Source organism: Biomaibacter sp. TOL (assembly GCF_059717795.1).
The window spans coordinates 2,721,779-2,837,121 of the sequence record NZ_AP046092.1 but is presented as its reverse complement, the minus strand read 5'-3'; the positions used below and the strand labels follow the sequence as shown (position 1 = coordinate 2,837,121).

Genomic DNA, 115,343 nt, shown 5'->3' with positions numbered 1-115,343 from the left:
CCATTTGGTTTTATGTAATTGTATATGACATGTCGCCTGACGTCCCCGTGTGCCAAAGTTTCGTAGCCTTAAGGTGTTAGTTCATGGCTACGAGCTCAAAGTGCTTAATGCGGACTCTGGATACATACACTTGGGCCTCGGAATTTTGGCAACATATTGTTAGCAGAAGTAAATACGGAAGATGTAATCTCTATAAAATATGAATGGATTCTCTATTTGAAATCAACTCATATATAAAACCAGACGAAAAACCTAAAGACATAACCACTAAAAAAGCAATAAATATTGTCATACCTTTGATATTACCAAATATGTTATCAAAGAATTTCATAACTTTATATGTTATGCTGTTTTGCCAATTAATAAATACATTAATACTTATAATATATAGGTATATAGCTATTACAATGAGATTAGCTAGTATTATAAATAACGCACCTATAATGTAATAAAAAATTCTACCATAATCACCTAGGCCATTACTTAAGGTCAAATCTTGTCTATACATCATCGCAATCGATATTATGTTAAACAAAGTTACGATTATTGTAACTATAAACCAGTAACGCGATAATCCATCAAGAGAGTTACGAATACTTAATACAATAGCAAAAACTATTGATCCGATAAAAATCATTGTAGATATAACAATAAATATTTGAAGAATTAGTGAATGATATTTGACATATAACCCAACTAATAAGAATGAAACTAATAGCACAATTAATAAATCGTTACTATTCAAACCACTATAATTGTTATTTGGTCTCTCTACATTTTCATTTTGATATATCACTTCAATACATTTTATTTGTTCCTTTATGTATACTATTTGAGTTTGATTCGACCTTTCAAAACTGTTAGTTCTTGAAAAAACCACTCCCAATATTGCACTAAATACTGCGAAGAAAGTGTTCATCAAAATTGTTGTTAGATTAAATACGCTTTCCATATATTACCTCCAAAATGTATTAACTAGAATTTGATGTCTGTTAACATTTTATATTGCCGAAGCCACTGAGAGCCTTAATGTGACCCGGACTTTAGATGCATCTCAGTACAGGCGAACCGGGCGCGACTGCACTTAGGCTGAGAGGTGTGCCGAACTGATCCTATACCATTACCCTCTGAGGCCTTGCGGCAATCTGGTGTTAGACGCCGTTATTTTCTTAATTTAATCGGTTTCCTTCTTAAATTAAGTTCTTTAATTGTATCATTATAATAGCTTCTTAACCACTCATACTTTTGACGTGTATTATTGTCTCTCTCTTTTAAACCATGTAAAATAACTCTCTTAATTGTACTTAAACACTTAAAGTAATACTCATTTAAATCTAGTTCTTGATACTGTTTTAGATAATCTAAGTAGTAAAAGCCGTCCTTATCTTTTCTAACAAGATCTATTAAATACTTATACTCTTCCGATTCTGTATGATGTGATATTCTATTTTTTGATCCTAAAATTATTACTTCCTCCTTGAGTATGACTCGAGGATATATAGCACATTTTGATTCAAGTTCATAGGCCTCTACCATAGCTGGACCAAATATCAAATTACTGTCATGATACAAATCACCAATTGATATCCCACCACGAAAAATAATTCCTCTAAATGCTAATTCCAGTTGTATGTGAATTATATCAAGCAAGGTATAAAAAACAGAACTAGCCCATGAAAAGGGGTATGAGATTACGATAGAATCGGAAAAAACAGTAACTTCTTTTCCAAGTTGCTTTAAGGCAAGAGTTCCACTCTCATTGTCTTTTTGGAAACTCAATATAAAACTAAGGGCATCTTTTAGATGGACAAAATAATCTTTATCCTTCGTGCTTTTCGTGATATGCTCTCTAAAACCCATTATATCAATAAATGCAACTATTCTTTTTGTATATACTGAGTCATCTGACATATCATCACTCCTTATAAATAATGGCGTCTAACATTGTATTTCCGACCCATGTCGTAAATACTCCTGAAACATAAATATACACGACTTCGTGTCGTGAACATCTCCCTAACGCTGATCTGTTTTTTGAACAAAACTATCAAGTGGATTTTGGATCAGACCTAAATTTCTACTACTGACATGAGTATAAATTTCTGTCGTTTTACTACTTTTATGCCCAAGCAGTTCCTGGATATACCTCAAATCCTTTCCTCCTTATAGGAGATGAGTGGCAAATGAATGTCTGAGAGAATGAATCGACAGTTCTTTCTTAATGCCAGCCTTTTCCCGGGCCTTTACAAATATCCTTTGAACGCAGCGTTCAGTTATATGCTTGTCCTCTGTAACTCCGGGAAACAGCCATACTTTTAAATGGTTACTGTGAATATATTTTAAAAATCTATTCATATGGTTAATATAAGCATTTCTTGTTTTTGGGCTATATCCCTTTAGTTTAAGTTCTTGTTCCGTAAGTCTTATTAAATCTTCATCAATCTTTATCGATATATAAATAACTTCTTGAAAAATATACCTGTTTTAATAATTCGATAGTAAATACAAAATTCCTTCATAATTGTGTAAAATTATCAGCATATTTTCCCTTTCCTCAAGGAATGGAAAGGGAAAGATTAAAGCGGTAAGGCACGCCCCAAACATGTACTACTCCTTGGCTGGCTTCTCACACTAATCCGCACCCGAAACGGGAATGCGATGTTATCCGAAGTAACGACCCAAGAATTGTCAAATAAATTTCTGAAAAACTTTTCTCTATTATTAAGAAATGCCCTGGTCAATTGATAATGATCGGTTTCTTCATATTCAACTTGCTTTATTCTATCATTGTCAAAGCTATATATCATAGCATTTGGATATGCCATAAGTATCGGTGAGTGTGTCGCAATAATAAATTGCGCCTTACCCTTATGTATCCATGTATTGGATCCTTCACAATATCAAAACGTTTGATACATTAATCTACTTATATCAATGAGAGTTTTTAAATCTAAAGAAGATAATTTTTTTATCTCTGCTGCTTGCTCTTTGCTGAGATTAGACTTTTGAGCAATAAAAGTAATAACATGAAGCATAGTATAAGATTTTAAAGGTTTGTATAGGAATAAAAGAATTTTACTTCAGCTGTAGTATATATGTTACTCAATTTTTTGCCGGTCACATATGAATAAGCCTTGACTATTATCACCGCCATCTCCTGTCTTGTGATTTTCTTTTCCGGCGCAAAATGGATGGCCTCATATTCAAGAGGGTTTGAATGTGTAACTATAAGTCGTTTTCAAAGTAATATAACCGGTGATAAAAAAATCTCGGGTAGAAGAAAGGTCAGAAAAGGTAGAACTGTCCCGCAATTGCACTTCTGCATTTAATCTAAAAAACCTTTTATATATTGACGATGACGGATAATATATTATTTGCCCAGTCCATAATGTTTATTTTAATTTTACGGGCCTATTTTTCCGCCTTCGACCAGCTCATAACAGGCAATAACAGCCTTTGCATGTGCCAGGTTGCAGTATGAGACAGGGTATGAGACAGGGGACGGTTCCTTGACTCAAAAGTGAGTCAGAGAACCGTCCCCTGTCTCATTTGGCCGTTTTCTATATAAGAAATAAATTCTTTTGAAACATTTACTTTCTCGGCTAATTGTTCTTGAGTTATTCCTATTTTTCCCTTTACTTCTTTTATCCGGAACATGCAATCTACCTCCTACTTTTCATAATATTTAACTATTGGATTAATTATAGCAATATTTTTTAAACTATAAGATTATTGTTGATTAATTTACTATTACTCTATTTTTCTATGATTTTCTTGACTTTTCAATACAAGTTGATTATATTAAAGTTAAACTTATAGTTTATCTTTCAAAGGATGGTAATACGTGAAAATTGGTGAACGATTGAAATTTCTTAGAATCTCAAAAAACATGCAAAGTAATGAACTTGCCCAAAGAGTAGCATTTCAAATGTTTATTTAAGTTATATAGAACATGGCACGAAAATTCCTACGATAGATACTCTCCAAAAAATCTGCGAAGCTTTGGGTGTTAGCCTATCCGAGTTTTTCTCTGTACAGGATTCAGACTTGCCTCCGGAGTACCTCGAAACGCTGCAAAACCTAAAAGTTCTTACGCCTGAACAATTAAAGATTCTTAATGATTTTTTAAAGACTCTGAAACATTAAAATAATATTTTTAGCAATAAAAAAACTGCGGTATTACCGCAGTACCTTTTGGAGCCACCTGCAGGTGGTTTTCTTAACCAAAAAAGCCGCGCTTTTTTGCGCGGCTGAGTTTATTTTCACTGCTTCAAGAATCTTTCGAGATCGCTTAGCGACTCAATGTCAAAAAATGTTTTCCGCAATCAATTCAAGAGTCAGCCTATCTTGACCCAGGATTCTTTCTTTGTACCCCCGGGGCAGTTCTCCAAGTTTTTTGCAGAGTTGCCTGATTATGGTCTCAACCATACCTTTTCCTACACCTCTCAATCCCTTCTACAATCCCTCTTTCAATTCCTTTTTCAATATCTTTTTCAATTCCTTCTTCTAATCCTTTTTTGTAAACCTCTTGATTAATGATTGTTTTGCCTTCTTCAAGGTCTGAAATTCTATGTGGTATTTGGTTTCTTTTGCGTTTAAAAAAACTACGGGATTACCGCAGCTTGATTTTAAAGCCATATCATCAATATATTTCTTATTGCCTTCTATATACAATTCTAAAACCTGTAGCTTCATAAATTTGTTAGGATAAATTTTCCTTCACTTCTTCCCACTTCATGCCCTTCACCATCCTTTGATATATTTGAGCTATACTTTAGGTGAAAGAAAGCGTTTCCTATATACATCATCAAAAGTACTCCGGCTGGCCCGCATCATTTGCAACTGTTCCTTGCAGTCCATATTCCAGTTGCCGGTCTCCATGTAATGCACCCATTCGGGCATAGCGCATCGCGCCCCGCGAACTCTGGATTTATAATCAAAGGGTTTTAATACATCGGGCATTTTTTTCATGTATGGGTCTACTACTATTGCCAACAGGCTTTTATTAATAAGCATGGCATTATAGATCCGTTTGTTTACATGGTCATCATTAAATCCATACCCGATGACCACCAGCTCATCCACGGTGTCGAGCACTTCTTCCATCAATCCGATTTTTTCTTCGCCGGGTTTGGGGTCAAAGGTCTCGCTGTATTTATATCCCCCGGTCAATATTGACTGCCTTAAAAACTGCATTTGGCCGTCAAAATCGCTGACGGCAATCTCAGTGCAAATATTTGCAGGGGTATTGCCCACAAAATAACTCATTTCATGCAGCACCAAAGAAACTTTCTGCAGATAGGATATGGAAGTTTCATTTTCATCATATCCGACGTGAAGTATTTCTTTGTCGTCATTATAGGAAAACTCATTGATGGCGCCGTGCAGTTTTATTAAATTGACCCCCGCCAAGCCACGGATGAAATTCATAGCGTCAAGTTTCATGTCTCGGCGGGGAGTTTTGCAAAAAGAAACGGTGCTTTGCAAATCCCGGTTGCTTTTGGGTAATTTCATGTATTCTTTTGCTCCAAAGCTCAGGGGTATTTTATAATCAAAACACAAAAACTCAATAAACAAATCGTGATTCAAGGAAAGCACCCACAGCTCGTTATCTGACAGAAAATGAAACAATGATTTATAAAATTTCTTATTAGCCATATAGATCCACAGGTTATTTACTTGATACATATAGAACATCTGGACGATCATGTCCAGGAACTTTCCAAATACGTAGTGCAGCGTATCCCGGCGGTCCTGTTTTGCGCCCAATTCGTGATACCGGTCCTGGATGGTCTTGAGAAAGCTCTCATAATTGCCGTCGCTGTTATTATAAAACTGTTTATAGATTTCCATTACTTCGTCCATAGTCTTTGGATTTATAGGTCTGTCGGCTCCATATGGGTCGGCGGTCTTCCAGATTTTTATATATTTTTCCATGCGGTCGGGGTTCAAAAAATAAAAGAAATCCTTTGTAAATCCCGCGGCCAACGGCATGCCCAAATCATGTGAAAATCCGGCCCCCAGCAGCAACGCCCTTTTTGCCATATGCAGCCCCCCTTACCCGAATCTCGTCTTTTCCGCTCAATATAAAAAATTCGTTCTTTCGTTTAATAAGTATTATTATTGTTTAGGCCTCCCTTTATGATATGCACGATCATAGTAAAGACTTTTACACACTATTTCAATGCTTAATGCATAAAACACCTTTGTCTACCGATTCATTAATCTCTTCCGCTAGTTCACTGCTATTATGAAAATAGGCTTGAATAAACATCCAATATCTTGCAAATACATTCCCTGACTGTATTTTTTATATTATGGGTTTGCAACATTATGAGAAATGTTATAATAATTAAGGCTTTATTGAAAGAGTGATAGATTATGACTTGGTCAAGAGAAGAAAATATCAAAAATGCCGCTTTATGGCTGTCAAGTAAAATCAGATTAATTGAAGATAAATATATTCTATTGACACGTCACAACAACAGGCCAAAAGCCACCATTAAGATTGATTTATAAAGGCGGAGTCGTTCCTATTTCTTCGAAGTTTGCTTACAAACTGGATTCAAATGGTCGTAAATTACCTAAATATAAAAATCATTATGTGCTTGATATTAAAAAGTATCCTCAACTAACTGAATCTTCAGCAGTCAAATGTGAAGATATTAGATGAATCGATGTTGTTAGGGTTAAAGATTTAATGTTTAATATTCAATTTAGATTGCCTTGTCGCAATCGTATGACACCTATTTATGAATAGGATTTACTGTTTCCAGAAGGATCTCGTAATTGCGAGATCCTTTCTGTTTTTACTCATCGAACCTGAAATTTTCTCGGTAATAAATTCTTTGCTTTGGCTTGCAGCATTATGTTTATATCCTGTAGATGCAATTATAAAATTGTTATTTGCTCGAATTCCTTGTTAGGATAAAATGTTCCGATAACTATCCACCTATTATATTGATAAACCGTTCCTACAAAAAAATATGTATCTTTATTTTCCCCGCATATTTTATTATAGAATTTGTCCTTTACTTTTTGACAAGCGACCTCCTCACTTTTATATTTATCTCGCATTTTCCTATATAATTGTCCAACTTCCCAATCTTCAATCATCATTTTATGTCCAGGGCAATTAGGGTCTAAACATTTAAATTTATATCTAAATTTATACGGTATCTTTTCTAAGGGTTTTCTATCGCCAAAGAAGCTTAGCTGATTCATTTTCGCTAACCATTCAGGTTTCCAATCTCTTTCTGTTTCCTCAATTATTAAATCTTCTACAACCCTTGGTTTAATAATACCTAAAGAAATTTCTTTTTGATTCATTTTATTAAGCTCACACATTGTAAACCTGTATTTAGCCAATACATATTTTTTTCGCTCGCGCCAATTATTATCAGTTTTAAGGGGGGTTCCAATCGGCCTTATTTCACCAATAGGCCTATAACTTTCTGGTCTATAATCTTTTTTATTTTTCTCGGCTTCAACTTCTATCCACTGATATTTAGAATACCATTGGTCATATGGCTTATAACGATAATTGATTGGATATAATCGTATAAAACTCCCATCTTCTAATACACCAGCAGTACAAACTAATTCATCATATTTATCAGATGGCAATGGATACGTTTTTGCGGTAATAAGAACCCTTAGTTTTTCAACCATACTTTTCCTTCACTCCTATAATTAATTATAGGTAGCCTGGTTCTTTTACAAATCTCTTCTGCCAGGATATGTCTATGGCAATTTTGCGGGTCTTTTTCAAAACAAATCATTACTGAGGGCTTGTTCGTTAGTATTTTCTCTATTTTATATATGTCTTCAATTGCGTTTGGAATTACATCTTCCCGATAAATATCCCATAATAAATATCGTTCATGAACTTTATTACGGATTCTTGATGTGATACCGACCTGTGGGAAATGGTAATATTTTAATCCTACATCTTTACACCTCTTTTCTAAATATGGTTTTGAGAAACCATATTTGTGTGAAACCGGATTATTTCTCACATCTATTACGGCATTGATGCCAGCACGTAATAATATATTTAAAAAACTATCAATAGATAATCCTTCATAACCCAATGTATATATGGCGTTAGCCGCGGTCGGTATATTATATTTATGGTTGTTTGATGTTATTTCGCTTTTTGCCGCATACCATGGATATTTTTTATAGACATAATCTATTAAGTCTTTTATCTCTAATTTCCCATATAAATCTAATATACTATCAATAGCGTCAATTATACTTTTTTTGGTCCCATAATCTCTATAACCAAGTTCTGAAAGCATTATCATATTATCGTCATCAAATTCTATCAGATTCATTTGCTTTAATTCATCAATATCTCTATAAACCGTAAATGAAAATGGTCCATATTTATAAGGCAAAAAATCGTAAAAAGGTACTTCACTATTTATGCCTGTTTCATTTTTTAACAAAAATAATAATTTAATAAGCTGTATCCTATATACTTTTTTATTCGGGATCCTTTTAAGGGTTTCAAGTAAAACCTTTTCACGCCAATATATCATAATATTTACTCCTTGTATAATAAGAATATCTAAAGATTTGGTTTACATAAAATCATATTTACTACGTTATTTTTCTTTTAGTATCTTGCTCCTTGACAATTGAATAAAAAGGTCTTTACAATACTGGGGTGCCTTTGGGAAAATAGCCATAGGTGTCTACCAAGGGAATGTTCGTATGCCTCCTGTTGACCCTTATATAATAAGGGTTCTTCCAAATTGAGAGTGTTCCCCTGGCCCCATGATATAGACCTACACGCTGACTGTTTCCCGGCCGATCACCCCTTCAGCAAGCAGAGGAAGGCTCGTGCACCGGTGACTCCCGGTGTATTCCAATAGTTTCGCAAGGTTGTCGTTCATGGGTTTCTCAGGGACATCCTAGGATTGTAAGCATCTTCATCCTGTAGCAAAAAGGAGGTGATTTTCTATGACTTATCCCTTGTTTGTCGGGATTGATGTAAGCAGCAGTGATAACGTTGTATGTTATTTGACAAAGGATGAAGAAAAGAAACCTTTATGTCGCTTTACTGTGTCAAATAACCGACCGGGTATTATGGAATTTAGAGAACGTATCGTTTCATTGGTACATAAACACGGATTTGATCAAATTCTGTTCGGTTTGGAGCATACGGACTGTTATTCGACTCATGCAGCGATGTATCTTGAGCGCCATCTTGATTTTGAGTGTAGTGATGTTAAGGTCTATGTGTTTAATCCGAGTCTTATTAAAGAGTTTAAGAAATCTCATTATCTTGATGCCCCCAAGAATGATAGGATTGACGCATGGTTTATTGCATCAAAACTCAGATCCGGCCATCTCCCGCATCCTTTCACCTGGAGTGAGCCTTTGCTTTCGCTTCAGTATTTAACACGGGCTCGTTTTCATCTGATGCAGGATTTGACACGGGAAAGCAATTTCCTTGCTATGGCTTCTAATATTCGCGTCATTCGTGCTATTCAGGATGAGCTTAAATCCCTGAAGAAAGCCATTGAGGACCATTTGAAGACGATTCCTCAAACCCTTGATTCGGTGCCGGGTATTGGCCCTATTTTTGCTGCCGGTATACTGGCCGAAATCGGTGATATCCGACAGTTTAGTAGTCATAAACAATTGGCCAAGTTCGCCGGTCTTGCGTGGACCGAGAACCAGTCTGGCAGTTTTACAGCTTCTCAGACCAGGCTTATTCATTCGGCAACCGTTATCTGAAGTATTATTTCATCGAAGCGGCAAACAGTTCAGGGTGCACGATCCTGTTTTGCCGAATATTATGCTCGTAAGGTAGCGGAGCCGAAGGTTTATGCCGAAAAACGTGCTCTTGCGCTTACTGCTCGTAAACTCGTGCGGTTAGTCGATTGTCTGCTGCGAACTAACCGACTTTATGAAGCCCGGGGAGGGATTTCATAAATTTCTTTAGAATTATGTTTTAATTTTTTAACTCACCATTTATTTTCCATTTTATGGTATATGGTGGGCTTAGTTTAGTATTGTCTTTTTTTGATTCACCTCTAAATGTAACAGTAATTTCTTTTGTATTATGTCAACTTAGGGTCTTGACATAATACCGCTGCTCTCTTTGTACTTTCCTTTTGATTTATATTATAATATAAATTTAATAATTATGAAATAAAAATAAGCCCCACATTTCAAGATTCATACCATATAGGCCGTCTCCTTTCATTCCATCCATATCTCCATGCTTTTGATGGCTCCCGCTAAGGCTACTCACGCAAGGTACTTCTCTCAAGTGTGCAACTTTATATAGAATATATGTTCGCCATTTATTCCAATATTCCTGCTTAAAAATAACAAAACTCATAAATTTTTATCCGATTTCTGTTTCACTTATACAATCTCCCCATACACCGCTGTGGCGTCATCGTGTGTGCTGAAGCGGGGGAATTTGAGGCACTCCTCATCGCTATTTCAATCTCACGGAGGGTGTCTGATAGGTCTCGCAGGGAGCTTTGCCGCAGCGCATCGAAAAGTTGTTCCCATGAATCGAAATGGTGAAAGCTTTCCACCAGCCGGGAAAAACCGTCAGTAGCCAGCAAAAGCCAGCCGCCCCTTCCCACGGGAATGATGCCCGTCTTTGCATGATCCACTGCAAGGGGCAGCACCGCCAGGGTCCTTTTAAGATATTTTTCCCCATGCAGGATAATACCCAGGCCGCCATAAATGCACAAAAGGCTCCCCGTGAAAATCAACATCAGGTAAGCCCCTTTTTCTGTACTCTGACCGCTGATAAACTGAACTGCGAATGTCAATAGAAATTTGAGCCACTTGCTAATGAATTTTTGAGCCACTTGTGCTAATGAAAAAGTGAGCCATGTGCTAGTGAATTTTTAATCCATTTAATCAAAGAGGTGAGGTACCTTAGCAAAGATTTAAAAAAGTATAAAAATCTTTTATAGGCGGCCGAGGATAAGTCATTTATAAAGCATACCTGAAAAAAAGGAGGAGGAAGCAAATGCTCACTTTGAAAGTGAGGGGAGGGTTGCTTCCTGTACCTCAAGCAATAGATAGTAGCACTCGTTAAGGTACTTTAGAGCTATTTTTCATTCTGTAAGACTCTCCATTCATGTTCAATACATGTGAACGGAATGTCAACCGGTCTACCAGAGCAGCGACCATAGTAGCATTCTCAAACATCTCCGGCCATCTTGAAAACTCAAGATTAGTCGATATAATCACACTTCCTTTTTCGGCGCGATCTGAAATCACTCTGAAAAGTAAATCTGCCTGATGCCTGTTGAACTCAAGGTAGGATAATTCATCTAGAATAAGCAAATCCACATTTTCCAGCTGCTTTTCAAGTTTTGATAGCCTCCTGGAGTCCTGGGCTTCCGTAAGTTCGGTAACAAGGCCGGCTGCCGTATAAAATCTTACGTTGTATCCTTCTTTGCAGGCTTTTAATCCTAGCCCTATGGAAAGATGTGTCTTGCCCGTACCGGGCTTTTTTAAGGTCTTCTCAAGATTTCCGTAACCCGTTCTAAACAATATCTCCCTCAAGTCATTAAGTTCCTTTTGAAAACTCATAATTCTGGATTCAGCCGGAGCATTGATATTCTTGAGACAGTCTTGAGACAGGGGACGGTTCCTTGACTCAAAAGTGAGTCAGAGAACCGTCCCCTGTCTCATTCCTGTCAAACATCAAGAAAGCCGGGAGAATAGCATTGGCATTTGATGTTTTGGAAAGAGCAGTAAAATCAGCATCTGAAAATCAAGGTTCGTGAAAAGAAGTAAAAAAGTAGGGTTTCTATACTAGAATCAAGGACTTAATTGATGAAAGTTCATCTTGCACATATTGCACATTTATGCTAGACTTATTGAAGAGGTGGTTATATGCTGAATGAATATGGTTTTACCGAGGCAAGAAACGATTTTTCTCGGGTATTTAATATGGTATTTAATGAGCGGGAACCGGCGGTCATCAGAAGAAACCGGGATCAAGAGGTATTAATGTTGCGCAAGGATTTGCTGAAAGATATGCTCTCGGCTTATGTTTTTGATGTAGATCTATTGCCCGAAAATGATTGTTCTTTTACCGTATCTATAGATATACTGGAACTTGCGGCTAACGGTCCTACACAAGAAGAAGCCTTAAATGAGCTTATACAAGATTTGAAAATATATGCTCAAGACTATATGGAAAGGTCTCAACTTTTTCTTAATGCTCCCAACCGTAAACACCACTTGCCTTACCTTCTTAGAATTTTACTTTGTGATTCGGACGAAGAGATAAAGTCGCTTTTAAAGGTGCATCATGCCTCCTAGATTTCGAGATTTAAAACGTTATTGTGACAATAACGGTTGGGTCATGGTTAAAAATACCGATCATTTTTACTACGAAAAGGTTTTATCTGATGGGTCGCTGTTAAGGACTAAAATAAGCCATGCATTGCAAAAGGAAATACCGGGGAACTTATGGAAAAAAATACTGAAGTTACAGTTAAAAATGCAGGAAGATGAGTTCTGGAGTAGCATAAAGTAGCTCATTCTAACCTCCACTGCCTTTATTATGTTTTTCCTGAAGGCGGCTTATGTCGTTTGTTTCTTTTTTGTTTTTCCCTTCTGCGTTCATTGTGGATTTGTACAGGTAGGTGCTAACAATTCCAAAAATTTTGCATTTTTGGCTATTAATTAATGCATATTAATTAAATCTCTATAATCTATCCCTGCGAAAGTTGAGTGTCTAATTTATTAGAAAGATGATATAATATAAATATAATCTATCTTGAGGTGATTGTATATGAGTATAAAAGTTACGGTTGTAGTTCAAAAAGATGAAAACTGGTACGTCGCAAAGTGTATCGAAAATAACGTAGCTTCACAGGGTAAAACAATCGAGGAAGCGCTAAACAATTTACGTGAAGCATTGGAGTTATATTATGAAAATGAAAAACCGGATATCTCTTATTATCAGACTTTTATAACCACCATGGAGGTAGCGCTATAATAGGATCAAAGTATCCTGTTCTCCCTCCAGTTCCTGCTCGGTATAGATTTTTAGCCTGGTCTGTTTTAATGTCTTTATCACATACTCCTGAACCTCTTCATTTATCATGTCCTCATACATCTTATACACCTCCACCGCTTTTATTATGTTTTTCCTGAAGGCTGCTTCCAGTAGCCTTTTCGCTTCTGATGAACTTTTTTCGCCTGTTATTGTTTGAAAGTATTTTTTCAATGCTTCCTGAAAATATTCATTGTCACTCAGCAAGTTTTGAATATCTTTCCGATTTGCTTTTTTATCTGATGGCTGTCCAGATTTTTTATGATGATTACGTCTATTCTGAGGGGCTCTTTTGATGGGTATTCCTCTTCTCCTTTGTTTGTATTATACCTCTAATCATTCCCTTTAATATATATTTCATCCATTTTTTTCAAGACATTTTCCTTTGTCACTTTTATCCATTCACATCTTTTCAGTCACTCTTATTAAAAATTTACACCAGGGATTTATTAATATGGATTAATAAAGATTTGTTCCTTTAAAATTTTATTTTCTTTATTCTGATCTTTTTAGGATCAATAACTACAACATTTCCTTTTATATCTTCTTCTTTAAGAACCTTTAATGCTTGCAATAATAGTTTTTTAGTTTCCTGCACTATAAATTCATTTGGGATTCTTAAAAGAATGAATCCCATACATTCTATCAAACTTTGGAATGGCAGAGTTGCAAAGCCCACATCAGCAGTAATAATTACTCCTTTTTTCTTTCATTAGAAAATTTCAAGATCTCCTTATCCGTTGCTCCACGCAAACCAATATCACGGACATCTATAACCTTGTAGCCTTGTCTTTTCAATTCTATCGCTAAAGAACGAGGCATATCTTCATCTATAATAAACAGCAATTATTGCACCATCCTTACTTGTTCATTAGAAAGGATGTTTGCGGCATATCGTAGAGCTGCAAATATGTCTTCTTTAGTAAGTTCATATTCCGTCATTATTTCTTCATAAGAAAGCCCTGAAGCTAATTTTCCTAATATAAGTTCTACTGGAACTCTAGTCCCTTTTATTACAGGTTTTCCACCTTTAATTAAAGGATCGATAATTATCCCATGTATATCTTGCATAAGTAATCCTCCCATTCATTATCGTCTACATTAATGATAACATACTGCGAAAAAAACTCAACGGTGTTATATTTTAAAGATTTTGCAGCCCACTCATCGCTCTTGTAAATTACCACCGGGCTAAACACTTTTTTTGAGCTGCTTAATGCCTCAAAAAGCCTGTGCCCTACCCTTGATGTAAACATAATCTATCTTGAGGTGATTATATATGAGTGTAAAAGTTACAGTTGTGGTTCAGAAAGAGGAAAACTGTTACGTCGCAAAGTGTATCGAAAATAACGTGGCTTCTCAGGGTAAAACAATTGAGGAATCGCTAAATAAAGTATCCTGTTCTCCCTCCAGAAATCTTTCAATATTCGGGTTCCTTTCAGGCGACCTTACTGGTATTCTCTCATGCAGTATACCCTGTTTAGTGCAAAATTAGTGCAAAATTCCTGAAATTCTTTTGACTTAAACTGAGGCCCATTATCGGTTCTGTTGGCAAAAGTAGATCCATTTCTTTGCATAAGATGATAGAGCAAAGCTAATATTTTCTTTTCTGAGATTTACCTTTTCGTCATCATCGTTACCGTCGTTAGGGTTTAAAAGCTTTTTTCTCCAGTAATCGATTGTAGTTTTTGATATGCTGTAGTATCGTTCCCCCTTCAAGAGTTATTTTATCATGTTGTGCGTTTTGGTCCAATTCTCTTGAGAGGCCAGCAAGTATCGCGGCGTAAAAGTCGCTGTGCCAGTCGTTCATGTTCCATTCTCCTATATTTATTATATTACTTTGGTTGTTCAGCATCAATTGCCTTCAGCAAACCTTTTTTCAGTGTCAGGGTCCTCTTTTTTTCTATATTTATTCTGCTACCGGGCGAAATGGCAAAACAGTATTCTTTTACTTGTGGGACAGCGGAATTCATAAAATCAAATTCGGTAACTATTAGTTCCTTAGATCCCGACACTTTTTCTATACCGCATCCCATTACATCAATATCCAAAAAATTTCTCAATGGGATACCACCTGATAAATAAATCTCCTCTCCTTTTATATCCAAGCCCCAGTAATGCCTTGCTTCTTCATTAGATATAGTTCGCCCGGCGAAAAATTTTAACTCGCCCATTCCGTATCTTGCATCCTGACCGACGAAAATACGTTCAGCATTTTTTATCGACTCTATCTCTTCTCTTTCAGCCTTTAAAAGGCCGGTCCAGTAAAGCCTGCATCTTTGCACCACGCCTTTTCGCTTTTCTGACGGCAAAATTATTTCTATCTCATGGGTTAATTTCTCAGCAGCGCTTTGACTTGCGGGATCAATGGCAGTGGAAAAATACGAATTCACAAAGCGCCTTCTAAAATCATGTTCATTGTAGTCAACTTTTTCGCTTTTAAGATGAAGCCCGTCCCCACTTAATTCAGGAAAAAGTATATCTTCATTTTCAGTGCCCAGTGCCGGAAAAAAGCAGGTGATACAGTTAAGTTTTTGCTGCCAAATTTCAAATGTTTGAGGAGATTTATGCTGTATGGCACAGGCATTCACCAGAGCGCCGAATACGGTCCATCCCGGCATGAAAAGCCTGGTTTCGGAAATGACCCCGTATTTTTTCCCGCCAATATTAAGCGGCTGCTTTTGTTCTAAGATGATGCGATACCATTCAGCCATATTTCAATCACCTGCTTTTCTTTACAGCTTTGGCGTGGTACCGAGCGTATATCAGCGCCGTTTCCAGGTAATTTCTGAAAGCAAGCATTTTGTTCAAATCCTCCGAAAGGCTAGAAAAATATTGTTCAACCTCGCCTTTATCGCTTTGTTTATTATTTATTTCCAAATTTATATACGGTTTGAGTTTTTCCAGCGGAAGTTTGATGAAAATATCTTCTGCATCCCTGCTCTTATCGTTGTCCTGTGCCTTGCAAAACACATAATAAGCGTATACACCGTCGTTTGCCAGCACTCCAAGGGCCTTATCAATAAGCCTTAATAATTTTTCGTTATCATCTTTTTTCGTAATTTCTGCCACTATTTCATAACCCAAGTTGTTTAGCACTGCTTCGAGATTCACTCTCGCCTGACTGCTCATCACCTTTTTCTCCCCCTTCGCAGCCGTGTGATTGGTTCTTGCAAAAGTCAGAGAATATCGTCATCCTACCGAATCCTCTGGTAACCATGCCGCCAATACCGAATATCTCATAGTATTTTTTGCTATCTTCCAGTGCCTGCCATATATCTTCAGCTGAAAACTCAACGCTGCCCCTATCCCCTGGCTCTGCTAGCACAATTTCACTCACAAACACAGTGCCCCTGGGCACCGCCTCGGAAGTAAAAAGCGCTCCTTCTTTCGCTGCTCCGGTCATTGGATCAATGGAGACCGAAGTCCTTACCTCAAGATTGGCGTTTATAATGTTGGAAATCAGGGTATCAGCCACTACAACATAGTTTTTCTTCAACCGCTCTTTCCAGTCTTTATCAAGCGGCAGATTGTCAATGGCTTGATTCATACCGCTTTCATCTTCATATTCACCTGCAGAAAGATTCATCCAGCCAAGATTTATGCTGCCTGCCCTACCAGCTTCTTGTTTCGGCATTAACGCCTGCCCTTCGGCAGTGATAGGGATTTTGCATATATTAGGTCTCACCCCTTGAAGAAGTTCCGGCGATGTCACCCATCGGGTGCCGTACATGGTGTACACCGGGAAAAACAAAATATATAAATCAGAGAAGAAAGCCCTGCCCCGCATGGATTTGTCTTTCTTGGAAAAACCAAAGGTTTTGCATACTATACATCTTCCGCAGTGGCCGGTCTCCGGCACATCCTGGGCATTTTCATCAATAATATTTTTTTCAGGGCTCTCATCCTGCCCTGCGCAATTGATTGCCGCATATCTATTGCCTTCATGCTTTACCCATTCATGCGCTTCGCCTTCAAAAAGTGCCGCCATATCCTTGCCATTTCTTTTTTTCCTTTCCATCCTGTATTCATCTTTAAAGTGCGAATATAGCTCCAGCATCATATAGTAGCGCCATGTGCCAGCAATACTGGATGCAGGTATTTTGGGGATTCTAGTTACGGGGTCCCGAACAATTGTATTGTCCACCCTTCCTATGGTGTAGCCTCCGGTGCCTATGTATACAGGGTCAATGGAAATAGCCGCAAAGCTTTTTTTCTCATATACTCCCATTTCAAAACACCTCTTTTTTATTTTTTTATACTCCGCCAGAATTCGAACATGTCTAAAAAGCGCTTCAGGCCATGGGTAAATTCCTCCGGCGCCATTTTGCTCACGTCTTCCCAATCGCTTTTTCCTAAAAAGCCTGCGAATTGCTGCCGTTTTTCGGCGCATTTTTCATCATTTAACCCGAAGATGTTCACAAATGCCGATAAAACCAGCTTCTTTACCGCATCGCTGTCATCCCACTCCGAAAGCTTTCCATAAATAAGCTCTGCCATCTTGTGCAGCCTGCCAGCCGTCTTACTATCCTCGGCAAGCTGGATGAAATTCTTAAAATGGTCCCACTCTTCCCAGCAATAAGGGCGGTTTTGCTTTAATCCGTCGATGCGCTTTCCTTTTTCATAGAAGATATCGTCTCGGCGGATATTTGAGTCGATAAACTCAAAGTCAATGGTGCAGGGATACGCTTTTATTTTGGCCTCATCAGGCACCTGTGATGGATAATCCAAGTAAGAAGGTTCATCATCTTCAGGCCTCATGTAAAACCTGTAACTTCCTCCTGTGGCTTTGAGCGGATACAGTCCATAGTACATTGCCATATTGTCATTTTGCTCGTAAAGATAATCTTTGCCAGACTTACCAATTGGTAAAACGGGCCATTCGTCTTTATCTGCGCAGATTTCTATATCCTGCAGCCTCCTTTTGTTTTGCCTCATACTCCTCAGAGCTTTTATGCCCACATAAAGCGGCATTTTGTAGTTTTGAACGATGATTCCCACGTGAAGCGGAAGCTTTCCGCAGACGTATTTAAACTTTTTGAAATAAAGCTTTTTTGCCGTATCGACAAAACCCGGAACGCAATCCGCCGGGATGATGAACTGCCAGGAAGCGGGTGAAGGTTCGGTTATGGAATAGAGAGGTATGAAGCAGGAATAAGATGCTCTGGCTTTATTCAGACTGACTTTTTCCTCCGACTTCGAAAGCCCCGTAATTTGGATTTCATCTTTGAGCCAGCTCATATCGCCGTTAGAAATCATTTTCTTGATTTTATCCTCTTCTTCCCTGCTGAATTTCCCGGAGTATTTTCGCAAAACGGGTATGGCTCTTTCCAGCGAAGATATGAGATACACTCTGCCGCCCTTTGCCCAGAATTCAAGTCCTGCATACTCGTATTCCCCATCCTTAGCGCAGGCTGCCTCCCAGACTATCCTTTTGCCGCGCCATTTTTGCACCAAATCTTTTTCCAATATAGCCTTCAATTTGTCAAGATATTCTCTTGTAGACGACCATATGCGGCTCAGCCTGGCAGGAGACGGCGGCTTCCTGAGCAAAAACTGCAGCATGATTTCGGCCATAAACTTGATGCCGTCATCCGTCACCTGATCCCATATTATTCTCTCGGTATACCAATCCACCGTGCCCTGCCCCATTTTTCTTTCCACTAAACCCTTCCATCCGGTGCCTTTGCAGGTCTGGATGAAAACCTGGGCCAAATAATCTTCTAAACTATTTGCGCCATTATAAGCCTCTTCTGATAATGTTCTTAAGATAGAAAAATCATATTTTTTGACAAACGATAGAAAATCAATTTTTTTCTTTCTTCTACTACTGTTCTTGTCCATTTTTTCAAATATTCTATTTATCATGCTTCGCTTATTTTGTTCTTTAGCGAAGGTTTTATTTTTATAATTTATATTGTAATAATCTTTAAGCTGCTTAGAACTATTAGCTAATGCATTATCTATCCTCTGTAAAAAATCAATAAATTTGTCATCTAAATTGCGCCTTTCGCTATCAGATCGCATGTCATAATCTTCATACAATATCTTATATATCTCATAAACACTTTTATCACTAGCCTGAAAATGCTCCAAAATCTCATCCTTTTTATCCTGTTTCATTTTCAGCGATTTTATTTCATTTTTAAGCCTTTCATATTCCCTTTTTTCCTCAAGCTTCACAGCCCTTACAGAACGCAGGGTCTCCAGCATTTTGGCATATAAATCGCTGTAGTTATATTCATCCCCTATATTCACCAGTGTGGTGGAAAGCATATTTCCATTTTGCCATTCCTCAAGCTCGAATTTCATGGTAATTAATGCTATCCTGCCGTTTTTGTCCTGCAGGTCCCCGGTCCATATAGTCTCTCCTGCCGGATTTTTCACCCAGTCATCAAGCCTGTTTTTCATGCGCGACCTGCACTTATCGCATGCATCAAGCTTTGTCTTATCATCATTCTTATCTTCGCAAACCAGGTCCATCCCGCATATCCTGCATACAGTTCTAAAAGACCCCTTCGAATCATCTATAGACGGCACGTCCCATGATGCGGGCATCAGACAATTCTCCGGTGCCTTTGAGATCATATCCGTCAAGGCATAAAGACCCCTCGAAGCTTCAGTCAAGAATATGGCCGGAAAGGTTTCTTTCCTGAATACATGCTTGAAGACATTTAGTATATCTTTTTGGAGTTCGGCCATGTCTTGATGCAAGAAATACAGCCGATTTTCATCCTGTTTATCTCCATCCAAATAATCCTTATCATCCTTTAGATTGCCTGCTAAATTTTCTGCCACCACAAAGTATATGCCTGTCTCATCCCTGTATATTTCATTTCCAACCGCATATTTTTCTTCTACGATTCTTCTGACCATATTGTCCGCTTTTTCACAGGCTCTCATGTACCAAGCGATGAAATGGCTTTTCAAAGCCTTCTCAGAAAGGCCCAGCTTGTCGTACTGCACTCCCATGATGCGCCACCTTACGCTGGATGGCTTGTCCATATACTGCTGATACAGCATGCCATCTGGCGATGCATCAAGACATATCGCAGCCAATGCCGCCTTAAACATGCTTGCGGTCATATACGCCTGTTCCCACAAAGTTATATCGTTTAACGGCGCACGGCTGTCGCTTCCTACGTGGGAATACCATGCCCGAATTTTATCCTGAACATTCCTTCTCAATCTCCTCCATGCAAAGGCGTCATAATCGGCAGGCGACTTGCTAATGCCATATAGAATGCCCGAAAGCTCGGCAAAAAATTTTTCCCGCGATGCATCCAGATGGCAATCGTTTACTTTGGACTTATACGCTCCAAAGGCATTTGAAAGCCATAATTTCTTCATCTGTTCTCTCGGAAATCCCTTATCCATGCCGGAGTTTATATTTTCACAGCCTTTAAAGAAAATATTTTCGACAAAATCTATTATCGGCTGCTGGTCCCCTGAATCTTCCTTTAAAACTTTTCCTATGGCATCGCCATAGGCAATATGATAAATCTTCAGCCCGCTTTTCCTGAGATTCCCGCAGTCCAGCAGCACATCCGAATTGAAAAATCCCTCCAGGTAGTTTCCACCAAGTTTTTTTTCTGTGTTTTTTACATCCTTCCAGAAGGGAGTGTCTGGTTTATCCTTGAAATAATACTCTTGATATTTTTTGAAAATATTGTAACCGTATTTTTTTTCAAAATCAGTTTGATAAGTTTCATCAATTTTGAAATGCTCAATCTCACCCTTTTTCCCCCAAAATCCGATATGCGTCTTTCCAAGATTAAACATCAAAGCCCCGATTTCAGCCTTGAGTATCTCTGCAGATTTTTTCCGCAAGTTTTGAATATTTAGCGCTTCCATAAAGCTCACCTCCGCTCCTGGAGTGTATTGAAATGGGAATCAATCCTGCACAGGCCCCATCCGTATTTATTTTTTGCACCTATTCCATGCTGCACAAGAAGCCTTTTCACCCATTTTTCCAGGAAAATGCAGTCTTTCTTTGCTTCCTCGCATAAATCAGCCTTTTTCAATGACATCAGGGCGTCGTGCGGCACATAAATCATCTGCAAAAATCCTTTCGCTCCTTTGGGGACCACCTCGAAATAAATCGGCCCCTTGCCAACCTTTGTCTTTCTTGTGTGCGGATTTATGATTTCCAGAGAGAGCCTGTCAAAAAAAATTGGATAAAAAATAACTCTTCCTCTGTGAGACCCAAAACCAGTTTTTTGCTGGTTTTGTTCCTTTATGTAATCAAAAATCTGCTGTGCATAAGACTTGTCCGATCTGGCTTCAATGCGCAGATTTGCACTCAACTCTGAAAAAGCATATTTTATTAAAGATGAAAGAACTTTTTCCTCGCATTTTTCTTTTATGTACTCATCAATGATTTTTTCCACTTTCCGAAATTCATCGGAACCGCTGCCGAAAATCCTGTAAATGCCAAAAAAAGTTTCCAGCACCTCATCGGCATCCCCATTTTCCACTGCTTCCCGAAATACTTCCTTAGCTGCAGCGAAAAGCTGCCCCTTCAGACTGCTTGCCCTTACCATGGGCACTTTCCAAACCTTCTCCTTCATCACCGGATTCTGCACGGCATAAAAATCTTCATCGTCCCTTGAAAAATAAGGAGCCTGCAGGGTAAACTCAAATCCCACGCCGAATGAACCGGGCACAAGTTTTTTCACTGCCTCTGACATTTCATTCTTTGTCCTGTATATGCCGCACAATTGATACAAAAATTCAAGAGATTCTTTGTCTACTTCCCATTGATAACCGCCAATACCCTTTGATTTGAACCACTCCAGAGGAAAATTTTTTACTTTCAAATTTCGGCTACTATGAAAATCCCTGCTTCCGGCAAAAGGAAAAAGCACCTGCAACCGGCTACTGTCCACATATTTTAATTGTTTCCCACATTCGCTGCAGCCTACATATTTTAGTGCATATTTCAAAAAATGGTAAATACCGTTATTTCCAACCGGCTTTTTCAAATCTGTCAATATAACTTCATAAGGCATATTCTCACTGCCTCCTCTGGCTTCCGAAGTCCTTCATAAAACATACCGAAACAAAGCCGCATTCAAAACCACGTCCTTCTCTTTCGCCGTACCATGGAATTATTTTTGTGGCATTTGGACCTTCAATATCACCAAATTTATCTTTTTGTATGGAGCCGAAAATGAAATGACGCATTGCATCGTCCCATCTCTTCTTTTTATCATTTGATTTTTCTTTATATTTTTGGTTTGATTTCCCCTCAGCTCGCTCCTCTGCCTTTTCCCTTATGAGAAACTTAATTGTATCAAAATAGCCAATGTTATGATTTCTATCGCTGCCATTCAGCTCTTTTCTTATATTTTTATGCGCATCTTTATAATCATATCTGTAAATCGCCAACTTATCGCAGCTTATCAATTTATCAAATGAATTTACTTCTTCTACTGCATCTTTTATCTTAACGTCCGGCATATTTTCGATAATCCGGCTGAACAAAAATGCATCCCGCTTCAGAGGCGCCCTCCCACGGCCACTTGCTTCATAAAACTTCACCCTGCCGAACCCCATATTGTTTTTCCCTCCCAGAAATCCGTAATCCTGAATGAAGGAAAGCAGAGGAAATAGCAGGGCTTCTTTCAGAATCGGATCGGCACATATAAAGGAAATAACACCTTCACCACAAAAAATTTTTTCAGGGAAAAACCACAGATGATATTCTTTTCTGTTATAATTTCCAGGCTGTCTTAATGTTATTTCTTCCCATTTTCCTTCATGTTCGTTTCTTTTTTTCGCTATAGCATAAGGCAGGCCCAGCTTTTTAGACAACATGGCGGGCGGGCCGGTTATGCTTCTTATACCTATGACCCCGCGCCAACCTTCGCAGCCGAAGACAATTGAAGAAAGCGAAAGGCCCTTTTCAGCAAGAGCTTTCATCGAAACCTCAAACATCCCGGTATTAGGATGCAACTTGATAAAACTCATCACCTTTTCGTGAAATTCTTTCATATTGACACTTTCTCCATCATAATCTGCCGTTTTCAAGCCCGCTGCCAGGCAAAAGGCATCAAACCAGTACCTCATGCTCCCCAGGATAGACTGCGGTTTGATGTTCTCGTTCCTCATCCATGCATCGCCGGTCCACAGCGGGGTTATAGTCCTGAACCCGATATCCACCTGCTCCAAAATCCTCACCATCCTTTATATGCGTGATAAATCTTTTGCAACGTGCAATATCCAGCAACCCCGGCTTTATTAATATATCAATGGATCAATAATAACTTCACCCAAGATATTATCATGAACATTTGTTTTTAATTAAAATACTTTTTAACGTCATCAACATCACTTATTCTAAAAATATCCTCCACCATTTTTTCGACCTTCCGGATATCCTGGGTTTTCTCGATGGTTTCGATAATATCTTCTGGAATATTTGAAAACTTCTTCTTGAGCAGCTTTACGACAAGTTCCTTAGCTTAGTTAAATATACCCAGGTCAGTTTTTTCGGGCCTTCCTATCAGGGCGGCCCTATCCAACAACAGGTTTCTAAACTCGCAGGATGTTTCGGGCAAAAGAGTACAGGCATGGCAAGCCGCATAATTTAGCGACTCAAAACCTTGGCCGTGCTTTCCATAGGAAGTAATACATAAAGGGTCTGAAGAACACCAGCGCGCCGACTCAAGCATATTATAGATAAGCTGGCCCAATATATCGGGGTCGGATAACTCTACCAGACCGCCTAAGCTTCCGTCGGAATCAGGTGCCGCAGTATATATCAAAACTCCGGCCATAGGAATAGCATCTGTATCCTTTGAAAAAGTGCTATATATTTTTTCTTTTAAAGATGCGGCTCCGTAGCCGCATTCCAGAGAAAGCTGCCTTATCAATAGATGAGAAAAAGTATGCAATAAAACATATTGCGGAGAAAATCGATCATTTGAAAAAAAAGACCGATCCAAAGTTTGTTTCATCGGCATATAATAGTCACCGATTGACTTAGACCATTTTTTTAACTTATCAATATCAAATTCTATGAAAATTCCCTCACCGTTTAGCTGTACTGCAGGAAGCCAATTCTGTTCCTTTAAAGACAGCGGTGCCAACCTTTCATCATCCAGTCTTCCCGACCACGGCTTTAACCTGGTAAAGCCCAACATCGCCACCACTTCGGTCAATCTGTCAATGGCTACCACTTTCTTTATCAATGATTTATATGCTCGGGGAGCTTCAACGAATCTTGCCGAATATCCGTCATCGTAATTCCGATTCCCCGTTTCTATTTTGGTTAGCGCCATATACTCATCAATATACAAGTCCTGCTGAGTCTTCTTGCCGTTTAAACTTTTATTCTTTTTTAAGTCATTATATGCCAGCATGATATCTTCCATGGAATAACCGGGTAGTTTTGGTTGTATCAGAGTTTTTATAATTTGTTGAGCCGCATAAAAATCAAGATTGCTCAGCACATTGTAATATCCCTGAAGCTTCATAAATATTTTCTTGCTCCAAGGCGGGATACTCAACGCACTTATGGTAACAGGAAAATAAACATTGGTGGATATCCTAAGCCGTGTCTTTAGCGGCTCATTGCACTCATAAGGCACTTTCTCGGCCAGCCAGGGAGTATTTCCTTCGCATTTTTTAATATTCACCAAAGCATTCTCCGCAAAGGCCCCCTGCATTCCCCGAATTGCTCGGCAACTTTCGCATTTCACCACCAAGCTGCTGATTCCGCTCTTATTTCCAATATTCAGCAGTGATAACTTGGGACTTTCGCTTTTGGGGCATTCGCTTCCTCTATGTACCCATTTGGAATAGGGGAAGTCCTCGATATGGCCCTTCTCGCACACTACTACAAATCGGGAAGGCACCAATGACCTGTTCCCGCAAAAGCATCTTATCTCTCTCCCCGTTTGATGGTCAAAAGCGCTATAGTGATATAACCTATGGCATTTTATGCAATAAAGTATTTCTGGGAAACGGTACGCAGGGATATCTTTACTTTTATCCATAAAGAATGCTTTTCTGCGCATATCAATTTTTGGTTTTACGAAATATTTTTTACCCAATAAATTTTGTAGGTTTTCGTTATAAATAATAAATTTATTTTCGGGTGAGTCTTCGGCCCAATCCCATTTATCCGTCCCCGCTATAATTACCGTATCGTACAAAAAGTCTGCGATTGACCCACAGCCGAAGGAAGTAATAAGCTGTGATTGCCTGACCTCGCCCACCACTTTTTCCTTCCCTTGTTTGGGTGCAAAAAGTTTTCTCATGCTTTATCTCCCTCATTTCTTCGGTTCAGGATAAAAACATTGGAAGAAAAGTCTACATTTCGCAAGGCATTTAAAGTAGAAGGAAAATCCGACAGATTTTCTTTTTCGGCCTCTACTAACAGTGTGCATGTGGTATCGGGCATTTTGTTCCTTAGTGCATAATAAAAGCTCTCGCTCTTGTTTTTGGCGGTATCTTCCCATAATAATTCAAATTGTGAAAGCCAATCATCGGCAAATTCAAGTGCAGCGGGTGCTATGTTTTTAACCCTATTTAATATAAACTGTTTTATCATCTTAACATCGGGATCGTCCTTCCTAAAATTTATTACATCTGCATTGTCCCTCATCCTCTTGACCTTATGCCGAATCAAGGCAACATATACCGAGTGAAGCGCCTTTTCTATCGCTCTGTATGAAAAAGGAGTAAGACTGGTGGGTTCCACATGTTTATAAAAAGTTTGGTGATAGTAAGTAAATTGTTCATAGTGAGATTTATCTCTGGAACGCATGGCATTATATAGCGGTATAACCATTCCTGGGTTTTTGCGCCCTACGCGACTGGTGGCTTGTATATATTCGGCATTGCTTTTGGGTTGGCCGTAAACGGTCATTATTCCGAGGCGGCCGATATCGATACCTACCGAAAGCATATTTGAAGCCAATAAATAAGAATAAGCCCTCTCATCGGGATATTTTATTTCCAACTCTTCCAGAGTTTCTTTTATTTCTTTCGACGATTTCCTACTGGTGAGTTCTGTATTTTCATGATGCCTGATCCTTTTTAGGCCCATTGCTTCGGCAAATTTTTTAAATTTATGTTGCCTCAAGGAATTACAGTAAGTTCCTACACGATCGGTCAATACCGTGGCGGAACTGCCCAGATCCTTTAAGGAATTAAAATATCCCACTACCGTAAAATATTGATCTATTATCTCCGGATCGATGCCCATGGCTTCAAGATGACTTATGGCAAAAAACAGGCAGCTGTATACGCGAACCAGGATATCAAGTAAGCTGCCTCCCGTTTCACAGATGCCCAGGTATCTGCGGACAGGTTTGCTATTCTTATCGGCCTGCTTTGCAAAAAAAGAATCGTTTATATCGATGCCGTAGGATGGAAACTGGAAGCTCTCGCGGTCATACAATGCCTTTATTTGTTTTGCGGCATTTCTCACGGTAGCTGTTGAAGCTATTATTTTTGGCTTAATACCGCCTTGTGTACAAAGTTCATCGATCGCCGTCTCATATATGCCACTTATAGACCCCAGAGGTCCGGAAATAAGGTGTAACTCATCCTGGATTATCAAATTTGGCGGCATGGTAATCCCATCGGATCCAAAAATAGCCACGGTCCTATCTTCCCATACAATTCTTGCAAACTTGTCTATAGTGCTCAAAACTAATGTAGGTCTTACATTATATATATCTTCATCCACCACATATATCGGAAGCCCATCATGAAAATGACAGCGTTTATTGGGACATTTTATTTTCATGGTTTGTTCTATCTTATAATCTCCCACGTCAATATCACTGCCACAGAAGGGGCAATGAAAGATCTGTATTGGATTGCCTTTATATACGAGTTCATCGTCTTTAATCTTTTCAATACTCTCCCTTGCCTTTTCCAGGGTATTGGGGGTTACATCCATTCCCACCCATAAACCTATTGAGATTTCACATCCGGGTATGGAGTATTTCTGACGCAGATATTCGCATGCACATATTAAAGCCGTCGCTCTCTCAAATTGCTGAGCTGTAAGAAGGCGAAGTGTATAGCGCATGATGATCGCAACACCGTCACCTTTTTCTTTTCCCGTAAGCTTTCTATAAAAAATAACAAAAGCAGAAATGCCAAGATATGCTTCCGTTTTGCCTCCGCCCGTCGGAAAAAATAATAAGTCCACAGTATTATGCCATTCGCCATTATCGTCCACAATATCGGGTATTATCTGTAAAATAAATGCCAGTTGAAAAGGATACCATGAAACCTCTGCCGGATCAACTGCTTTTCCTTTTGTTTTCGCATAATTGATCCTCTGCATAATCATAGCTTCATTCATATATAAAAAAGATTTCCATACGATATCGTTTGACCGCAATAACATAACTCCGTTTTTTAATCGTTTGATACAGTTTTGGATATTGGCAAAATTAGCATTAATCGCCCGCTCATAGGATTTTATATCTTTTGCCTTTTCTTTTTGACCAAAAAACCATTCTTCATAAAGTTTGATAAAATCATCAAGCTCGTCACATCCTTGGCTTCGCACTTTATCATTCCAAAATGTCATCTTGAGAAATTGGGAATTTTTTAATTCGCAGGGCTTCATCTGAAAAATTTCAGCTACAGGTATGAACTCGCTTTCAATTTCATAAACCACATTATTTTTTACTTTCCATTTTACAGAGCAACCGTGCCCCGAAGCAAAATTCAGCACATCTCGGTAAAGCATATTCAAGTTCTCGGTTTCCAGGTCATTTTCCTTATGCTCTTTTTCAATCATTGGCAAAAAACCTTTTTGCGAAATTACTGATAAGTGGCATTGAAAAAGGGCAGAAGTGTTTTGTAATATCTCTTTGTTTTGTACTATTGTATTGTTTATGGCAGAAACAGTAATAAGGCGGCTTCCGTCCGGATAAGTCTTTCTAACAAAAAGCTCAAGATCAATGTTGCCCGGTATACTATCCGTTTTAACCGGCTTTTTTGTTTTTAGACTAAAAACAACATCACCGCTATCTATCGGTTTTCGAATATATTTGTGAACGATTCTTTTCCTGCTTTGAGTTACCTCAATACCGTTTTCATCTTTCACCTTTTTCTCATAACATTGTACTTCTTCATGATGTATATAAGAAGCACATCGAAACCTCACCTTCAGATACTCTTCCTGCCCACTCACCACCATGGTAATCGCCATTGCCGAGGGACGATAAACATTGGCCTGATTTATATGTCCATCGGGAACCTCCAGTGCCTCTTCAAGATCATCGATAACATCCATGTCGCAATCAAACTCGCTCTGATCTAAAACCATCTCTTCTAGCTCTGCATCACTTGCCCCGTCATATACTTTTATTTTTTCAGTGCTCGTTCTTTGGGGCCATAAGATACCTATTGAATAAAGTTCCAGCGGCGGCTCGTCCAATATTTCATCCGGTTCGACAGGACCTATGAGCTCTTTTCTTAAAAAATCTTCAATGATATCTTCCGCAGCATAGTAATCGTTAAAACTTGGCAATAAAATTACCCCCTACCACCAATGTGTTTTTGCAAAACCAGAAATCTCAACACCCAACCATAGACCCGACTTGTTGTATGGTTCTGCTATTTCATCGTTGAATTTCGTATTCGCGATGGTAACTATATTATTGACATAAATTCTACTTATACTGCTAGGCAACGTAGGGCTGTGATTTGTCTTACCCATAGCATCTTTTAGATCATAGACAATCTTATCGCTGAGCCTTCCGATGAAAAAGCCCTCATGATAGATCCCATATTCCATATCAGTTCGGTTTATTTCCAATATATCGCCCGGCTTTAATTTTCCAATATATTCTTGCCTTTTCTGAGCATCTTCTATATTTTTATTCACAAAACTAAAAGGATCTATATCTCCGTCCATCCCTATATAAATTTTATAACAATAAGGCTTTCCATTTTTTTGGCTTAGCTTGGTAGCTATCCATCTTTTGCTATCAAGCTGTATTATATAATGCCTAGGTATATTGCAAAAACCGATATGTCTTTTTCCCCTTGTCAGTGCGACATATGCAACTTTAATTTCATCCTTTTTGTTTAACTCATCATGATTGCAATATTTTCCATCATAATCATCCGAAAGAAGTATTACACCATTATATTCACGCCCTTTAGCCCGATGTATAGTGGATACGGTAGTGATACTCTTGTAAGATAAATCCAGCTCTGCAGGTAAATCTTTCGCAGCCACGAGCAATTTTACCAGCAGTCTTACATCCAGCACATCCTGGCTATCGTCGGATGCTACGTTTTTTAACAATCTCCACTTATCTTCGGCATCGTTATATCCGGCTTTAATGGCGCGCTTTTTAAATGCTTCAAAACCAATGCGCTTTTCAGTATAGGTAGATAATATTTCGGCTATCCATGGCACTAAGTCCACATGCTGCGCTGATTTTAAGATACAATGATTTATATCCTTTTCAAAAAGCTCGGTGCTGATAATAGAAACTTCGGCATTGTTGCGGCACAAAATCGCTTCAAACTTGTTAAAATCCGAACTATCTAAATATCTTATGTTCCCCAAACAGTATTTCTGCTGCAATTCATTTACACATGCAGCAAGCGTTTCTTCCTGCTTGCTTACGTCTTTAGACAAAATTGCATTGCGCATATCTTTTTCATATTTTGCAAGTTCCCTTGACTGGCGCACGTTATTGGTAAGCTCAAACCGCTTAACGCCGGTGTAGAATTTTGTATTCAGCCATTTATAAAATTTTGATGAGTTTAATTCGTTTTCATCCTGAACAAGATAATCGTATATGGATTGGCATACATCCCCCAGCAGTAAAAATCCACATTTTAAATGCTCAAGCAATGTCTTGACCAGCCGTGCCCGAACGCCCACCAAATCCTGTATCTCATCGATTATCAAGTATTCCAGCCCCTCAAGACAACTTGTATCTTTATTAAATTCAGAAATGAATTTTTCAATGCGATCATCATAGTCCAGATTGTTGATTACACCTTCGAGTTCGCCATCGGAAAGCATATATGTAACGAAAGAGTCAAAAGTGCGTATACCTTCAAATAAACTCATAGTTTCACGAGGCACCAAGCCCTCTCTTATTTCATCCTTGAGTCTCTTTTTAATTTCACCGACGGCACTTCTTGAATAACATAGAACAAGCACTCTTTCTGGATTCGCCAACTTATTATTTATGATATATTCCAATCGCTTTATAACGGAATAGGTCTTTCCCGTGCCGGGCCCTGCATTTACGATAATTCTGTCATCTATATTTGCTTTAATTATCTCATCAGGACCATCGAGCAGTTCATATTTTACCGGAAAGGAATCATCATCCTGCGGGGAAATAATATCATCTATAGCATCTTCCCCTTTTGTTTGAGGATTTTCTTCTTCTAGCGTCTTCTTTTCTTCTGAAGATTTCTCTTCTTCCATTGGGAATTTGTCTTCTATAGGATTTTCTGTATTATCAAACGGTATCTCTGGCGGTTCATTTATCTCACTGGATATTTTAAAGGTTTCTAAATATATTTGCCTGTCTTCTTCGTCCAAATATCTCAGCAATCCGAAATCCGGTGGAATATATGTTGTACCTTGGTGTGATGCCGTATCTTCAGGCCTTCTTGTTATTTTTCTAAAATTATGTAAAACAGAACATTCTGCCCAAAGTTTGCAATCGATTTTTTCGCATTTGCAAACAAAAGTAGGCACATCATTTTCAATAATAACACCCCATGATTTATCACCACTTGTATCAAGCGAGCATCGGGGGTTCCCTTTGTCCAGTAGTTCCCGCTGCTCCTGTGTCAATATCAATTCATCTTTATCTAAATATTCTTTTATTTTACGCAATGTATCATAATCATAAACATGACGTATGAAATCCTTATCAAACTGTGAGTTTGTCCTATTTACATATATATTGCTTTTTATAGAAATATTTGAACGTCCCATTTCTTATTCCCCTTGTTTATCACTTGGAATCAGCATATTCCCATCGATAGTGTTCTTCGCAAAGCCCTCGGCGAGTTGCTTTTTTGAGGCAACCCATAAACGAGCAAAGGGAAGGGTCTTTGATAGGAACCGGCTTTTTATCCGGGGCCTTAATGCTTTTTCCGCTAATATCATAATAAAAATTCAATTTATGAATCTCTACATCTTTTCCCCAGCTCATACATGTGCTCTTTAAATTTAGATGTGCAATCATAGCTTCATCGATATATGCGTTGAGACATATTCCTTCAGATGTGAAGCCTTTCACCGGAACATTAATTATTTCAAGCGTATTTTTATTTTCATCGGTTATTATAAAGTGAGCATCTGTGGTTTCTTCCACGACCCCAAATCTTAATTCCGGGATTTTTTGAAAAACAGAATGGCCTTTTTGGAATATTGGGAAAAATGTATCGTCAGACAATATCACCCCAATGCTGTGGCTCAGCTTATATCCAGTGTTCAACTTATCTATCATCGCAGCCCCATTGGCAACACACCACTGCATGTTCTCAGGCGAAATAATTTTTATGTTTTTGTGTTCAAACAACTGCTTCAAGATATCCTGTATAGGCCGCATCTCACAGCTTCCCCCGGTCATTATGATGGCGTCAAGCTGAGCCACCGTGATCTGTGCTTTTTGTATTGCTTCATACAGTGCTTTAATTGCCTGGTCAATGCACGGTTTAATTAACTCCTTAAAACTTTCATATTCTAATGAATGCCATTCTACACCTGGCATCCCATAATCAACTAGACGAATTTTAGTAAAATCTTCATCCGATAAATCTATTTTCGCCTTTTCGCAACGACTAATAATCTCATCCTTGTCTTTATCCGGCATATCATCATAATCACCGATATCCTTTTTACAGGCGATGTCGGCATGTACTTTTTTTGCCAGCAATTTATCGATATCATCTCCGCCAAGCTTTATCCCGTGAATAGCCAGTTCTTTCAATTCATTTTTTCGTATTTCAAGAATGCTTATGTCAAGAGTCCCGCCGCCCCAATCAAATACTGCTACTTTTGAAAGCCCTTTTACCAAATCCATATTTTGCATATATGCTGCCGTCGATTCGCTAATGAGCTTATTTACTTTTATTCCGGCTGCTTTTGCAGCCTTTAATAGTTCTCTCCTCTGAACAGGTGTGAAATCCACCGGTATACCAAAAGTCGCTGCATTGATATCTATTTTCATTTTATTATATATGTATTCTTTTATAGCCTTTAAAAATATGGCAGTTATATCGGTGGGAGTATATCTTTTATCAGCTACACAATATTCCACATCCTGGCTGAGCTTCGATTTGAATGACGAAATAACAAGATAATCACGGGATAATTGCCGCCTTTTATTTTTTACCTGTCTACCGAAAAGAATTGTTCCATCAACCTTATGGATGGCAACCAGTGATGAAAAAGGCATATCATCTTCCCCAAGATTAATCGTCTTAGTTCCATGCTCATCTACCAAGATCTGGACAACGGCAGTATTTGTCGTTCCGAAATCTATTCCAAAGTAGCTTTTCTGCATGGCCTACACCTCGTTTTCCTGATTTAAATCGATACCTTTTTTACGAAGTGTATGGAAAACATTTTCCACGACATCTAGAATAGCTGCATAATATTCCGCAGTCGGTTCTTTAGCTCTAAGTTTTATAAAATCCTGATAATCCGGCTTTAAACGCTTCGCCAAATCATTTTTTAACGAGGACAATTCCTGATTATATCGTATGTTATCGGAATTAAACGATTTTTTCAGCCGCTCATCAAGATCCGCTATGGCTCTTTTTGCATCTAATAGTTCCTCCTCCTTTATTTTGATTACTTCCTGCAATTGCTCAATTTTAACTTGTGCATCGGATAGTTTTAAAGCTATATTTTGCTTTTCGTCGGTCACTTTCGCCAACTTGTCTTTAACCTCATCGAGCTCTCCTTTTATCTTTAACCGTTCTTCCAACATTTTAAAAGCTTCGTCATGGAGTTCTTTTATTAAGGAAAATATTTTTTCCTGAGGCTCTATTTTAGGCTTTGAGAGGCATTGATGCGGTTTATCGGAACCATCTTCGGTTTTGGGAAAAGTTACAACGGTCACCTTTTTATTTATAGGTAGTTTATACTTTTCTACAAACTTGTTATGAGCTTCTATTATTGTGGCATCCGATGTATGGGCGACGGCTTTATCCAGCCACGCTAAAAGTTTTCTGAGATCTTCTTCTTCCCATTTGGAAAAGTCTAATGAATATATTTTGTCTTGCGTATGTTTAAAACAAACTTCGGCCAGCAATTTGCCCGATTTTAATCCGCCGTCATCACCATAGGCTTTTTTTGCACATGCTTTTAACAGCATATGAATATATTCTTCATTTTCTTTTGTCTGAAGCAATTCATTAATAATAAAAAGGAGTCTGTTTATACCGAAGTTATTTGTGTTTTTAATTATTTTTTCAGCTCTTACAAACTTATCAATAATACATAATTTTATTGACTCTCCAAGAGTATTAAATGCTTCCTTGAAAAACTCGGTTGTTACAGAATAGTGAAGTTCTAACAGCACATTAATAATATTATCGATATTAAAGTTTTGATCATCAAGAGCTTGTCTTAAAATCGATACTACTTCTTGGGTTTGGCTTTTATTCAGCTTTGAGTTTTTCTTGTTTTTTTCGATGTATGGGGCAATTTTCTTTTCAAACTCAATCATGATTTGCTTTCTCTCCTCCGATAAATATATAGATTACGACTTTTATAGTTTCGCAAAAATCGTTACTTAATTTTTCTCCTAAAATTCTCATCCTCCTTGACCCTAGCATAATATTCTTATGCGGTTTCCCTCATCCCCCGAACTTTTCGATCCCTTCCCTTACTTTTTCCACCACGTAGTCTATCTCTTCATCAGAGAGGTTGTTGTAAAAGGGCAGGGAGATGGTGGAAGAAGCGATGTGCAAAATATTTTCATTCTTCTTTTGAAGCAGCTACCGTATCATTTGTTAAAATTTTAATTCCTTTAAAGACATCTTCAGTATAATCAGTTTCAGAATAGCCCTGTGCACCGTCCTTTATGAATACTACTTTTAATGTATAGAACAAATGAATTCGTCCATGCGTATTGCCCTTAAAAATCTGCCTACAACTCCTATTAAAAATACACTCCTGGGAAAGGCAAACCCTAATAAATGCATTAATTATTAATACATCTGTTATCACTATAAAAAAAAGAATCCAAAAAAGCCAATTTTCTTACTTTCAATTATGTTACCCCATGAATTATCCCCCAAATTTTATTTTTGATCAGACTCTTATCTCCCATAAAATTTCATTAAACTTTTCTTTTTTAAGTTCCTTAATTTTGTCTGAAACTTCTTCCTCAAAAAAGTTATGTTTGAAGCAGCCTCAATGTCAAAGCATATACTTGCTTTCAATTTTAATTCAAATACTTCCTAACATCATCTACATTATTAATATTGAAGATATCCTCCACCATTTTTTCGATCTTTTGAACATCTTTTGATTTATCAATGTTTTCTATAATATCATCCGGAATATTCGAAAGCTTCTTTTTAAGCAGCTTTACGGCAAGTTCCTTAGTCCTTTTCTCAATACCTTTCTCAATACCTTTCTCGATACCTTTTTCAATACCTTTTTCTATGCCTTTTTCGATTCCTTTTTCTATGCCTTTCTCTTCACTCTCCTTTAGTTCCTGCTCGGTATAGATTTTTAGCTTGGTCTGTTTTAATGTCTTTATCACATACTCTTGAACCTCTTCATTTATCATATCCTCATACATCTTATACACCTCCACCGCTTTTATTATGTTTTTCCTGAAGGCGGCTTCCAGAAGTTTTTTATCGCGGCGTAAAAGTCGCTGTGCCAGTCGTTCATGTTCCATTCTCCTGTATTTATTATATTACTTTGGTGGACCGGTATCAATTGATTTTATCAGTCTTCTAAATTTTCTATATTCTTCTTCATATCTTCTTCGCATGTAATCAGCTATAATGCCACCATTATCATCCGGATAACCAATGAATCTATCTAACAACATATCAATGGTATTGTTAGGATCATGAAACAAAATACTGAATTTGCCGCATAATTCCGGTTCTCTCGTTGTTTTCGTATAAATAGTGCGCAAAAAAGTATCCCATTCCCCTAACCGGGTTGATTCCAGTAAAATATTATCTTCCGGTGCCGGTAAGAAATTCAGCTCACCATTTAAATTTTTATTAAAAACGGTAATATCAGAAATCAGATAAATTGCTGAAATGCTGAAGTTAGATAAGAAATCTCTGATAGTAACACCTTTTGGCAGAACAAAAAAATCTATCCTTGCATTATCACGATTATCAATTTCCACGATATAATCAAAAGCATTTATCTGGACATCAGGTATTCCATTCGTTTCCATTTGCCTAGGAATATAGAAACTGCATACAGGAAATAAAAAAATATTTCTTTGATTAATTGTACCTGTATGTCTGTAACACCAAATTTTGTCATTGTTATGTTTAAAATTTATTACGGGTGGTTTTATGCTTCCTCCTCTTTCATCATAAAACCCATGCCATGAAACTGAATTAACAGGTTCCTTGCAACATTGTTTACCGCATCGAGTTTGAATACACGCTAAATCAAAGAATAATTTGCTTTTTGCATCAAATATTATATCTACTTCACCTTTATTAGTATTATATCTCTCAGGGGTCTGGTTTAACTTTATACGAATTAAGCATTTATTGTTTTTTATAATTTTTATGTATTTATAAGCGTTAGTCATATTCACGTTATGCACCTGATTCAATTACAATTTGACGTTCTTTTGCTAAGATAGCAACATAAGCTAGCGCAGCATCTATATCCTCAGATTTTAACGATGGATAGCCTTTTAAGATTTCTTCACGACTTATTCCATCAGAAAGATTATCTAAATATTACAGAAACAGGTATGCGGGGCCCTTTTATACATGCTGTTTCCCTACTTATAAGCGTATTTTTGTGATTCTGTAATTATTTTTATAATGGAAGCTATCTATGGTGGATTGCCCCCAGTATCTTCTTCTTAACTCTTTAAATTCTTCTTGCATTATCTTCGATGATTTTCCTTTCAAATATTGCATTATTTTGCATAGCGCAAGTGTGGGTGGACATATTTTGTTGTCCAAACCACATGATATTGTATATCATACACGGTATGACTTACTTTTTTTAAATCTCCCATTCAGTATCACCCCTGGTATAGATTATATAGATGATACTGAAGTATCTGCAAGTCCTGAAAGGATTTACGGGCTGAAAGCCTGTGGGTTTAAACCAAGCGCTTATTAACTTAACGGTCATTATATTCTTTTTTTAAACCTCAAAAAATCCATAGCCAATAGAAGTTTTGGCTCCAATACCATATTGTATTAATGCTTCTTTAAGCCAAGTCAAAGTTTCTGAAAGTAGTTTTGGGTTTTTACTTGCAAGGTAAAAATCAAACTTTGTTTTTTCCACTGTCAAAAAGTTAATAGGATTCGGCTGTTGCCAGTCAGCAGGAGGTTGAAGGCCGGAATAATACTCGGGATAATGCGGGTTCATTATATCAATTTTTAATTTTATTTCGTTTATTGGGTAAGCATCGAAAAATATAACCTGTCCCTGTTTTTCTTGTGTACCAAAAATTTTTTTAAACTCTTCATTTTTTAAAGCTTGCTGCTCATCATTGCCAAATTTACTCAAAACTATCCAGTGTCTTGTAACTCCTTTGATTGCACTTCCAGGTATATAAGGAATCCCATAAACGTGATGCAATGCCATTGATGTTTCTTGTGGATGAGAAGCCCCAAGACCAACAATAAGACGCCACGACATAGAAAGTCTTATATTTTCTGTTTGATAACCCAAATCATTTAATCCCTCAATCGATTGTTTTAAACGATCAGAAATATTCACCCCATTTTTTTTAATCTCTTCATTCAATTTTTCCATTTCATCGATTACTAATTGTAAATATTTATGCTTATTTTCTTTGGCATCTTCACCTGCAGTATCAGGAATAAACTTCCCAAAAATAAGCGCCGGATTTATAAGAAATTTTGTTGATTTATAACACCAATCTTTTCTTTCGTTATTTCTCCTTTTATTATTCCATTCATAAATACCGATTTTTTTAATTGAATCATACAGAATCCTGCTTGTATCATACGGATTATAAAATTTATAACTTTTCTCCTCTCGAGTGATCATTCCTCACCTCCCTCCTTCTTCAATCATTCCTTCTGTAAACCTTCTAAGCCAGTTTAAGAAAGCAAGCATTTCCTGGGTGATATATCGATATTCTGTGGTACTGCAAGAAATCGCCCATTCTACTAAATCGCTCTTCTCTTGTGGCATTTTAATTCTCAACGTTTGGTCGCTTCTAATGTATTCTGTAATCTGAACATATAGCAATTTATAGGCAGTCTCTTTATCAGATTTTGCTTTAACAAAAGCTAGAGTTTGGCCAAGCCCATTCGTAAGTATCATTGTGGGTATTTTTCGAGAATATGAGCGGTAATTTTGAAGAAGCTTAATATAGCTGCCAATAATTTTTTCTTTTTCATCCTGTGCTAACCTATCATAGTTTTCTTTTTTCAAGTATGTATCTGGTTTTTTATATATTTCTTCAAGCCGTTTTAAAAGTTTTTGTTTTTGATCGTTGTTGCTGATTCTTTCAATGTTAGATTTAATATTGTGGACAAAATCATCCAAAACCTTTTTTATATTATCATTATCACTATTTAACATGATTGTGTCCTTTACACACTTATAAGCAAACTCTGCCCTTCCTCTTTCAAGCTTATTAATCGTCGTTTCTTGAACCATCCTTACCCTCCTCTCTTAGAATCTGTATTCTCGTAATTCCTTTACCAATGGTTTGATTACCACCTAGTTGTATTCTCTCAGGAATACCCGATTCAAAAAATTGAATTACTTTTTCTGCCTCTTTTTCTGAAGTATCAGCCTTAAATACGCCTTTTTTGCTATCTTCTTTAATTCGAACCCCGGTTGCCATAGCAGTAGAATATAAAATAGTGTCTTGGGGAAGATATTCTTCATACCAAAGATTCTCAGCTGTTCCCGTTGTATTATCGATTATTGTTCTTGCAATAACTTCAGTCGACGTCGAAATAAACTCAGTAAAATCATCTTCCGGGAGAACTACAAGGTCTTTCTTAAATTTTTCTCTCCAAAATTTATAGTAATCATTTGCCTCTTGCCTTGGGAATATCCTCTCCGCAAACCATTCAGCAAGTTTTTTTGTTTCGCTGTCCAGCGCAACTTTAAATGTAAACTCTTCCAGCACAACTTCCGAGGAAATTCTAATATCTGAATCTTGAGGTAAAGTGTTTTCTTTAATATCGGACGGGAAATCTTTTAGTTTTATTCCTGCAATTCTCATATCTTCTTTAAACCTTTCAATTACCGGCAAACAAGTAATCCATGCAAAAATACCTTTTAAAGATTTAACAGGGAAAAATAGAATTTTTGCATCAGTAAAAGCAAGAGAGCCTGCGTAAGCATCACTTCCTCCAGTGCCAAATAATAATTCTATATTTCTATTTATCATTACCTCTTGATTGTCTATCTTTATTTTCTTTTTTGAATTCTCAAATGCCTCCCTGATACACCCTTTTAATCCCGAGCTCTCAATCTTGGGGAAATTAGTATGCCTTTCCCTCTGAATAGGTAAGTCCACTATACCAGTCTCGCTTCCACTTCCTGGATGAAGCGGAGTTTCTGCAATTAAAAAAAACGGCTTAAATTTGAGAAACATATCAAATACCTCCCTGTTCATTTTTCAATGCGATAAGTTTTGTATTCTTCTAAATTTTGTATTTTAGTCAAATCGTCTTTAAATCTTTGGATGTACTCACTCTCATCGCCTGCGTTGTGAACATCTCTGCCTATAGCAATATCGGCAATATAAATATTAAGTTCTTTATTCTTATATACCGTCTCCCATTCTTTAACTTTATAAAGCATTCTCACCTGCAAGTTTTCTTCTTTATGTTTAAAACATTTAAATCCCTTTAACTCCATATCTTTTAATTTATGGTCAAGGTCAGGATCTGAAGGATTCTCTTTTAATCTTCTTTTAAGTTCTAAAAAAGATTTTTCACTTATCTGTTTTATTTGTTGATCCTGAGTTTCAATATACTTTTTAGCCAGTTCTGATATATAAAATAGTTCAAATCTCTCCTTATATTTTTCCCACAAAGCAACACCTAGCGGATTAAAGCTTATTAAATTATCTTCCCTTTCAATCAAACTTTCTATCTCATCATGGTAAACAATTCCACTTGCCAATTCAAAGGTTTTTTCCTTTTCAAGCTCCATAAAAAAGGCTTCATTTCCCTCAAAAATTCTCCAGTTCACATCGAGAGGAATGTGAGGAATTCTTATTAATACATCTGTGGCTTCAAAAATATAATAAATGGGGCATCGATTTATTTGTCCTAAAATAGTCAAATATGGGATAGTTGCCTTAAAACCTCCAGTGATGTTAATAATCAAATCATCCCAAAATCCATTTGAAATACTATAAAATTTCTTAATTATGTTGGTCATCCCTCCCCGGGAGAACTCTGTTCTATCTTTAACTTGAAGATCATCAATTAGATAGCATTTAAGATCATTAGCGTTAAACATATTTAAATTGAAGGTAATAAAATTTTCTATAATTTCTCCTGCAACCTTACTCAAAATTGTATCAGAACAAAGAAGATATATTTCAAATTCATCTTTTAGCTCTTCTTTCAATTTCACAAGGCTTTTTATTTCTGCCGAAATATTTTCTCTATCCCTTTCCTTTTCGATCCATTTGTTAATTTTATTTTTTATCCTTTCTATTATCCGTACAGCTTCTTCATACTCAGAAGCTCTTTTATCTCTCAATTCCTCGACATCGTCAGCAAAATTTTTGTCATCTTTATATTTATCCTTATAATTGTCAAAAATTGAAGTTCCAACCATCGTAATTACTCTTTTCATAACCCCGCCTCCCCAACAATTGCTAATCCAAATCCTTCTTCTGCGTTTATATCTGAAATATTTTCTAAGTGAAAGACTTCTTTAACTTTATCCACATCCGCACCATTGAGAACCTTAAAATAATAAACACTTCCTGCGGGAACCGCTTTTCTCAATGGTTTTGAACATTTATCCGCCAAATTCCAACCTCCCACAGGAATCGGTTTTCCAATGGCACAGGCAAGAAGTTTTAATTTTATTCCACCAACTTGGCCTTCTAATGTATTTTCATCTATCCAATCAGGCAGCCATCCTTTTTTAAATATTGCAGGAGTTGCAAAATAAACCTTAAATAAACCTTCTTTTAAATTAAGTTTTATGGTTTTTAAATCTTTCATTAAGTCTTCGCATTTTTCAAAAACCGCGCCCTTGCTTTCTCCACCAAGTTGAAGAACTCCTTTTTCAGGGAAATCATTGATGCCTTCAATCTCTGCAAAAAATCCCGATTTTTCCTTCATTCTTATCATTGATATACGGTATAAATCGCCTTCTTTTGAAGTTTTGCTTACCCCATCACGAGTAATGCCAGTTTTCTCTTCTCTCAAAAAATAATCTTCATTTTTTCTGTATTCAAACTTCTCTTTTTTTGTTTTTAAATAATCTTCAAACCTAGAAAATCTGAGCCATCCTTGTATATCATCTGCCATTTCGGTTCTCTTCCACAAAACAATGTTATCAAGGTTGTATTTGCTAAACATCAAAGAAGGTTTCTGACAAAATTGCAGAGGGTACAAGCATCCATCGCCTTCTTTAAGTTTTACTAAATCATATGGAGCTTTAAATATAGCCTCATCTTCAAAAAACAACACTGGGCCCTTTATTTTCATTTTGCCTTTTTCATTAGGTGTTCCTAAATTTTCTCTAAACTTTCCATCATAAAAATCTTTTAATTTTCCCTTTTGAAAGATTGCAAAGCTTCTTAAAGCACCATACAAGGTCGACGGATAAGGGGGAAACACAAAATCTGACCATGTATCTTCCCCTTTTGTAAACGGTCTTGCTGTCCTGAAAAAAAATGTATCAAGAGGCTTAATTTTTATGAACATTCCTTATTCCCCCTTGTTACAGCAACAGATATCTCAAGGAGATTTAAAAAACTATCCATATTTTCTATCTTCCAGAATATATCTTGCAATGTTTCTACCATTTTTTCCGCAAAATTCTTCCTTTTTTCTTCATCTTTTGCGTGAGTTGCTCTATTTACAATTCTTTTTATCTCTGTATCAATTATACCTGCTTTTAAATATCTTCCCTTATCATCTTTTAATCTGGCAAATTCTTTTCCCAAAGTATAAATAATTCTATCCGAAACCCACGGTTCATCTTTCTTTTCTTTAAAATCGTTGGATAACTCTTCTAACTTCTCCAAAATATCAATTTCTCCATACTTCCAGCTGCTTATTGCGATTCTTTCCTCTCCTGAACGCATAAGTAACGCTATGGCAAAACTATCTTTATTGAAATTTTCTTTTGCTTTTTTCTCCATTTCTCTTGCTTTATCAATAACCATTTTTAAAGGCATTTTATAATGAGCTATTACCACCCCGCAGGAGGCACTTGCTTTCTTGCCCATAGTCAAAAGCAATCTTCCATCCTTCTCAACAAAACCCGTATTATTGCTCCAATCTACTTTAACTTCATTATTTTCAATCTTTATATGTCCAGAAAATGCTGCCCTCAATTTTCTCAACACTTCAAACAAATCTTTTAAATTGACAAAGGCAAAAACATCATCGCCACCGGCATATACAAGCTTCCCAAGATGTTCCTCCTCAACAACTTCTCTTACAAATTCAATGCTGTAGTTTCGCAAAGCGTGAGAAATAGAAGCGTGTATCGCCGGTGTAAGAAATTTATTCTCCATAAGTTTTTTTAATTCATTTTTAAATTTTTCAGGCAGTTTTTCCCATGTTTCAGAATTATACGCATACTCGATATTCGGCAGCAACGTGCCTGAAAGCCATTTTCCCATATCGTCACCGTCAAGCAAGATGACGGCATAATAAGGATTGGGTTTGCCTGCATGATATAATTTTTCAATTAATTTTTTTAGCTTATCATCAATCTCTTCCTTGCTTTTTTCAATGCCAAATTGCTTTTTAATAGATTCTGCTCTCACATTTTCCTCAAAAAACCACTCGCCGTCTATGTTTTCAATATCTGCAAATTCCTTTTGAAGTTTCGGAAGAAACTTTGTTCGTACCTGATTAAATGCATATTCACCAAGCATTTCTTTATAAGCTTTGATATAATCTTTAAATTCATTCCTCGCATTTTTTAAAACTTTTGCTTTAAAATCTGCCGAAGCAACTTCCGCCGTAGAAGGAAAAGAAAAATCTTTAAATGCTGGCCCAAACATATCTTCCTTTTCTAAATATTTATTAAGCGCTCTTTTTGCGAAACACTGTAAACAAAGCCCTTCTTTTCCGTCAATATATCTGCCCACTTCAAGACTTCCCAATCCTTCTTTTATCACTGCCTCTTTTTCACCGCATATGTGACACTTCTTGCCATATTCTTCTGTCTGTTCAAAATCCCTTAAGTTCTTTCTTGCTCCCATTGATTTTTCAAGGGCAGAATAACTGAGTTGGTATATTAATCCAATATTAGGGATGTGTTCCCCTCTGTGTTTAGCAAAGTCCCATAAATTTTGCCAGTTTTGTATTATATCATCTTCAAAAAAATCTTTAAATTCTGCAATTGTTACATCTTTATCATCATTTTTAAAAGGCAAAGCCACCCAATAAATTTCCGGGAAACCTTTAGTTTGTTTTTTAATTATTTCATCAGAAATCTTGCTCTTATTAGTTAACCCGATTATATCTCCAAATATTTCAAATGACTTTAGAACTTCGTATACTATTTTCTCCCATTCTTTTCTAACATTTTCTTCAATCTTTTGAGCTAATCTCTCTATTTGGCTTTTTCTGGTTTCAGGAATTATAGCTACAAACCTATTGGGAATCGTTGGTTGGTCAATATGTCGTGAAGTAGAATTTTTTGCTTGTATATGAAGTTCCTTTTCTACATACCAATCCATCAAAGGCTGAGCAAAAAGGTCCGGATAAATTATATTCGTCGGTCCATATACATCAATTATTTCTGTCATAGCAATAAAGGTTAAATATGAAAGCAAAAAGCTCCCCATAAATAAGTCTTGAGTTTTCCTTGCTTGAGAGATAAATCCCTGTACAGGTCCTACAGCAAAAAGAAAAAGTGAGTTGTTTTGAAAGTTTTCAAAAGCATTTATAGCAGAAGTAATCTTTAAGTGCTCCCAAATTGAATGGTCGGGTATTCGTGTATCTGCAGGCAAAACAGCATGTAAAAATTGTTTTAATTTTTGAGTAAAATCTGTCACACAGATGTCACCTCTTTAATAAAAGAATTTTGTTTGTTAAAATCCCATCTTGGATAATTTGATGGAAACCTACTATTTAAAGTAGTTACCACTGGTATATATCCACCAATTTGTCTTATGACTGAGACATAAATAGGAGAAGCCATTCTTGGAGCCGTAAATCCAAGAGACGGATTACTATTATTATGAGAGGCTTGACCAATTTTTTTCAATAGGTCATTAAAATTATCCACACGTTTTCCCACTTCGATTTTTTTAATCCATGGATAATTTCCGCCTCGCTTGTTGTTAATAATTTTCCCCTCCTCAACTCTATATGTATTATTTCTAATCCTGTTAAGTAAACCAGCAATAAAATTTAAATCGACATTTTGCCGAAAAAGTTCATCATTTATTGAAACAGCCCTAACACTTCCAAACCCTCTTCTTGACCTTTTACCAAATCCGCCCAAAACTATAGAAGCAAGAAATAAATCTTTGTAAAAATCAATTTCCGAATTATTCCGGCATGATAAAACAACTTCAAATGTTGAAGTAGGCAATATAGATGATAATTCGAATTGTTTAGTCTCGCGATGCGGTAAAGGCTTTGCTTTACCAATCTCAATTTTTCTTGGAAAGATTCTAATTTTAACCTTACTCTTTCCCTCTCCCTCTCTTGTCCCACCAAAAAGTTTCGCTTCTTCTTTTCTTAATCTTTCAATATCATCTTCTGCTTTTATCGCTCTCCACCAAAATCGCATCATTCCCTTAAACTCTGAAGGCCTTAGCTCAGGAGTTTTTTCATCAGCCCCTGCCATGAACATAGGAGTTATAACTTCACAAGTTAATTTTAACTCTTCCATTTATAACCTCCTTCCCACCCTTTTTACCGCTCTTTTATCTGACTTTTACATTATTCATTTTACCATTTTATCCTGCAAATAACAACGCTAATATTATAAATATTTCGACACATCTCGACAAAAATAAAAATTTGAATGAAATTATTTCCCCATCCCCCGAACTTCTCAATCCCTTCCCTCACTTTTTCCACCACGTAGTCTATTTCTTCATCGGAGAGGTTGTTGTGAAAGGGCAGGGAGATGGTGGAGGAGGCGATGCGCAAAATACTTCATTCTTCTTTTGAAGCAGCTATCGTATCATTTGCCAAGATTTTTATTCCTTTAAATACATCTTTAGTATAATCGGTTTCAGGATAACCCAGTGCACTATCCTTTAAAAATACTACTTTGAAAGTATAGAACAGAATCCGTATGTCCAGCAATATTGAATAATCTCTTATGTACAATATATCGTATCTTAACTTGTCTTCAACACAAGTAGTATACTTAGCCATCACTTGTGCAAGGCCAGTGATGCCTGGTTTTATAATATGCCTATACCCATAATGAGGATTATCTTTAATAATCTTCTCTACAAAAAAAGGCCTTTCGGGTCTTGGGCCCACGAGGCTCATATCCCCTTTCAATACATTTATAAGCTGCGGAATTTCGTCCATGCGTGTTGCCCTTAGAAATCTGCCCACAGGGGTTATTCTGGGATCGTTCTTTGTTGCAAGCACTGGGCCAGAATCATTTTCGGCACCATCTATCATCGTCCTGAATTTATAAAGTATAAATGGTTTTCCATATTGGCCTACTCTTTTTTGATGATATAAGACAGGCCCTGGTGAAGTCAGTTTAATACATAACGAAATCACAAACATAGGGACAAAAGCAATTAAAAGGCCTGTAATGGAAAGTATTATATCAAAAATTCTTTTCAATACAATTTGGTCAAAAGAAAGACTTAATTCCGTCAATTCAAACACCGGCATGTCGTCTATTCTGGTAAAATTAGATTTTGAAACAAAGAGCTCATACATGTTCGGTACAAGAAGAATTTTCTTCTTTTTTTCCACAGCCTCTATCGTTACTTTTCCTTTCAATTCCGTTGATAAGCCAGGGCAAAAACATAATACATCGATGTCCTGCATTACATCATAAATAAATTCGATATTGTCTTCGTCTATCACATACTTTATTTCAAACCATCCGTCTGATATATTCTTGAACTTATATGCCGCTTCAAAAGCTTCTTCTTTTGAACCTACCAATGCTACTTTCTGTACGCCATGAATACGCTTAATTGAAAATAAACAGTATATTTTCCACAGCAATATCAGCAGAAATTGTATCATTGCTCCTATTAAAAATACACTTCTAGGAAAGGCAAAGCCTCTATAAAAAAAGGTTAAAGCCATGGTGAATGCCATTATCATTACAATTGAAATAGCTGATGAAAACGCAACATCAGCAAGATTTTTTCTATACAAATTATATAATCCATATATTTTAAAAAAGAAAAATGTCAAAACAATAATCCAAGGTATCATCTTTACATAATCATTATAGTTTTGTGTGGGCAAATAACCGAATCTAATAATAAATGCCAGAATATATCCGGCATTTATTAATAATACATCTGTTATCACTATAAAAAAAGAATCTAAAAAACCCAATTTTCTTCCTCTCAATTATATTACCCCCCGAAATTATCCCCCAAATTCTATTTTTTATTTACAGCATCTATATCCTCTGAAAGTCTATCCATAATTTTCATAAATTAAATTACTATCCCCCCTTATAACCTTAATTCAAATATTTTCTGACGTCATCTACATGATTTATATTAAAAATATCCTCCATCATTTTTTCTATTTTATGGATGTCTTTAGATTTATTAATGGTTTCTATAATATCATCGGGTATGTTCTGAAGCTTCTTTTTAAGCAGCTTTACGGCCAGTTCCTTAGTCCTATTCTCAATACCTTTCTCTTCACTCTCTTTTAATTCTTGCTCGGTATAAATTTTAAGCTTCGTCTGCTTCAGCGTCTTTATCACATATTCCTGAACTTCTTCGTTTATCATGTCCTCATACATCTTATACACCTCCACCGCTTTTATTATATTTTTCCTGAAGGCTGCTTCCAGAAGCCTTTTTGCTTCTGATGAACTTTTTTCGCACAGTTCGACGGTTCAGTATCTAAAACCGGTTTCTTCGTCATATAACTTTTCTACATTCCTACGAGGTATCCATCGAAGAAAGCTTTGTGCGCCATTTCTTTCTTCAAAGTTAAGCAGCAGCCCGGAATGAACCTTCTTTCTCCTGACTTGAATAATATAATCATTCATTTTAGACATGACATTTCTCAACAGCGCCTTTTGCTCAAATGAATCACAATCCTCATAGTCGCCACGCTTCATAATGATATTTTCGAATTCGTCGGCCAGCAAAGAAGCTTTATCATCCTTTTCAACATAAACATCGCACATATCAGATAAATCTTCTATCATCCGGAATTCTTGAATCTTTTTGAAATCCAGCTTTAGTATTGCTTCCCAAATGTCTTTTGATTCCTGAGGTATGCCCGACTTTAATATCTTGTTATAATAACAATTTATAATTTCGTTATACTGCCATTCGTACAATTCTTTATCTTTCATCAAATCCATCGTTAATCTTCTGTTGAAAAAGTAATATATATAATCGCTATCATGTGCCAGCCTCATGATATAGACAGGCAGGTATTCGCCCTTTCTGCCATTTCTATTTACACGGCCTGCTGTCTGCACTAATGAATCCAATGGTGCAAAATCCCTGAAAGCCATGTCGAAATCAAGGTCAACTCCGGCCTCTATGGTTTGGGTGGATACCAGTATAACGGGTTCGTTTGCCTTCAACAGCTTATCCACTTCATCAATAACTGCCATTCTCTTTGACGGTATTATGTTAGTCGATAGATAATAAACAGGCGTACTAACGCCTCGTCGTTTAAACTCGTCTTTTAATGCATAGAAGATTTCTATACTCCTTTTTATCGTGTTTACTACTATGGCAGCAGATTTGAGCACATTCCATTTTTCCATAAAAAACTCGACAAAATCCCTGGTATTCATCTCTTTTTCAAGCTCAGGGACAAATTTTGTCCTTTTCAACTGAGCAAAGTATTTTTGTGAGGATGGAAATAAGTCAATACTTCTTTCATTACTCAATCTATGATTTTTGAGCAGCAAATCGCCAAACTCAAGTATTCTGGGCTGTGTTGCTGTCATGAGTATGAATCTTGTACCGTAATATTCGGCTATTTTTTGCAATGCGGCGCCGACCAGCGGCATATACTTTTCCGGCATCGCCTGTACCTCATCCAGTATAACAATGCTGCCAGCCAGTTTGTTGAGCTTTTTCAAAGCGCTGTTCCTGCCTGTGAAAATAGACTGAAAAAACTGGACAAATGTGGTCAGGACCATATCGCCTTCCCATGCCTCCATCTCAAGCAAAACCTTGCCTACCGGTACTTCTTCATGAAATTCAATATTGGAAGTAATATCAGCCAGCCTGTGATGCACTACAAGTTCTGCCTTGCCTGCAATGACATTTTTATATTCTTTTCGGGTCTGTTCTATAATATTGATAAAAGGAATGGCTGTAATTATTCTCGGCAGATGCCCCTCAATGCCTTTTATCCTCTGCTGAAGACGCAAAGCACATTGCAACGACGATAGAGTTTTACCAATTCCAGTAGGAGCGGTAATAATGAAGAATCTACTATTTTTTACCTGGTCATCGGTCAAGCCGTTTATGATGTTTAACATTTCTATGCGGGCATTTTCTCTTTGCAAGAGCAATGCCTTATCAGTATAGCTACTCTCTTTTGAGGCCAAATATTCGGCTACTCTTTCGGGCAAAACCTGTTTTCTCTTTCTGTGCTTTAGCCCAGCCGAATCTAATTTATCGCTGTCTATAAGCAACGAGAAAATGTATATTAGGAAAAAATACCATCGATCATCGGCGAAAAGGCCCATTCTTAGCAACTGATGCATATTTGCGAAATGTTCTTTGTCCCCTTTCAGCCTCTCCAGATCCAGATATGAAACAAAGCCCTTCAAATTCATGCCGCAAAAATCACGCGTAATATCGTCCTGGTTTTTTATCATATTTTCCCTTATAACATCAAGTTCCTGCCACATAGCCTCCCGCTGCTCTATGGGAAACAGGCAATCGAAATCCAGCGTGAGGTGATGCTTTCGCACTGCAATATAGCACAGGTATATTGCAATATATTTAGAAAAATCATCCTTATTTTCCCATTTAATGTTGTCCAGCAAAAACAAATAAGAAAAGCATGCAGAAATATGAGCATGATTTTTAAAAGGGGAATAGCGCTGTTCTTTTATGTACATCTGAAAATAATCCGTATACTTGCCGATATCGTGAAAAAATCCAATGTGATAAGCCAAATACCTTATCAGTTCATTGTCGATGCCATCAAATCTTACCACAACCGGCACTTCCCCAGCGCATAGTTCTGCTACGCCTTTTAAATGCTCATTCAAGGCCTGTTTGCAGCCTTTTTTTCTATCAAAATGCGCAAGATAACCCATAAGCCGAATACCCTCTTATCTATTTCATCCACATAATGTTTCGCCCATTGTCCAGTTTTACATAATGCCTGGCTGTTACCTGTAACGGACCTCCATCAAGATTAATCACCATATATTTAATGCCGTCTTCCGTGATTTCTCTTTTTTTATTTCCCTTAAACTCTAAAAGAACTTCTTCTTTTACTATCCGGTAAGACCTGCCAGGTATACTGTATAATCTTATATTGCTTATATCATCTAGCGGCATTACGGAATATACATCCACCGTCCCCTCTTGTTTGTTCTCCTGGGCCTCATAGATGCCCCCGCCTTCCAGCCAGCCGAGGCTGAAAGCGCTTCCGAGGGCAAGCGCGATCCCCCGGCTATGATAGACCGGCATATCATTTATTATCCATTCCAATTCCTGCATAATCTTTTTGTCCGAATGATGAATCCAAACCTGATAACTTACATGCCCCGTGCGAATATTATAAGGCACGACAAATTCCGTGGGTATTTGGCTATGATTTTCTTTTGAACCGTTTAAATCATTTTTTCCCTTTATCATCAAATTATTCAGTTTCTGCATGCATTTTTTAACAGGATTTAGACAGGCCAAAGCAATATCGCAATTTTCAACAGAAAACGCATCATAATATTCATCCCTTTCTATCCCCAGCAGCCCGGCCGCTATGCCGGATATTGTAGTCCTGGGCGGTATAAAATATGAAAGGGCCGAAGCATTTGAGTACACCTTCCTGAAATGCGCCATTTTGCCGTTCAGTATAAATGATACAACTTTCATGTTTAATCAGCCACCTTGACAGGAGCCCACAAATCCACTGCTTCATATGTAGGCAGGTTAATCAATGAATTTATTTTTTGGTTAAATGGATGCATCCAGCCTATAACCCTGTCAATATAGCCTTTTTGCTTCATTTGTTCTATCACCTGAGAAAGGCTGGCAAAATCGACAGTGATATTGTCGAGATACCGGATGGGCTTTTTATCATCATACGAGGTGCTCAAGAAGCGCCTCAAATCCCCCAAATACCCGTCGAATTCAGGCTTATATATTATTTCAATATAAAATAGTGGTTGCTGGCCCTGTTTACTGTCGGTTTGATTTGCCATTAGGCTCTGGACCAATGCATGCCGAAAAAGGTCAGCATCTTCCTCCGTCATTCCCGTCTGTTTGGCGCTAAATTTATTCATGGTGCCGTAGTGAGCCACCAAGGCGTAATAAACTTTATACTTTTTGCCAAATGTCGAACTGTCTTCATTCATTATAGAAGTTATGGTGTTCGATTTGACAAGCTCCACAGGGTGGAGAGAATATCCCCAGCTAAGTTGTACAGGTCCGGTGTAAGTTTTTGTCAAGTTCTTGACTGCCATGGCGCTGCCGAATAACCTGATATCTATCAAAGACTGTTTAACTATCTCTGTCAAAAATATGTTGTTAAACTGTGTAAATTTTTCTTTATTTTTTGTTTTTGATTCGGCCTTTTTATTGTATGCAGATAAATAATCATCGCATTTTTCCTCTCCAAATTCATCTACCCATTTTTGTCTCAGCGATTCGTTTTTCTCAAGAAGGGCATCCATTCTTTTCTTGTCAACCAGCCATTCTTCAGCTATGCTTTGAAACATCTTATCCATGGGGACTTTAATATCGGCCAGCGTATCCACAAATATCTTATAACCTTTATTCTTTAAAAATTCCCTGCAATCCCTCTTGCGCCGCGCATCGCTTACCAGAAGGGTTGACGTCTCATAATCCATCCTGGGTTTGTTTTCCTGATCCGGATCACCGTTCGGATTTGTCAGCACGGCCTCAAATCCAAACAAAAACTCGCTGTTTTTGTTCAAAATAGCCACGTTCTTTTCCTCCTTCTAAAAATTATTCATCCTCTTCCGACGCAATCTCTTCTTTTTCTATATCTTTTTCCTTTTGGCTCGCATCAGGAAAATAGCTTCCCACCATATAGGCATATCCTGACATTATATAGAAAACATTAGCAAGGCCGTTCAGTTCCCATGATCTTTCAATGCTGCCATAGTAGAAATGAAATCGGTTCATGACCGCTTCGGTAAATATATTTATCCTTCCATATTGCCTGAGCTTTTCTACAACATCATTATATAGCCTTTGTATTTCCATGCCGGACATGCCCTGAAATTGAATCTTTTTGAGGATTGGTTTTTTCTTATGTTCCTTCAACATCTGAAACATCGCCACCCTTTTGATAAGAACCCCCAGATAGAATAATGCCCTTGCTTCATTGTTGTATTGCTGTTTTTCAAGGAATTCTTCCATGGATTTAATGATATTATTTACATCTTCGGAAAGCGTATTTATGCCCTGCAAGCTTTTCTCCTCCTCCCCTTTATAGTAAGGCTTATTGTTTATAAGAATATTTAACCTTTTGCACAGATTGAATAGAATAAGATATCTGATTACCAGATTTTTTATGAAATAATCGTCCGCATAATCGCCGCACTTCTTCTTATAACTTTCCAGGCCAAGATTAAAGAAAGTTTCGATTTTATCCCTTTTAAGCTGATTCAATCCTTTTTCAAGGGCTTCGCACGCATATCCGAACAAAATATTCATATCAATCTGTTCACCGCACAGTATAGATCTATACAATGAAAGCACCCTGCCTGTAAACCTTTTCTTATCTTTATTCTGATGCACCGGAACAAGGCTATATATGCTTGCAAGGGACATACGCCTTATATGCGGCCTCAGCATCATTACGTTTTCACCGATAAGCTCCATTATTCTCCTAAATCGCACTGCAGGAACGTCTTCTATTGTCTCAAGCACATCAAATGAAGTGCCGTCGGTCCGGTAAATTATGAAATTTATGCTGTAGAATTTGATTTCATCCATATCAGAAAGGGCTTCGATATTTTGCAGCCAATTGTTTGCATCTGAATCTTTAAAAGCAAGATCCACTTCACTTTTCAGTTTGTATAGAAAATTATAATTAAAATCTTTCAGCAAGCCCTCAGGAAGTATGAATACACTTTCGCCTGCTATCTTACCGTTAAAATGGCTTCGAATCTTTTTATCTCCATTAAGGATGTCAACATAGCATTCATGGCACATAGAATAAGCTTTTTCATATTTAAAACCGTCCAGATACTGGGATGTATTCTTCGTCGTTATGACAAATAGTTTATTTATTCCTTCTCTGTTGAATTTTATGACATAATCTTCAATTCCGACATTATCCTTGATTTTATGGCATATATGGCAAACTCTTCGTTCTTTTGTGCTTTGCTTTTTCGAACTATATAATATCAGTTTGTTGTCAAGGCTCACAAGCTTTATGTAATCAGGGTGATCAGGCATTACAACCCGCTGCCCATCTTCCGTAACAACAGCCGGTATGACCAATAAGAACCTGTTCTTTTTATTCTCTTCCCCAAGCCCCAGCCTGATAAATTCTTCAAAAGATACAGTTTTGTTATTGGACAGCCTGATCTTTATTTTATTACTGTTATTACTGTCTTTGCTGATGGCCTGAACTGCAATATTGCCGGGCAGTGCTATCGCATTATAATTTATACTGCCTTCTCCTTTGTTTTTATTTAAAACTAATAATCCGCCGGCCTCCATGGCCTTAATGATACAAGCCAATTCGCCGTTTTGCATGCCGTATTGGCCAAGCTGAATATATAAATCACTCATGGTGCAAGTCAAAAGATATTTAAGCGACTCGGCATCTCTGGTAAGATAATACTGCGGATTTTTGCCGGAATTATTTCCAAGATATAAGAAGCGTTTTGCAGTATCAGCTCGTACAGGCTCCCCCGGCTCAAAATAAATATTTTTTCTTTTAATATCAAATACCATATATGATGTGTATCCCTGCTCATCAGCCTCTATATCAGGCAGTTCTTCTATCAGACCGTCAATATCATCTTCTCTTTCCTTGCCGATAAGCGCTGTTATGGCAGTCAAATTCATCTTCTACCCTCTTTTCATTTAAAACTTTCGCTTCATTCTGTCTCAACTGTTCATCACCACTAAACCTGCCAATAGCCTCCGCAATCTGAACTGTTTATCCACAGGCCCAACGGTCAAATAAGAGAAAGGAACTCTTATGGGAACGATCCTTATCCACCAAAAGGTTGAAAAAAATTATTTCCTACCAGCAGTAAAACTGCTGGATTTTTTATATTTAAACCAGGTTTATCTATAACCCATATCATATATAAACCCGATTGTTTTTTCTTTAGAAACTTATCCTCATCCTCCCCGATATTTTAATTAGCCTAGCGATATATTCTTACATAACACCGCTCGCGTCTATTTTCAAAATCTCTAATAAAAGTATCATCATCATCTATTTGCCTTTCAGGGTCATATACAATAAATAATAAACCGTATGCTTTTGGTACTTTTGTCATATCTTCAGCGATACCACTGGTTGCAACGGAAGGTGTTGTATTTTTGCGAATAAACTTAGTTTCAATCAGCAAATCATCTTGTGAATGATCGGGATTATATGTGGTAATTCCAAATCTTATTGGTGGATATTCACGCTCGAATTTAGTACTTTCGCTTATCAGGATAGCCTGAACTTTATCATTTAGATCGTTCTCACTTTTGGGTTCTTCTCTTTTAAATAATATGGGTATTGTTTTTTTCAATATGTTATCAATCTCTATAACCTTATGCTCTATGGGTGTTTTTTTATATGCACGACTTGCCAGCATTTCAAGAAGAGAATCTTTAGGGATTTGACTTGACAAATCTTCATACTTCATTTGCATACGCTTTGCAGCATAGAGAATAGAGTCTCCATATCTGCAGAAAAGATCATAAACGTCTGACAACTTATCATCAGGGTTGTCTCCTGGTATATAGTCAATTAAATCATCGAGCTCATTTAAGAACTTTTCCCGAAAGTCTGCTTGATTTCTAATACCTTCCATACAGGCCAGGCGAAGAGTACCATACAATCTTTGCTTTGTCTCAGAATCAGGAATATGATTTATAAAATCTTCCGTATATACGCCTTCATCATATGCCTCTAGCTCAGCAGAAAACATTGCAAACCTTCTATCAATACATTGTGAACAACAACCACAATGTGAGGCGCCACCTGGTTTATTTCGTGTTGTACTACAGGATACAGCATTTTCAATCATATTTAATTCATGTGTTTCCTTAAAAATGTTAACTATATCCTTTTTTGTTTTCATTATAAATGGATTTTTTATTATAAATGTATTATCAAAGCATTGTAGAAAAGCTTGCATTAAGCCTATTGTCTTTGGATGAGTTGTCCGACTAGCCCTTGCATTCATGATGTCACCCTGTTTCGGTAAATTGATACTTGTAATGCCATTTTCATAAACATAAAAGGTATGCTTATTATAGTAATTACAAATAGAAAAGGCGATTGAAGCATATAGAAACATTCTCGTTCTTTGGGTTTCTTCCAGGCTTGAAAATTTTCGTAAATGACATTCATATTTATAATGATTAATTCTATTAGGAAATTTTTTCATTAATAACTCAACCAAAACATCTTGCGTATGAGTTACTTTTTTATTAGCTTGATGACTTACTAGACATAACTTTTTTTCTGGATAGGTATGCAAAAAATCTAGCGCTCCTGCTAAAGAGTCCAGGCCACCGGAAAATAATATAATCTCAGTATTAGAAGCATCAGAAATATGCAAAAAATCTTCGGTAAATAAAGATAACTGCATATATTTGCTTTCATTCGGCTGATTTTCTTGATTCATTTTGTAAAAATAAAAATTATATTTTCTATCTCCAGACATAAAAACTAAAGCATTAGATAAAGCAGTCTTAACATTATCTTGTTCCCAAAAAGCTAGGTCCCTGACTGGAATATGAAACTCGAAGATTCGAGCCCAGCTTTCATTATAGAGACTATCACGCTCTCCTCTATCCACAGCTCTATCGGCTGAAAAAACATATGAAGCAATCTCTAATAAATCCAATATCCTTTCAGGTAATTCATCCGGATTTTTAATAAAACGGCTAAGTGCAATATGTACATTTCCTTTTTCTTTTTCATTATCAAAATATGATAACCTAATAACTTTTCCGTTTGGATTTATTTTACTTGGATGAACATTGCTACAAATAATTATATTTGGAGACTGACTCATAGAGCTTCAGCCTCCCTCCGTAATTCTGCCCTTATTTTGCCGAATGTCATATTTAGAAATCTGGTTATTTCTTCATTAGTAGGAATATCACTACGACTATATTTATTAAACCATCCTGCAGCAAAAGATTGCATAATCTTTGAAATCTCAAAAGCATGTGTAGACAAAGCCTCGCTTTGCTTTGTTAGCTTTTGTGAAAATATTTCTATCGAATCATAATCATCAATAGCTTGAGCGGCTTCTCTTTCTAAATAATATCTCAGATGTCGATTTGTAAATTCTGCAAAGAAAAGTCTTGCCAATTCACAGAAAGCTGCACCTGTTCCTATATTTTTCCATGGTGTTTCATTTGTATTATTAAAGAGTGAAAGTTGTTTGTTGCCTTTTTTTCTTTCATAAGAAGAAAGAACATATAATACAGCATCAACAACCATTTTATTGGTCTCAAGTGATCCAGTATCTGTGACTATATAATCCTTTGCACATCTAATAAGAGAAAATAAGGAGAATCTTTCATCAACGATGAGTCCGTTTTTTGCAAGAAATTCCCTTTGATCTTGTTGATTTGCAGAAAGAGATAGGATTATCAAAAAGCGAATGGCTTTAATAACAGATTCATCAGATGACATTTGTTCATATTTCTTTTTAATATTCGTAAGCGTATTATTGGAAATTTTTACAACTGTATCATCTGAGCAATCAAAATCAGTAAGTTGCTTAATAATGTCAACCCAGGGCTGTGTTCGCGGTAAAAAACCTATTCTTTCATGCCCCATTTTGATTCCCCCTGAAAAAATATAAGGAACAAGCCGGCTTGAGTTGAATGATAATAATTTAATTTATATTCGCTTTCTTATTGCATTAATTACATAACATGTAAAAACATAACATAACTTTGGAAAAGGCAATTTTTCTATATTTTTATATGTATTCCATGTTCTTTTCAAAGCCTTAATTTTATTACTTGATATTGAACCGCTAACTTTTCTATATCTAGCCAATGGTTCATTAATTCCATATGCTTCAAAACCTCTACGCAGTATAGATAACCATGTAGCAGTATCTTGACCAGCTCTTACTAAAGGCATTCTAAAATCTCCAATAATATTTTTATCAATTACAACTGTCAAACACCCTATTATTGTATTTTTTAATAAATCGTCATAATTAACTTTGGATGGAACAGTTATTACTTTATTTAAATCATTGCCTTCTTCATCGATTAAACGATATGATGTAAAAGAAAAACCTATTTTATTTTCTTCCATAAATTTTATTTGCTTTTCAAGTTTTTCTGGTTCCCATAAATCATCACTATCGAGAAAAGCTATAAATCTTCCTTTAGCTTTTTCAAGTGCAGTGTTTCTAGCAACAGCTGCTCCTAAATTTTTTTCAAGCTTATAATATTTTATTCTATTGTCTTTTTTAGAAAAATCTTTTATGACTTTTAGAGAATTATCTTTAGAACAATCATCTACAATAATCATTTCCCAATCTGTATAAGTCTGGTTTTGTACTGATGTTATAGTTTCCCCAATAAATTTTTCGGCATTAAAAACCGGCGTAATAATAGAAACATTCATCCAATATTTAACCCTCGCTTAAAATAATTTTTCTAATTTATTATACTATCTTCCAATAGAAATATAAGTTATTCCTAAATTTTTCATTAGATTTGGTTCATATATATTTCTACCATCTACTATTATAGGTTCTTTCATTAAATTTTTTATCCTAGAAAGATTTATGTTTTTAAATTCGTCCCATTCAGTAACAATTATCAAAGCGCTGCTCTCGATTGCTACTTCATATACATCTTTACAATATTCAATATTCGTTAAAACTTTTTTAGCTTCTTCCATTGCTGCTGGATCATAAACTTTTATAATCGCACCATATTTTCTTAGTTCATTTATTATATCTATGGATGGTGCTTCTCGCATATCATTAGTTCTAGGTTTAAATGCAAGCCCTAGCACTCCAATCGTTTTATCTTTAATATCTGGCAGTACCTCTTTTAATTTTTCAACAACTTTATATCGCTGAGATTTATTGACTTCTCTAACTGCTTTAAGTATTTTAAATTCATAATTATATTCTTTGGCTAAATTATAAAGTGCATCTATATCTTTAGGAAAACATGAACCTCCATATCCTATCCCGGCATTTAAGAAGCTTTTCCCTATTCTTTTATCATAACACATCCCCTCTGCCACTTTTGTTACATCAGCCCCTACCTTATCACAAAGATTAGCTATTTCATTAATAAACGATATCTTCGTGGCTAAAAATGCATTGGAAGCATATTTTATCATCTCTGCTGTTCTTCGATTAGTTATAACAAACGGGGCATTAAATGGTTTATGTAATTCAACCAGAATATCAATAGCCTTTTTATTCTCTCCACCTATTACTATCCTATCAGGATTCATCGCATCATGTACTGCTGTCCCTTCACGCAAAAACTCCGGTATTGATACTATATCGAAATCAAAATCGTAAACCATATTTTCTTTTATTATTTTTTCAATCAATTCACAGGTACCAACTGGGACAGTACTTTTATTTACTATAATTTTATATCCATTTATATTTCTCGCTATATTCTTTGCTACACTTATAATTTGAGATAAATCCGCATTACCATCCGGTAAACGCGGGGTGCCTACAGCAATAAAAATAATATTAGAATTTTTAATACCGTACTCTATATTTGAGGTAAATAATAAATTTTTATTATTCAGGTTTTTTTGGACTAATTGTTTTAAGCTATCTTCGTAAATCGGAATCATACAATGACTTAATTTTTCTATTTTTTCTTTATCAACATCAATACATATAACTTTATTCCCTAATTCTGCAAAACATGTTCCAGAAACTAATCCTACATAACCTGTCCCAACAAATGTTATATTCAATATATTCACCTCATCAAGAAGATCTTGATTATTATAAAATTATAAAATTTTAGCACAACATTACGATACTCGACTACATTTACAGTTCAACATAAATACCGGCATTTGTCTTTCTATAAGTCTCTTGTCACTCCATCTATACTAATATAACAGGCTTTTTACATGCCATATAATCAAAAACTTTATTAGGTTCTTAAGTCCAAAGATCTTCGAAAAATGAAAAGAAATATAGCAAAGTACAAAAAGACAATAGGAAAACAAAGCTGCCAATAGCAGCCCTCTCCGGGACACAAGCCGAATCAGTTCAACTAAAATTCAGCAAGTTGTGGAATAATGAAAAGATCCCTGGTTCTTAACCAGAGAGTGATAACACTCTTTCCAAGCTCGGCCAGATAGTATTTTCGTATGCTGGAGACTCTCTTTATTATTTCAATGAACACGCGCAGACGTTTTAAGATTCGGGAGATCGAAGCCGGACTTAGATCTGGAAAAAACTGACGGATCGATTCGTTTTGTAATCCGTTGATATTAAACTCGCCGTGCACCAAGACTTCAAACAGCTTCTGATCATCTCAGCTAAAGAAGTTAAAGCCTTTGAAGCTTCATCGGTATCTTTTTTTGACTCCGAGAGTTCTTCAATTTTTTTTGCGCCGTTGCTGGGAGCATACAACGAAGACACTATATCAAGATAGCGGCGGTTGGAAGCCTTGAGTAATTGACTTAGAAGATAAAGGCTATAAATATTCTTCTTCATCGGCGCTACTTTCTTTGTAACGGTACCATCCCGGTGCACAACTTCCAGCAAGTGTTTGAACGAAGAGACATCATTAACCGTTGTTTCAATCCGCAGCAAAAGACCGAACTTGTCGTACATTTTGATGCTGCTTGCACCCATATGATGCTTGATTCAGCATAGTAAAACTACAGCATTATTTATATCATTTAAGGCCTCTTCGTATCGATATACCAGATATTTAGAACCGTTCACTGTAATGGGGTGAACATCGTTCTTTTCAATATATTTTTCAGCAAAATCTTTTATCTGGATACGGATGTGTTTTGGTCTTTTCAGCAATAGTATCATCAAAAATTGCAAATATAGTAGTAGATTGATGTTGGGAGTAGCAGTAAGTAACACCAACAACTTCTCTTCTAATGGCTCTCCATGCATATTCTATATTCCAAACAACTTGGATCAAGAATTTACAAAAAGTAGTTCTATGGCAATTTGCCAAGCTTAAGATGACAATATCTTTAACGGTTCCATTATAGCCTTTTTGTACAGATCTAGATATGAATTCCATTATATGGCGTAAAACAGGTATAGTGAAGTAAAGTGTAAAATTTAATTTCAAAAGGTACTGGAAAATTGGTGATTTTTTAGCTATGATTTTTTATGAGACATTTGCTTCACTCCTATTTGTAAGTTTTGTAACGGAACTTATTTATATCACAGAAAGTGAAGTTTGTCTCTTTATTTTTATAATTTTTCATTTATGGAATTATTGGAACCTTTTTTTCATCTATAGTCATTATTATATATGTGCATTAGTTGTAATCCTTTTAATTTTATTTGTTGTAAAATGAATTATGTTTTCTTTTTGGTATAATAAAGTTTAGAAAAAATAAGAATAATCCCGAAATAAAACCGATATAAGAACCATTATAGACAGAACCTCTGCCAATTATAACATATACACAACCAAAAAGAACCATAAGTACCAATCTCATGACAATATTCTTTCTATCTAATATTTTATCAATAAATAATACAAAAACTGCCCAAAAAATACCAAGGAAAATACCAAACCAGGATAAGTTTGCATAACAATCGCCATAAAGTGTAGGATGCATAGAAATTTTTGTATTGTTGAAATCATTAATATATGCACTTCCCATTGTAATAGCAAAGTCAGGTGGTTTTAATCCGAAGGAGTACCTAGTAGGCAAAGCAATTAATAACAGTCGTATGTAAGTATGCGCCTGTCCAAAACCTGGAAAATTATTGTTTATATATATAAAATAGTAAAAAGCATCACGTAAGCCCAATTCGCCATTTCCTGTAAGTATCATTTCTAAAATACGATTATTAAAATATGTAAGATCAAAGTTTGTAATAAAATTTTCAATTGAGCCATAATGTCTAAAAACACGCAGAGCATATACAATGTAAATGATAAATATACCAATAAAACTAAAGTATATTATTTGTTTTAATGAAATTCGGTGATTTCTTAAAATATAAAACAAAATCAGTGACACGAATAGAGGTAGTATTGTGATTCTATTTCTTGTAATCAAAGCATAGCATGAGATTAATATAGCAGCTAGGAAAGCAAATTTATATCTTTTATAAAACAATAATGGAACTATAACACCACCTGAGGCAAAAATTAAATATTTTGTCATCGTTAAAGCAAATCCAGAATCAAGCTTCAGATTATATGGAGATTCGGAATCGCTATAAAATTTTCCCCATGAAGTATTTAAAATCCCACCATATTTTGTAAAACTTACATATATTAAAATTCCTATAGAAATTAAAAGAAATAAAAATAAAATTCTCATTAAAATTTTATTTTTATATGATTGTATAATAGTTTTGCTCTCATTGGAAGATAACTTTTTTAACAGTTCAAATGTTTTTATATTTATTGCTTTTCTTCGGCCTAGCAGAATGAATCTTGCTGAAAAGTATATGAAATTAAATAGTATTACAAATAATGATGCCTGTATCATTACATCTGATGGGTAATTATATCTGGTAAACAATACTGCAACAAAATGAGGTAGGCCAAACATTACAAGTAATGTTGCCCATAAAAATACTGATATTGAAGCTTTTTTATATTCATAATATGTCACTATACAAATAGTTATAAGTTGTAGAAAAGCTAATAGTTCATTCATTTTTTATTCAACTTCCTTTGTAATTTCCATAAACAGCTCTACTTCTTTGCCACAGGTATTTTCAGCAAAGAATCTACGATTTTTATTCGCTAGTTGAGTATGAGTGATTTTTTCAAATATATATTTAATGTCAATATCCGAAGCATCATTGTTGATAAATTCCACATTATCAAAATCACTAAAGACTTCCCTGCATACTGAAATATCCGAAGTTATAAGAGGAATACCAAATGTCGCAATCTCACAGGCCATAACTCCTTGCGCGTCTGTTCTAGTCGGCATTAATGCACACTTAGATTGATTAAGCAGGTCAATAATTTCAGCGTGGTTTAAATATTTTTCCACGAAAATCACATTGTCCGGCTTTGCATTGAATTTATAAAAATTACCCCTTCCGACTATACAAAAGCTGTATTGTGGATTGCTGCGTGCTAAATTTGTCACAACATCTAGGCAATATTTCGAACCATCAAGAGAGTTTCTTATTGTCACAAAATCATAAAGTTTGGGTGCATTTTTATCATAGGATTCGGTTTCAAATTCAGGTCCTATGGAATTATAGATTATCCTTTTATGGTTCTCAATTATAGTCGGATCTATCTTCACCCATCGAATGAATTCCTTGTACATCCATTGACTTACAAAAACAAACCAAGATTTAAAAGCGAGCCTTTCGAAAGTTCTCCTCCAGATATGAAGCTTTATAATGTCATAGCAATCCTTTATAAGAGGTTTGAAAAAAACTTTATGCTTAACATAAGTATATGGCTCTGGATATACCTTCGAGCATCGTAAAACTTCATGTCCATGGAAAAAGAACACAATTTTAGGAAATAATTTTTGATATTTACGCAAAAACATATAATGGTTGCGTATATTCGCTGCATGGCAGACCAATATATCAAATTTTTCGTTTCTAAGTCTTTCTTCATAACTTTCATAAGTATAAACCGGTATACAATCTATAATATAATCTTCTTTTGCAGCAAAATTTAGAACAGCCACATCTATACCTTGGGAAATATAGTATTTATTGCGTGTATGTACATAATAGAGACTAAGTCTTCCATCATTACTTGGGTAATCAGCCACTAGAACTAAAAGTTTCATAAAAACTCCTTCTTACTAAATATAAATTTATAATTTTTAGCAAAAAAAATGTTGGGTTGTTTGATTTAGAACAGTTTTGTTACTATATTTTTTATATTTAATAAAAAAGCGCATAATTTGGGACTAATTTTAAATAATTCTATAAGCAATACTCTATTCCTAGAACAAATTCTTTTTGCTTCACTATTTTTTGATAACTGATAATATATATGAAAGTCATAAAATAATGATTGTTCAAAAATAGACCTATTTTTAATATCAGATTTTATTAGTTCACAATAACATTGAGCAGCATATGAACAAATATGCAAAGCTGAAAAATTGCTTAAATCGGGAAATTTATTCTTATAAAAGTTATACATAAATTTTCCAGCTTTTACATTATCTATCTTTTTTATAGAAAATGGACTTCTGCATAAACTCTCTGGTGACATAACGTAATTGTAAAATGGTATCCTGATAGTTCTTACTTTCTTTGCGTTTGCATATAATTGTGTAAGAATGCATGAATCTTCGCCAGCGAAAAAAGAAGGAAAAACTATATTTCTAAATAACTCTGCCTTATATATTTTATTCCATAAAAAATTTGTTACATTTTTTTGTTTTGCATAATAATAAGCACATTCATAATTACCTGAAATAATTTCATCATGTAATTCATATTTTTCTATAAGTTCACCAGTCGTTTTTACTTTTCTGTATCCACATTGAATAATATCAATATCATCTTTTCTAGCTATATCAATCAATACTTGATACATGTTTTCATCAATATAATCATCGGCATCAACAAAAGCAATGTAATCTCCTGAAGCAATCTCAACTCCATATTTTCTTGCTACGCTAGGGCCTTCATTCGCTTTATGAATAATTTTTATCCTATTATCTTTTTTTGCATAGTCATCACATATTATTGATGAATTGTCTGTTGAACCATCATCTACTATAATTATTTCAAGATTTTTATAGGTTTGTCTAATAATACTTTCAATGCATTTTCTTATATAATTTTCTGCATTATATACTGGTATTATTATACTTATTAAACTCTCCATAATTATACAGTATAAAATTTCTCCCCCATAAAGTTTTAAAATTCTTCCATATTTTGTAATTCTAATATATTAATTTAAAATATTAAAATAAAGAACAAAAAACATATAAAAATAGACGATTTAATTTTCATCTTTTCTTATATTGTTTATTATATTTTTATATTTCCTCCCCGAATTTCCCACCACTACCTGCCCTTTTTACACATCTTTCGTTACCACGCTTCCCACTCCTACAAAACTATCTTCATGGATGGTTTTCCCGGGCAATATGGTGGCGTTGACTCCTATCTTGCCGACTTTTTAACGGTGACGCCGTTCATTTTTTTGAACCGGTCGGGGTCTTTTCCAGCGGAGTTGTCGTTGGAGGTGACCACACACGGGGCGATGAAGATATCGTCTTCCAGTTCGGAGTAGGCCGTGATGTAAGCAAAGGTTTCTATCTTGCAGCGGGACCCTATTGCGGCGTCCCTGCCTATATGGTTATGTCTCCTATTGTCACGTCTTCTCTTACCATGGCAAGGTCGGCGATGAGGCATTTTTCGCCTATGGTGCATCCGGTGTAAATTACGGCCGATGTACTGCTGCCGTGCACCCTCAATAGCTTTATCTTTTCAGCGACTTCATCATCGTCAGTGACCATCATGTCACCGTCTCCGTAGCCGCCGAGATTTTTGGTGGGGAAAAAGGAAAAGTAGCCGGTATTGCCGATTTTACCTTTATATTGCGCCACGATGACCTGAACAGGCGTATTCGCTGACATATAAATCATGTTTTTCAGCTATCCGCATTATGGCGTCCATGTCGGCAGGCTGACCAAATATGTACACGGTTATGATTGCATTCGTTCTTTTGGTTATTTTTTTCAACCTGGTCAGGGTTTATATTAAAAGTCTTCAGATCGATGTCGGCAAAGACCGGTACTGCTCCTACCCGAGATATAGATTCCGCCATGGCAAAAAAGGTAAAAGACGAGGTTATCACTTCATTATAGGGAATTATATTTACTGAATTTAGGCTCAGGATCAGGGCGTCGGTTCCGTTTGCCACTGCTATTGCGTGCTTTGCGCCGAGAAAGGAGGTCATCTCATTTTCAAATTATTTTACATTGGGGCCCATTATAAAGTGGCCGCTTTGTATGACTTCCGATACAGCGAGTCTATTTCGTTTTTTATAGAATTATAATGGACTTTTAGATCTAAAAAAGATATTTCCAATTTAGTCGCTCCCAAAAGTAGAATTAGGTTTTCAGCATTTATATAATTTATAATATTTTCTAAAAGATACAATTAAAGAAAATAATTTTAGGATTTTGATATTTTCGTAAAAACAAATAATAGTTCCATATATTTATCGCGTGACAGACCAATATTAATATCCGAATTGCTCATTTTTTAGTTTTTCTTTATAGCTTTCAACAGTATAAAATGGTATGCAATCTATTACATAATCTTGTTTTGCCGCAAAACTCAAAACGGATATATTTATTCCTTGAGAAACATAAGATTTATTACGCGTATGTCCATAATAGAGATTTATTTCCCATCAGGATGTGGGTAATTTGCCACATATTAAAATTTTCATAGTCATCCCTTCTCATTATCTAATCGATAATTTTTAGCAAAGTTATAGTATCTTCTCAATTATATTTCTCATTAGATAAAGATTTGATTTATAATAAAAATAATGTTCAAAAGACTTGCGAGCATTCTCTGAATAAAAATTTATATTATCTTTTATTTTGAGTAAATTATCATAAAGTAATTTAAAATCTCTACTATTTTTTTGAATTATTCCATTATAATTATTAACATATTCAGGAAAACTACCAATATTGCTAGCAATCACAGGTGTCCCGAACATAAATGATTTTGCAAGTACACTACTTTGAGTAGATCTATTATATAAATTCCATACACAAAAACTCTGTCTATATGCCAAATTAATTTCTTCATTTGTTAAACTTTTCCCATGTATAATTTTTATTTTCTTATTCACAATAGCATTTCTAATATCATTATCTATATATTTGTCGATATTTACCCTTGTAGCCACCTGAAAATTTATATCCGAATTAATCTTTAAATTATATTTAATGAAGTCTAAATAAATATTAAATGCTCTTGATTTAGTCGCTCCACCAATAAAAGAAAAATACATTCTTTTTGGTTTTTCCAGGAATTTATTTTCATCAGTAAACAACAAGGGTAAATAATATACATTTTTATTATCTTTTATATGATATCTGATATATTTTTTTAACGCATAATCTGAACAAACTATAGTAGCATCACATACTTTTAACATTTTTTTTGAACAATAATTAGCTCCAATCATTTTTAATATTGTTTTTATGTTTTCATTTAATAAATAATTTTTTAAACCATCCCATGGTTCATGATATATATAAACAACTTTAGAATTAAAATGTCTTTTAAAAAATAATGCTTTTTTATGCATATCAATACTTGGATTTATAATAATAATTAAATCTGGTTTTTCACTGATATCTTTATCGGTAAAACAAATGTTCATATTATTTTCATTCTCATCATCTAAAAAAAATTGATATTTTTTATCTATATAAAGATAAGGGTAAAAACCTAGTTCTTCAAAGGTTTTATAATATGCTTTTAAATGTGAAAAATATCCTGGTGAATAATTTAAAGACGCTATATACACAATCATAATTTTATAATCATTCCTTTCGTTTCACTCAATACAGAATCAATATGATAAGTTGCGCAAATACTGGTCTTTAAAATTTAGATAAGGATATTTTAATTTAATATTTCCCAATAATCAATTTTACAAATTGAAATCATTGTTTCCTCATGTACCGTTTTTCTTGACCAAATCATCATAAGCTTTTTTATATTTCATACTTAGACTCACCTCACGGGGTTTGCGATGTTTTACCGCTAAACTCCGCCGTAGGATTATTATATTACCGGTATAGTATTTCCCATATGCCGAAACGCCTCAGGATATACTATTATATCATCTTGTAAGAGCGAAAGCCGGATATATTATCAAAGGAGACTTTCTATTTAATAGTTTCCTAATCTAATCTCATTAACCATTGCTAGTTTGTGAATAGCTTTAGTTATATGTGATGCAGTATAAAATATTAATATTTCTTAGTTAGATATGCTTTATGGCAGATACTATATATATTATTTTACCATTAATACCTATCATTGCTATTTTGCTCGCATATTTCATCCGAATTATAAATTCGTATAATATAACACTAAGTGATTTTTACTCCACCCATATCTCCAAGCTTTTAAGGTTAATCTGTTTCTGCGAAGCTCCCTTTATATCCAGCCTCAGCCATTGTTTGCCTTCTTTAAGGTCTTTGTGGTGAGAAATGTAGCCGTCATTTTTAAAAGCTGATGGGTCGGATTTATTTCTTTCCATTGGTACTGTGGGTTCTTTCCTTCCCTTGTGAATACATTGAAAACTAGTTTATCTTTCGGTATGTCACCGCCAGCCATGAGATTTATGGAATAGATGTTTTGAGGTTTCATGAAAATATCTTGCTTGGTGAATATATTAGGATGAGCCCTAACCTTCGTTTGTTAACCTGGCATAATCCTTTTTTATTATATCGGCTTTGAGCAAGCCTTTTTCCGAGTTGGAAGTCCACCATAAATCTGGTATGTCTTCATAGTCTGTATCTACGGCAAAATCCGTATATTTACTTGGTCTTCCGTAGCGGCGTTCACGCGGACATACAATATATACATTTTCGCCTCTATCTCTGAATTCCCGTATGAGATCTGTATATATGCCTCGCTGTGTAACGGATTCAATATCCACCACTGTGATAAATAGTATATTCATCGTATAACCACCATTTTATGATTTCATATTGAGCTTGTAAATTTAGAAAGTGTATTCTCACTTTAGTCGCTCCCGAAAAAGAATTAATTTAACGATATTGTTTTGTTCTGAATCATATTCCACTTAACCAAATCATTAAAAGCTTTTTCAATCTGTCCTTTATCGAATTTTTTGCCTTTTGCCATATATACTTCTTGTAATACTTTTTGTTTTTCTATTTCACCATATATTTGATTATGAGTAGCAGCAATAAAATGAACTGTGGCATAAAGTTCTAGCATCATTGGGCTGAAACCAGAAAAATTTTCAATAACCCTGTCTATAGTTTTTTTATACTTTGCGATGTCTTTTTCATTCTGCCTATAGAAATAATCGCAGTTAGCGCCCTTTTCAAAAGTGTAGCCATCTGCTTTAATGCATAAAATTCCTTTATCTACTGATTCATTGACTTCTTCAGCTAATTCGCTACTATATGGGCCATAAAGATACATGCGAAAAGAGCAATCCACCGGTACGCCTGACTCTGAACAAAAATATACAAGTTTCTGTAAGGCCTTCTTTCCTTTAATTTCTCGATTCTTAATTAAATAGCATATTAATCCTTCTAATTCCATTAATTCCACTTTCTTTTCCTCATAATCTCACTCATAATAAAATACTAACCTCTTCCGGAATTTTTCCAGCATATCTTATTGAAGTCATGGAGGGTTCATCTTTGTATTTCAACATGCCTCTTATTACTTAATCGCGGCTTTTGCTGTGGATGACGACTTCACCACCAATTAAATCGGCATTGTCATCGATTTTGCAATTTATCATAAAGATCCATTCTCCATTATATTTATTGTTAATTTCCTGGATTGTCTCAAACATTTCATCAGCCTACTTGGCTTTATTATTAATGTTCTAATACTTAGATTATATCATTTTGATCATTTGTTTAAACGGAAGTATAGCTTTCCCATACCGGCTTTTGAAAAGTTAAATTAATATCTTCTCTTCTTCTTCCTTATTTTCTTATTATCCTCTCCATAGTAGTAATAGTAGTAGTAATAACCGCCGGATTTTTGTTCGACTTTGTTGAGGACTACACCCAGGATGCGGGCGTTTACTTTTTCCAGCTGCTGTTTTGCGACCATGGCGGCTTCGCGCTCGGTGGAACCGGCTTCGACCACCAGTATAACGCCGTCCATGCTGGCGGAGAGGATGGAAGCATCGGCCACGCTGTTTACCGGCGGGGAATCGAATAGCACCATGTCGTATATGGAGCACGCTTCTTCGATGAATTTTTTCATCTTGGCAGAGCCCAGTATTTCGGCGGGGTTGGGCGGGACAGGGCCGCTGGTGAGGACGTGGAGGTTTTCCACTTTTGTCTCATTTATTACGGACTCCAGCGGCAGGTTTTCCGCCAGGAGATTGGAAAGCCCCTTGTAATTTTCCAGAAGGAAGTTTTTTTGCTGCTTGGGCCTTCTAAGGTCCGCATCCACAAGCAGGGTCTTGTTTCCAGCGCTGGCTATGGATATAGCAAGGTTGGACGTTATCAAACTTTTGCCTTCCTGGGGGACGCTGCTGGTGATGAGGATTTTTTTCAATGGTTTGTCAACTCCCGCAAATTGGAGATTTGTCCGCAGGACCCTGAAGGCTTCCGAGACTATTGATTTTGGATCATCTAACAGCATTTTCTACGCTTCCCCCTCTTTTGTATAAGGTATGGAGCCGATGACGGGCAGGCCCAGGTATTTTGCCACATCTTCGGGGGTTTTAATGGATGTGTCGAAAAATTCCAGGACAAATGCCAGGAATACTCCCACCATAAGGCCCAGCACAAGGGAAATTGTGATGTTCAACACGGGCCGCGGTTTGACGGGAGTTGTCCCGGGGATGGCTTCATCCACCACCTGAACGTTTTCCACGTTCATAATCCTTATGACCTGTTTCGAAAAGGCGGCGGCGATGGCGTTGGCAAGGTTTGCCGCTACAACAGGGTCATGGTCCTGGACTTTTATCTGGATTATCTCGGTATCCTTGACAAGGCTCACATCCACCTTGTCCCTCAATTCATCGCTGGTCATGGCAAGGTTCATGCTTTTTATTACTTCTTCCAGCACGGACCGGCTCTTGGCTATCTCGCCGTAGGTGGAAACCAGCAGGCGGTTTGTCTGGACTTCCTGATATGTGATGGGATTGTTTGGGTCCATTATCCTATTTTTCGGTTTTCCCACCATGATGGTGGTGTTGGATTCAAATAAGGGTTTTATAACGAAGAATGTGATTACAGCTGACGCCAAAACGGATACAATAGTTATGGCAGCTATGATTTTGACTCTTTTTTTAAGCACTTCAAAGATTTCTCTTAAAGAAATTTCTTCTTCGTCAAATGTATCTTCATAGTTTTTTTCTCTTTCTACCAATTTTTATTTCACACCTTTTCGTCTTTATCTTTTATTCATCCATGCCGCAGATGCGGCGCGAGTATAAGATGAAAATGTTATGCTACGTTTCGGTATAGATAGTTCCGAGACCTCAAAAAAAGGATAAAAATACCTATAGGGCTTAACTAAAAAAAACAAGCCCCCGGCTTCTATTATATGAAAGAAACTCATGGATGCCGAAACATCTCAAGAGCTGCTATGTCATCGCGCATAATATAAATATATGTATTATTTATTCTATACTTTTTTAAAAATCCTTTTTTAGGTTGGCTAAAATTTTTTCTTTTGTGCTTTAAACTTTCATTTCATATATTTTTTGTAGTAATTCTTTATTTCATTGAGCTCCTCCGGGGTGAAACGGCTATATGCCATATCTATCGCCAGCCTTTTTTCTTCGGGGGTGAGCCCTCCTTTCAAAAGGCCCATGAGGTATTTTACGTCTTCGGACGAAAGTTTTTTCATCACTAGGTGTATGATGCGCTGTTTGTCCTCGAAGCTTACTCTGGAAGCCAGATCCTGCGGTGAAATATTCTGTGCGGCAGATTCGCCTGGAGCCTTTGCTTCACCCTGGCGGCTATTTTCCGATGATTGCCGCATGTCTTGAGAAGGTGGATTTTCGTTGTTCGGAATGTTTTCCTGAGGTTTTGGTGAATCAATTTGCTGATTTCCCATCTCTTCGGAATTCGGGACGGAAATATCCATCAAATCTTTTTGGATGAGGCGCGTTGTCAGGTCAAATGCTCTGTCCATCAGAAAATAGTAAGCCCCCGCCGCAAGGATTAGTGCCACAGTGGCTATCAGTATTATTTTTGTTTTGAGCGCAAGCTTTTTCATAATCCTTTTGAAGGATAAGGGGTACTCCGGAGTACCCCTTATCCGCTCCTTATTGATTGTAAATGTTGTAGATGAGTTTCACGGCTTCGGCACGGGTGGTGTTGTTCTGCGGTTTTATGGTGCCGTCCGGATAGCCGCTGACAAGACCCTTGCCTATGAGATATGATACGTATGGTTTTGCGTAGTCGGCCACGCTTCCTGCATCTTTATAGGATGCGAGGGAAGATGTGCTCTCAGGCTGCGATGCCGAAAGGGCTCTGCCGATGATGGTCATCATTTCCTGCCTGGTTATCTTGCCGTTCGGGTCAAACATCTGGCCCGCCACTTTGCCCTGAATCAGTTTGTTGTCGTATGCGGTCTGCACGTAATCTGCATACCATGCGGTTGAATTTACATCTTCGAAGATGCCTGTGTATTTTTTGATATCAAGCCCCAGCGTCTGGACTATTATCTTGGCAAATTCGGCTCTGGTGACTTTGTCTTCAGGTGCGAACACGTCTTCGGACCGGCCGTCGATGACATGCTTTGCGGCCATGGATTCGATATAGTTTTTAGCCCAGTGGGTCCGGATGTCGCTGAAGGTCTTGCTGTACTCCGCCAACACATAAGTGCTCAAATGCGGAACAACCGCTATGATCTCGGCATTCTTTTTGTCCACTTTTCCTCCGACGAATTCCAGTCTGGATGTTTCTTTATTTGCATAGTAGATGCCGAGTTTGTCTACATTGGCTGCAAGGCCTTTTATGGCAAAGCGCAGGGTGAGCCTGCCTTTTAGCTGGGCCGCTTTATCTGCTATGGTCATGCTGATTTCTGCTGCTTTTCCAATAGTCTTCATGTTTTCAAGCCCTGTGATGCCTTTTACAGCATCGGATGCAGCCAGCGCCGAGACATTTATCTTCATTTCGCCCTGGGTGCCTACGGCAGAAGCGGGGATTTCCATGCTCAACATCCCTGTCTTTACCACTACGGCAGCGCCTTTGTCCAGGGCTTTTGTCACAAGGTTTGCCGGCAAAGTCAATGAAACATCGTCTTTTATCTTGCTTGCGGTAAGGTCGAAGGTGATAGCCAGGGCTTTGCCTTCAGCCTTTGCCGCAGCCTGGTCCAGCAGCTTCAGCAAATCATTTACGGTATTTTCATCCAGCGTGACGACGCTCTTTCCGTCCTGTTCGGAAACTTTTACTGCATCGGTAGGCACGTTTACTTTAACGGGTTCGGTGGATGATGATGGCTCTTCTATCGCAGGCTTTTCGGTCGTGGTGGTTCCTCCACCGCCTCCACCACCGCTGCTGGTGCCGCCACCGGAGGTTGTGGTCACGCTAAAGCCTATCTTGTCCAGGGCATCCGCCAGTTTATCCTTTTGATCGGAAGTGAGATTGGTGTTTATTGCGGAAACGATGTCCGTTATGGCCTGCTTTACGCCTGCTATTTCAGCGTCGCTCAGCGGGTCGATGGATTGTCCGTTTTTGAATAAAGCGTTCACATCACTGATCTGATTTTGCAGGTATTTGTTCAGTTCTGTGCTGAAAGAGCTACTGAAGGAGACCGTAAAGGCGCTGTTGCGGTATGTGAAGGAAATATATTTTATAAGCACATTATCAAATACCTGACGGTTAAACCTTATGAAATCCGCCTTGCTGTTGAATGTGTTAAGGATTTTGGCCGTAAGCTGCGAGAAATTGGCATCGAATACTTCGTTGTCTACGGATTTTATCCAGGTCACCTGGTCTTGGCTCAGTTCTTCCTTCGAATCATCTTTGAGTGTGGCAGCAATGTCCTTCAGCTTTGTAACCCATTCTTTTGCTCTAAAATCTTCCAGAGCAGCTCCCAGTGAATCTTCGTCAATGCCGTAATAATTTTTCAGCCTTGTTTTTAGGGCATCGTTTTTGAAAAGGTTGTCCATTACGATATTTTTTTCGTCTATGGCGTTCAAGATGTCGATCAGCGAGTCTATCTCGCTCAGTGAAAAGTTGCTGAGCTTTGCACTCAAAAATGTGGAAAAGGCGAGATTCTGTATTTCTTCATCCGTCAAATCCCCGGAATTTGCTGCGGCTTGTGTGAAGGGAATTGCTGCGATGAGCAGAGTGAAAACCAGCAAAATTGAGAAAATCTTTTTTGCCATGCCTTTCTTTCCCCCTTTACTTTTTTTATATTCAGTTTTTATTTCTGACATGCGCTCTTTTCACCTCCTTCCAAAGGTTTATTCATAAATCAGGCTGTACAGGTTGTAAATGATGCAAGCCGCTTGGGCTCTGGTGGCAGTGCCCCTGGGAGAAAATTCATCCGCCTTTATTCCCGACACAAGGCCCAGCTTCAGCGCCACCGCCACGTCAGTCCTGGCCCAGGTGGATACGGCTTCCTTATCTTTAAATCGAAGCAAAAGGTTTTCTATCTCGGTGCTGTCCACGAAGGCTGATTTGTTCTTCATGGAAGCCGCCCGCACTACAAAGGATACCATTTCTTCGCGGGTGATCAGGCCCTTTGGGTCAAAGCCTGACTGTTTACCCTTTGCCAGACCCGCAGCGTAGGCTGCGCGCACCGGAGCATAGAACCAATCCTTTTCGGTGACATCCGGGAAGGAGAAGGAAGAAGCGTCGGAAGGAGCTTCGATTTTCAGGAGCCTCACCAGCATGGCCACAAACTCCGCCCGGGTCACCTTTTCATCCGGGGCAAAGACACCTTCAGCCCTGCCCGTCAGGATTCCTTTTTGCGCCATGGCTTCTATGTAAGGCTTCGCCCAGTGCTTCTGTATGTCGGCAAAATTTGCTTTTACTTCCGGGAATGCCGGCTGCTGGGATTGGGTCTCGCCTGAGGCGGCGCTCCCAGCGGCAGAACCACCTGTGGATGTGCCGCCAGTGCCGGCATCTTCATATTTTTGGAGAAGATCCTTTACTCCGTCTTTATCGCCTTTTTCTATCATGTCCAGAAGGGCCATCCGGTCATCTCTGCTCCAGTTCTTGAGTTCGTCTATGTCGGATTTTATCTGGGAAAGCGAAATCCCTTCCTCCTGAAGCTTTTGCTCATAATCGTCTCCTATCACAAGCTTCAGTATGCCGGGCAAATCCTGCTTCAGCGTGTCAAGGCCCTGCTCGGTTCTGAAATAATCCCGAAGAAGGCTTATGGCGTCGGATTTTGTTGTGTCATCCAGGCTGTATAGTTTCTGAAACGCCAGATCAACAAGCCCGCTGTCGATGTTGATTGTAGCTGCTGCGAAAGGTGAAAAGGCCATCATCATGAGCGCCGATGCCAGCAGAGCCGCCATGCACTTCATGTGTTTTATGCTTGATTTCAAATTACCCACCCTTTCTTATAGTTGTCCAAGGAAAAAAGCCAGCCTCTGAAATAAATTCATTTTGCCGTTTTTTCTGTATCCTCCGCTCGATGAATCAATGTCCATGCCCGCCATGACTTTTTCCGGATTTTCCCGCATCAAAAGGTCTATCAGGCCTTGAGGCAGCATTTGCGCAGTTTTCAAATACCGCGGGGACCTCGCCCTGGCTGTGTGGCAGTCCGTAGCCATGAACTGCGCCATGCCCTCGCCAACAATTCTTTGAGCCGCATGCTTCGCTTCCCTGCCGAAAACCCCGTAAAAGCTAAGGGAATTCACCTGCACCAGGGCTCCCAGAGCCACCAGCTCCGTGAGCTTGTCTATGTCCTGGGCAATCTCCCTGTTCCTCTCGGGGTGCGCTATGATGGGCCTTATGCCCTTGAGCATGATGCCGTGCAGCACATCTTTTGTGTACGGCGGAATGCTCATCATAGGAAGCTCCACGAGCAGGTACTTGCCGCCATCGAACAGGGTGATGAGCTTGCCTTGGCTGAATAGATCAGGCACCTCTGGCGAAAGAAAAACCTCCTCTCCCGGATAAACGGCGACATCCAGGCCTGCATTTTTTATGTATTCGTTCAACTCCTCAGTCTTTTTTAATACCCTATCCCTTTCTATCTCTTTATCTTTAGGAATGAAATGCGGTGTTGCCACCATTATATCTATACCTTCTGATGCGGCTATTTCCGCCATCCTGGTGGAAGTCTCCATGTCCGGAGAACCGTCATCTATGCCGGGCAGGATGTGACTGTGAATATCTATCATATTTTTCCCCCTATATATTTTTGCTTAGCCCCATTTCTTCCTGCCCTTGAAATGATATTATGAATTATATACTCTTTGTATCGGGATGTATATTCTCTTTATTCGACAGAAAATTGAACATTCCTCCTTTTTGGCAAATATTTCCCGGGAAATATGGGGAATTTTTTTAATACGCCCCGTTCTTGTGAAGCAGAGCCGGGATGGTTTTGAGGATTATCATTATATCCAGCCAGAACGACCAGTTGTTGATATAATAAATGTCCAGTTTCACTCTTTCAGAGAAAGGAAGTTCATTTCTGCCGCTAATCTGCCAGAGGCCTGTAAGGCCGGGGTTCACTTTCAAAATCAACCTCTTATATTTCCCATATCTTTCCATTTCATCCAGCAGCATGGGCCTCGGACCGACAATGCTAAGGTCGCCCATTATGATATTGATCAACTGCGGAAGCTCGTCCAGGCTGGTATTTCTCAATATTCGTCCGATAGGGGTTATTCTCGGGTCGTTCTTCAATTTTCTGAAGGTATTGTATTCTTCTCTCGCTTCGGGATTTTCTTTAATCAGTTTTTCCAGCATTTCTTCGGCGTTTTCCACCATGGTCCTGAATTTTATTATTTTTATCAGCTCACCGTTCATGCCGTAGCGCTCCTGTATAAAGAAGACGCTGCCCCGGGTCGTCACCTTAATTAAGATTATTATCAGCAAAAACAGGGGCGAGAGCATGATCAGCGCAAAAGACGCGCAGATTAAATCAAACAATCTTTTGATTTTGGCCTGCAGGGGCGAAATGGCTCCTTCTTTGAACTTTATCAGGGGAATAGTGGATATCTGGCCGATGTCTACGGGATTGCTGGTGATGTCCAGTATATCGGGTATCATATACACCTGTATGTATTTTTCTTCACAGTATTCGATGATATCGATGCGCTTATATTTGCTGCCCGAGGAAATCAGGACCACGCTGACGTCCTTTTCTTCAATTACCCTGGCATAATCCTCTATCCTGCCCAGGTAGGGAAAAGCCTTTTTTATCTTTTTATTTTCCTCATCGAGATACCCTGTCACTATAAAGCCGAATTCCGCATGTTCATGAAGGTATTTCAATATATCAAGGCTTCTCTCGTCAATTCCCAGGCATAAAAGCTTCTTGGCACCTATGCCCCTCTGGTACAATTTTTTTATTGCGCATAAAGCCGCATATCTTCCGGTTAAGAGAAGCGCTACCGCAGACACGGAGAAATATATCAGCACCAGCCGGGAGTAAGAAACCTCCCTCACAAAAAACGAAAACAGCGCAAAGGCGAAAAGCGAGTAAATATAAGAATTGATTACTCCAGGCACCTGGGCAAACCACGATTTGTATTTCAAATCATAAAGCTTGTTAAAATACATGACTATCAGGGTAATAGAAAGGAAAAACATAAGGCCTATGAAATACCATCGGACGTCAAATTCGCTCCACCTGAAAAAAAACCTTATGCCAACAGCTATAAACCCTGATATAACTATGGCAAGTATATCCGAAAGGAAAAGAATCTGTTTTATGAGCCTATCATTTCTGGTGCTCATGACCCCACCCTGTATTCATCTTATCTTTTATGAAATCCATCATTTCTTTTTTGAATCTGTCATATCCGAAGCACAGTGCATGCTGTCTTATGAACTTTTCATCAAATTTACCCGCTTTTTTCTCAAAATCCAGCACCGCTTCTTTGAGGGATTCTGCAGTCTGCTGGAAAAAGAAAACGCCTGTCTTGCCTTCGATAACCGTCTCCAGGGCTCCCCCCCTGCCATAGGCTATCACGGGCCTACCGCAGGACTGGGCTTCCAGCGGTACCAGGCCGAAATCTTCTTCGGCGGGGAATATAAGCGCCCTGCATTTTCTGTAGCATTCTCTCACTTCTTCGTCGGACAGCCTGCCCGTAAATCTGATGTTGTTTTTTGCCATCTTTTTCAATCGGGCAAGCTCCGGCCCATCTCCAACTATTACTAAAGGCAGCCCCAATTCATTAAAAGCCTTTACAGCCAGGTCCACCCTCTTATAGCCCACCAGTCTGGATACTATCAGATAATAGTCTCCAATATCGCCCGAAGGAGTGTAAAAATCCGTGTCCACTCCAGGATATATGACGGTGGAATCCCGCCTGTAATGTTTATATATTCTCTTTCTCACGTTATTCGAGTTGGCTATGAAGTAATCAACCCTGTCGGAGGAAAGCCTGTCCCAGAGCCTGATATAATTCATCACCTCCGCTATCAGCAGCTTCATGGGCCTGCTTTTATTTTCTATATATTCGCGATAAAAATCCCAGGCGTATCTCATGGGAGTATTGCAATAGCATATATGAAGAGTGTCCGGGCGGGTTATTACACCTTTGGCACAGCAGGTTGATGAACTTAAGACTAAATCATAGCAAGATAAATCAAACTGTTCCACCGCCATAGGCATGAGCGGCAAAAGATGCTGATATATTCTTGTACTATAGGGTATTTTTTGCAGCCAGGATGTCCGGATGTCCATCTTCTGAAATTCTGCGGGCATCCTGTCTTTGTCATAAAATAAGGTATATATGGGGGCTTCGGGAAACAGTTCATGGAAAATCTTTATGAGCCTTTCCGCACCGCCCATATTGATGAGCCAATCGTGAACCAGGGCGACCCTCATGGCTTTACCTCCAGCCTGACTGTTAGAGTTTTGGAGCCCTTTTGTTCAAACCAAGTCACGCCTTCATGCACCATATCAAATTCAATATAGTATATGCCCGCCTTTTCTGGGGCCTTGACCTGTGCGTTAACCTGCACCGCTTCACCTGATTTTACGGAACCCGGTATTGCAGTTCTTTCACCATCATTTAAAATCATTTTCTTATTCTCATCCAGGATATGGTATGAGAGATTTATGCTGTTTTTTCCGTCGTTGAGCCAGGACATAGTCCCGGTATTTTTTATATCAAGCGGCACTATTAATTTTTCGCCGGGCCTTGCTTTCAACTCAGTCAAATCAGCGCTTATCTTGCTATCATACTGCTTCAAATTCGAAAGCCTGTTGAAATACTTGTCGGCCTGAATTCTCCCATTGACATACAGCAACACGACAGCCAGGACAGGTAAAATAAAAAAAACTATTACCTTTCTCAGAGTTTCCACGTTTTCACCTCTAGAGCTTCATCGTATATATCCAGCACTTTTTTCGCTGCCTTCCGCCAGCAGAAAAGCCTGCTCCTCGCTTTGCCTGCAGCAGAAATTCTTTCCATCAATAAGCTATCTGTTATTATATCATAAATTCCTTTCGAAATTGAATAAATATTTTTCGGATCAACAAATATTCCGGCGTCTCCCACCACTTCGGGAAGTGATGATGTATGGGAGACTACCACGGGTGTGCCGCAGGTCATGGCTTCCAGAGGCGGAAGGCCGAAGCCCTCGTAAAGGGAGGGATACACGAAAACCCTGGCACCGCTGTATAAGCTCGGTTTGTCCATTTCGTCCACATAACCTGTAAAGATCACTTTTTTATCAAGCCCCAGGCTTTGCACCTTACGGAAAATTTCTTCATAAAGCCATCCTTTCTTTCCGGCGATCACCAGTTTTTCCTTTATTCCTTCCTTCAACAGATCCGCATATGCTTCTACCAGCTTCACGATGTTTTTCCTGGGTTCGAGGGTCCCCAGGTACAGGATGTAATCACCTTCTATTCCGTATTTTCTTTTTACTTCCTCTATTTTAAGATTATCCTCTACTCTCCCGTAATCGGGTCTTCCGGGATATATCACCTCAACTCTGGATTCATCTATGTTGAATCGTGATAATATATCCCTTTTTGTGCTTTCAGAATCCGCTATAATCTTCGCCGCCCTTTTTATGCTGAAGGGCGTGATGAACTGCTTGATCTTCCTGCTCACGAAAGAAAAGGTGTCGGGATACTTATAAAATGACAGGTCATGGATGGTAACTATAAAAGGTTTTTTTATTCCGAGCACCGGGGAGCTATAATCGATAAAATGCACAAGGTCGTATTCTCCGCATTCCTTCCGCAAAAAAAGCTGTTCAGCCGCCACCCTTTTTAAAGAGCCCTCATATTTTTTATGGACCATGCGGACACCGTCAAAGGCAAGGCCCTGCCGTGCCATCACTGAAATCTCATAGTCTTTATTTACCTTTGACAAAGCATTAATAAGGGCATAGCCGTAATGCCCTATGCCCGCACTTTTTTCATCTATTAAGAGGCCGTTTATAAGAATTTTTTTCATGATCCTCCGACTTCCCTGTAAATTTCCAGCAGCTTTTCCGCGGATCTTTTCCATGAAAAATCCCGGCTTCTCTTTTGGCCTTTTTGGATTAAACTATTTCTTAAAGCCTCATCTTTCATTAGTTTTTTTATGGCGTAGGATATATCTTCTACGTCAAGAGGATTTATTAATAAGGCGGCATCCCCCGCAACCTCGGGCAGGGCGGAAGTATTGGAAGTAATCACCGGCACCCTTGCCGCCATAGCTTCCAGCACCGGCATGCCGAAGCCTTCATAGAGGGATGGGAATATGAACAAATCGCTCATCTTATAAATCAGGGGCTTGTCCTTTTCATCCACATATCCCGTAAAAATGATTTTTTCTTTTAAACCATAATCTTCCACTTTTTTAAATATCTCATCAAACATCCAGCCCTTTTTCCCCGCTATAACTAGATTAATATCCTCATCGGCTTCTTTTATAAATAATGCATAGGCATCAATAATCCTGCCGATATTCTTCCTGGGCTCCAGAGTCCCTAGATACAGAATATACCGCAAAGGAAGGCGGTATTTCGCTTTTGTCTCCTCAAACCGCTGCGTCGGGAAGTCTTTACTATATATATTCGCATCAATTCCGGGATAAACAATATCAATCCTGTCTTCAGCGACATCTAAATACTCCATTATTTCCTTTTTTGAATTCATGGAAATAGTTATAATTTTATCGGCTCTACCCACAGAACCTTTCAATTCTTTTTCAAGCCTTTTATAATTGCTCCGGGCCATGGTTTCAGGAAACAATTTGTAGACCATATCATATATGGTAACTATAATCCTGCCCCTTATTTTTGGCGGAACAATATAATTAAAAAAATGAAAAATATCAGCATCGCTTTCGAATAAAGTGTTAAATGATACCGGCAGGATGTGCCATATTCTTCTATATACGCCATAAGGCATCAGTCTATTTATCTTATAATTAAAATTTAAATTCTTAACTTCATCGTCAATTCTATTCCGGTTCAAAAAATTAAACCCATAGCCTTCAAATTCAAATATATCGCTTTGTAAATTCTCAAGTATTTTTTGGGTATACCACCCAACACCGGTCTTATCTTTTAATATGGGTTGTATGTCCAGGCCGATTTTCATAGTAAAACTCCTACCCCGGTTTAATGATGTTATTATAACGAACTTAATCTTTGACATTTTTAAAAGCCCAAAATCTGTTTAATGAAAAGTTTGAAACAGGCACAACCACCAAAGTACATATCTGTCCTGCAATATACCACCATTTCAGAATTTCCACAGTTATATACATTATCCCCGTATTTAATATGAATCCTACTATACATACCAAAACATACTTAGGAAAATACCCCTTATGTGAACCATGAGCACGAAAAGTATATCGATAATTTAAGAAATATGATACTATTACCGCTAAAATAAACCCTATGGTAGATGCGGGAATCGGAGGAAATTTAATTAACTCAACAAGAAAAATTAGTGTTCCCATATGAGTTAAAGTTGATATGATCCCCACCAGCCCGAATCGCATAAATTGAAAAAGCGGCTCATGATATTTTTCTATATAATCTTCCTTTAAAACTTTTATCTGTTTATTTATGCTCATTAAAATAAGCTACCTCACTTTTAATTGTTTCATTTACACAATTATCGTCAAATCCTACAGCTTCCCTTACAAAATAAAGAGGCCTTCTCTTGGATTCATTATAAATACGACCAATGTACTCACCTATGATGCCAAGAGTAAGAAGCTGGACGCCGCCTAAAAATAGCATTACAACCATTATAGAAGGATATCCGGGTACTGGATTGCCGAAAATCAATGTCTTGGCAATTATATAAAGACCATATATAAATGCAGTGAAAGACACAATGAGCCCGAAATAAGTGGCGAACTGTAAAGGTGCAAAACTGAAAGAAGTAATGCCTTCCAGGGCAAAGTTCCATAGCTTCCAATAGTTAAATTTGGTTTTCCCTGCAAAGCGTGGTTCCCGACAGTAAGGTAAACTCACCTGCTTGAATCCTACCCAACTGAATAAACCTTTCATAAAACGGTGCTGTTCTCGAAGCTTTTTTATGGCATCTACAACTTTTCTATCCATAAGTCTAAAATCGCCGGTATCTTTCGGTATATTAAACCTCGTTAATTTCCCTATTACTCTATAAAACATATGGGCGGTCCATTTTTTCAACCATGTTTCTCCTTCTCTTTTGGTTCTTGTAGCATATACTACATCATAGCCCTCCCGCCATTTTGCCACAAGTTGAGGGATTAATTCTGGAGGATCCTGCAAATCCGCATCAATCGGAATTACTGCTTCTCCATTTGCATAATCTATTCCTGCACTCAATGCAATTTCTTTACCAAAATTGCGGGATAAACCAACCACTTTTACCCTAGGATCTTTTTTATGTAATTCAAGCAACTTCTCTAATGTATTATCTTTACTCCCATCATTTACGCATACTATTTCAAAAGTTTCACCTAATTCTTCTAAAACTTTTATGGTGCGATTATAAAATGTATCAATGTTATCCGATTCATTATACATAGGAACAACAATTGATAAAAGAACTGTAGAATTCTTTATTTTGTTTTCCAAGCGAAGACCCCCATTATCTTTTATTATTTATTATAGTTAACACTTTGTCTTTTTCACATGATTTAAAAAATATTATAACTAGGGTTAATAATGATAAAATACTAATACTTGCCCCAATATAAAAGCTTATAGGTCTAAACTCAAATTTAATTATATGTCCACCAGCTGGCACTATAATACCTCTTAATATATAATTCGTCTGAAATATAGGAACTTCTTTTCCATCTATAGTGGCTTTCCATCCAGGATAATACACATCACTTAATATAAGAAATCCCGTTGAATTGGAATTTGTAATTAAATCTACACTTGTCTCATTAATCTTTACAATAGAAACATCTCCATTAAAATTTTGCTGGTTAAAAGAAAATTTTATTGGTTCTTCTACTAATGCTATTTCTTTAGGATTAAAAGCTCTACCATCAGGTAATTTTGAAGTATGTATAGTGTTTAATATTTCTTCAGGTTTTAAAGATATTACTTTCGGGACAAACCAAGCTCTAGGCATTGCTTGTAAATTTTCAAATACTGTAGTTTCACCTATTTCTTCAATATGTTTGAAATGATTTTCATCAGCTAATGTACTATTAATTAATGTTAATGGATATGAAATACCTGATTGATCATCAAACAAAGTAATTTTATAAATAGTTATTGAAGTGTTAGGATCAATAGACTGATTGATCCATCGAAATTTAATATTTTTTATTTGATATCTACCATTTAATTGTAATATAGTTAAATATTTATGACCTTTAAAAATATTTCCATTATCATCTATAGCATTATAGTTTTCAAAGATTTGAGCTCGATTATGTTTTATTTTTGTTTTAACATCATTTCTATCCCATGCCCATTCAGAAGTATCAAAACCTACTCTTATTGGGATTATTAATTTATCATTATTATTAGTTGTAATTTCAATCTTTAAAATTTCAGTTCCATTAGGGATACTTGTTGAACAACCCAAAGAACTTACTAATGCTATTTTATTAAAAAACATGGGAGATATTGGTAAATTAATTTCTTGATTATCATATAATCCTAATAATAATTCCAAGTCTAAATTTGACCAACCTATATTATTTTTATAAAAATCAATTTTATTATTTACTTTATCTTTTGGAAAAAAAAGATAACGTGCTGATAATAAATTTAATGCATTATTTTCATTAAAAGCCCATTTATTATTAAAAGTTATGCCTATATTATTCATATTTAAAAAATTAGAGTATCTTTTTAAAATTAAAGGATTATAACCACTTACATTTGGTATTTTCCATAATCGATTTATATTTGGCGGGATTTCTTCCATTTTGCCTAAAGCTCCACTTAATGAAACTATTCTTTGATTTGAGGTATAACATAAATCTCTATATTTTTCGATATGAGATACATATAATTGATTTTTATGAGGTGAGTTATATTTCCATTCATAAAACCAACCGAAAGAAGATAAATCGATAATTATTATTATTAATATAATGAAATTTCTTAATGTTAGTGAAAAATGCCGTGAATTATATATAAGAAATGTTCCAATAAGTATAATTAACAATGGAACACCTAAAGAATAATTTTCCCAGGGAAGTACTGATAAATTTATCCCTACTTTATGATATGCAATTGATTTTAGGTCTTTTTGATATAATAAAATTGCAAAAAATGATAAAATAAATAAACTTATTATAATAATAATACTTCGTTGGAACCAAATTAAATTATTTTTAAAATCCAATCTTTGAATTATTAAAATACCGAAACCAGATAATATACTTATTGCAAGTGAAAATTCTAAAAAATGCCGTGCTGGTGCTCGAAAAAGATTATATCCAGGAATATAATACATCAATTTAGCTAAAAAAGTTGTATCACCTAAAGTTAACAATAAGCTAAAAAAAGCTACTAACCCCCAAAAACGTATTTGGTAATTATTTTTATATGAAAAGATTCCTAAAATGACTAAAATAAAAGTCACAACACCTATATATCCAGTTACTTCTGTTAATCCATATGGACCAAAATAAGGTATACCAAAATTACCTCCAAAAATAAAAGGGAAAAAAAGCATTATCAACATTTTATATTGTAAAGCTATGCTTACAAAATCTTGATAATTTAAGTTCTCTCTTAAACTAAGTTTTGTTAATTCCATAGATGGAATTAACTGAATGGCTGATAATCCAATCCCAATAAAAATAGCTATAAAAGAAATACTATAATACCTTATTAAAGATCTCTTTGAATGTTTACTTTTTAATCCCGTGAAAAAAATATAAAAAAAAGAAAGTCCCATCGTATAAATAAATATTTGCGGATGACCTGCTAAAAAACTATTAGCAGTTGTAAAACAAGTTGCAACAAACCATCCAACATTAAATTTTTCTTTCTTAAGTTTTTCTAAACAAAATATTAATGTTGGTAACCATGCAGCAGAATGGATCATATTTGTATGTCCTAAATGTGCCATAAAAAAGCCGCTTATTCCAAAAATTAGGCCTGAAATAAGACCTGAATAAAAAGATTTTGTTAGAATAAATACTAACCCGAATGTTGAAATACTAGCAATAATATAAGCACTAATTACAAATAAATTCCATGAATTAGTAAATAGACGCAAAAAAAATGCCAACGGATACCATGTCATGTTTTGCGGATCAGCTGCCATAGGATAGCCACTAAATATAAAAGTAGTCCATAATTCTTTATCTGAATAAAAAGCAGGTATTGACTGACTTGTCCCATCACCGGGAGCTAAAAGTCTCCCTGAAAAAATAATTGGTGAAAAAAATAATATATAAAAAAATATATAAAATATTAATGCTAATATATATAATTTTTTTCTTTTAATTATAAATATAACGGCTTTAATTATATTTTTAATATTCATTTAATATATTCCTCCTTTTTTTAACATATTAAAATAAAATCTATCAAAACAATTAATTATATTATTATATTTTTTTATTATATTTGACCATTTGTAATTAATTTTTACATATCTTATCCCATTTTCACCCATCTTAATAATTAAAGATTCATTTTCCATAAATAAATTTAAACATAATCTAAATTCCTCATAATTTGTATAATATAGCCCAGCATTACTTCGAATACAATGTCCTTTTAATACTTCACATTTACCATTAACCAAAACTGGGACACCTAAGGCTAAACTCTCTAAAACAGAAATAGAAAAACTTTCAAATTTTGAAGGCAATATACTTAGTTTGGCAGCAGATATGCCATTAAATTTATCTTCTTCAGATACAAATCCCAAAGCTATTATATCCTTATGTTTGGGAATATGCATAACAGATTTACCCATTAATACTAATTTTAGGTTACTTCTTTTTTCATTTTTATATCTAATAAAAAAATCAAATAGTTCTTTACATCCTTTTGATTCGTCAATTCTTCCAACATATAATATAAAATCATCATATATGCTATATTTTTTCCTAAACGAATCAGCATCTGTTTTTTCAGGAACTTCGATCCCCATGCCTATAATATCTGAAAGTATATATGAGTTATTAAATTTTTTTTGGACAAATTCTCTTTCCTCTTCTGTTAAAAAAATTATCGCTCTCGGTAAATGAAAATAAGGATAAAATATATTTAAATAAATAGGTGGTTCATCATGAGCAGTAGGGATTAATATGCTTTTCTCGGGAACCTGCTGTAATCCGAAATAAGCATTGTAATACAAATAAGTAAAAAAAATAAACTTATCATATAAATTTTTATTATTATTAATGTAATCAATTAATCTAGGACAATAAGGCCCTTGTTTTTCCATCCATTCTATTTCATCTTTAATATCATGTTTAGCATTTAATATCCTATTAGAGAGTTCTGCAAAATCATTTTGGTTTCTTTGTTTATCTACTAAAAATCTTTTAACCTTAATTCCATCAACATAATCTGTTCCTTCGCTATATTCATTTTTCCAAGTTATATAATCAATTGCACAAGTAGTAAGAATCTCTATATCATAGTAATCAATTAACTTTTCAGCCAACTGCTTACAAAAAGTTTCAGAGCCTCCGTTAACTTCTTTACCATATCTTTGTACAACAAAAGCTATTTTTTTCTCTTATCCATTTTATCCTCCGATGAATTGTTGTAAATGACTCTTTAATGCATTTATTACTTTTTCTTCAGAAAACTCCTGAAGCCTTTCATTTTGTTTTTGTATAATCTGTTCTCTGAAATGTGTATCATTTACAACCTGGTATATCATTTCTGCTATAAGGGGATAGTCCTTTTTGTTTACCATTATCCCTGCATCACCCAATGTATATGGGATAGCTGTTGAATTATATGCTATTATCGGTACTTTGAAAAACATACTCTCTATTAATGGCACACAAAATCCTTCATGTTCACTCATACATAAAAATACATCAGCCATATGATAATATGCCAATATCTCTTCAAATTTTATATGACCAGTAAAATTAACATCATCTAAATCCAAAATTTCTACTAACTTCTTTAACAAACCATAATATTTTTCCATCCCATTATATGAACCTATTAAAAATAATCTGCTGTCTTTATCTATATATTTCTTATAATAATAAAAAGTTTTTATTATATCTTCTTGTTTTTTATTTGGTACTATTCTTCCCACAAATATTATATTTGTCCTTCCATCATTATATTTATTTAATATTTCTTCATCAGGCTTTTTTTCATAATCTTTAAAGGGAATTAATATAGGTAATACCCCTGTCTTTTTATAACCATATTCAATTAATTCTTGTCTATTATATTCCGAAACACCAAATGCAAAATCTATATTATCTTTTAATAATATTAGCTGTTCCCTTGCTTCTTTTACAGCTTTATAGTAATCCTGTCTATAACTTAAAAAAAAATGTTCTGGTGTTATATTATGGTAAATCATTATTTTCTTTACGTTATTTAAACTCATCATTTTATAAATTATTTCACTTTTGGTAGCCATATGATATATAATGGCTTTTCTATAAGGATTATCCTTAAATTCTGTTATATTTTTAATTGAATGCTCCATTTTTATATCCTTAATATTTATAAACTCCGCATATATATTACAATCATAACCCATTTTTTTTAGTTGATTCATTATTGCTATAGCGGCATTGCTTACAGCATCACCATATGAAATATTTGGTAATAATTGGTCAATAATACAAGGTTCCATATTTTTCTCCTCAACCATTAAGAAATCTGTGTAAATGATCTACAAATATTTTTTCTACTTTTTCTTCAGAAAACTCCTGAAGCCTTTCATTTTGTTTTTGTATAATCTGTTCTCTGAAATGTGTATCATTTACAACCTGGTATATCATTTCTGCTATAAGGGGATAGTCCTTTTTGTTTACCATTATCCCTGCATCACCCAATGTATATGGGATAGCTGTTGAATTATATGCTATTATCGGTACTTTGAAAAACATACTCTCTATTAATGGCACACAAAATCCTTCATGTTCACTCATACATAAAAATACATCAGCCATATGATAATATGCCAATATCTCTTCAAATTTTATATGACCAGTAAAATTAACATCATCTAAATCCAATATTTCTACTAACTTCTTTAACAAACCATAATATTTTTCCATCCCATTATATGAACCTATTAAAAATAATCTGCTGTCTTTATCTATATATTTCTTATAATAATAAAAAGTTTTTATTATATCTTCTTGTTTTTTATTTGGTACTATTCTTCCCACAAATATTATATTTGTCCTTCCATCATTATATTTATTTAATATTTCTTCATCAGGCTTTTTTTCATAATCTTTAAAGGGAATTAATATTGGTAATACTCCTGTGTTTCTATAGCCATAATCAACTAATTCTTTTCTGTTGAATTCTGAATCAGCAAGTGCTAAATCTATATTATCTTTTAAATCTACTAATTGCTTTCTACCCTGTTTAACCAATTGATATAATTTATGATTATACAATTCAAAATAGCTTTCAGGAGTTATATTATGATATATCATCAATTTTCTTATATTTAAATGTTTAAACATATTATATATATCAGACCCTGTTGACATATGATAAATAATTATATCATCAGAATCATTTTTTTTATATTGATTAATATGTTTTGCTAAATAATTATTTAAACGAGGATCTATATTTTCTGCAAATATTTCAGATTTAAATCCCAGCTTTTTTAATAAATTAGATATTGCTATAGCGTCATAACTAACCGCATCACCATAAGCAATTGTTGGTAAAAATTGATCTATTCTCATAAAATTTACACCTTTTTTTAAAACTATTTTTTTGCAATTATTGCATAATCTTGACTTCCATAAATTAAATTATTTAATCTTTCAATAGCTGTATTAATTTCTTCTAAATTTTCAATACTATTACTTTTAATCACAGGTATTTTTTCTTCAGTTTTTGATAAATATAAGATATCTATTTGCTCAAATCCTTCAGATTGTAAAATAAACTGCAATGTAAATGGATGAATAGGCTTTATATGAGATATATCTAAATAGAAACTATGGGCAAAAACATATAAACACTGAGGATTTACAGTTTCTATTACTATTACACCATTTTTTTTAAGTTTTTGATATAATAACCTTGTTATGCTAATAATATCTCTTGGAGTCATATGTTCAATTACCTGACCCATAAATATTCCATCTAATGTATCGTCATCTACATTATTTTTTAGATATTCTATCCCATCTGCCATTTCTACAGGCAAACCTTTATCCTTGCAATATAATATCATATCTTGATTAATATCTATACCTTTAACTTGTTTTTTCCCTTCTTGTATCAACAACTCAATAAATTCACCTTTACCACATCCAATATCTAAGATTACTTCCTTATCTTTAAAATATTTAAGATAAATTGATTGTCTCTTCTTTATTTCTTCTCTGTCTCCTCTATATAAAGTTTCAAATAAAAAGTAATCTATATCTGCAAAATTTTCTTCATTGTTTTCAATTTGTTTTTTGAGGTTTACACGATTATTATTAATCATCCCTTGATTTTTTAAAGAACTTTCTATCCTTCTCAATCTATCTCCCACTGTTAAATTAACATTTAGATTCTTTTTATTTATATCATTTAATCCTCTCACATTTTCTTCTACAATATAAAGTCTTTTTTGAAAATCATTTAAAACATTTTCAATTTGGAAATCAAATTTCTTTAATTCATTTATTTTTTCCTGTTGCTGACTTAAAGATGTTATATTATGCTCTAACTCCTTTATTTTATAATTCAATTCTTCTAAGTTATATATTTTATTACAAATTGTTTTTATATCTATATCTTTATTTAATTGCGTGATTTTACCTAATTCTTCGTTTATTTTTTCTATTTCTTCATGTAATTTATATATTTTATTTAATTCTTCATTTATCTTCTTCAATTCTTCATTTATTATCATTGATTTATATTTACTATTCAAATCTTCTTTAATTGATGCGATATGTTGTTTTAATAATAAGATCTGTTCGTTAGATTGCTCATATTTAGATTGAAACTCTAAAATAAAATTTTTTATTTGATTTAAAGCCCTAGTAACGCTGGCATTAAATTCTCGCTGTAAATCAATAATAGGATTTATATACCAGCGTAAAAGCTTTCTAATAATTTTTTTGCCAATTACGATATATCTTCCTATTATTTTTCGATGTGAAGTGATAGGAAACTCAGTCTCAACATTCCAACCAATATTGTTATATGCTATACTCCTTTCAAATTCATCCATGTTAAAGTTCGTTTCATTATTAATTCCTTCTGATAGCGATAAAGAAGTTAATTCAGGGATTTCTATTTCTTTAATATTGCGTTCTTTGATTCTTTTTCTTATTTCATTCATTATTTCTTCTACATTAATCTCTGTATCTTTTATTTCAAAGATATCATCCATCATAAAACACCTCAATTAATCAATTTTCCACTCATGTTTCAATCTACATATGCCCACATCATTTATAATCGATGTAATATTAAACTCATACACATTTCTATAATAATCATAAGCCCGGCCGTCTTCGGCATGAATGGCCACATCCAGGGAGTATCTTCCCTCAACCAATAAAAGTTCCTCGATTATAAATTCGACCGTCCCCTGTGGATTTATTTTATTTATCTTTATTTTATCTATACAGGTGTTTGTTCCATAACAGGAGATTCCGTCCTGATTGAAGATACCAATCCCAAATACATATTCATCCATGTCTTTATGTTTTTTATATGATATTTGTATAGTAACTTTTTCTCCACAGGTGAAGAAATGTTTTGTTTCACCGTTATCATTTATCATTCTGACATCGATTATTTCCACTTCTTTGCTTCCCCAGCGCTGTTCACCTTGATTGATAACCCTGGATTGTTCAGGCTGAGCTTCTTCCGGTTGAATTGCCTCTAATTCTTCTGATTTTATGCTTCTTTCCTGCTCCTCTTTGCTATATTCTCTTTCAACTATGTCTTCCCTTTTTTGGTTCATAAACTGTAAATAAGCATCTACGACCTTTTTGGGTTCTCCATTATCCTGAATAGATCCTTCATGGACCCATACTGCTTTATCGCACAGTTTTTCAACGCTCCCCAGGTCATGGGTCACAATGACTATGGTGGTATTGATTTTTTTAAATTCCTTGAGTTTATCAAAACATTTCTTCTGAAAATTGGCATCGCCAACGGCGAGTATTTCATCTATCAGCAGTATATCGGGTTCCACGTTTATGGCCACCGAGAATGCCAGGCGCATGTACATGCCTGAGGAATAAGTCCTGACGGGGTTGTCTATGAATTCTTCAAGTTCCGAGAATGCGATGATGTCGTCGAGTTTTTTATCTATCTCCGATTTTGTGAGCCCGAATATGGATGCATTTGTGTATATGTTCTCTCTTCCGGTCATATCGGGATGAAAGCCCGCTCCCAGTTCCAGGAGGCTTGATACTTTGCCGTATATTTCTATCTGTCCCCTGTTTGGATATATGATTTTGGTCAGCAGTTTGAGCAATGTGCTCTTGCCGGAACCGTTTTCACCTATTAAGCCTACGGTTTCACCTTTTTTTATATTCAGGTTTATTCCTTTTAAAACCCATCTATCTTCAAATTTATTCCGGTTTCTGAAAAGTATTTTTTCCTTCAGCGTCAGGCCCCTGTCATGATAGATTCTGAATTTTTTCCATACGTCGCTGACTTTTATCACGTCCATTTTATATTTCCTCCGCAAAGTTCTTCTGCAGCGTCTTGAATACGGCATATCCGAATACGACAAGCATCAGCCCTGAAATAAGCGTAATCCCCAGCATGACAAGATCCGGCGCCTTGCCGTAATAGAGAATGTCTCTGAATGCGGTGATAATGGGTGTCATGGGATTTAGAAAAAAGTATACAATATATTGTTTTGGAATCATCTCTATAGGAAATATGATGGGCGTAAAGTAAAACCATGCCATCAGAAAGATTGCCAGCAGATGTTCCAAATCTCTGAAATAAACGTTTATTGAAGCAGCCAAAAATGAAAAGGCCAGTGTGATTACGTATTCCACCAGTATGACTATGGGCAAGTATATGATAGATGAGGTTATGCCTATTCTGGATATTATCAGGCACGGAAATAGTATGACGAAGCTGTAAAGAAGGTTCATGAGCGCTCCAGTGACGACCGATATCGGGAGCACTTCTCTTGGAAAGTAAACTTTTTTCACTAAATCCTTGTTGGATATTATTGTGCCGGCGCTGGTCTGCAGCGACGTGGAAAAGAAAATCCAGGGAAGCAGTGCCACAAACAGAAACATGGCGTATTTATCTATGTTGATTCTCATTATTGTAGAAAATATAACGGTGTACACCAAAAGCTGCAGCAAGGGGTTTACGAATGTCCACAAAAAACCCAGCACCGAACCTTTGTATCTTGTCCTCAAGTCTTTTTTTACAAGGCTTTTGAGCATTTCTCTATATTTGTAAAGTTCTTTTATATCTTCAATCATTAAGTTTTCCCTCGTTTTCGACTATATCTCTCCAGTAATTCAGCACATCTTTTAGAGTTTCTTCTATAGTATATGTTGGATGCCACGATGTGAGTTTTACAAGCCTGGTATTGTCGCACCTGAGGACAGGCACATCTGAGGGCCTCATCCTGGCAGGGTCCTGCTTTATCTGCACGTCCACTTCAGAAAGCGACAGCAGCACATCCAGTATATACCGTATCTTATACGACTTTCCGGAACCTATATTGTAAACCTGGCCTTTTTCGCCTTTTTGGAGCAGGTCATAGTAAGCCTTCACCACATCCCGCACATCGGTAAAATCCCGTTCGGCTTCAAGATTTCCCACCGCCAGCACCGGTTCCAGTTTTCCTTTTTCCATAAGAGCGATTCTTTTTGCAAAATCCGGAGCCGCAAAAGTGGGATTCTGCCTGGGGCCGATGTGATTGAAAGGCCTTGCACGCACGATATCCATGCCATACGCCTTAGAGTAAATTTCCCCCAGCATGTCCTGGGCGACTTTGCTGACCGCATACGGGTTGGCCGGCCTGAAGGGCTGCGTTTCATTGACAGGCAATTCATCGGGCCTGACAAAGCCGTATTCTTCACTGGAGCCAACCAGCAGTATCCTGGGATTCATTTTCAATTCCATCAGGCTTTCCAGAATATTTATAGTGCCGCCGACGTTTACTTCCATTGTCATCTGCGGTTCTTTCCAGGATACCGCCGCAGAGCTCTGGGCGGCCAGGTGAAATATGCAGTCGGGCTTTACATGGCTCAGTACTTCCAATACCTGGCTTTTTTGAGTTACATCCATCTTGAAAACTTGAAATCCTGTATTTTGGATGTTTTCTTTAAAATAAGTGCCACAGACTTCGATATTACGGCTTTGAAGATACACGGCAAGATATTCGCCCACAAAACCGTTTATACCCGTAATCAAAGCCTTCAAGATATCACCTCATTTATCGTTGCCTGCAGCTGTCTCCAGCATATATTCCTGAAATTTCATTTCTTCTTTTACTCTGTCGAGGTCTGCAAATACCATTCTCCGCACCAGTTCTTCGAAGGATATTTCCGGCTGCCATCCCAGTTTCTTCCTGGCTTTTGTGGCATCCCCTAGCAATACATCTACCTCCGCAGGCCTGAAATATTTCGGATTTACTGCCACTACAACTTTGCCCGTCTTTTTATCCAGGCCTTTTTCCTCTACGCCTTCTCCCATCCATTTGATGTCAATATTGACATGTTTGAATGCCAGTTCTACAAATTCTCTTACCGTGTGAGTCTGGCCTGAAGCCACTACGTAATCGTCGGGCTCATCCTGCTGCAGCATAAGCCACATGGCTTTCACATAATCTTTAGAATGGCCCCAATCCCTTCTGGCATCGAGATTGCCGAGTTCCAGCACATCCTGCAGGCCCAGTTTTATCCTGGCAGCCGCATCGGTTATCTTGCGCGTGACGAATTCCTTTCCCCTTCTTTCCGATTCGTGATTGAAAAGTATGCCGGAACATGCGAAAATATTATAGCTTTCCCTGTAGTTTCTGGTAATCCAGTGCCCGTAAAGTTTTGCCACACTGTAAGGGCTTCTCGGATAAAAAGGTGTCGTTTCACGTTGTGGCATTTCCTGTACAAGGCCGAACATTTCGCTGGTGGAAGCCTGATAAAACCTCGCATCGGGCTTCACCATTCGAATTGCTTCCAGTATGTTCGTGACTCCGAGAGCGTCGATTTGGGCGGTGGCCAGAGGCTGTTCCCAGGATGTTGCCACGAAGGACTGCGCTGCAAGATTGTATACTTCGTCCGCCTGGGAAATGCGCATGGCATTTATCAGGGATACGGGGTCTATCATATCTCCGTATATGAATTCGATTTCATCTTTCAAATGTTCTACATTTCCGTAATCGACCTTGCTTTTTCTTCTCAACAGGCCGTAGACTTTGTAGCCCTTCTCCAGAAGCAGTTCCGAAAGATAGGAGCCGTCCTGGCCTGTTATTCCGGTTATTAAAGCTTTTTTCATTTGATCCCAGCCTTTCTTATTTTTTATCCTTTATCCTTCAGGTATGTTAACGTATTTTATTCCTCCCATATTTCCAGATATTTAATATCCAGATACTCATTTTCTACCCCCTGGATGTCAAGTCTTATGGATTGCTTTCCTTCTTTTAAATCTTTAGTAGTGCGAAAGGTCTTTGAAATCGGCGCATTTCCCGTATCGGGTGCGATGTCGCCGGCCTGGTATTGCGGATTTGTCCCTTCCTGGGTGAGGATGTTCAAAGTTATTTTTCCTCTTGATATATTTCCTTTTATATCCATATTGATTGTATAAAATGTATTTGCTTTCAATGATATATTCTCTTTGTTGGATAAAAATGCGGGTTGTTCTCCGCTGGCAGCAATCCTTGCATAGTCTTTATCCATCTTTATATCTATAACGCTCCCCTGCGAATTCTCAATCTGCCATAAATCGGGAATGCCGTTTTTATCGGTATCTATTGTAAAATCTGAAGCAAAGACAAGGCCATCCAGTTTTTTATAATAATTTTTGTCGTCTATATGCTCAGCCAGCAGTTTTGATTTATATATATAGAGCATGAGCTTGTTTGTCATATCCAGCTTTTCCGGAGCATGTTTCGGAGCTTTCATGTTGATTTGGGTAATTTTGTCATATATGGAAATGGATTTTTTTGTCAGGTTCAGGGCATCATCTTTTTTCCCCTGTCTTATATACAGCTCCGCCACCTTCTCATAAGCGTCGGCAAGGTTTTCCCAAATGTCGGCATTGAACGGATTCAGCTCCGATGCTTTTTCCAGTTCCGCAAGACCTTCGGAAAGCTTACCCTTGTTAAGGTAATAGGCTGCCATCTGCACCCTGAGCTTGGCGTTATACGGGTCCAGATTTACTGCCGTTATCTTATCCTCTTCGGCCTTCTGTAATAGACTTTCATCCTTTGTCTGCCTTCCTATTGCTTCTTCAATCTGGCTGAGATCCGCTTTAAATGAAGATGTTAAAGGGTCGTATTTTGAAGCTTTTTCAAAGGCTTCCCTAGCCTTTGTCACATTCTGCTGCTGAATATAACTTACCGCCTGCTGGCCGTACATATATCCCTGATACAGAGAAAAAGAAATTAATATAAATACGATGGAAGCAACGACGCACGGCCAATGAAATACGTTTGAGGTGGAGCGGGGCAAAGCTTTGGGTGCAGATATTATGCTTGCCGCTTTAATAATCCCAAAAATTTCCCAAAGGAAAAGGGAAACTGCACCTAGAGAGAGGTTGAAATCCATCATGCTATGGCCGCCAAGCGCAATGGCGCAAGCCAATGCTCCCCAGCTGAGCGCTCTGATTGCCATATCAGAATCAGACTTCATTATATAATATTCCGCACGGAATATAATGAGCCACAAAGCAACCAGAATTAAAAAGCCCAGCGTCCCCGTTTCAGTCCACACTTGAAGGAAGAAATTGTGAACTTCGGTACTGAAATACCTATACGATTGGAATGCAAAATACATTGCTTTCCAGCCGCCGCCTCCAGTGCCGATTAAAGGATGTTTTTTTATTATCTGCAATGCATCACGGTAAAACGTGAGCCTTTCCTGGACACTATGGTCTCCCATCTGAATGCTGGACAATCTCTGGCCGATGTTCTGCGGGAGAAATCTGGAAGCCATATGAGAAACAGGGGAGTCGGTGGTAAATACTATATAGCAAATGGATCCCAGAAGTACTACGAAAACTATAACTACCGTAATGATTATTTTCGGTTTTATATTAATGGTTAAGCGTTCACCGGCTTTTTCAACGGCAAAATACAGAATTACAGCAATGGCAAGACCGGCTAGGTACCAGGACCATGCCGCCATTTTTTGCTGTGCGGATATGGCGGCGCCGAAACCCGGCGAAACGGCTATGGCTGAAATGAAAGTTTCCACGGAATTCCCGAATATTTTTCTTCGGTATTTTCCCGGCATTCCTGCCAGAAGTATTATGAAAAATAAAGGAAACATGAGCCATGCTCCCCGGGATAAGGAAAAGAGAAAAGCCAGGAAAAGGGTGTAATTTATGCAGGCAAGAATCGCCCTCTGCCAGTGTTTCTCGGAAACAACCCAGAGTGCGGCACATATCATAAAAGCGCCGGTAAGGTATGCAGCAAGGGTGTTGTGGTACTGAAGGGTGGAATTTATCATACCGTCCACAAAAGCGCCGTTATATGCAATTGTACGGGCAGCGGCGCCGATTCCGACAAATGCCACACCGAAAGCGGAAAGCACCATTGTCCACAAGATTATTCTGATATCCTTCTCAGTGCTGGTAAAATCAGATACAAGGTAAAAAGCCATGAAGTAGTTTATGTATTTCAAGAGCTCTCCTACTGCATAGCGGATATTTACCGCAGCAAAGATTGAGATAAAATAGGCCGCTACCAGGGCAAGGGCAGCATAATCTATAGGTGATTTCAATATATCTTGCTCTTTTTTTATAAAGCCTTTATAAATCATCCATGTCATGAATAAAAGTCCGGTGTATATATGCGTTGGCAAAAATTCCTTATCAAAAAACATACCCCTGAAATATGGGGGGTAGAACAGAAGTATGATGAGTCCCATGTAAATTATATAATATAAAGTTCCCCTTTCAGCGGGGAAGCCTGCTGAAAAGGATGCCGTTTTCTTTTCTTCTTTTTTTCTCTGTTCCTTTAATTTCTGTTTTCGTCCCATTAGCTTCACCTGTTTCTAAATAAATTTTGATATTGAGCAGATAATCTTTGATTCGTAAAAAAGCGCAAAGCTCCACCATATGATTTGCGTGCCTTTTTGCAAATCACAAAATATGTATTTTCGGCTTGCAAGGGCGCCGGAACGCCTCAGGAGTTTGCCGCTTTGTACAGGGTTTTTGCTCAATTTTAATTTATTCTACATCAGGAGGCGATTTCCTTCTTTTTTTGGCAATATTTTTGGATGCAACATTCTTTGGGCCGCGGCGACGATGTGATAAAGAAAAAGCCGCGCTCTCGCGCGGCCTATTCCAATAAGCCTTCGGTTTTTGCTACAATAGTGGTGCAGACCATGTCTCCCCATACATTTATCGCCGTGCCTGTTACGTCTAGATAAGCAAAAATTGCCGCAATCCATGCAACTATTTGCGTGGGAAGGTTAAATGCTTGAATCAATATTGTCGCTATTGCCAGGCCGCCACCGGGCACTCCGGCGCAGCCAATTGAAAAGAGAACACCAAGAAGCACAAACTGAAACAAATCTACAATATTTGGATTCGTCCCGACAGCATACATTCCCAGCATAATGTAAAGGGGGATTTCTATTGCCATCGAATCCATATTGAATGTAACTCCAAGAGGTATGCCAAAGTTAGAAAGTTCATCCGACACCCCTAGTTCTTTCATACACTGAAGGGTTACCGGCAAAGTAGCTGCGCTGCTGCATGTTGTGAAAGCCGTAATCAAGGCTGGGAAAATTTTTTTGGTAAAGGCGAACACATTGAGTCTTGTGATAAGCCAGAAAACGAGGAAATACATCAAAGCAATGTGAACCACAAATCCTACCGTGTACGCAGCAATAAAGCGAATCATTTCGGATACGAGAGCACTCTTAAACGTTGAAATGGACACGGCCATCAGTGCAAAAACGCCTATGGGAGCGTAATACATAACGTATTTAGCGATAGTGACAAATAAAGTCATTCCCGCATTTAAAATATCGCGAAGAACAGTCTTGTCTTTGCCGTTTTCAAGCATCACTACAACTAGACCGGCAATCAGAGCAAAGACGACAATCTGAATAATATTGCCTTCGGTGATGGCACCCAATGCATTGCTCGGTATCCAATCTAAAAAAGTATTAACTGTCAGTTTGTTGACTTGTTCTATTTTCTGCCCTTGTATTACAAGGCCTGTTCCCGGTTTCCATATTAAACCGGCAATGATTCCGATAAATGTTCCGATTAATGTAGTCAAAAGGAACCAGCCTACAACTTTTCCCGCCCATTTCTTCAATTTTCTAACATCTGAAATATTGGCAAATGAGGAAGCTATTGAGAAAAATACCAGGCCAGGCACTATCATGAACAATAGTCTTACAAACAAATCGCCCAGAGGTTTTATTGCCGTTATTGAATCACCGCCTATAAATCCGACAATTATGCCTAATATTGATGCTATTAACAATATTTGTGCAAAATTAAGTCTTTTAATCATATGATTCCCTCCTTGTGAAGAAATTCTTCAATGCCGTAAAGTAATGCTATTATGTTTATTCGAGAAGCATTTTTGCCCATATGGCCAATTCTGACGGTTTTTCCTTTCAGTTTCCCAAGCCCGTCTGCAATCAGGATATTGTATTTATTTTTTAAGTGGTTTATAAGTTTTATTGAATTCAGGGCTTCCGGCATCTTTGCTACAGTTATCACCGGCGTTGGTTCGGCTTCTTTGCAGAATATATCAAGCCCCATTTCATTTAAGCCCCTTCTCAGCATTGACGCAACGTCGCAGTGCCGCCTGTATCTTTGCACTATTCCTTCTTCTTTTATGGCTCTCAGGCATTTGTTTAACGCGAAAATCAGATTAACCGCCATACTTATGCTGTACGGCTGAAAGTTTGTCTGTTCACGGCGGAACCTGTCCCAAACGGAAAGGCTCGCATACCAGCCCGGAGTAGGCACTTTCCTTTTCCTGATAATTTCGAGAACCCTCTTGCTGACTGCAAGTATGGCAAGCCCCGGAGGTGCACCAAAGCCTTTCTGGGAAGCTATCGCGCATAAATCTATGCCATAATTTTCCATATCTATCGGGACAATTCCGGCTGAAGATACGGCATCCACTGCGAATACAACACCATGCTTTTTTGCAATACATCCTATCTCTTCCAATGGATTTAAAGCTCCCGTGCTTGTTTCACTATGTACCAGTGCCAGTGATTTTACAGCAGGATTTTTTGAAAGGAATCTCTCCACTTGTTCAGGTGCAGCAGCTTTTCCCCATTCTATTTCAAGCACCTTCGGTCTTATACCGTACGTTTCTAATATCTCAATCATTCTGTGAGCAAAATGGCCATTATCGACAATGCCGATTTCTTCACCACTTTCGCCAAGAGCCAGGACCATGCTTTCCACTGCAAGATGGCCGGAACCGTTAACAATAAAGACTTCTCCCGGAACCTGCAATAATTCTTTTATCAAATCACAAGTTTTATTGTAGAAATCCGCCCATTCAGCCCCATAATGGCATACTACCTGCCTCCCCATTTCCAGCAAAACATCCTGTTCCACATCGCAAGGGCCCGGTATCATCAAAACATTTTCCAACGGAAGTTCCTCCTTACTTAATATGCAATATAAATAATTTTGATAAATATTCTGTATTATTCTGCGTCTCTCTTCCTTGATTTTTCTATCATCTTATAGTAACATTAAAATGGATTAAAAAGCAGCTGAAGTTTTGGGTTTTAGAGCTTTTGCCCGCTAAAGGCTTGCATAATATAGTCAATTTATAACAATTCTTTTTATTGTAACCTCCTTTCTTTTGCTGATGATAAGACGAGAGAAGAGATTTTTTAAGCATGGTTTTACCCCAGTATTAAACTAAAGTTCAAATATATAATACGCTATAGTGTATGATATATCAAATTTTATTTGATGCTATAGCGTATATTTGACTCTATTTTCTTTTTATTTTCTTTTATTTTCCCCATATTTCTTGATATTTCATCTTTTTAGGATAGTATTATATTTATTGACATGGCATAAAAGGGTGAGAGTTAGATGGACATAGGTTCTAAAATAAAAGAAATGCGTCAGAAAATGAATATGTCAAGAAAGGATTTTTCTCAAGCTACAGGCATTTCGGCTTCTTATCTTTCAGAAATTGAAAGAGGCATCAAACGGCCAACAGTGGATATCATATTAAAAATATCACAGGCATTTAACTTAAAAATATCTGAATTGCTGGATGAAACTCCCTCCAATCCCTTGAGCCCGGAGCTAAAAGATTTGGTCGAAACAGTAAGAAATTTCAAACCGGAACAAGTAAAATTGTTAAACGATTTCCTGAAGTCAATAAAATAACAGCATTTAATATAAACTCGACTGGACAAAAAAAGCTGCGGTTTATTGCAGCTTTTTTCTTGCAGCTTTTTTCTTTTTAGAGAGATTTTGTTAAGACTATGTGGAAAAAAAGAAGAATATATAGTTTATATCATATACATAAGAATATATTTACTATGATCAACATATAATTATAATAGCTGTATAGGTTCGGACTATACAGCTATTCTTACCACGCTGCGGAGGATTCGAACCTCCGCAGTTTTTTATGCTTTAATTTTCTCTAAATCATCTTGTTCAAGGATTATATGTAAATCACATAATTGTTCCCGTCAATAAAAATCATTATCCGCCTCAATTGGGTAGTTTGCCGGGGCTTATGATTTCCACCCTGTCGTCAAAAACGAATATGCGTATGCTGCTGTCTATAAAATAATCCCGGTGCACCAGCGCATTGACGACAGCCTCCTCCAGGGCTATCTCGGGAATCTCCAGTATGCCCGGAAGATTTACATTTTGGCCCCGCTGGACTTTTTTCAGGTTTCTTTTCAAAAAGGCCATGGCATCTTTATATTGGTGGAATAATATGCCGTCGATGTCTTCGCTGTCGAGGTATTCATTTCCACTTATATCAGTACCCGGAAATGCCACTGCCTTTATAATGTACTGGGGTCTTATCCTGGAAGGTTTAGCGCCGAAGATGAGAAGTCCGGCCAGGGTGAGATTGCCTTCTTTTAACAGCTTAAGGTTTGTGAGCAACTTTTCAAGGGGAAGGCCACTTTGATCCAATGACATCCCATATTCTTTTTCATAAAAGTCCCTGAATACAAACATGTCGATATCATCGATGGAGGTGGTTGGAATAATCATTTCATCACCCCGGGGAACATTAATAATGACAACCAATTTGTCATTGCATAGTATATTTTCCGTGGTGACGCTTAAAGGAGGTTCCAATTTGCCGGATGCGGCGTTGGAAATGGTTTGATTCAATCTATGGATATTGTCTACTCCGACAAGTTCACCTTTATCTGTGACTCCAATGATGATTTGACCTCCTTCGGTGTTTGCAAATGCACATATCTCAGCGGCCAGTGCGTCTATGCTATCGATTTTTTCTTTGAATTGAGTTTTGGAATCCTCTCCCTTTTTAATCAGCTTCAAGAGGTCGCTGCATTCCATTTTCTCACTCCTCATCTGCCTCATTTTTCCACAATTTCGTATTTATCCTTGCCGATGAATATGAGCAGGGCCTGTTTGAGGTCTTTTTTGTTTTCCAGGCGGCGGCTTTTTTTATAGCGCTCCAGCTGCTCCTGACCTTCAGCCTTTATTTTTTCAATGTATTGTGCAAAGTCCGGCCTTCTTTCTTCACTCTTTTTTATATATTTCAGTTCCAAAATCCATTCATATTTCACATCAGGGGTACGCATATCCCGTTCGAGATAAATATCTATGTATCCGGTTTCGACTTCCCGCTCACTTACGGGTATATAAACCGGGCTGATATTTAAAAGGGACAGCAAGATTACTTTTATATATTTTTCATCGAAGTCGATCATATCCCTGTTGGACAGGGATTTTAAGATGTTCTGGCTTATATATGTGATAAACGGCTCTATCGTGCCGTTGTAGGCCATATCTTCTATAGCTTTTTTTAATTGAGTGGTATCAATTTTTACGCCGTAGTCTTTTTTAAGAGAATCAGCTATATATTCCCAGAATACGGTTTTTATCACGTAATTGGGTATCTTGAGTACGAGTCTGGTCCTTTCTTTTCTATCAATGGTCAGAAGGCCCATGTAAAACAGCAAGGATATGAAATAATCATGATCATACATCCTGTCAAAGGAAAATCTTGTGACTATATCGGAAGTGATGCTTTCATCCTGTATTATTTTCTCGAGCATTTTTTTGTTTTCTTTGTTTACCGCAAGACGGTTTAACCTTCCGTAATCCATCTTCACGTTGTCGTCTATCAGTCTTTCTGGAATTCGTTTTTTTCTGATATACTGATCGAGAAAGTATAACATCATGTCGGGATTATATAATCTTTCATTTCCTTCAGGATGGAATAAATAGCCATCGTAATATTCCTTTATTTTTATATCTATTTCTTTTTGCCCTATCCCCAGTTTATCGCAGATGCCGCTTACTTCTTCCCGGGTAAATCCCAGCATTTCATTCAATTCCTGGTCCATAGTAATGTTCATGGCGATGTTGAAGCCGCTGGTGAGGTCATCCAGCATAATGGGGGATATGCCGGTGATGAATATTCTGTCTATGACGCTTTCGGTGCCTATCTTGACAGTCTCGTAAAAATCTCGCACGAAGTCGGATGCTCTTATGATGTCATTGTAAAAATCTTTTTCCCCCATGGCGATGATGTCATTGGCAAAGTGGTCGTATTCGTCGATGATGAGGTATACTTTTTTTTCTGTTGTTTTTACTGCATCTATAAATTTTATGAGCGCTGAGCCTGTATCGTCTGTGGCCTCGATTTTTTCTTTTATCGTAAGAATATTTGCAAAAAAATTACTATATATATTTAAAAAATTTACAATTGAATCAAGCACCCTTAAATGGAAAGATTGTTTTAGTTCCTCTTTGCTTGATGTATTCAACCCTGAAAAATTCATTTTCAAAATTAAATATTGGTTTCTAAATACGGTGGGGTTTTTACCTATATATAAGTCGCCAAAGAGTTTCTGAAAATCTTCTCTGGCATTTATGTCGTAGTAGTGCTCCAGGGTGGACAAAAACAGGCTTTTGCCGAAGCGGCGGGGCCTGATGAAGAATATGTATTTGCTGTTTAGGTTTTCCAGTTTTTCTATGTATGGTGTTTTATCTACGTAAAGATACCCTTGTTCCCTGAGGCTTTTGAAGTTGGAGATGCCGTATGGAATTTTCATAGGGCGCCTGGCCTCCTGCACAGTTAACCCTCCCGTTTATATTTTCTGATTATAATGATATCACAGGGCTTGAAGTATCACAAGGCCCAAGTACACCATATATGTAAATAATAAAAAAAATGACCGGACCATCATATGGAGGCGAAGACCGGTGTCAGATCGATTGTGATATCTGGGAAAACCGAGACTTTTACTTTGTCTTTTTCCGTGTAGGTTTCAGGCCTGCCGTATCTTTTATTTTCCTGCAGGGTGAATACGCTTATAAATTTCCCCTCGGGCTCTACTATCCAGTATTCTTTGACACCTGCTTTTTCGTATTTATTAAACTTTAATACCTTATCTTTTCTCGATGTGGAAGGTGATGAAATTTCAATGATGAGCTCGGGGATTCCGTAAAAACCTGTGCCTTTGAGGCCTTTATTGTCGCAAATCACCACAATATCGGGCTGCAGGACGTTTGTGATTTCATCGTCGCTTTCATTTTCTTCAGGCAACCTTAAATCGAACGGCGCTGTAAAAACTCTGCACGGTTTTTGCTGGAGAAAATTGGCGAACTGCCTTGTAAGTTCCACAGAAATCGTTTGATGTTGCCATGAGGGGGTTGCTTGCATGTAGGGCACGCCATCTATTATTTCCCATCTTTCATCTTCAGGCCAGGTCAAGTAATCGGCGTAGGTATATTTTTTATTTTCCTGTGGTAATGGCATGCTACCACTCCTTTATCTTCTGTTTTTTATGTGGCTGCACTGGTTAATCATTTCTCATTTTTCCACAATCTCATATTCATCCTTGCCGATGAATATGAGCAGGGCCTATTATTAATGATACCACATCGTGATAAATTCTCAAATATTATATTTGTCAATAGTTGTCAATAGTGCCATCCCAATTTGCTACGCCAGTAATTGATTCCATTAAGTATGGTTCCGGGCAGGAAATTCCATATCTCTCTATAATTCCGCCTCCAGATTTTTTATCACTGTAAGGCCCAGGTCCACTTTCTTGGTCTCGTTCAAAATGTCGAGCAGGACTTTGGCTCTGCCTTTTCTGCTGTCCACGTCTATGATGAGCCCTTCGAAGTCCTTCAGCGGGCCGTCGATGATTTTGACTTTTGTGCCTACTCTTATGCCGGTGGAGTATCCTATGATATCCGATGCTCCGGTGAGCTTCAGGATGGGCCTCATTTCTTCCACGGGCACTTCGGCCGGTTCCAAGTCTGCCATGAGCAGTTTTGAGCCCACCGGCATTTTTTTAATGTTGTTGTAGGTTTCTTCGGTCATGGTTGTATTTATAAATACGTATCCGGGGAACAGGGTGCGCACCACTTCGATTTTTTTCCCCTGCCGCTTTTCCATGAGCCTTCTTCGGGGTATCAAGGGTTTTATCTCATCCGGCGGGAAGATGTGCTCGATGGCTTCCTTGAGCTTATTCTCCTCGCCGCTTTTTGTAAAAAGCACGAACCATTTTTTTCTCATTGCAAATCGGGGGTGTATCCCCGGAAAGCCTCCCGGTGGACCGGCAAAGCGGCGCAATGGCCAGGCCGGTTTGATTTATGATCCGGCATTGTATGTCGATTCATGCCCGGTTTTGTTTTTATTCTACATTGGGAGGCGATTTCCTTCTTTTTTGTGCGATAATTTTGTTCATCTTGTATGAATTCGGGTTCTACCTGATTTTTCCACAATCTCGAAAAAAAACACTATGCTTAAAGCGCATCCGTATTGAGTTGAGTTTAAGATTAAAGTATAATGGATAAAGATAAATTCGGGTGAAAGGGGTTTTTTCCCATGGAAGCTGTTTTCCTGTGCCGGCCGGATACGGAACTTCTGGAGCTCGATTGTATCGAGATGGATGATACAATGCGGCATGTATTTGAACAGTATGCTTCTTCGGAAGAAATTATTCTCGTCGATTCCAGGGATAAGGCTATAAAGTGCAGCATAGATAGAAAGCAAAATCTATTGAAGGGGCGCGGGCTGGGCAGATTCATCAAATCTTTGAAAAAAAACTTTTTTTATTTGCAGCCTAAAGAAAACGGGACATTTTTCATATCGCCGGAAAATGTCAGCTCTCTCAGGTTTGCCGCAGAGAGCATTTCAAATCCCCGCATTCATTTTTTAATGGGCGAAGGAAAAAATAATTTCAAATGGGACTGGGATCCCGGCTCTTTGCATGACATGAAGCAGTTTTATATCCATCAACAGGCTCTGGCGTTTGCTGTAAGGCCGGGGTTTGATACGCTGCTTTCGCTGAACGTGGCGAGAAATATCGAACCGTACGAGTATCAGATAAAAACTGTGAAGCATGTGCTTCAAAGAATGCGCGGGCGGGCGCTGCTGGCCGATGAGGTGGGCCTGGGAAAAACCATAGAAGCCGGGCTCATTATGATGGAGTATATCATTCGCGGCCTGGTGAAGAAGGTGCTCATTCTAACACCCTCGTCTCTGGTGGAGCAGTGGCAGGAAGAAATGCTGAGCAAGTTTAATCTGGATTTTATCAGTTACGACAGCCCGGAATTCAATAAGTATGAAAACGGGTGGACCCGTTTTGACCGCATCATCGCCTCCGTGGACAAGGCTAAGCGCCTGGCCAACCGTTCTCTGGTGTGCGAGGCGGAATACGACATGGTGATAGTGGACGAGGCGCATCATTTTAAAAACCGCTCCACTCTCGGATGGCAGTTGATCAATATGCTGAAGAAGCGCTACATACTGCTTCTGACGGCCACTCCCGTGGAAAACGATCTGGAAGAGCTTTTCAACTTGATTACTCTTTTGAGCCCCGGGCAGCTTGACACCGCTCAGAATTTCCGCCGCCGCTTCATCAGCCGCGGGGACAGGCTCAAGCCGCAGAATCTGGACAGTTTGAAAACCCTTCTTAAAGATGTAATGGTGCGCAACCGCCGCAGCGATACAAACTCCATATCCGTGAAGCGCTATGCGGAGGTGGTGGAAATTGAGCTGTCGCCTCCGGAAAAGATGCTGTATGATGAAATCACCGCCCTTGTCCGAAACTATTTTAACAGCAAGGAAAAAACAATATTGAATCAGTTTTCTTTGAAGACATTGCAGCGCGAAGTTGGAAGCAGCGCATGGGCTGTGGCTCCCACCCTTGAAAAAATGGCATCCCACGATGAAAACCCGCCGTATCTTGCGAAAAAGCTTCAGCAGCTTTCGGGCAAAGCGAGGGAAATCCATGATAATTCCAAGGCCCAGGCTCTTTTAAAACTCCTTAAAAACATCGATGATAAAGTTATAGTTTTTACGGGATTTCAGCGGACAAGGGAATATCTGGTAGATTTTCTGCAAAAGCAAGGGTTTCGGGTGGCCACTCTGCACGGCAGCATGCTCAGGCAGGAAAAAGAGCGGGAGGTGGACGATTTCAGGGAGCATGCCCAGGTACTGGTCAGCACCGAATCCGGCGGCGAGGGCCGCAATCTTCAGTTCTGCCATGTTATGGTGAATTTTGATTTGCCGTGGAACCCCATGCGCATCGAGCAGCGCATCGGACGGCTGCACAGGATAGGGCAGAAAAACAGTGTATTTATTTACAACCTTTCCGCAAAAGATACTATTGAAGCAAAGATACTGGAGCTTTTAGACGCAAAGATAAACATGTTTCAACTGGTGGTCGGGGAACTGGACATGATCCTCGGAAGCCTGAAAGAGGAGAAAGATTTTGAGGATATCATCATGGAAATATGGGCGGAATCCAAAACGGAAGAAGAACTTTCAATGCATCTGGAAGAGCTGGGAGAGCAACTGGCTTCAGCCAAAAAGCATTATGAGGCCGTAAAGCATATAGATGAAAATCTTCTGGGGGAGTTGTTGCCCGATGGAGAATAATGTTTATTCGATACAGGATTTCGTGGTGCGCACGCTGGAGAGCTTCGGCGCTCTAATCGAGCAGAAAGGATATGCGCTTATCGAGGCCCTGGTGCCTGACTTTCTTGCGGAAAAATTCAACGGCAGGAATCTTTTGAACCTGGCCTTTGATTACGAGGTGGCCCGAGAGAATAGAGACTCCGAATTTGTGACATTCGGAAGTTTCATCCTGCACGAAGTCACGGAGCTTGCCCTTTCGAAAGGAAGGGCGGTGGAGTTTTTCATACCAGTAGAGAGGCTGGACCTTGCGCCCAGGATTGAGGAAATGCTGCGGGAGTCCGTATACTTTGCAAAGTGCAGGCCTCCCCGGCTCAAAAATTGGTTTTTCCTCGAACATTGCTACTATAACTTTAATTTCCACTGCGTCTACCACTCTGATGAAAATCAGGAGGAAATCCTGCCGGTGCTGGTGGACATGAGTACCGGCAGGCAGGATGATGAGGTGCAGGAGCTTCTTTGCGAGATGGAAAAAGTTCTTCCGGCGGAAAAAAGGCAGCATATATTGCCTCAGGCTCCAGTGATATCGGACGGCGACGCTTACGCTTTCGCGTGTGCCGCAGCAAAGCCCAGGATAAGCGATAAAATGGAAAGGATAAACGCCGCCCAGGCTGTGCTGAAAAACAGGGAGATGGCTCGAGTGTCAAGGTTTTATGAAGATACTATAAAGGATTTGGAGAAAAAGCTTGCGAAAACACAGGATGAAAAGCGCGTCGCCCGTATCAAGCAGCAGATTGAAGCCGCCAAGGCCGATAAGATAAGGAGATGCCAGGATGTGGAGGAAAAATACTCGGTGAATGCGGAGGTTTTTCTGGATAGCATTGTTATTTACCGCCTTCCAAAACTTCATTTGAATCTGGAAATCCAGCAGAAGGATGAATTTTTTGAGTTTGAAGTTTTATACAACACTCTTTCCCGAAAGATTGAAACGCCTTTATGTCCTCGCTGCGGGCGCCCTGCATCTTCGCTTATGCGCGAGGGCAAAGCGGTGCATTGCGGGTGTCGGGATACCCTTGAGTAATCTTTCATGTGATGCCTATGGCTTTTACCAGCATGGTGGCAAAGGAGCCTGGCGGCAGGGTGAACTTTAGATTGAATTTGATAAAGCCCGGGTAGATGTCGTCGTCTTCGAAGGGACCGATGTATAGGTTTTCGGGGAATATGATTGCCGGTCGGAGGAAGGATTTGAAAAAGGACTTCCTTATTTTTTTTAAATTGAAGTCCGAAGGTTTCACTTCTCTTTGGGAAAGGACCTCGTTTACGGCCCTGTCGATATGCGGCGACGTTTTGGGTATGCTGTAGGATACTGTGGGAATCTCCATTTTTTCTAAGGTTTTTAAGTTTTCCGGTGTAAGGGTCTTGTAAAAGTAGTAGTCCATTATCTTGCCCTTTACTTCAAAGAGTTCGTCGGCATGAGACAAAAGTATGCGCTCCAGTACTTTGTTCCACAGAAAGCTCTGATACGCGGAAAAGTGCATGCTCAGGGTTTCCTTGGGGATGGCGTTTATGGCTTCTATGAGGTGCTGTTTGCTTTTTCCGGTGGAAAGAATCTCCATTATATCCCTTTCTGCCTTTGTGCGGCAGAGGGGCAGGATTTCCCGGAAGTTTCCCCAGAGCTCTGTTATTTTTTTCTTGCGCTCTTTTTCTTGTTTTTTGTCCTCGGGGTGGGCGGTGGTGAAGAACAGCTTCAGGGCACCGTTGTACTGCTTTTTTATTATGCGCTCAGCCAGGATTTCGCTGGGGTTTCCTATACTGCCGAAGCGCTGGTCGTCAAAGTAGTTGGGAAAACCGTATCTCTCTATTTCCTGCAGGCGCTGCTCGACAGCGCCTCTTTCTTCGGGCTTTATCTTGCGCAGGGTGAGCTCGAAGTAGTTGCCCCGCAGGATGGCCGGGGATACAAAATCGTCGGCGAAGCCTTCAAAGGTGAGCTCCACGTTGGGCTGTCCGAACTTTAGTTCATGCTCGCGGGGCACGGAGATGTATTGATATGTGACGGCGTGCCTGTCCTTTCTGCCGCCGGAGCCTATGATGGCCATGGGGATGTGGTTTTCCCGGGCGATGTAGAGCAGCGCGTCCATGGTGTTCCAGTGGCGCTTTTTTAGTCGGTAGATGCGGTATCTGCCGCCGGATGTATATTTTAAATCTATGAGTTCTTTCACTATGAAGTCCTCAGGAATGACTTTTATCTTCAAAATTCATCCTTCCAATCTTCTTTTAAATTTTGTATAAACTCTTTTTGCATACTGTTATATATTCGGGCTTCATCCAGTAAAGTTATATTATTCTCAAACAATATGGCTATGTCTATATCGCTGATTTTTTCAAGAAAGTCGTTTTCTACAAAGGAACCGAAGACTGCAGCCAGCAAAATGTTGGGGTCTTTTTTTGAAGTAATTGATTAAATCCTGATTACCTATCACATTAATAGACTTCATAAGAAAGCCCCTTTCTTTATTTTCATTTTTTTTCCTTTTTCATCATATCATACGCGCTTTTGGACTGCAATTGCAGTGATAAAATTCGGCGTTCTCATGGACCTGGCCCGATTGGGATTATTTTTTTTGGGATGAATATGCCCACCGGCTCCGATTGGGATGTTTTTTGATTCAATCCGGGCCGGATGGATTTTATTACAGGCCCGGTGGGGGCGATTCGGCCGTTTTTTGCACGGGAGCGGATGCCGAAAGGCTGCCGCCCGGCTTTTTTGTTTTTTCCGGCGGCGTCGTATAATCAAAGCGTAATCGGACAGCCCCGGAAGGACGGGCGGCCGAAAGGTGAAATGAAGGCCGCCTGAGCCTGAGGGAATTGCGGCAGGCGGTCTAAGTGTAAACGTAGGCCACTCGAGCCTGAAAAAACGGCGGGCGGCCGGGAGAGATTTCCAGGGCCGCTGGCCGGTAAAGGGGAGAAAAGTTCCTGCAGGCGTCACATCTCCCAGGACGAAGGTTTTTTTAAGGCCGGGGCTGGCGAAAGGGAGAGGAGGTGAAGTTGCATGGCGGTAGTAGTGACTCCCGTGGATTCCAGTCTCCAGATCATAGTTCAGACCGGAGTCGACGAGAACAACAAACCGGTGCTGAAAACCAGGTCTTACACCAGAGTGAAGACCGACGCAGCTGATCAGGATCTGCTGGATGTGGCAAAGCAGCTGGCAGGGCTTCAGGCTCATCCGGTGAATTCCATCCGCCGGGTGATGGAGACCGAACTGGTCGAGCAAGGTTAATGTAGGCTGGGCTTGATGCTCCACGGCCTGCGGGAAGCCGGGATTTGGCCGGAATGAATCTGGCTGGGAGACGCAATCCTGACGGGCTTTGCCGGCACGGATGTTAGAGCAATCAGTTAGGCAGTGTATGCCCGGCCGATCTGGCTTATCGCGGGCCCAGATTTTCGAAAAGGAGGTGAAACTGCATGGCAAAAAGCCTTGAGATGGTTTTCCAGAACGCTGCGGGGAAAAACGCCAGGATTTCCGTGGCGGACCCCAAGGACAACCTGACCGCCGCCGAGGTTCAGGCCGCAATGGATGCTATACTGGCGAAAAACATCTTCAACACCACCGGCGGAGATATCGTAAAAGCAGTGAGCGCCGCCATCGTGTCCAGGGAAGTGACCGAAATCATTTCTCAGGGTTAGGTTCGAGATTCGGGGCGGGGCCTGCGGGCTGAATATATGGGGCTCCGTTCCCGAGATTAGAAATTCGAGGTTCGATTAAGTAGGAATCCGGAAATACCGGATTCCTGCGTTAATGTGAGTCAGGGCGTTAAAATATGAATCATGGAAACTTATGCCGGATAAAATTGAGCTTTAAGGCGATTTTTTTCATCAGATCAATTTTGATTTAGTGTAGGAGGAGGGGATTCTCATGCAGGAAATCGTAGCTCAGGTGGCCAATGTGGGTTTTCCAATAGTGGTCTCCATCTACCTGCTGGTGCGGGTGGAAGCCAAGATGGAAAGCCTCACCAACAGCATCAATGAGCTGGCAAAGGTGATTTCAAAATTGGAACCCCGAAGCTGATTATTTAATCCCGGCGTCGATTTGCGCGGCTATTCACACCGGCCTGCGGACATTTAACTTAAAATCAAAATTTATTTGGGGGGTTGAAAGTATGGAAAGGCTGTATCCAAGGTTTATTGTAATCCATCACACCGCCGGGCACGACGTCCCGTCTCTCGAAATAGACGCGTATCATGCCCGAAGGGGGTTTGGGGTGATCGTGGCGGAGCCGAAACGTCTGGTGGAAGAATATGTCGATAGGGGATTTGAGCGCGCCGAAGGAGGGGTGGTGATACATATAGGCTATCATTACCTTATCCGGGCCGACGGGAGTGTGGAAAAGGGGCGGCCGGACTTTGTGCAGGGGGCCCACTGCAGCTCTTCGGGAATGAATTTTAAATCCCTGGGGGTGGCCCTCACGGGAAATTTTGATTCCATCGACAATCCCGATGGCGAGAAGGGGCATACAGAGCCCACCGCGGCGCAGATGAAATCCCTTCGAAATTTGCTGGATTATCTTGCGGATATATATCAGATACCTAGAAGCGGTATCATTAGGCATTGCGATGTGGCAGGTGCCGCCACCCGCTGTCCCGGGGACAGGTTTGCGCTGTGAATGTTTGAGTCAGGGGATTGAGTCAGGGGACGGTTCCTTGACTCACTTTGGTGAGTCAAGGAACCGTCCCCTGACTCAATCCCCTGACTCAATGGCTTATGTGGGTCTTGACATCGAACTTATGTTCGTATTATAATATTTTTGATTATACGAACATTTGTTTGTGGTACTTCTGCTTATGAATAGGCGGCAAAAAAGTTGCGGTGTTGGGCCTCTTTTGCGGGAAAGCGACTTAAACCAAAATCATATCTTAGTTTAATAATCGGGGGTGTTATTCATGGTGATAGAAGATATGCTGGAGCTTGGTGTGGCAGCTATACTTCCGGTTTATGAAGGCGGCAACGTCACAAGGCTCATCGCTTCCGACGGCACGGAAATGATGGACTCGAGGACCTGCAGGACCGTTTTGAAGTATTTCGCAAGGTTGTTCGGCATAGACCTTCCCGCCGTAAGGGAGTCTTACGGGAGGGCCATAAATAAAAGGCACGCCGTCCCCATACCTTTTGGGGCAAATATGATCCTCATGCCGGTAAAAATCAGGGAAAAGCCGCTGGGGGAAAACGATGGGACTTTCGGGTATGTGAATTTCAGGGAGGTTCTGCAGATTGAGGATGAAAGCGGCAGGTCTTCCCGCATGGTATTGAGATGCGGCAAGGCCGTGGACATACTGGCGAGCAGGGCTACTGTGCTGGAGTACATGAAAAATGCCCGCCTGGTGGAAAGCCTTTACATGGACAGACATTTCCATGGTGTCCCGGCGGACTGCAAAGGTACGGGAAGCGACGCTGCAGAGGTGAAAGATGCTTCTTTTTACTCCCCTCTCAGGCAGGAGCAGGATCTTGTGCGGGAAAGCAGGGAAGATTTGCGATTTTTGCAGGAAAAGGGCTTTTTGCAGGAGAATCCGCAGGATCATGATGATTTGCTGCGGATATATTTGATGGAGCTTCTGGTAAAGGTGCTTCTGCAGCGCAAGAACGACAAAAATTCCAATTAATCGGGCGGCGTCTAATACAGTTCCGGGCGGCGGTCTTCAAATATGGTTATCTTTTGACGGGCATGGTCTATGCGGGAAAGGTCCAGGGTTGCGGTGAGCACTTCCTGTTTATCGCTCCCCTCCAGCAGTACCTCTCCCCAGGGGTCCACCACCAGGGACATGCCGGGGAATTCCTCTTTTCCGTCTTTCCCCGCCCGGTTGACCGCTACCACAAAAAACTGGTTTTCGATGGCCCTGACTATGTTTAAAAGTTTCCAGTGCACCTCCCGGGGCCTGGGCCACTGGGCTGGCACAAACAGCACTTTTGCTCCCAGAAGGGCCAGTTTTCTAACAAACTCCGGAAACCGCAAATCATAGCATATGATTATCCCGCAGGGGATACCGTCGAGCTCGAAGGTTACCGCTTCGGTGCCGGGTAAAATGTATCTGTCCTCTTCCATCAGGCGGAAGCGGTGCACCTTGTCATAGCGGGCGACTATCTCCCCTTCCCTGTTGATGACATAGGAGGAGTTAAACACTCCTTCTTTTTTGTTCGAGCTGCTCTGAGTGCAGCCGGCGCCGGCTGCTTGAAAGTTGTCGATTGTGGAGCACTCATCCGCTTTGTCTGCGGTTCGGGCGCCTTCGTTTCTCACTATACCGGAACTCATCGCCCTCCTGTCGGCTATGGAGCCCGCCACGATGTTCACCCTGTTTTTGCCTGCCACCTCCTGCAGCCAATCGATTGTGGGGCTGCCTTCCCGATCGGCGATGTCGCTTATCCTCGCCAGGTCATATCCCGTTGTCCACATCTCGGGAAGTACCAGCACATCCGGTTTTTTCCTCTGTTTCAACGCCTCTTTTATCATGGCTTCGGCCCGGCGGCGGTTCTGCTCCGGGTCTCCAAAGGCTACGTCCATCTGGAGAAGGGATACCTTGAGTTTTATTTCTTCAGACATTTCAAGCCCTCCTTTTAAGTGAGCCAGTTTGAGTCAGGGGACGGTTCCTTGACTCACCTAGGTGAGTCAAGGAACCGTCCCCTGACTCATTTTATTCGCTGGACAGTATTTCTGTCAATCTTTAAAATGCCGGCGATTTGTCGAACCGAAAGTTTTGACTTCTTCTTGAGATTTTTTATTAATTCTGTCCGTAAAAAGATATTTGATTTATTATGTATATCTTCCATTTTAATACTATTACTCCTGAGAAAATTATTTATAAATGCCACTGCTTCTTCTTCATTATTAATTGATTTTACTTCATTTTCTTCACTTTCTTCCGGCTCGTCGATAAAGTTTTCGTCAACATCGCTGTTATTTTTCGAAAATTCGATGAACTTCTTTATGGCTTCATCTTTGTCTTCTGAAAAATATCCGAGTATCGGCTCGCATTTTATAAATCCAAAAACGGCCGCATTGCTGTTAATGTAGGTATTATAACTGCTCCAGATATATTTTGAAGGATCTGTTGTTAAGCCTGCTTTGACCGGATTGTTATGTATGTATCTTACGACAGCGAGCAAATATCTTTCATCTTCGATCGCCTCGCTCTTGAATCTGTCCTGGAATAGATGCCCGACTCTCCCATGCCGCTTGTTGAAATAATAGACATAAGGAACATTTATGCATTTCATTATCCTTGAAATATTATCTTCGCCTTCATTTATCAAGAGGTGAACATGATTGCTCATCAAGCAAAAAGCATATATCATAAATTTTTTGTCCGAACTTTTTTTATCAATAATGTCGATAAATTTATTTCTGTCTTTATCGTCTATAAATATGCATTTCTTTTCATTGCCTCTTATCATGACATGGTAAACCTTGGTTTCACTTAATCTTCTGCAAACTCTTGGCATATTATTCCTCCTTTGCTTTTTATATTATATATCATAGGTAAATCATGAGTCAAGGAACCGTCCCCTGACTCAGGAAAAAGCATGGAACTTTTTATCATATTTTACGTCTAAATATTATAGAATGAAGAATAAGCCTTGGGGAGGGAGGTGTATAAATATCATTTTATCATTTACCGGGGTCAGAGATGGGATCGCATGAAGTAACATGAGTCAGAGAACCGTCCCCTGACTCACTGACTCACTTGATTTATTATTGTAAAAGGAGGCATTTTTGCAATGAAGAAGCTGAGATATTTTGCAGCGCTGGCATTGACTATTGTTTTTACCATTTCGGTATTCATCCCCGGCGCTTACGCCCAGGGGAATACCGCCTTTTCTCAGGAAAAGGCCATCGAGAAGATAAAGGGCATGTTTGACACTTCCGGTTACGATGTGTTTAACATCAATTACAATGAGGATAATGATAGGAAGATATGGAACTTGAACTGGTCGAATTCCAAGGAGCCTTACGGCAGCTTGAATGCTTCAATAGATGCCGATACGGGTGATATTCTGAACCTAAATTTTTACAAAGGCTCTGATTCCAACCAGAAACCTTCACTTATACCAAAGGTGTCTGAGGAAGAAGCACGGAAAATCGCCGAAGATTTTGCAAAAAAACACCAGCCAGAAGAATTTGCAAAGACTATATACCGCAAGCAGCAGGAGCCAATCTACAGGCCTCTGATAAACCGTTACCAGCAGGATTATTCATTCAATTTCGTCAGGGTTGTAAAGGACATCCCGGTAGAGGGCGACGGGTTTTACATCGACGTAAGCGCCAGCACCGGTGAAATCGAGAGTTACAGCTTCAGTTGGTCCTATGATGAGCTGCCGCCATCTGACAATATAATCTCAATGGAAGAAGCGGAAAAGATATTTAAGAATAAAGCCGGGCTGAAGCTGGAATATAAAAGATATTTTAATTATAATACTAGAGAAGACAATGTAAAATTGGTATACACCATCGACAATCCTAAGTCGGTGCTCATAGACGCAGTTTCCGGCGAATTTATGGATAATGCGAATTATGGTCCTTATTATAGAGGCATGGGCAGTGACGATTCTTATATGAAATCCGCCGCAAAACAGGAACTCACTCCACAGGAGCAGAAGGAAGTTGAAGCCACCAAAAACTGTATCACTAAAGAGGCGGCAGTGAAAGTCGTCCAGAAATATCTGACCATCCCCGAAGGTTATGAGCAGAATTACGCCAATCTCTACGAGGATTATGACAATCCCGGGCAGAAGGTGTGGAACCTGAGTTGGAATAAAAAATCCGAAGACAAGAGCGGATACGGAACAATTACTGCCAGAGTAGATGCTACATCATCCGATCTGTTGAGTTTTTATATTTGGGATGACAGCATGAACAGCAGCGATTTTACCCAGAAGTATGACAGGTCTGCTGCACAGAAGATTGCGGAGAACTTTCTGAACAAGATACAGCCGGAAAAAATGGCCAGCATAAAGCTGGAGGAAACAGACAATCAAGAACACCCCGAAAAAATCAGGGAGCATTATTTCAGATTCACTAGGCTGGTTGGAGATATACCTTACCCCAATAACGGGTTTTCGATTTCGGTGGATGCCGTTACCGGTAAGATAACAATCTACGACATGAGCTGGCAGGAAAGAAATTTCCCGAAGGCTGACGGCGCAATTTCAAAAGAAGACGCAGAAGCCGGTTTTTTGCGGGACACCGGGCTTGAGCTTTCATATGTCAGGGTGTACAGTGAAAAAATGGATAAAAACAGGTTCTATCTTGTCTATAAGCTTTCGCCTTCGGCCTCGTATACATTCGATGCTTTTAACTTAAAACCGCTCGATTATCAGGGAAACCCCATCCAAGAGCATAACGAATCCGTTACCTCATTCACGGATATTAAGGGTCACTGGGCAGAAGGCGATATACAGCTTCTTGTGGACATGGGCAT

At 38.0% G+C, this 115,343-nt stretch carries 102 protein-coding genes and 9 pseudogenes (1 of these 111 cut by a window edge); 16 read left to right on the top strand and 95 right to left on the bottom strand.

Annotated features, from left to right (window positions below; genetic code table 11):
* Positions 1 to 190: 190 nt before the first annotated feature.
* From AC6I1H_RS14025 to AC6I1H_RS14005, 5 genes and pseudogenes are all read right to left on the bottom strand, one after another.
* Positions 191 to 952, bottom strand: coding sequence for a hypothetical protein (locus tag AC6I1H_RS14025; RefSeq protein WP_497738154.1), 762 nt, complete (start codon positions 950 to 952; stop codon positions 191 to 193).
* A 209-nt stretch (positions 953 to 1,161) separates the two neighbouring features.
* Positions 1,162 to 1,911, bottom strand: a complete 750-nt coding sequence (locus AC6I1H_RS14020; RefSeq protein WP_497738153.1) for a hypothetical protein — start codon at positions 1,909 to 1,911, stop codon at positions 1,162 to 1,164.
* A gap of 105 nt (positions 1,912 to 2,016) precedes the next feature.
* Positions 2,017 to 2,355, bottom strand: a pseudogene (locus AC6I1H_RS14015) (tyrosine-type recombinase/integrase).
* Between the two features lie 335 nt (positions 2,356 to 2,690).
* A pseudogene (locus AC6I1H_RS14010) lies at positions 2,691 to 2,867 on the bottom strand (AAA family ATPase); the annotation flags it as partial.
* 658 nt (positions 2,868 to 3,525) lie between these two features.
* Complete coding sequence (locus AC6I1H_RS14005; RefSeq protein ID WP_497738152.1) at positions 3,526 to 3,657, bottom strand: helix-turn-helix domain-containing protein; 132 nt, start codon at positions 3,655 to 3,657, stop codon at positions 3,526 to 3,528.
* A 264-nt stretch (positions 3,658 to 3,921) separates the two neighbouring features.
* Between AC6I1H_RS14005 and AC6I1H_RS14000 the strand changes: the two genes are divergently transcribed.
* Complete coding sequence (locus tag AC6I1H_RS14000; protein ID WP_497740808.1) at positions 3,922 to 4,146, top strand: helix-turn-helix domain-containing protein; 225 nt, start codon at positions 3,922 to 3,924, stop codon at positions 4,144 to 4,146.
* Between the two features lie 159 nt (positions 4,147 to 4,305).
* Here the strand turns inward: AC6I1H_RS14000 and AC6I1H_RS13995 are convergent, their stop codons facing one another.
* On the bottom strand, positions 4,306 to 4,428 hold the full coding sequence (locus AC6I1H_RS13995) for a hypothetical protein (protein ID WP_497738151.1): 123 nt from the start codon (positions 4,426 to 4,428) through the stop codon (positions 4,306 to 4,308).
* Between the two features lie 339 nt (positions 4,429 to 4,767).
* The gene (locus tag AC6I1H_RS13990; protein WP_497738150.1) at positions 4,768 to 6,045 is read right to left on the bottom strand and encodes a hypothetical protein; all 1,278 of its coding nucleotides are present in this window, start codon (positions 6,043 to 6,045) and stop codon (positions 4,768 to 4,770) included.
* 336 nt (positions 6,046 to 6,381) lie between these two features.
* Here AC6I1H_RS13990 and AC6I1H_RS13985 point away from each other — a divergent pair, with 336 nt between their 5' ends.
* Positions 6,382 to 6,519 carry a hypothetical protein gene (locus tag AC6I1H_RS13985; RefSeq protein WP_497738149.1) on the top strand — a complete coding sequence of 46 codons (138 nt, stop codon included), beginning with the start codon at positions 6,382 to 6,384 and terminating at the stop codon, positions 6,517 to 6,519.
* A 372-nt stretch (positions 6,520 to 6,891) separates the two neighbouring features.
* On the opposite strand, the gene AC6I1H_RS13980 is transcribed toward AC6I1H_RS13985, so the two are convergent.
* Together AC6I1H_RS13980 and AC6I1H_RS13975 are read right to left on the bottom strand one after the other, a co-directional pair.
* A complete protein-coding gene (locus AC6I1H_RS13980; RefSeq protein WP_497738148.1) occupies positions 6,892 to 7,671 on the bottom strand; it encodes a DUF8757 domain-containing protein in 780 nt (259 codons plus the stop codon).
* Complete coding sequence (locus tag AC6I1H_RS13975) at positions 7,656 to 8,546, bottom strand: DUF488 family protein (RefSeq protein WP_497738147.1); 891 nt, start codon at positions 8,544 to 8,546, stop codon at positions 7,656 to 7,658. The genes AC6I1H_RS13980 and AC6I1H_RS13975 overlap by 16 nt, the downstream gene beginning before the upstream one ends.
* A gap of 424 nt (positions 8,547 to 8,970) precedes the next feature.
* Here AC6I1H_RS13975 and AC6I1H_RS13970 point away from each other — a divergent pair, with 424 nt between their 5' ends.
* Positions 8,971 to 9,750, top strand: a complete 780-nt coding sequence (locus tag AC6I1H_RS13970) for an IS110 family transposase (RefSeq protein WP_497738146.1) — start codon at positions 8,971 to 8,973, stop codon at positions 9,748 to 9,750.
* 632 nt (positions 9,751 to 10,382) lie between these two features.
* Here AC6I1H_RS13970 and AC6I1H_RS13965 read toward each other — a convergent pair.
* Both AC6I1H_RS13965 and AC6I1H_RS13960 read right to left on the bottom strand, forming a co-directional pair.
* Entirely contained in the window at positions 10,383 to 10,751 is a 369-nt protein-coding gene (locus AC6I1H_RS13965) for a hypothetical protein (protein WP_497738145.1), read from the bottom strand.
* 325 nt (positions 10,752 to 11,076) lie between these two features.
* On the bottom strand, positions 11,077 to 11,580 hold the full coding sequence (locus AC6I1H_RS13960) for an ATP-binding protein (protein ID WP_497738144.1): 504 nt from the start codon (positions 11,578 to 11,580) through the stop codon (positions 11,077 to 11,079).
* Between the two features lie 306 nt (positions 11,581 to 11,886).
* Here AC6I1H_RS13960 and AC6I1H_RS13955 point away from each other — a divergent pair, with 306 nt between their 5' ends.
* On the top strand, positions 11,887 to 12,318 hold the full coding sequence (locus AC6I1H_RS13955) for a RelB antitoxin-like protein (RefSeq protein WP_497738143.1): 432 nt from the start codon (positions 11,887 to 11,889) through the stop codon (positions 12,316 to 12,318).
* Between the two features lie 475 nt (positions 12,319 to 12,793).
* Positions 12,794 to 13,000, top strand: coding sequence for a type II toxin-antitoxin system HicB family antitoxin (locus tag AC6I1H_RS13950; RefSeq protein WP_120768845.1), 207 nt, complete (start codon positions 12,794 to 12,796; stop codon positions 12,998 to 13,000).
* Here AC6I1H_RS13950 and AC6I1H_RS13945 read toward each other — a convergent pair.
* The 4 genes from AC6I1H_RS13945 to AC6I1H_RS13930 all read right to left on the bottom strand — a co-directional run bounded on the left by AC6I1H_RS13945 (position 12,995) and on the right by AC6I1H_RS13930 (position 14,128).
* Entirely contained in the window at positions 12,995 to 13,231 is a 237-nt protein-coding gene (locus AC6I1H_RS13945; protein ID WP_497738142.1) for a hypothetical protein, read from the bottom strand. The genes AC6I1H_RS13950 and AC6I1H_RS13945 overlap by 6 nt on opposite strands.
* A 304-nt stretch (positions 13,232 to 13,535) precedes the next feature.
* Complete coding sequence (locus tag AC6I1H_RS13940; RefSeq protein ID WP_497738141.1) at positions 13,536 to 13,694, bottom strand: hypothetical protein; 159 nt, start codon at positions 13,692 to 13,694, stop codon at positions 13,536 to 13,538.
* A gap of 56 nt (positions 13,695 to 13,750) precedes the next feature.
* The gene (locus tag AC6I1H_RS13935; protein ID WP_497738140.1) at positions 13,751 to 13,903 is read right to left on the bottom strand and encodes a DUF5615 family PIN-like protein; all 153 of its coding nucleotides are present in this window, start codon (positions 13,901 to 13,903) and stop codon (positions 13,751 to 13,753) included.
* Positions 13,904 to 14,128 (bottom strand): DUF433 domain-containing protein, encoded by a 225-nt coding sequence (locus AC6I1H_RS13930; RefSeq protein WP_497738139.1) that lies wholly within the window; start codon positions 14,126 to 14,128, stop codon positions 13,904 to 13,906. It abuts the gene before it with no gap.
* A 208-nt stretch (positions 14,129 to 14,336) separates the two neighbouring features.
* Between AC6I1H_RS13930 and AC6I1H_RS13925 the strand changes: the two are divergent.
* Positions 14,337 to 14,453, top strand: a pseudogene (locus tag AC6I1H_RS13925) (type II toxin-antitoxin system HicB family antitoxin); the annotation flags it as partial.
* A gap of 249 nt (positions 14,454 to 14,702) precedes the next feature.
* On the opposite strand, the gene AC6I1H_RS13920 reads toward AC6I1H_RS13925, so the two are convergent.
* The 31 genes and pseudogenes from AC6I1H_RS13920 to AC6I1H_RS13770 form a co-directional block, all read right to left on the bottom strand.
* Positions 14,703 to 14,912, bottom strand: a complete 210-nt coding sequence (locus AC6I1H_RS13920) for a hypothetical protein (protein ID WP_497738138.1) — start codon at positions 14,910 to 14,912, stop codon at positions 14,703 to 14,705.
* A complete protein-coding gene (locus tag AC6I1H_RS13915) occupies positions 14,893 to 15,771 on the bottom strand; it encodes a hypothetical protein (protein WP_497738137.1) in 879 nt (292 codons plus the stop codon). The genes AC6I1H_RS13920 and AC6I1H_RS13915 overlap by 20 nt, the downstream gene beginning before the upstream one ends.
* Positions 15,772 to 15,778: 7 nt before the next feature.
* Positions 15,779 to 16,189: a hypothetical protein gene (locus tag AC6I1H_RS13910; RefSeq protein WP_497740807.1), complete on the bottom strand. Its 411-nt coding sequence runs from the start codon at positions 16,187 to 16,189 to the stop codon at positions 15,779 to 15,781.
* Complete coding sequence (locus AC6I1H_RS13905) at positions 16,134 to 17,288, bottom strand: RAMP superfamily CRISPR-associated protein (protein ID WP_497738136.1); 1,155 nt, start codon at positions 17,286 to 17,288, stop codon at positions 16,134 to 16,136. The genes AC6I1H_RS13910 and AC6I1H_RS13905 overlap by 56 nt, the downstream gene beginning before the upstream one ends.
* Before the next feature lie 17 nt (positions 17,289 to 17,305).
* Positions 17,306 to 20,911, bottom strand: a complete 3,606-nt coding sequence (locus tag AC6I1H_RS13900; protein ID WP_497738135.1) for a CRISPR-associated protein Csx11 — start codon at positions 20,909 to 20,911, stop codon at positions 17,306 to 17,308.
* Positions 20,912 to 20,916: 5 nt separating this feature from the next.
* Entirely contained in the window at positions 20,917 to 22,068 is a 1,152-nt protein-coding gene (locus AC6I1H_RS13895; protein WP_497738134.1) for an RAMP superfamily CRISPR-associated protein, read from the bottom strand.
* Positions 22,069 to 22,072: 4 nt separating this feature from the next.
* Complete coding sequence (locus AC6I1H_RS13890; RefSeq protein ID WP_497740805.1) at positions 22,073 to 23,221, bottom strand: RAMP superfamily CRISPR-associated protein; 1,149 nt, start codon at positions 23,219 to 23,221, stop codon at positions 22,073 to 22,075.
* Positions 23,222 to 23,358: 137 nt separating this feature from the next.
* Positions 23,359 to 23,508: pseudogene (locus AC6I1H_RS13885) on the bottom strand (DUF4351 domain-containing protein); the annotation flags it as partial.
* Positions 23,509 to 23,523: 15 nt separating this feature from the next.
* Positions 23,524 to 25,323 (bottom strand): DrmB family protein, encoded by a 1,800-nt coding sequence (gene drmB / locus AC6I1H_RS13880; RefSeq protein ID WP_497738133.1) that lies wholly within the window; start codon positions 25,321 to 25,323, stop codon positions 23,524 to 23,526.
* Positions 25,320 to 28,565, bottom strand: a complete 3,246-nt coding sequence (locus AC6I1H_RS13875) for a helicase-related protein (RefSeq protein WP_497738132.1) — start codon at positions 28,563 to 28,565, stop codon at positions 25,320 to 25,322. Before AC6I1H_RS13875 ends, drmB begins: the two co-directional genes overlap by 4 nt.
* Positions 28,566 to 28,577: 12 nt before the next feature.
* A complete protein-coding gene (locus AC6I1H_RS13870; protein ID WP_497738131.1) occupies positions 28,578 to 31,013 on the bottom strand; it encodes a UvrD-helicase domain-containing protein in 2,436 nt (811 codons plus the stop codon).
* A 19-nt stretch (positions 31,014 to 31,032) separates the two neighbouring features.
* Positions 31,033 to 32,589, bottom strand: coding sequence for an Hsp70 family protein (locus AC6I1H_RS13865; RefSeq protein WP_497738130.1), 1,557 nt, complete (start codon positions 32,587 to 32,589; stop codon positions 31,033 to 31,035).
* 3 nt (positions 32,590 to 32,592) lie between these two features.
* Entirely contained in the window at positions 32,593 to 33,759 is a 1,167-nt protein-coding gene (locus AC6I1H_RS13860; RefSeq protein ID WP_497738129.1) for a coiled-coil domain-containing protein, read from the bottom strand.
* A 251-nt stretch (positions 33,760 to 34,010) separates the two neighbouring features.
* On the bottom strand, positions 34,011 to 34,145 hold the full coding sequence (locus tag AC6I1H_RS13855; protein ID WP_497738128.1) for a hypothetical protein: 135 nt from the start codon (positions 34,143 to 34,145) through the stop codon (positions 34,011 to 34,013).
* 334 nt (positions 34,146 to 34,479) lie between these two features.
* A complete protein-coding gene (locus AC6I1H_RS13850; protein ID WP_497738127.1) occupies positions 34,480 to 34,944 on the bottom strand; it encodes a DUF4351 domain-containing protein in 465 nt (154 codons plus the stop codon).
* Positions 34,945 to 34,962: 18 nt separating this feature from the next.
* Positions 34,963 to 35,838 carry a hypothetical protein gene (locus tag AC6I1H_RS13845; protein WP_497738126.1) on the bottom strand — a complete coding sequence of 292 codons (876 nt, stop codon included), beginning with the start codon at positions 35,836 to 35,838 and terminating at the stop codon, positions 34,963 to 34,965.
* 1 nt (position 35,839) lies between these two features.
* A complete protein-coding gene (locus tag AC6I1H_RS13840; protein ID WP_497740804.1) occupies positions 35,840 to 35,947 on the bottom strand; it encodes a DUF433 domain-containing protein in 108 nt (35 codons plus the stop codon).
* Positions 35,948 to 36,094: 147 nt separating this feature from the next.
* Positions 36,095 to 36,199 (bottom strand): annotated as a pseudogene (locus AC6I1H_RS13835) (transposase); the annotation flags it as partial.
* Between the two features lie 205 nt (positions 36,200 to 36,404).
* Positions 36,405 to 37,280: a type III-B CRISPR module RAMP protein Cmr6 gene (gene cmr6, locus AC6I1H_RS13830; RefSeq protein WP_497738125.1), complete on the bottom strand. Its 876-nt coding sequence runs from the start codon at positions 37,278 to 37,280 to the stop codon at positions 36,405 to 36,407.
* Between the two features lie 3 nt (positions 37,281 to 37,283).
* On the bottom strand, positions 37,284 to 37,898 hold the full coding sequence (gene cmr5 / locus AC6I1H_RS13825) for a type III-B CRISPR module-associated protein Cmr5 (protein WP_497738124.1): 615 nt from the start codon (positions 37,896 to 37,898) through the stop codon (positions 37,284 to 37,286).
* Positions 37,876 to 38,850, bottom strand: a complete 975-nt coding sequence (gene cmr4 / locus AC6I1H_RS13820; RefSeq protein ID WP_497738123.1) for a type III-B CRISPR module RAMP protein Cmr4 — start codon at positions 38,848 to 38,850, stop codon at positions 37,876 to 37,878. The genes cmr5 and cmr4 overlap by 23 nt, the downstream gene beginning before the upstream one ends.
* Before the next feature lie 17 nt (positions 38,851 to 38,867).
* Positions 38,868 to 40,067, bottom strand: a complete 1,200-nt coding sequence (locus AC6I1H_RS13815; protein WP_497738122.1) for a hypothetical protein — start codon at positions 40,065 to 40,067, stop codon at positions 38,868 to 38,870.
* Entirely contained in the window at positions 40,064 to 41,152 is a 1,089-nt protein-coding gene (gene cmr3 / locus AC6I1H_RS13810) for a type III-B CRISPR module-associated protein Cmr3 (protein WP_497738121.1), read from the bottom strand. Before cmr3 ends, AC6I1H_RS13815 begins: the two co-directional genes overlap by 4 nt.
* Positions 41,143 to 43,464 (bottom strand): type III-B CRISPR-associated protein Cas10/Cmr2, encoded by a 2,322-nt coding sequence (gene cas10, locus AC6I1H_RS13805; RefSeq protein WP_497738120.1) that lies wholly within the window; start codon positions 43,462 to 43,464, stop codon positions 41,143 to 41,145. Before cas10 ends, cmr3 begins: the two co-directional genes overlap by 10 nt.
* On the bottom strand, positions 43,461 to 44,309 hold the full coding sequence (cmr1, locus tag AC6I1H_RS13800) for a type III-B CRISPR module RAMP protein Cmr1 (protein ID WP_497738119.1): 849 nt from the start codon (positions 44,307 to 44,309) through the stop codon (positions 43,461 to 43,463). The genes cas10 and cmr1 overlap by 4 nt, the downstream gene beginning before the upstream one ends.
* Before the next feature lie 269 nt (positions 44,310 to 44,578).
* Positions 44,579 to 45,982: a sugar transferase gene (locus AC6I1H_RS13795; RefSeq protein ID WP_497738118.1), complete on the bottom strand. Its 1,404-nt coding sequence runs from the start codon at positions 45,980 to 45,982 to the stop codon at positions 44,579 to 44,581.
* Positions 45,983 to 46,097: 115 nt separating this feature from the next.
* The gene (locus tag AC6I1H_RS13790) at positions 46,098 to 46,388 is read right to left on the bottom strand and encodes a DUF4351 domain-containing protein (RefSeq protein ID WP_497738117.1); all 291 of its coding nucleotides are present in this window, start codon (positions 46,386 to 46,388) and stop codon (positions 46,098 to 46,100) included.
* Positions 46,389 to 46,484: 96 nt separating this feature from the next.
* Complete coding sequence (gene cas3, locus AC6I1H_RS13785) at positions 46,485 to 48,890, bottom strand: CRISPR-associated helicase Cas3' (RefSeq protein WP_497738116.1); 2,406 nt, start codon at positions 48,888 to 48,890, stop codon at positions 46,485 to 46,487.
* A 19-nt stretch (positions 48,891 to 48,909) separates the two neighbouring features.
* Positions 48,910 to 49,674: a CRISPR-associated protein Cas5 gene (gene cas5 / locus AC6I1H_RS13780; RefSeq protein ID WP_497738115.1), complete on the bottom strand. Its 765-nt coding sequence runs from the start codon at positions 49,672 to 49,674 to the stop codon at positions 48,910 to 48,912.
* A gap of 2 nt (positions 49,675 to 49,676) precedes the next feature.
* Complete coding sequence (locus AC6I1H_RS13775) at positions 49,677 to 50,747, bottom strand: type I CRISPR-associated protein Cas7 (protein ID WP_497738114.1); 1,071 nt, start codon at positions 50,745 to 50,747, stop codon at positions 49,677 to 49,679.
* 22 nt (positions 50,748 to 50,769) lie between these two features.
* On the bottom strand, positions 50,770 to 52,848 hold the full coding sequence (locus tag AC6I1H_RS13770) for a TM1802 family CRISPR-associated protein (RefSeq protein WP_497738113.1): 2,079 nt from the start codon (positions 52,846 to 52,848) through the stop codon (positions 50,770 to 50,772).
* A gap of 81 nt (positions 52,849 to 52,929) precedes the next feature.
* On the opposite strand from AC6I1H_RS13770, the pseudogene AC6I1H_RS13765 reads away from it, so the two are divergent.
* Positions 52,930 to 53,016 (top strand): annotated as a pseudogene (locus AC6I1H_RS13765) (DUF2188 domain-containing protein); the annotation flags it as partial.
* A 140-nt stretch (positions 53,017 to 53,156) separates the two neighbouring features.
* Here AC6I1H_RS13765 and AC6I1H_RS13760 read toward each other — a convergent pair.
* The 41 genes and pseudogenes from AC6I1H_RS13760 to AC6I1H_RS13560 all read right to left on the bottom strand — a co-directional run bounded on the left by AC6I1H_RS13760 (position 53,157) and on the right by AC6I1H_RS13560 (position 98,410).
* Entirely contained in the window at positions 53,157 to 55,031 is a 1,875-nt protein-coding gene (locus AC6I1H_RS13760; RefSeq protein ID WP_497738112.1) for a PD-(D/E)XK nuclease domain-containing protein, read from the bottom strand.
* Positions 55,028 to 55,807 carry a hypothetical protein gene (locus AC6I1H_RS13755; RefSeq protein WP_497738111.1) on the bottom strand — a complete coding sequence of 260 codons (780 nt, stop codon included), beginning with the start codon at positions 55,805 to 55,807 and terminating at the stop codon, positions 55,028 to 55,030. Before AC6I1H_RS13755 ends, AC6I1H_RS13760 begins: the two co-directional genes overlap by 4 nt.
* A gap of 63 nt (positions 55,808 to 55,870) precedes the next feature.
* Complete coding sequence (locus AC6I1H_RS13750; RefSeq protein ID WP_497738110.1) at positions 55,871 to 56,614, bottom strand: glycosyltransferase family 2 protein; 744 nt, start codon at positions 56,612 to 56,614, stop codon at positions 55,871 to 55,873.
* 45 nt (positions 56,615 to 56,659) lie between these two features.
* Positions 56,660 to 57,958, bottom strand: a complete 1,299-nt coding sequence (locus AC6I1H_RS13745; RefSeq protein ID WP_497738109.1) for a UDP-glucose dehydrogenase family protein — start codon at positions 57,956 to 57,958, stop codon at positions 56,660 to 56,662.
* A 469-nt stretch (positions 57,959 to 58,427) separates the two neighbouring features.
* Positions 58,428 to 58,823, bottom strand: a complete 396-nt coding sequence (locus AC6I1H_RS13740) for a hypothetical protein (RefSeq protein ID WP_497738108.1) — start codon at positions 58,821 to 58,823, stop codon at positions 58,428 to 58,430.
* Positions 58,824 to 59,518: 695 nt separating this feature from the next.
* Entirely contained in the window at positions 59,519 to 60,859 is a 1,341-nt protein-coding gene (locus AC6I1H_RS13735) for an O-antigen polymerase (RefSeq protein ID WP_497738107.1), read from the bottom strand.
* Positions 60,860 to 60,862: 3 nt separating this feature from the next.
* Positions 60,863 to 61,969, bottom strand: a complete 1,107-nt coding sequence (locus AC6I1H_RS13730) for a glycosyltransferase (protein WP_497738106.1) — start codon at positions 61,967 to 61,969, stop codon at positions 60,863 to 60,865.
* 65 nt (positions 61,970 to 62,034) lie between these two features.
* Positions 62,035 to 63,024, bottom strand: coding sequence for a glycosyltransferase (locus AC6I1H_RS13725; protein ID WP_497738105.1), 990 nt, complete (start codon positions 63,022 to 63,024; stop codon positions 62,035 to 62,037).
* A gap of 198 nt (positions 63,025 to 63,222) precedes the next feature.
* A pseudogene (locus tag AC6I1H_RS13720) lies at positions 63,223 to 63,601 on the bottom strand (acyltransferase); the annotation flags it as partial.
* Between the two features lie 15 nt (positions 63,602 to 63,616).
* A pseudogene (locus tag AC6I1H_RS13715) lies at positions 63,617 to 63,784 on the bottom strand (DegT/DnrJ/EryC1/StrS family aminotransferase); the annotation flags it as partial.
* Positions 63,741 to 64,107 (bottom strand): annotated as a pseudogene (locus AC6I1H_RS13710) (DegT/DnrJ/EryC1/StrS family aminotransferase). The pseudogenes AC6I1H_RS13710 and AC6I1H_RS13715, both read right to left, overlap by 44 nt.
* A 540-nt stretch (positions 64,108 to 64,647) precedes the next feature.
* Positions 64,648 to 65,709, bottom strand: coding sequence for a glycosyltransferase family protein (locus AC6I1H_RS13705; RefSeq protein WP_497738104.1), 1,062 nt, complete (start codon positions 65,707 to 65,709; stop codon positions 64,648 to 64,650).
* Positions 65,710 to 66,353: 644 nt separating this feature from the next.
* A complete protein-coding gene (locus tag AC6I1H_RS13700; RefSeq protein ID WP_497738103.1) occupies positions 66,354 to 66,554 on the bottom strand; it encodes a hypothetical protein in 201 nt (66 codons plus the stop codon).
* A 37-nt stretch (positions 66,555 to 66,591) separates the two neighbouring features.
* On the bottom strand, positions 66,592 to 66,870 hold the full coding sequence (locus AC6I1H_RS13695; protein ID WP_497738102.1) for a hypothetical protein: 279 nt from the start codon (positions 66,868 to 66,870) through the stop codon (positions 66,592 to 66,594).
* A gap of 83 nt (positions 66,871 to 66,953) precedes the next feature.
* Entirely contained in the window at positions 66,954 to 67,493 is a 540-nt protein-coding gene (locus AC6I1H_RS13690; RefSeq protein ID WP_497738101.1) for a hypothetical protein, read from the bottom strand.
* A 118-nt stretch (positions 67,494 to 67,611) separates the two neighbouring features.
* Entirely contained in the window at positions 67,612 to 67,743 is a 132-nt protein-coding gene (locus AC6I1H_RS13685) for a hypothetical protein (RefSeq protein WP_497738100.1), read from the bottom strand.
* A 113-nt stretch (positions 67,744 to 67,856) separates the two neighbouring features.
* Positions 67,857 to 68,549, bottom strand: a complete 693-nt coding sequence (locus AC6I1H_RS13680) for a CpsD/CapB family tyrosine-protein kinase (protein ID WP_497738099.1) — start codon at positions 68,547 to 68,549, stop codon at positions 67,857 to 67,859.
* 3 nt (positions 68,550 to 68,552) lie between these two features.
* Entirely contained in the window at positions 68,553 to 69,281 is a 729-nt protein-coding gene (locus tag AC6I1H_RS13675) for a YveK family protein (protein ID WP_497738098.1), read from the bottom strand.
* Between the two features lie 321 nt (positions 69,282 to 69,602).
* Positions 69,603 to 70,136 (bottom strand): hypothetical protein, encoded by a 534-nt coding sequence (locus AC6I1H_RS13670; RefSeq protein ID WP_497738097.1) that lies wholly within the window; start codon positions 70,134 to 70,136, stop codon positions 69,603 to 69,605.
* 49 nt (positions 70,137 to 70,185) lie between these two features.
* Complete coding sequence (locus AC6I1H_RS13665) at positions 70,186 to 72,255, bottom strand: S-layer homology domain-containing protein (RefSeq protein WP_497738096.1); 2,070 nt, start codon at positions 72,253 to 72,255, stop codon at positions 70,186 to 70,188.
* Between the two features lie 78 nt (positions 72,256 to 72,333).
* Positions 72,334 to 73,425 carry an S-layer homology domain-containing protein gene (locus AC6I1H_RS13660; RefSeq protein ID WP_497738095.1) on the bottom strand — a complete coding sequence of 364 codons (1,092 nt, stop codon included), beginning with the start codon at positions 73,423 to 73,425 and terminating at the stop codon, positions 72,334 to 72,336.
* Positions 73,426 to 73,440: 15 nt separating this feature from the next.
* Positions 73,441 to 74,226, bottom strand: a complete 786-nt coding sequence (locus AC6I1H_RS13655; RefSeq protein WP_497738094.1) for a tyrosine-protein phosphatase — start codon at positions 74,224 to 74,226, stop codon at positions 73,441 to 73,443.
* Positions 74,227 to 74,392: 166 nt separating this feature from the next.
* Complete coding sequence (locus tag AC6I1H_RS13650; protein ID WP_497738093.1) at positions 74,393 to 75,793, bottom strand: sugar transferase; 1,401 nt, start codon at positions 75,791 to 75,793, stop codon at positions 74,393 to 74,395.
* The gene (locus AC6I1H_RS13645) at positions 75,777 to 76,889 is read right to left on the bottom strand and encodes a glycosyltransferase (protein WP_497738091.1); all 1,113 of its coding nucleotides are present in this window, start codon (positions 76,887 to 76,889) and stop codon (positions 75,777 to 75,779) included. The genes AC6I1H_RS13650 and AC6I1H_RS13645 overlap by 17 nt, the downstream gene beginning before the upstream one ends.
* Complete coding sequence (locus AC6I1H_RS13640; protein ID WP_497738090.1) at positions 76,886 to 77,371, bottom strand: COG1470 family protein; 486 nt, start codon at positions 77,369 to 77,371, stop codon at positions 76,886 to 76,888. Before AC6I1H_RS13640 ends, AC6I1H_RS13645 begins: the two co-directional genes overlap by 4 nt.
* Positions 77,359 to 78,474 carry a glycosyltransferase family 4 protein gene (locus AC6I1H_RS13635; protein WP_497738089.1) on the bottom strand — a complete coding sequence of 372 codons (1,116 nt, stop codon included), beginning with the start codon at positions 78,472 to 78,474 and terminating at the stop codon, positions 77,359 to 77,361. The genes AC6I1H_RS13640 and AC6I1H_RS13635 overlap by 13 nt, the downstream gene beginning before the upstream one ends.
* Positions 78,471 to 79,607: a glycosyltransferase family 4 protein gene (locus AC6I1H_RS13630; RefSeq protein ID WP_497738088.1), complete on the bottom strand. Its 1,137-nt coding sequence runs from the start codon at positions 79,605 to 79,607 to the stop codon at positions 78,471 to 78,473. Before AC6I1H_RS13630 ends, AC6I1H_RS13635 begins: the two co-directional genes overlap by 4 nt.
* A 43-nt stretch (positions 79,608 to 79,650) precedes the next feature.
* Entirely contained in the window at positions 79,651 to 80,091 is a 441-nt protein-coding gene (locus AC6I1H_RS13625) for a GtrA family protein (protein ID WP_497738087.1), read from the bottom strand.
* A complete protein-coding gene (locus AC6I1H_RS13620; protein WP_497738086.1) occupies positions 80,078 to 81,088 on the bottom strand; it encodes a glycosyltransferase family 2 protein in 1,011 nt (336 codons plus the stop codon). The genes AC6I1H_RS13625 and AC6I1H_RS13620 overlap by 14 nt, the downstream gene beginning before the upstream one ends.
* Positions 81,089 to 81,101: 13 nt before the next feature.
* Complete coding sequence (locus AC6I1H_RS13615; protein WP_497738085.1) at positions 81,102 to 83,978, bottom strand: YfhO family protein; 2,877 nt, start codon at positions 83,976 to 83,978, stop codon at positions 81,102 to 81,104.
* Positions 83,979 to 85,112, bottom strand: coding sequence for a glycosyltransferase family 4 protein (locus tag AC6I1H_RS13610; protein WP_497738084.1), 1,134 nt, complete (start codon positions 85,110 to 85,112; stop codon positions 83,979 to 83,981). It abuts the gene before it with no gap.
* A gap of 84 nt (positions 85,113 to 85,196) precedes the next feature.
* Positions 85,197 to 86,300 carry a glycosyltransferase gene (locus AC6I1H_RS13605; protein WP_497738083.1) on the bottom strand — a complete coding sequence of 368 codons (1,104 nt, stop codon included), beginning with the start codon at positions 86,298 to 86,300 and terminating at the stop codon, positions 85,197 to 85,199.
* Positions 86,293 to 87,360 carry a glycosyltransferase gene (locus tag AC6I1H_RS13600; protein WP_497738082.1) on the bottom strand — a complete coding sequence of 356 codons (1,068 nt, stop codon included), beginning with the start codon at positions 87,358 to 87,360 and terminating at the stop codon, positions 86,293 to 86,295. Before AC6I1H_RS13600 ends, AC6I1H_RS13605 begins: the two co-directional genes overlap by 8 nt.
* Before the next feature lie 23 nt (positions 87,361 to 87,383).
* On the bottom strand, positions 87,384 to 89,015 hold the full coding sequence (locus tag AC6I1H_RS13595; protein ID WP_497738081.1) for a class I SAM-dependent methyltransferase: 1,632 nt from the start codon (positions 89,013 to 89,015) through the stop codon (positions 87,384 to 87,386).
* Between the two features lie 12 nt (positions 89,016 to 89,027).
* Positions 89,028 to 90,308, bottom strand: coding sequence for an ABC transporter ATP-binding protein (locus AC6I1H_RS13590; protein WP_497738080.1), 1,281 nt, complete (start codon positions 90,306 to 90,308; stop codon positions 89,028 to 89,030).
* Position 90,309: 1 nt separating this feature from the next.
* Positions 90,310 to 91,086, bottom strand: coding sequence for an ABC transporter permease (locus AC6I1H_RS13585; RefSeq protein ID WP_497738079.1), 777 nt, complete (start codon positions 91,084 to 91,086; stop codon positions 90,310 to 90,312).
* Entirely contained in the window at positions 91,079 to 92,035 is a 957-nt protein-coding gene (locus tag AC6I1H_RS13580; RefSeq protein WP_497738078.1) for a GDP-mannose 4,6-dehydratase, read from the bottom strand. Before AC6I1H_RS13580 ends, AC6I1H_RS13585 begins: the two co-directional genes overlap by 8 nt.
* A gap of 9 nt (positions 92,036 to 92,044) precedes the next feature.
* Positions 92,045 to 93,106, bottom strand: coding sequence for a GDP-mannose 4,6-dehydratase (gene gmd / locus AC6I1H_RS13575; RefSeq protein WP_497738077.1), 1,062 nt, complete (start codon positions 93,104 to 93,106; stop codon positions 92,045 to 92,047).
* Positions 93,107 to 93,162: 56 nt separating this feature from the next.
* Complete coding sequence (locus AC6I1H_RS13570) at positions 93,163 to 95,811, bottom strand: O-antigen ligase family protein (RefSeq protein WP_497738076.1); 2,649 nt, start codon at positions 95,809 to 95,811, stop codon at positions 93,163 to 93,165.
* A gap of 302 nt (positions 95,812 to 96,113) precedes the next feature.
* The gene (locus tag AC6I1H_RS13565; RefSeq protein ID WP_497738075.1) at positions 96,114 to 97,304 is read right to left on the bottom strand and encodes a dicarboxylate/amino acid:cation symporter; all 1,191 of its coding nucleotides are present in this window, start codon (positions 97,302 to 97,304) and stop codon (positions 96,114 to 96,116) included.
* On the bottom strand, positions 97,301 to 98,410 hold the full coding sequence (locus AC6I1H_RS13560; RefSeq protein ID WP_497738074.1) for a pyridoxal-phosphate-dependent aminotransferase family protein: 1,110 nt from the start codon (positions 98,408 to 98,410) through the stop codon (positions 97,301 to 97,303). The genes AC6I1H_RS13565 and AC6I1H_RS13560 overlap by 4 nt, the downstream gene beginning before the upstream one ends.
* 456 nt (positions 98,411 to 98,866) lie before the next feature.
* Between AC6I1H_RS13560 and AC6I1H_RS13555 the strand changes: the two genes are divergently transcribed.
* The gene (locus AC6I1H_RS13555) at positions 98,867 to 99,169 is read left to right on the top strand and encodes a helix-turn-helix domain-containing protein (protein WP_497738073.1); all 303 of its coding nucleotides are present in this window, start codon (positions 98,867 to 98,869) and stop codon (positions 99,167 to 99,169) included.
* A gap of 333 nt (positions 99,170 to 99,502) precedes the next feature.
* Here AC6I1H_RS13555 and AC6I1H_RS13550 read toward each other — a convergent pair whose 3' ends face one another.
* From AC6I1H_RS13550 to loaP, 4 genes are all read right to left on the bottom strand, one after another.
* Positions 99,503 to 100,330: an AlbA family DNA-binding domain-containing protein gene (locus AC6I1H_RS13550; protein ID WP_497738072.1), complete on the bottom strand. Its 828-nt coding sequence runs from the start codon at positions 100,328 to 100,330 to the stop codon at positions 99,503 to 99,505.
* Positions 100,331 to 100,350: 20 nt separating this feature from the next.
* Positions 100,351 to 102,057 carry an ATP-binding protein gene (locus AC6I1H_RS13545; protein ID WP_497740803.1) on the bottom strand — a complete coding sequence of 569 codons (1,707 nt, stop codon included), beginning with the start codon at positions 102,055 to 102,057 and terminating at the stop codon, positions 100,351 to 100,353.
* A 131-nt stretch (positions 102,058 to 102,188) separates the two neighbouring features.
* Complete coding sequence (locus AC6I1H_RS13540) at positions 102,189 to 102,764, bottom strand: Uma2 family endonuclease (protein WP_497738071.1); 576 nt, start codon at positions 102,762 to 102,764, stop codon at positions 102,189 to 102,191.
* Positions 102,765 to 103,007: 243 nt separating this feature from the next.
* Positions 103,008 to 103,514: an antiterminator LoaP gene (gene loaP, locus AC6I1H_RS13535; protein ID WP_497738070.1), complete on the bottom strand. Its 507-nt coding sequence runs from the start codon at positions 103,512 to 103,514 to the stop codon at positions 103,008 to 103,010.
* A gap of 330 nt (positions 103,515 to 103,844) precedes the next feature.
* Here loaP and AC6I1H_RS13530 point away from each other — a divergent pair, with 330 nt between their 5' ends.
* Complete coding sequence (locus AC6I1H_RS13530) at positions 103,845 to 105,902, top strand: DEAD/DEAH box helicase (RefSeq protein WP_497738069.1); 2,058 nt, start codon at positions 103,845 to 103,847, stop codon at positions 105,900 to 105,902.
* Positions 105,892 to 106,959 (top strand): hypothetical protein, encoded by a 1,068-nt coding sequence (locus AC6I1H_RS13525; protein ID WP_497738068.1) that lies wholly within the window; start codon positions 105,892 to 105,894, stop codon positions 106,957 to 106,959. The genes AC6I1H_RS13530 and AC6I1H_RS13525 overlap by 11 nt, the downstream gene beginning before the upstream one ends.
* 4 nt (positions 106,960 to 106,963) lie before the next feature.
* Here the strand turns inward: AC6I1H_RS13525 and truD are convergent, their stop codons facing one another.
* Together truD and AC6I1H_RS13515 are read right to left on the bottom strand one after the other, a co-directional pair.
* The gene (gene truD / locus AC6I1H_RS13520) at positions 106,964 to 108,130 is read right to left on the bottom strand and encodes a tRNA pseudouridine(13) synthase TruD (RefSeq protein ID WP_497738067.1); all 1,167 of its coding nucleotides are present in this window, start codon (positions 108,128 to 108,130) and stop codon (positions 106,964 to 106,966) included.
* Entirely contained in the window at positions 108,127 to 108,333 is a 207-nt protein-coding gene (locus AC6I1H_RS13515) for a nucleotidyltransferase domain-containing protein (protein ID WP_497740802.1), read from the bottom strand. The genes truD and AC6I1H_RS13515 overlap by 4 nt, the downstream gene beginning before the upstream one ends.
* Positions 108,334 to 108,927: 594 nt before the next feature.
* Here AC6I1H_RS13515 and AC6I1H_RS13510 point away from each other — a divergent pair.
* The 5 genes from AC6I1H_RS13510 (at position 108,928) to AC6I1H_RS13490 (ending at position 111,533) form a co-directional block, all read left to right on the top strand.
* The gene (locus AC6I1H_RS13510; protein ID WP_497738066.1) at positions 108,928 to 109,155 is read left to right on the top strand and encodes a DUF1659 domain-containing protein; all 228 of its coding nucleotides are present in this window, start codon (positions 108,928 to 108,930) and stop codon (positions 109,153 to 109,155) included.
* Positions 109,156 to 109,340: 185 nt separating this feature from the next.
* The gene (locus AC6I1H_RS13505; RefSeq protein WP_497738065.1) at positions 109,341 to 109,562 is read left to right on the top strand and encodes a DUF2922 domain-containing protein; all 222 of its coding nucleotides are present in this window, start codon (positions 109,341 to 109,343) and stop codon (positions 109,560 to 109,562) included.
* A 229-nt stretch (positions 109,563 to 109,791) separates the two neighbouring features.
* Entirely contained in the window at positions 109,792 to 109,944 is a 153-nt protein-coding gene (locus tag AC6I1H_RS13500) for a YvrJ family protein (protein ID WP_497738064.1), read from the top strand.
* A gap of 91 nt (positions 109,945 to 110,035) precedes the next feature.
* A complete protein-coding gene (locus AC6I1H_RS13495) occupies positions 110,036 to 110,539 on the top strand; it encodes a peptidoglycan recognition protein family protein (protein ID WP_497738063.1) in 504 nt (167 codons plus the stop codon).
* A gap of 277 nt (positions 110,540 to 110,816) precedes the next feature.
* The gene (locus AC6I1H_RS13490; protein WP_497738062.1) at positions 110,817 to 111,533 is read left to right on the top strand and encodes a hypothetical protein; all 717 of its coding nucleotides are present in this window, start codon (positions 110,817 to 110,819) and stop codon (positions 111,531 to 111,533) included.
* Positions 111,534 to 111,544: 11 nt separating this feature from the next.
* Here the strand turns inward: AC6I1H_RS13490 and AC6I1H_RS13485 are convergent, their stop codons facing one another.
* Positions 111,545 to 112,468 carry a carbon-nitrogen family hydrolase gene (locus AC6I1H_RS13485; RefSeq protein WP_497738061.1) on the bottom strand — a complete coding sequence of 308 codons (924 nt, stop codon included), beginning with the start codon at positions 112,466 to 112,468 and terminating at the stop codon, positions 111,545 to 111,547.
* 86 nt (positions 112,469 to 112,554) lie between these two features.
* On the bottom strand, positions 112,555 to 113,367 hold the full coding sequence (locus AC6I1H_RS13480) for a transposase (protein WP_497738060.1): 813 nt from the start codon (positions 113,365 to 113,367) through the stop codon (positions 112,555 to 112,557).
* 276 nt (positions 113,368 to 113,643) lie between these two features.
* On the opposite strand from AC6I1H_RS13480, the gene AC6I1H_RS13475 reads away from it, so the two are divergent.
* Positions 113,644 to 115,343, top strand: partial view of a YcdB/YcdC domain-containing protein gene (locus AC6I1H_RS13475; RefSeq protein ID WP_497738059.1) — the 5' portion only. 475 nt of this gene lie beyond the right edge of the window; 1,700 of the gene's 2,175 nt are visible here — the first part of the coding sequence; it begins with the start codon at positions 113,644 to 113,646; its stop codon lies off the right edge, out of view.

Coding starts and splice junctions, on each gene's coding strand:
- AC6I1H_RS14025 (WP_497738154.1), bottom strand. CDS start 952: ATGGAAAGCGTATTTAATCTAACAACAATTTTGATGAACACTTTCTTC.
- AC6I1H_RS14020 (WP_497738153.1), bottom strand. CDS start 1,911: ATGTCAGATGACTCAGTATATACAAAAAGAATAGTTGCATTTATTGAT.
- AC6I1H_RS14005 (WP_497738152.1), bottom strand. CDS start 3,657: ATGTTCCGGATAAAAGAAGTAAAGGGAAAAATAGGAATAACTCAAGAA.
- AC6I1H_RS13995 (WP_497738151.1), bottom strand. CDS start 4,428: ATGGTTGAGACCATAATCAGGCAACTCTGCAAAAAACTTGGAGAACTG.
- AC6I1H_RS13990 (WP_497738150.1), bottom strand. CDS start 6,045: ATGGCAAAAAGGGCGTTGCTGCTGGGGGCCGGATTTTCACATGATTTG.
- AC6I1H_RS13985 (WP_497738149.1), top strand. CDS start 6,382: ATGACTTGGTCAAGAGAAGAAAATATCAAAAATGCCGCTTTATGGCTG.
- AC6I1H_RS13980 (WP_497738148.1), bottom strand. CDS start 7,671: ATGGTTGAAAAACTAAGGGTTCTTATTACCGCAAAAACGTATCCATTG.
- AC6I1H_RS13975 (WP_497738147.1), bottom strand. CDS start 8,546: ATGATATATTGGCGTGAAAAGGTTTTACTTGAAACCCTTAAAAGGATC.
- AC6I1H_RS13970 (WP_497738146.1), top strand. CDS start 8,971: ATGACTTATCCCTTGTTTGTCGGGATTGATGTAAGCAGCAGTGATAAC.
- AC6I1H_RS13965 (WP_497738145.1), bottom strand. CDS start 10,751: ATGTTGATTTTCACGGGGAGCCTTTTGTGCATTTATGGCGGCCTGGGT.
- AC6I1H_RS13960 (WP_497738144.1), bottom strand. CDS start 11,580: ATGAGTTTTCAAAAGGAACTTAATGACTTGAGGGAGATATTGTTTAGA.
- AC6I1H_RS13955 (WP_497738143.1), top strand. CDS start 11,887: ATGCTGAATGAATATGGTTTTACCGAGGCAAGAAACGATTTTTCTCGG.
- AC6I1H_RS13950 (WP_120768845.1), top strand. CDS start 12,794: ATGAGTATAAAAGTTACGGTTGTAGTTCAAAAAGATGAAAACTGGTAC.
- AC6I1H_RS13940 (WP_497738141.1), bottom strand. CDS start 13,694: ATGGGATTCATTCTTTTAAGAATCCCAAATGAATTTATAGTGCAGGAA.
- AC6I1H_RS13930 (WP_497738139.1), bottom strand. CDS start 14,128: ATGCAAGATATACATGGGATAATTATCGATCCTTTAATTAAAGGTGGA.
- AC6I1H_RS13920 (WP_497738138.1), bottom strand. CDS start 14,912: ATGCTGAACAACCAAAGTAATATAATAAATATAGGAGAATGGAACATG.
- AC6I1H_RS13915 (WP_497738137.1), bottom strand. CDS start 15,771: ATGGCTGAATGGTATCGCATCATCTTAGAACAAAAGCAGCCGCTTAAT.
- AC6I1H_RS13910 (WP_497740807.1), bottom strand. CDS start 16,189: ATGAGCAGTCAGGCGAGAGTGAATCTCGAAGCAGTGCTAAACAACTTG.
- AC6I1H_RS13905 (WP_497738136.1), bottom strand. CDS start 17,288: ATGGGAGTATATGAGAAAAAAAGCTTTGCGGCTATTTCCATTGACCCT.
- AC6I1H_RS13900 (WP_497738135.1), bottom strand. CDS start 20,911: ATGGAAGCGCTAAATATTCAAAACTTGCGGAAAAAATCTGCAGAGATA.
- AC6I1H_RS13895 (WP_497738134.1), bottom strand. CDS start 22,068: ATGCCTTATGAAGTTATATTGACAGATTTGAAAAAGCCGGTTGGAAAT.
- drmB (WP_497738133.1), bottom strand. CDS start 25,323: ATGAGAAAACTTTTTGCACCCAAACAAGGGAAGGAAAAAGTGGTGGGC.
- AC6I1H_RS13870 (WP_497738131.1), bottom strand. CDS start 31,013: ATGGGACGTTCAAATATTTCTATAAAAAGCAATATATATGTAAATAGG.
- AC6I1H_RS13865 (WP_497738130.1), bottom strand. CDS start 32,589: ATGCAGAAAAGCTACTTTGGAATAGATTTCGGAACGACAAATACTGCC.
- AC6I1H_RS13860 (WP_497738129.1), bottom strand. CDS start 33,759: ATGATTGAGTTTGAAAAGAAAATTGCCCCATACATCGAAAAAAACAAG.
- AC6I1H_RS13850 (WP_497738127.1), bottom strand. CDS start 34,944: ATGGAACATGAACGACTGGCACAGCGACTTTTACGCCGCGATAAAAAA.
- cmr6 (WP_497738125.1), bottom strand. CDS start 37,280: ATGATCACTCGAGAGGAGAAAAGTTATAAATTTTATAATCCGTATGAT.
- cmr5 (WP_497738124.1), bottom strand. CDS start 37,898: ATGGTTCAAGAAACGACGATTAATAAGCTTGAAAGAGGAAGGGCAGAG.
- cmr4 (WP_497738123.1), bottom strand. CDS start 38,850: ATGTTTCTCAAATTTAAGCCGTTTTTTTTAATTGCAGAAACTCCGCTT.
- AC6I1H_RS13815 (WP_497738122.1), bottom strand. CDS start 40,067: ATGAAAAGAGTAATTACGATGGTTGGAACTTCAATTTTTGACAATTAT.
- cmr3 (WP_497738121.1), bottom strand. CDS start 41,152: ATGTTCATAAAAATTAAGCCTCTTGATACATTTTTTTTCAGGACAGCA.
- cmr1 (WP_497738119.1), bottom strand. CDS start 44,309: ATGGAAGAGTTAAAATTAACTTGTGAAGTTATAACTCCTATGTTCATG.
- AC6I1H_RS13790 (WP_497738117.1), bottom strand. CDS start 46,388: ATGTATGAGGACATGATAAACGAAGAAGTTCAGGAATATGTGATAAAG.
- cas3 (WP_497738116.1), bottom strand. CDS start 48,890: ATGGGTTATCTTGCGCATTTTGATAGAAAAAAAGGCTGCAAACAGGCC.
- cas5 (WP_497738115.1), bottom strand. CDS start 49,674: ATGAAAGTTGTATCATTTATACTGAACGGCAAAATGGCGCATTTCAGG.
- AC6I1H_RS13770 (WP_497738113.1), bottom strand. CDS start 52,848: ATGAATTTGACTGCCATAACAGCGCTTATCGGCAAGGAAAGAGAAGAT.
- AC6I1H_RS13760 (WP_497738112.1), bottom strand. CDS start 55,031: ATGAGTCAGTCTCCAAATATAATTATTTGTAGCAATGTTCATCCAAGT.
- AC6I1H_RS13755 (WP_497738111.1), bottom strand. CDS start 55,807: ATGGGGCATGAAAGAATAGGTTTTTTACCGCGAACACAGCCCTGGGTT.
- AC6I1H_RS13750 (WP_497738110.1), bottom strand. CDS start 56,614: ATGAATGTTTCTATTATTACGCCGGTTTTTAATGCCGAAAAATTTATT.
- AC6I1H_RS13740 (WP_497738108.1), bottom strand. CDS start 58,823: ATGTACGACAAGTTCGGTCTTTTGCTGCGGATTGAAACAACGGTTAAT.
- AC6I1H_RS13735 (WP_497738107.1), bottom strand. CDS start 60,859: ATGAATGAACTATTAGCTTTTCTACAACTTATAACTATTTGTATAGTG.
- AC6I1H_RS13730 (WP_497738106.1), bottom strand. CDS start 61,969: ATGAAACTTTTAGTTCTAGTGGCTGATTACCCAAGTAATGATGGAAGA.
- AC6I1H_RS13725 (WP_497738105.1), bottom strand. CDS start 63,024: ATGGAGAGTTTAATAAGTATAATAATACCAGTATATAATGCAGAAAAT.
- AC6I1H_RS13705 (WP_497738104.1), bottom strand. CDS start 65,709: ATGATTGTGTATATAGCGTCTTTAAATTATTCACCAGGATATTTTTCA.
- AC6I1H_RS13700 (WP_497738103.1), bottom strand. CDS start 66,554: ATGAAACCTCAAAACATCTATTCCATAAATCTCATGGCTGGCGGTGAC.
- AC6I1H_RS13695 (WP_497738102.1), bottom strand. CDS start 66,870: ATGAATATACTATTTATCACAGTGGTGGATATTGAATCCGTTACACAG.
- AC6I1H_RS13685 (WP_497738100.1), bottom strand. CDS start 67,743: ATGTTTGAGACAATCCAGGAAATTAACAATAAATATAATGGAGAATGG.
- AC6I1H_RS13680 (WP_497738099.1), bottom strand. CDS start 68,549: ATGCTGTTAGATGATCCAAAATCAATAGTCTCGGAAGCCTTCAGGGTC.
- AC6I1H_RS13670 (WP_497738097.1), bottom strand. CDS start 70,136: ATGAAAAAGCTTGCGCTCAAAACAAAAATAATACTGATAGCCACTGTG.
- AC6I1H_RS13665 (WP_497738096.1), bottom strand. CDS start 72,255: ATGGCAAAAAAGATTTTCTCAATTTTGCTGGTTTTCACTCTGCTCATC.
- AC6I1H_RS13655 (WP_497738094.1), bottom strand. CDS start 74,226: ATGATAGATATTCACAGTCACATCCTGCCCGGCATAGATGACGGTTCT.
- AC6I1H_RS13650 (WP_497738093.1), bottom strand. CDS start 75,793: ATGAGCACCAGAAATGATAGGCTCATAAAACAGATTCTTTTCCTTTCG.
- AC6I1H_RS13645 (WP_497738091.1), bottom strand. CDS start 76,889: ATGAGGGTCGCCCTGGTTCACGATTGGCTCATCAATATGGGCGGTGCG.
- AC6I1H_RS13635 (WP_497738089.1), bottom strand. CDS start 78,474: ATGAAAAAAATTCTTATAAACGGCCTCTTAATAGATGAAAAAAGTGCG.
- AC6I1H_RS13630 (WP_497738088.1), bottom strand. CDS start 79,607: ATGAAAATCGGCCTGGACATACAACCCATATTAAAAGATAAGACCGGT.
- AC6I1H_RS13625 (WP_497738087.1), bottom strand. CDS start 80,091: ATGAGCATAAATAAACAGATAAAAGTTTTAAAGGAAGATTATATAGAA.
- AC6I1H_RS13615 (WP_497738085.1), bottom strand. CDS start 83,978: ATGAATATTAAAAATATAATTAAAGCCGTTATATTTATAATTAAAAGA.
- AC6I1H_RS13605 (WP_497738083.1), bottom strand. CDS start 86,300: ATGGTTGAGGAGAAAAATATGGAACCTTGTATTATTGACCAATTATTA.
- AC6I1H_RS13600 (WP_497738082.1), bottom strand. CDS start 87,360: ATGAGAATAGATCAATTTTTACCAACAATTGCTTATGGTGATGCGGTT.
- AC6I1H_RS13595 (WP_497738081.1), bottom strand. CDS start 89,015: ATGATGGATGATATCTTTGAAATAAAAGATACAGAGATTAATGTAGAA.
- AC6I1H_RS13590 (WP_497738080.1), bottom strand. CDS start 90,308: ATGGACGTGATAAAAGTCAGCGACGTATGGAAAAAATTCAGAATCTAT.
- AC6I1H_RS13585 (WP_497738079.1), bottom strand. CDS start 91,086: ATGATTGAAGATATAAAAGAACTTTACAAATATAGAGAAATGCTCAAA.
- gmd (WP_497738077.1), bottom strand. CDS start 93,106: ATGAAAAAAGCTTTAATAACCGGAATAACAGGCCAGGACGGCTCCTAT.
- AC6I1H_RS13570 (WP_497738076.1), bottom strand. CDS start 95,811: ATGGGACGAAAACAGAAATTAAAGGAACAGAGAAAAAAAGAAGAAAAG.
- AC6I1H_RS13565 (WP_497738075.1), bottom strand. CDS start 97,304: ATGATTAAAAGACTTAATTTTGCACAAATATTGTTAATAGCATCAATA.
- AC6I1H_RS13555 (WP_497738073.1), top strand. CDS start 98,867: ATGGACATAGGTTCTAAAATAAAAGAAATGCGTCAGAAAATGAATATG.
- AC6I1H_RS13550 (WP_497738072.1), bottom strand. CDS start 100,330: ATGGAATGCAGCGACCTCTTGAAGCTGATTAAAAAGGGAGAGGATTCC.
- AC6I1H_RS13545 (WP_497740803.1), bottom strand. CDS start 102,057: ATGAAAATTCCATACGGCATCTCCAACTTCAAAAGCCTCAGGGAACAA.
- AC6I1H_RS13540 (WP_497738071.1), bottom strand. CDS start 102,764: ATGCCATTACCACAGGAAAATAAAAAATATACCTACGCCGATTACTTG.
- AC6I1H_RS13530 (WP_497738069.1), top strand. CDS start 103,845: ATGGAAGCTGTTTTCCTGTGCCGGCCGGATACGGAACTTCTGGAGCTC.
- AC6I1H_RS13525 (WP_497738068.1), top strand. CDS start 105,892: ATGGAGAATAATGTTTATTCGATACAGGATTTCGTGGTGCGCACGCTG.
- AC6I1H_RS13510 (WP_497738066.1), top strand. CDS start 108,928: ATGGCGGTAGTAGTGACTCCCGTGGATTCCAGTCTCCAGATCATAGTT.
- AC6I1H_RS13505 (WP_497738065.1), top strand. CDS start 109,341: ATGGCAAAAAGCCTTGAGATGGTTTTCCAGAACGCTGCGGGGAAAAAC.
- AC6I1H_RS13500 (WP_497738064.1), top strand. CDS start 109,792: ATGCAGGAAATCGTAGCTCAGGTGGCCAATGTGGGTTTTCCAATAGTG.
- AC6I1H_RS13495 (WP_497738063.1), top strand. CDS start 110,036: ATGGAAAGGCTGTATCCAAGGTTTATTGTAATCCATCACACCGCCGGG.
- AC6I1H_RS13490 (WP_497738062.1), top strand. CDS start 110,817: ATGGTGATAGAAGATATGCTGGAGCTTGGTGTGGCAGCTATACTTCCG.
- AC6I1H_RS13485 (WP_497738061.1), bottom strand. CDS start 112,468: ATGTCTGAAGAAATAAAACTCAAGGTATCCCTTCTCCAGATGGACGTA.
- AC6I1H_RS13480 (WP_497738060.1), bottom strand. CDS start 113,367: ATGCCAAGAGTTTGCAGAAGATTAAGTGAAACCAAGGTTTACCATGTC.